The organism is Marinobacter sp. (genome assembly GCF_046484525.1).
Lineage (GTDB): Bacteria > Pseudomonadota > Gammaproteobacteria > Pseudomonadales > Oleiphilaceae > Marinobacter.
In genome coordinates, this window is sequence record NZ_JAWOIS010000038.1 from 57,672 (window position 1) to 149,022 (window position 91,351).

Genomic DNA, 91,351 nt, shown 5'->3' on the forward strand with positions numbered 1-91,351 from the left:
CATTACGGTGGCCAGTGCGGCCGAGACCAGGGAGCCGCTCCACATGCCGTGGGCAATACGTTCCTTGAACATGGTATTGGCCGCAAATTCGGCGTCCAGGTGTACCGGATTCACATCACCGGAAACCGCGGCGAAGAGGTACAGGTCGTCCTCGGTGAGAGTCCGGGTGAACGTGGCGGTATCGCCCTCATTGAGTTCGTCGTAGGTGACGTTTTCCAGCGTATCCAGGGTATCGTTCATGGTGTGCTCCGCACGTTATTGAAAACAAAACAGTTGTTTGGTGTGATGCCTGAAACCTACCTCATCGATTACAAAACTGCTATTCTCTCTCCACTTTTTTTTGGCTGATACTTTTGTCGGGTTGATTTTTTAATCAGTCAGACATTAGTCGACCATTACAATCAGAAGCGCCAAACAGGAGATGGTGATGGATTTTGAGCAGTTTTATCAGGACAAATACCCCGCCGACGTGCCGCGCGAGGTAGACCTGAATAAATACCAGAGCATGGTGGATGTGTTCGAGCAGGCCGTGAAGAAATACGCGGACCGCCCCGCATTCAGTGCTGTTGGCGCAACTCTCACTTACCGTGACCTCGACACCCAAAGCCGTAATTTCGCAGCCTGGCTGCAAAACAAGACTGACCTTAAGCCCGGGGACCGGATCGCTGTCCAGTTGCCGAACCTTCCCCAGTATCCTGTGGTGGTTTTCGGCGCCATGCGTGCCGGACTGATTGTTGTCAACACCAACCCGCTCTATACCCAGCGGGAAATGGAACACCAGTTCAACGACTCCGGCGCCAAGGCACTGGTGGTGCTGGCCAATATGGCAGATAACGCAGAAAAGGTGGTGCCCCAGACCGGCATTGAGCATGTCATCATTACCGAAATTGGCGACATGAACTCGCCGATCAAGCGCACCCTGATGAATGCGGTGGTCAAACACGTCAAGAAGATGGTGCCCGCCTTCAACATTCCCGGTGCCCACAAGCTCCCGGCGGTTCTGGGTGCTGGCGCCCGTGAAAAGTTCACCCCGGTTGAGGCCAGGAAGGACGATATCGCGGTTCTGCAATACACTGGCGGCACCACCGGTGTGGCCAAAGGGGCCATGTTGACCCACAGCAACCTGGTGGCCAACCTGCTTCAGGTGCGTCCGATGATGGAGGACACCGTGGAAGAGGGCAAGGAAGTGGTTATCGCGCCCCTGCCGCTGTACCACATCTATTCCTTCACCTTGAACTGCGGCATCATGATGGAAGCTGGTGCACACAATGTCCTGATCCCGAATCCGCGGGACATCCCGGGCTTTGTGAAAGAACTGAAGAACCACAAGTTCACCGCCTTCCTGGGTTTGAACACCCTCTTCGTCGCCCTGTGCAACAACGAGGATTTCCAGGATCTGGACTTCAGCTCCCTGAAGCTCACATCCTCCGGCGGTATGGCCCTGACCAGCGACACCGCAAAGATGTGGCAACGGGTGACCGGTTGCGAGATCTCCGAGGGTTACGGGATGACCGAGACCTCCCCGGTGGTCACTTTCAACCCCCTTAGCGCCATCCAGATCGGTACCATCGGTCTGCCGATTCCCTCCACTATCGTCAAGACCATCGACGATGACGGGAACGAGACTCCGCTTGGCGAACCTGGCGAACTGTGTGTCAAAGGCCCCCAGGTGATGCGCGGCTACTGGCAGCGCCCGGAGGATACCCAGAGGTCCTTCACCGAGGACGGTTTCCTGAAGACCGGGGATATTGCCCTGATCCAGGAAGACGGCTACATCCGCATCGTTGACCGCAAGAAGGACATGATCATCGTGTCCGGGTTCAACGTGTTCCCGAACGAGGTGGAAGATGTGGTTAGCGCCCATCCGAAAGTGGTTGAGTGTGCGGCTGTCGGCATCCCGGATGCCAAGAGCGGTGAGGCGGTCAAGGTCTATCTTGTACCGACCGCCGAGGGTGTCAGCGAGAACGAACTGAAAGAGTTCTGTCGTGAACGCCTGACCGCATACAAGGTGCCCAAGCACTTTGAGTTCCGTGACGAGCTGCCCAAGACCAACGTGGGCAAGATCCTGCGTCGCGAACTGCGGGATGAAGCCAGCAAGTAATCCCGTTAGTACCCTGAAGACCCCGCTCCGGCGGGGTTTTCCTTTTTTAAGCCAGCGACTTTCCGCTAGACTGTGCTGCTCGAATTAACCCCACTGGGCTTTACACCGGTTCCTCTTTTCAATGCCAAAGACCACATCAGACAGTCCCGCAACGTCGTCCCCGCGCCCCGATTCCCAGGCGGCCGTCAAGGCCATGATGGAGCAGCTGGACGCCTGCAATCAGCAGGAGGCCGCCCGCATCGTCAAGACTGTGGCCCGCACCAAGGGCAAGCCGGGCCAGAAGGATCTGGAGAAAATGGCGGGATGGTTGGAGCGGGGGCTGGAGAAGGTCCGGCAACGCCAGGCCCTCCATAAACCGGCAAGCTTTCCCGAAGCCCTGCCGGTGTCCGATCGGGTCGATGACATCCGCGAGGCCATCGAACAGAACCAGGTGGTGATCATTGCCGGTGAGACCGGTTCGGGCAAAACCACCCAGATTCCGAAAATCTGCATGAACAGCGGTCGCGGCATTCGAGGCCTGGTCGGCCACACCCAGCCCCGCCGCATTGCCGCCCGGAGCGTGGCGGCCCGGATTGCCGAGGAGCTGGGCGAGCAGGTCGGGCAGCAGATCGGTTACCAGGTCCGCTTCACGGACCAGACCTCGGAGCAGTCCCGGGTCAAGGTGATGACCGACGGTATCCTGCTGGCGGAAATCCAGCATGACCGGTTCCTGGACCGCTACGATACCCTGATCATCGACGAGGCCCACGAGCGCAGCCTCAATATCGATTTCCTGCTTGGTTACCTGAAGCAGTTGCTGCCCAAGCGGCCCGATCTCAAGATCATCATTACCTCCGCCACCATCGAAGTGGAGCGCTTCAGCGAATTCTTCGACCAGGCCCCGGTGATCGAGGTCAGCGGCCGCACCTACCCGGTGGATATCCGCTACCGGCCCCTGACCGGTGACGAGGATGACCGGGACCAGAGCTGGACCGATGGCGTGCTCGATGCCCTGGGAGAAATCGAGGACCTCGAACGCAGCGAAAAGCAGCCGCCCGGCGATGTCCTCGTGTTCCTGCCCGGAGAGCGGGAGATCCGGAGCCTGAGCAAAGTGCTCCGCCATGTCGATCTCAAGCACACCGAGGTGCTGCCGCTGTATTCCCGCCTCAGTAACCAGGAGCAGAACCGGGTCTTCCAGTCCCATCGGGGCCGGCGCATCGTGTTGTCCACCAACGTGGCGGAAACCTCGCTCACTGTCCCTGGTATCCGCTACGTGATCGATACCGGGGTGGCCCGGATCAGCCGTTACAGCGTGCGTTCGAAGATCCAGCGCCTGCCCATCGAGCCGATATCCCAGGCCAGTGCCAACCAGCGCGCCGGTCGTTGCGGCCGGGTGGCACCGGGTATCTGCTTCCGGCTCTACGATGAACTTGATTTCATCAACCGGCCGGAGTACACCGATCCGGAAATCCTGCGCACCAACCTGGCCTCCGTCATCCTGCAGATGGCCACGTCCGGCCTGGGTGAAATCCGCAACTTCCCGTTTCTGGAGGCTCCGGACAAGCGCCAGATCAATGACGGTTACAAGCTGCTGGAAGAGCTGGGTGCGGTTGATGACAAGCGCCGGCTGACCGGACTGGGCCGGACCATGTCCAAACTGCCGCTGGATCCGCGCCTGGCCCGGATGCTGGTGACCGCGGCAGAGCAAGGCAGTCTGGCGGAGACCCTGGTGGTGATCGCCGGGCTCAGTGTCCAGGATCCCAGGGAACGCCCCCAGGACAAGCAACAGGCGGCCGACCAGGCCCATGCGCCGTTCAATGACAAGGAATCCGACTTTGCCACCCTGCTCAATATCTGGAACTGGTATGAGGAGCAGCGGCAGGAACTGTCCCAGAACCAGCTCAAGAAACTGTGCCAGAAGACTTTCCTGAGCTGGATGCGTATGCGTGAATGGCGGGATATCCATCGCCAGCTCACGCTGATCTGCCGTGAACAGAAGCTGGCGTTCAACAAGGAACCAGCCAGTTACGATCCGATTCACAAGGCCATCCTGGCCGGCCTGCTGGGGCAGGTGGCGATGAAGCTGGAGAAAAAAGAGTATCTGGCTACCCGTAACCGCAAGGTGTGGATCTTTCCGGGATCCAAGGTGGCCAAGTCCGCCCCCAAGTGGATCGTGGCGGCGGAAATCGTTGAGACCAGTCGGGTCTTCGCCCGCATGGTGGCCGCCATCCAGCCGGAGTGGATCGAGCCGCTGGCGGGCCATGTGGTCAAGCACAATTACTTCGAGCCGCACTGGGAGCAGAAGCGCGCCCAGGTGATGGGCTACGAGAAGGTGACCCTTTACGGGCTGGATGTGGTACCCAGGCGTCGCATTCCGTACGCCAAAGTGGACCCGGTCGAAAGCCGTAACCTGTTTATCCGCCGCGCCCTGGTGGAAGGGGATTACCGTTCAAAGGCTCCGTTCATCGCCCGTAACCGGGAGATGCTCGATACCGTCGAGAATCTGGAGAAGAAAACCCGACGCCGGGACCTGTTGGTGGACGACGAGGCACTGTTCGCATTCTATGACGAGCGGCTACCCAGGGATATCGTCAGTGGCCGCCATTTCGAATCCTGGTGGAAGAATCTCTCCGCAGATGATCTCCGGAATCTGGAGCTCACCGAGGAGGACGTTCTGCAGCGCCCCCTGGATGCCGGAGCGGCAGAGCTATACCCGGATTATCTGGAGTGGGAGGGCGTCAAATACCCCCTCAGCTATGAATTCGAGCCGACCAGCGAGCGGGATGGCGTCACGATGCAGGTGCCCCTGATGGCGCTGAAGCAGATACCGTCCCGGCGTCTGGAGTGGCTGGTGCCGGGCCTGCTCCGGGAAAAATGCATTGCACTGGTGAAGGGACTTCCCAAGGCCCTGCGCAGGAATTTCGTGCCGGTGCCGGATTTTGTCGATGCCGCCCTGGCCAACATGCAGCCTTCCAATGCACCGCTTACCCAGCAGTTGGGGGACGAGCTGCGCCGCATGACCGGTGTGCGTATTGATCCGGAAGCCTGGTCCGAGGCGGAGCTGCCCCGGCACTTGCGAATGAATCTGCGGGTCATGGGCGACAAGGGCAAGGTGCTGGCCGAGAGTCGCAAAACCGGTGAAATTCAGTCTCAGTTGGAGGGTAAGGCGGAAGAAGCGCTGGCCTCGGTCAGCCGGGACAGCAAGCAGGGCCAACCCTCGGGCGAATACACCGACTGGCAGTTTGGCGACTTGCCCCGCCAGGTCCAGACCGAGAAGGGCGGCATGCGGGTGACGGTGTATCCTGCGTTGGAGGACCTGGGCAAGACCGTCCGGCAGATACGCTGCCTGGACCGACTGACAGCCGAAGACACTACCAGGAAAGGTGTCGCACGGCTCATTGTTAACCGTTTCGGCAGTACCCTGAACGACCTGGAGCGGAAACTGCCCCGGTTCAAACAGTCTGCCCTGATGTTCGCCCCGGTCGGACAAGCCCGGGTGTTGCTGGATGACCTGCTGCTTTCCACCGTGATCCAGCACTTCCTGTCCGGGGAGTTGCCCCGGTCACAGTCGGACTTTGACCGCGTTTTTGATGCCCGACGAGGGGACTTTATCCCCGCCTTGGAGGAAGCAGATCAGCGGCTGTATGAAGCCATGAGTGGTTCCCAGAAGGTCGCAAAACAGCTGAAGGGCAAGATCAACCTCGCCCTGGCCAACAGCATGTCAGACCTGAAATTCCAGCTGGAGAACCTGGTGTACCCCGGTTTCCTGGTGGCTACACCTCCGGAATGGCTGGCACGGTTCGGCGTGTACTTCGAGGCCTGCCTGGTCCGGCTCGAGAAGATGCCCCGGGAAATGGGCAGGGAGCGGGAGTTCCTGCACACCATCGAACCCCTGTGGGTCCGCTATGCCGCCAAACGCGATGAGCAGCAGCGCCAGGGTATCCGCGATCCGGAGCTGGTCCTGTACCGGTGGATGCTGGAGGAGTTCCGGGTGTCGTTTTTCGCCCAGCAACTGGGCACCGCGATGACGGTTTCGGTAAAACGCCTCGATAAGCAGTGGGAAGAAACACGGGTCTGAGGCTGGTAACGAAGCCTAACGGGAAAATCCGGATGACTGTGTTAATATTTCCGACAGTGCATCATTCTGTCATCAAGTTTTCACTGTCTTGACGTGGGGTTAGCGTGATTAAAGCCGTCATTAGCGGAACCGGTCTGTACACACCGCCTGCAACAATTGATAACGATGAGCTGGTTGAAGCGTTCAACCAGTTCGTTGACCTTTATAACGACGAACATGCCGAGGAGATCGAGCGCGGTAACATTGCCCCGCTTCAGCATTCTTCGTCCGCGTTCATTGAGAAGGCGTCCGGTATCAAGCGCCGGCACGTGATCGACAAGGAAGGCATTCTCGACCCGCGTCGGATGACGCCCTACATCCCCGAGCGCAGCAACGACGAGCACTCGGTTCAGTGTGACATGGCGGTGGCCGCCTGCAGCGAAGCACTGGAACAGGCCGGTAAAACCCCGGCGGATGTGGATGCGGTCATCGTCGCCTGCTCGAACATGCAGCGTGCCTACCCGGCGATCTCCATTGAGGTACAGGAAGCCTTGGGCATTGACGGCTTCGCCTACGACATGAACGTGGCTTGCAGTTCCGCTACCTTCGGCCTGCAGGCTGCGGTCAATTCCGTGGAGAACGGTGCCGCCCGCTCCGTGCTGGTGGTCAGCCCGGAAATTTGCTCCGGCCACCTGAACTTCAGGGATCGGGACAGCCACTTCATCTTCGGTGACGCCTGCACCGCCATCCTGGTGGAGCGGGAGGAAAACGCCAAGGAAGGGCAGGGCTTCGAGATCCTCGGTACCAGTCTGAAGACCAGGTTCTCCAACAACATCCGCAACAACTTCGGTTTCCTGAACCGCGCGGATGAATCGGGTATCGGCAAGCCCGACAAGCTTTTTGTCCAGGAAGGCCGCAAGGTGTTCAAGGAAGTCTCGCCGATGGTGGCCCAGACGATCCAGAACCACTTGAAAGCGTTGGACCTGTCACCGGAGAACCTGAGCCGGATGTGGCTGCATCAGGCCAACCTGAATATGAATCAGCTGATTGCCCGGAAGGTTCTGGGCCGGGACGCGACCGACAAGGAAGCGCCGGTGATCCTGGATGAATACGCCAATACCAGTTCCGCCGGCTCGGTCATTGCCTTCCACAAGTACAAGGGCGACCTGAAATCCGGCGACCTCGGGGTGATCTGCTCCTTCGGCGCCGGTTATTCCATTGGCAGCGTTGTGGTTCGCCGCCGCTGATCTGAAGCCTTAACGGGCTGCCAGTTGCCTCAGGGTATCTGGCAGCGTCGTTGAGGTTCGGGCGGCCCGGTCAAACCAGACCACTTTGGCGTAGCCTTCCGAATAGACCTCTCCAGTTTTTGCATCTTTTAACAAATAGTAAGTGTCCAGGCTGGTGTTTCCGGCCCTGTCGGCGTAGGTTTCCACTATTACTGAAGCAGGGTGGGTCAGTTCTTTCAGAAAGGTGGCACTGGTCTTTATAATAACGGGGCCGGTGGGTTCATCCGGGCCTCCGACATTCAGGGACGAGAACCAGGTAATCCGGGCCTCCTCGAAGAAGCGGAAATGAACTGTATTGTTGGCATGGCCGTATGCATCCATGTCGCCCCAGCGCAGGGGCGTTTCCAGGGTGCTGACAAGATTACCCGGTGCTGACATCGGACTCCTCCGTAAGAAAAAAATATAATGACAAGCGGATAGCGCCGGTATTTTCGACGAAGCGAAACATGATTCACAACCCGAGAGTGTATGATGAGACAACTTTTTTCCGGGCGCATTCCCCTGATCATACTGATTCTGGCCACGTTGCTGGCCGGGCAGGTACAGGCTCAGGCGATGCAGGAGCCCCCTCCGGAAGGCTCCACGCCGGTTGATCCGAAAGATCCCTACGAGTCCTGGAACCGAAGCGTTTTCACCTTCAACGAGACCATTGACCGCTGGTTCCTGAAGCCGGTGGCCCAGACCTATCGTACAGTAACTCCTCGGGTGGTCGACCGGGGCGTCACCAACTTCTTCAATAACCTCACGGAAGTCCGGAACTTCATCAACAGCGTGCTGCAGCTGAAGGGGGAGTCCGCCGTGGTTGCCGCCGGGCGCTTTACCTATAACACGGTGTTTGGACTGGGTGGCCTGTTCGATGTGGCGACGGCATTCGAATTGCCGGAGCGTCCGGAAGATTTCGGGCAGACCCTCGGCTACTGGGGCGCGGGCTCCGGGCCTTATCTGATGCTTCCCTTCCTTGGGCCGTCAACGCCAAGGCATTTCAGTGGCCTGGCCACTGACGGTTTTGTTTTTCCGTCACTGTGGGATGCGGCCGAAAGCCCGGAGGTCTACTACGCCCGGGCCTTGCAGATCGTGGACAAGCGGGCAGATCTGATTCCGGCTGAAAGGTTTATTTCCGGCGACAGTTACATCTTTGTGCGCAATGCTTTCCTGCAACGCCGTGAATTCCTCATCAATGATGGTAAGGTGACCGAAGATCCGTTCGCCAGTGGCGACGACGAAGACCTGATGCTTGAGAATTTCTGACCGGCGCGAGACGTGAGGAGGCCAGGGTGATCAAGGATGCGAGGATTGCGAAGTACCGGAAGATGCTGGCGGAGGCTCCGAATTACGAAGTCTGGAAAGCCGCGGCCCTGGAGCTGGACTTCCTGGAAGGCAATGCCGAGTGGAAGGAAGAGTTTGTCTCTGACCTCTACCACTACGAGCTCATCTACGATCGTCTGAGCAATCTCAAGCAGTACCGACAGCAGAATGACTTCGAGCGGCTTAAGCGTGCGCTTCGCGAGGGTCTGCACCACGACCTCGGCAACATGGGTAATCCCGCCCTCTATACGCGATCGAGGGTCGGTACCAAACACCTGATTGAGGAATACATCACCCAGGTCTGTGAATCCCTCGATTTTCTCTGCGACAACCCGGTACCGGGATTCCCTGTGGCAGACAAGCTCCAGTTCTTCCGCGATACCCTGACCAGTTATGGCCGGCCCACGCTGTTGCTCAGCGGCGGTGCTACCCTGGGTATGTTTCATTTCGGGGTGATCAAGGCGCTCTGGGAAAAAGGGTTGTTGCCCCAGGTAGTGGCTGGTTCCAGCAGCGGTGCCATTATCGCGGCCATTCTGGGTGTTCACACCGACGCCGAAATCCCGGAAATGCTGGTTCCTGAGAACCACAACCTCAAGGCCTGGAAATGGCGCGGCCTGCTCAGTGCCATGCGTGGTGACGGCCTCATGGATCAGGAACAGCTCCGTTCCTGCCTGCGCGACAATATTGGAGAGTACACCTTCGAAGAGGCCTATCAGCGCACCGGCCGGTCCATCAATGTCAGTGTGTCGCCCGTAGAGGTGCACCAGAAGGCCCGGCTTCTGTGCGGGTACACCTCGCCCTATCTGCTGGTCTGGAGTGCGGCATTGGCCAGCGCTGCGGTACCCGGGATCTTCCCGCCGGTCACCCTGATGAAGAAGGACCTGCATGGCAACGCGCTGCCCTACATGCCCAAAGTGAAGTTTGTGGATGGTTCTGTGGTCAGTGACCTGCCTATTGAGCGCCTGATGCACCTGTACGATGTGAATTTTACCATCGTCAGCCAGACCAATCCCCATGTGGTCCCGTTCCTGAGCGGCCGGGGCGAGGATGAAAAGCTCTCCCTGGCAAGCTTGCCGGTGCATCTGCTCAAATCCGAGATTCAGTTCCACGGCCAGGGGGTGTTCGATTACCTGCGCAAACGGTTGCGTCCTGAATTGCTCCGGCAGGTGTCGGGGCAACTGTATACCATCATGGCCCAACGCTATTCCGGTGACGTCACCATCGCTCCGTCCTACTCGGTGCGGGATTTCAGCCGAATGCTGGCCAACCCCGATCCGGCCTATGTCCGGGAGATGATTCTGGCGGGAGAACGTGCCACCTGGCCGAAAATCTCGATGATCCGTTCCCATGCACGGATTTCCAAGACCCTGGAGCGATGCGTAAGGCGCCTTAAACAACAGAATCGGCGAACCGCCGAACTGCGGCTGATAAACAATTCCGATTCCAACGCATCCTGAGATGACAGGCCGCTGAAACGGGCGCTATCATACCGCCATAACAAGCCGGGCAGGTGAATCTCTTGCCCAGTGCCTGAGCATCTGACTGGACGTCCATGTACTACGATTTCTTCGGGTTCCGGGAACCGCCGTTCTCCATCGCGCCAGACCCACGCTATCTGTACCTGAGTGAGCGCCACAAGGAGGCGCTGGCTCACCTGATGTATGGGGTGAGGGGGCAGGGTGGCTTCATCGTTATCACCGGGGAGGTAGGGACCGGCAAGACAACGGTGAGCCGCTGCTTTATCGAGAATGCTCCGGACAACGTCGACATTGCCCTGATCCTCAATCCCCGGCTGTCTGCCCAGGAACTGCTGTCCGCCATCTGCGACGAGTTGCGGATTGCCCACGAGCCGGGCGCGACCATCAAGCAAATGGTGGACCTGATCAACCGGGACCTGCTTGATGCCCACGCCGCCGGCCGCCATAAGGTCCTGATGATTGACGAGGCGCAGAACCTGTCTGCCGATGTGCTGGAGCAGCTGCGACTGCTGACCAACCTTGAGACCGCCGAAAAGAAACTGCTGCAGATTGTTTTGCTCGGGCAGCCGGAACTGCAACAGATCCTGTCCCTGCCCGAACTGCGCCAGCTCAACCAGAGGGTCACGGCCCGCTATCATCTGGATGCCATCAACCGGAACGAGCTGCCCGCTTACCTGAAGTACCGCCTCGGAGTGGCCGGGATGCGCGGGGAACTCTTTTCCCAGGGCGCCATCAACCGGCTTTACAAGGAAAGCCGGGGCATTCCCCGCCTGATCAACCTGATCAGCGACCGGGCGCTGCTGGGCGCCTACGCCGAAGGCGAACACGAAATAACCACCGGTCATATCAAACAGGCAGCCAAGGAAGTTCGGGGTAGCAATTCGGCCCCTGTTAGCGTCAATAGCGGCTCCGGCCGCGGCCCGCAGTACCTGATGCTGGCGGCCTCCATTCTTGTGGCGATCATGGGCACGGTCTGGCTGGTTGAGCGTTGGCCACTGGCCGACACTGTCGAGTTGGCCGCCGAAACCGAAACTGAGCAGGCGGGCGCAGTTGACCGGGAAGCCGAATCACAGGAAGCGGACGAAGCCACCGCTGAAATTGCCACTGAGGGAACCTCGGGCACGGATTCTGTCGGGGAGCCGCTGGCCGCATTCCAGTTCTCCGAAGACAGGGTCAATGCGACGGGCGCTTTCCACTTGCTTTTCGGTCTGTGGGACAAGAGTTACCGCCCTGAGGATCATCCCATTGCCTGTGATTATGCCCGCACTGTTGGCCTGGGGTGTCTGGAACGACAGGGAACGCGCCGGAGCCTCGAGTTCCTGAACCGACCGGCCATGCTCCAGCTTCGGAACCAGGCTGGTAAGACCGGCTATGCCGTGCTCAAGTCCCTCAATGGAGACCTGGCGGAAGTCATGCTCCCCGGGGGGCAATCCCGGGAAATGTCGTTTGCCAGCCTGGAGCGATACTGGTTTGGAGAGTACCGCCTGCTGTGGCGATTGCCCGAATACATGACCGGCGACGATTTCTATGCCTCCGGCAGTGGCGAGCAGTTGTGGATCGGCGCCAGGATGATGGAGCTGGCCGACCGGTATGCCACCTCTGCCACCGAGAATGGTCGGGTGAAACGCATGCCTGCAGAGCAACAGGTGCGCTGGTACCAGGAAATAAAAGGCCTGGCAGTGGATGGCATCGCCGGCGCCATGACGGTTATCCAGATCAATAACGATCTGGATGTTCCGGGGCCGCGCCTGGTTCCCCGTATTTCAAGCAGTAAGGGGTAAGCCATGTCCTATATCCTGGATGCACTCCGAAAATCCGAAACCGAGCGGCGCCAGGGCAAGGTCCCTGACCTGGGCCAGCAGGTTCAGCTCATTCACCGGTCCAAAAAGAAGCGGGGCAGTTCGGCCGCGGCGTGGATTGCCCTGGCATTACTGGCGAATGCAGCCGTTCTGGCTGTGGTGTTCTGGCCGGATAAGGGCTTGATTGCGACTCCCTCACAGCAACAGGCGCCGGCGACTGCCAAGAAGGACGTCGCCATGGAAACCAGCCAGGAAGTGCCCGCTGACAGTCCGGACCCCGTTCGCCAGGCAACGGCGGATGACTGGGTGGCCGAGACTGGTGAGGCGGAAGAGTCCGAACCCCACGCTGCCCCCGCACCGCGGGCTTCGGAGAAGCCGACGATCATCGTGCCTTCCGTGAGTGCCAACGATGGCAATCCGGTGTTGCCTGAAGTCGAAAGCTCAGGCAGGGTGCCGCATCTTGTCGAATTGCCCCTGTCGTTCCAGAAGAGCATTCCCGATTTGACCTTTAACAGCCATCTTTACTCATCTGACCCGTCCTCAAGCCGGGTGATGATCAACGACAACTACCTGCGCGCCGGGGACACCTTTTCCGGCCTGACGGTGGAGCGCATCACCGATGACGGTGTGGTCCTGAGCAGGCAGGGGCAATCGTTCAGGGTCGGCACCGTCCGCGACTGGGTGAGCCCGCGCTGATGGCACTGACGGAAGAGATCAAGCAACAGATCCAGCAAGGCTATCGGGATGTTCTGGCGGGCAAGGACATCCGGGCCCGCTATGGTCAGCGGCTGATGATTGCCGAGATCGCCCGCTACATGGGGGAAATAACTGATAACGATGGGCTGCGTACGTCCCCCCCTGCGACCTGCGTGGTGGAGGCGGGCACCGGTACCGGTAAGACCCTGGCCTACCTGATCGCCGCGATTCCGGTCGCCAAGGCCCTGGGCAAAACCCTGGTGATTTCCACGGCCACCGTGGCATTGCAGGACCAGATTGTCCTTAAGGATCTGCCGGACCTTAAGAAGCACAGCAAGATGGATTTCTCCTGGACTCTGGCTAAGGGCCGGGGCCGCTACCTGTGTATGTCCCGCCTGGAGGCGCGGCTTCACGATGAGGGCAACGGGGACAGCGACACCATGCCCCTGTTCCTGCTCGACAGCCCATCCGGTGACGAGCCGGGCTCCCGTGCCTTCTTCGAGGAAATGCTGGCCAGTTATGGTTCCAGGAAATGGGATGGGGACCGGGACCACTGGCCAGAGCAGATTCCCGATGACGTCTGGCGTCAGGTCACCACCGACCACCGGCAGTGCACCAACCGCCATTGCAGCTATTTCGATAGCTGCGCCTTCTTTGATGCCCGCAAGGACCTGGACGACGCCGATATCGTTGTCGCCAATCATGACCTTGTGCTGGCCGACCTGGCACTGGGCGGCGGTGCAATCCTGCCTGAGCCGGAAAATGCCCTGTTCATTTTTGACGAGGCCCACCACCTGCCAGACAAGGCCCTGAACCATTTCGCCGCTTCGGTTCCTCTGAATGCCACCCGGCAGTGGCTCAAACAGCTATCCCAGGCGCTGGTGAAGATGCAGCCGTTCCTGGCTCCGGGTACCCAGGCGGTCAAGACGCTGGACAAGATCAGCACGGCGGCCCGTGATGTGGATCAGGCGCTTGCCCGGGTTTATGAGGAGGCGGAGCAGAACACCGGTTGGGAATTCAACGAGGAGCGCCGGACCGCTCAATGGCGCTATCCGGAAGGCGAGCTGCCGGAGAAACTGGCCGAGCTTGCCGGTGAGGCCCGCATCGCCACGGCCGGGCTGGTCCGCCATCTTGGCGCACTGGCCGATGAACTCCAGGCGGCCTTTGACGACCGAAAGGAACACGACATCGATCGGGATACCGCCGAGGCGTGGTACCCGGTGATCGGCTCTTTCCACAGCCGGTCCGAGGAACAACTGAGACTCTGGGCGGCGTGGTGTGACCAGGCCGGTGCCGGCAGCCAGGAAAAACAGGGTGATGAAGAGCAGGGCGCTCCGGCGCCAAAAACCAAGAGTCCGCCACCGGCCCGCTGGGCGGTGCGACAGCGCTGGGACCACGCCGAAGATATCACTCTCTACAGCTCGCCGGTGCTGGCGGATAACCTGCTGTATTCCCGGCTCTGGTCACGGGCCTACGGCGCGGTGCTGACCAGTGCGACACTGACCGCGCTGGGCCGGTTTGACCGCCTGAGATCCCGGGCGGGGCTGCCGGAGGCCAGCAAATACCTGGTGGTGCCCAGCTCTTTCCGTTATGGCGAAATGGCGACCGTGGAGGTGCCTGCCATGAAAGCCATGCCCAACGAGGATGCCTTTACCGATGCGCTGGTCGAGCGCCTGCCGGACCTTTGGGTCGGCGAAAAGGCCACCCTGGTGTTGTTCACTTCCCGCCGGCAGATGCAGCAGGTTCGCGATGCCCTGGCCCCGGAATATCCGGATCTGATCCTGACCCAGGACGATATGGCCAAAGGGGAAGTGCTGCGCCAGCATTGCAGCCGGGTGGATGAGGGTCGGCCGAGTGTGCTGTTCGGGGTAGCCAGCTTTGCCGAGGGTATTGATTTACCGGGCAAGTATCTGCATCACGTGGTGATCACCCGGTTGCCGTTTTCGGTTCCGGACGATCCCATCGAAGCCAGTCTCGCGGAATGGGTGACCCAGCGCGGTGGCAATCCGTTCATGGAAATCACCGTTCCGGATGCTTCGGTGAAGCTGGTGCAGGCGGTCGGCCGACTGCTGCGTACTGAGCAGGATACGGGCAGGGTGACCATCCTGGACCGCCGCATTATTGCCCGCCGGTATGGCCAGCTGTTGTTGGATGCCCTGCCACCGTTCCGCCGAATCATCGAGCACTGATAAAAAAAGAGCCGTCCCATTGGGCGGCTCTTGGCGAAGGGGTTCTTTTCGAACCCGGGCGTCGAAACAACGCGGTACAAGAGAAGTCTGAAGGCCTGAAGTTTCAGAATTCCTTGGTGGGGCTTTGCCTCACCGTCGGAAGAATAATAGGGGATTAGAGGGCGTAGACGGATCGTCCAAAGGGCGTAGTGGCTGGAGAAAGCTCTCCATAGATGTGATGAGCTTCACAGTTTGAGACTGTCTTCTGCTCAGGATTCCAGCAGCCCAAGCTCCCGGGCCCGGGCCAGGGCTTCTGTCCGGCGCCCCACGCCAAGCTTTCCATAGAGGTTACGGATATGGGCCTTGACCGTTGCCGGCGCGACTTTCATCCTGCTGGCAATGTCCTTATTGGCCAGGCCCTCATTGATCAGCGCCAGGACTTCCATTTCCCGTTGGCTCACTGGCTCCACAAGGCCCCCGTGATCTTCCGCCAAAGAAGATCGGTGGCCGCCGGATGGTTTGGTCGCCTGCTTTATATTTGCAACCCGCGTGCTCTCCAGTTCCCGAAGCATATGCAGGACTCGCCGGTTCCAACTGCCCGGTGTCCGGAGCGCAGGCAGATCGAACAACATTTCCCGAATCCGCGGGCTTTCCTCGCCAAACAGCCGGACAAAGCCGGAGCCGGAGGCAAGCTCGAGTGCCTCGCTCAACAGAGTGTTGGCTTCTTCCGCGTGTCCGAGAAGGTCCTGCACTTCCGCCGAAACCAGCAGGATCTCCACCAGATGGCGATTGTGGGCATGGCGTGAAGCTGATTCCCGTAGTCCCTCCAGGCAATTCAGTGCCTCCTCCGGCATGCCCCGGGCATTCAATACCCGGGCCTTGCTGATGCGCAACTGCTCCCGGTTCAGGGGATTGGTGGCCTCCTCACCCTCCGTGGCCGACATTATGCTCGCGGCCTTTTCGAGGTGGCCTTCTGCCAGGAAACAGCGCGCGAGCAGGGCCGCGCTGGCCGGCGGTTCAAATACAATGTGGTCCCGTCGTTTCCTGCTGGTTTGCCAGGCATCCTCAAGGGCTTCGATGGCATCCCGGAACCGGGTTTCACTGAAGGCCAGATGCCCGCGCACGTACTGGATCACCACATGCTGCCCGGGTTCGGTTCCGTTACTGACATGCTCAAGAAGAGGCGCAAGGTGGCTCCGGGCCAATTCCGGCTCGTTACGTTCCCGGTAGATCTCGGTCAGGGCACTGTTCTGCCAGCACGAAATCAGCCTCGGCTGGCTCGGATCGGAGTAATGCTTGTCCACCCATTGCCGAACCGCGGTGCAGGTTTCCAGGGCCAGATCTATCTCGCCCCGGTTGTACTGGATCCAGGCCAGCAGTCCACCACTGGAAAGCACCGTGCTGGGTTTGCGCTCTACCTGGCCATAATGGACGGCGGAGCGCAGGGCGTCCTCGGCCTCGGGTAATTCACCGCGTCCGAAACAGTCCAGGCCAATCCCGTAGTAGGTAACGGATTTCAGGGGGATCCGGGTGTGGTCGATCTCTTCCAGAACGCGACGGGTGAGGTCGCTGGCCGCCTTGTCGTCACTCCGGGAGCGGGCAAGGTAGGAACGGATAAGGGAAATCTCGCTGTGCAATCCGAGCGCGCCCTCGGCATCCGGATGGGAATCGGCAACTCGCTGATCAAGAAGATCCTCAAGGGCAATGAGCAGGGGTTCCAGGCTGTCGACACGATTGGCAAAGAACAAACCCCAGATCTTCAGCATCTGTAATTGCGGGCTTTCGCTCATCAGGTACTCTGGTAGCGCTGCAAGCCAGTCCAGTACCGGCAGGTGAAAGCCACCGTGGATGAGGTTGTTGCCACGCTCCGACAGTACCCGGGCCAGCCAGGGCCAGTCCTGGTGGCGCACAATCTGGGCAATGGCTTCCTGTACGTGGCCGTGACTCAGCAGCCAGTCGACGGTTTTGCGCCACAGCGTTTCGGCCAGTTCCGGCTGAGTGTGTTGCATCCGCCTGGAAAGGGCATCCCGGAACAGATCATGGTAACGGAACCAGCCGTTTTGATTGTCCAGTGGAATCAAGAACAGGTTTTGCCGCAGGAGTTCTTCCAGAATTTCCTGGCTGTCGTCCCGTCCCCGGATGCTGTTGCACAGGGAGGCATTCAGGCGGGGGCAGCAGGTGGTTTCCAGGAGGAATTCAGCCAGGTGGGAGGGCTGTTTTTCGAGCACCTCGGTCAGCACATAATCGCTGATATGGCGCTCGTCCACCTCGATGTTTCCGGCAGGCTTTGCCAGTCCTTCCCCGGAAATACTGCTGTCACCGGAGAGTGCGGACAACTGCATGGCCGCAACCCAGCCCTCGGTCTTGCGGCAAATCGCGCGGGCATCTTCGTCGGTGATATCCAGCCCCATGGTGTCCCGGAAAAATTGCCGGCACTCCTCCTCGGAGAACGCGAGTAATCCGGGGTGGATATCCTCTACCCAGCGGCGAACCCGCCAGCGGGCAAGCGGGAGCGGTGGCTCAGTGCGTGAAGCCAGGCAAACTAGCACGCCGGGCGGAAGGTAATCAATAAACCAGGCCAGCTGGCGGTGGATGGTGTCATCCTGGATAAAGTGGTAGTCATCGAGGACCAGGGCCCAGGTACCGCCGTCCCGAGCCAGCTCGTTGATCAGTGCCGTGATGACGACAGTGGGATCTCCGTCGTCCTCCTGCGCCAGCAGTTTGTGGCACTGGGCCATGCCTGGCAGTCCTGTATATTCGAAGGCGCCGATCACGTACTGCCAGAATCGTCGGGGCTGGTCATCGTGCTCGTCGAGGGACAGCCAGGCGGTAGGAGAGGAGGTGCGGGCACACCAGTGGCTGACCAGGGTCGTCTTGCCGAACCCGGCCGGGGCTATGACCAGATCCAGGCGTTTCGGCCCTTCAGGATCCAGCAAGGCACGCAGCCGATCGCGGGGAACCGCTCTCGGATCGGAACTGGGCCGTAGGAATTTCGTGGTAAGCAGCATTGGTTCCTTGAATGCCGGAAAGTAAGAATCTAAGTCGGATTGTGTGCTTTGCGTCAGACAAGTCAAGGTTTCTAATGACTCAGATGGCGATCGGATGATGCGTAAATGCAATTTTGGTCTAAACTTTGAAAAAGGTTTTATCTATAATAAAAAAGAATGAAGGCTCAAGTTTTTATGCGGGAGTGCTGCAATCGATGAAATTACAACAATTGCGCTATATCTGGGAAGTGGCCCATCACGATCTGAACGTGTCCGCGACCGCCCAAAGTCTGTTCACCTCGCAGCCCGGGATCTCGAAACAGATTCGTCTGTTGGAAGACGAACTTGGCCTGGAAGTGTTTGCGCGAAGCGGTAAGCATCTTACCCGTATCACGCCGGGCGGCGAGATCATCATCCGCGAGGCGGGCGAGATTCTGCGACGGGTGGAAGGCATCAAGAAAATCGCCCAGGAATTCAGTAACCAGCGTAAGGGTGACCTGAGCATTGCCACCACACACACTCAGGCCCGCTACGCCTTGCCGCCGATTATCAGCGGCTTCATCGAAGAGTACCCGGATGTGTCCCTGCACATGCATCAGGGTACCCCGATGCAGATTTCCGAGATGGCGGCTAATGGTGCGGTGGATTTCGCAATTGCCACCGAGGCCATGGAGCTGTTCCACGACCTGATCATGATGCCATGCTATAAATGGAATCGGAGCGTGATCGTGCCCAAGGATCATCCGCTGGCCCAGAAGCCGGAGCTGACCTTGCCGGAGCTGGCGGAGTTCCCGCTGGTGACCTACGTGTTCGGCTTCACCGGTCGTTCCAAGCTGGACGAGGCCTTCCAGTCAGAAGGTTTGACGCCCAAGGTGGTGTTCACCGCCGCCGATGCCGACGTCATCAAGACTTACGTGCGGTTGGGACTGGGCGTTGGCATTATCGCCAGCATGGCTTTTGATCCGAAGACCGATGCGGACCTGGTTGCCCTGGATGCCCGCAAACTGTTCCGGCCCAGTGTCACCCGGCTCGGCTTCCGCAAGGGCACCTTCCTGCGTGGCTATATGTATGACTTCATGCACAGGTTTGCACCGCACCTCACCAAGGAGAGGGTGGATGCAGCTGTCGCCCATCAGGGCAGTCGGTCAGAGATCGAGGAGTTGTTCAAGGACGTGGAGCTGCCCACCTATTAAGTGGGCAGTCCGAAAGGATCGGAGGGCCTGATCAGTCTTTGGCGATCAGGTTCCCGGCATGCAGGCCACATTCCTTTTTCGTGGCCTCTTCCCACCACCAGCGGCCTTCCCGCTCATGCTGACCCGGCAGCACCGGCCGGGTGCACGGTTGGCAGCCGATACTGACAAAGCCTTTCTCGTGCAATTCGTTGTAGGGCGCCTCCGACATCCGGATGTAGTCCCAGACCTCGTTGGACGTCCAGTTGGCCAGTGGGTTGAACTTTACCAGGGTCCTGTCTTCCGTTGAGAACGTCGAATCCTCCTGCACGACCGGCACATCGTTGCGGGTACCGGGGCTTTGGTCCTTGCGCTGGCCGGTAATCCAGGCATCCACCGTCGCCAGTTTGCGTTTCAGCGGATTGACCTTGCGGATGCCGCAGCACTCGGAATGTCCGTCCTCGTAAAAACTGAACAACCCCTTGCGATTGACCAGATCCTGCACTTCGGCTGCGTCGGGGAACAGCACCTCGATCTCGATGCCGTAATGTTTGCGGACCTTCTCCACAAACTCATAGGTCTCCGGGTGTAGTCGGCCGGTATCCAGGGTGAACACCTGCAGGTTGTCGGTGAGCTTGTGGGCCATTTCAATCAGGACCACATCCTCGGCACCGCTGAACGAGACAGCGATGTTGTCGTAACGCTGGAGTGCGGCCTTGAGGATGGCCCTGGGGCTTTGGCCCTCGAGTTCCGTGCGAAGGGTGTCTATATCCGTCATGGAGAAAACATACCTTTAATCAATGTTCAGGCAGGCTAACATTAAATCCCTCATAGCCGGAAGGAATGACAATCTATATATTTATACCTTATTATCCTGGTTTCGGGCCCCAGAATCACGATGCATTCCGCCCCGGATTTCCTTATCATACGTTCCTGATCAAACACGAGCGGCAGCTCAGCCACCGAACCACGTAATCAGGAGACCATTGTGGAACTCGCATGTCTTGACCTTGAGGGGGTACTGATCCCGGAAATCTGGATCGCATTCGCCGAGAAAACCGGCATTGAAGAACTCAAGGCCACCACCCGTGACATTCCCGATTACGACGTGCTGATGAAGCAGCGCCTGCGCATTCTTGACCAGCACGGCTATGGCCTGCCGCAGATCCAGGACGTGATCGGAGAGCTGGACCCGCTGCCCGGCGCCCGGGAATTCCTCGACTGGCTGCGCGAGCGCTTCCAGGTGGTGATCCTGTCCGACACCTTCTACGAATTCGCCATGCCCCTGATGAAAAAACTGGGCTACCCGACACTCCTGTGTCACAAGCTTGAAGTGGCCGAGAATGGCCAGATCACCAACTACCTCCTGCGCCAGCGCGACCCTAAGCGCCAGTCAGTTCGCGCCTTCCAACTTCTGAACTACCGCGTCATCGCCGCCGGCGACTCCTACAACGACACCACCATGCTGGGTCAGGCGGAGCAGGGCATCCTCATCCACGCCCCGCAAAATGTTATCGATGAATTCCCCCACTTCCCGGCCGTCCACAACTTTGACGAGCTCAAGCAGGAATTCCTGAAAGCCAGCACCGTCCACGACTGCTGATCAGCGGTCCGGGCATCGATCCGCTTCTGCCCGTCGGGCCCGCGGGGTCAGATGAAAGCTTTCATCTGACCCCATTTTCATCCCACGAGGCCAGAGGCTAACCCAAGGGGCGGGCACCAACTCCGGGGTCAGAAGAAAGCCTTCTTCTGACCCCAACTTCACCCCTCGCCAATCTCCAACTCCTCCAAAAACCCCATCAAAGACCCAACCTTAGCCAACGTCTCCTGATATTCAGCTTCCGGGTCCGAATCCGCCACAATACCCCCACCGCCCCAACACCGAATGGTGCCCTTGCCATCACAGAGCAAGGTGCGAATCGCAATATTGCTATCCAGCCGCCCATCCAGCCCGTAATAAAAAACCGAGCCACAGTAAGGCCCACGCCAATGAGGCTCCAGCTCCCTGATAATTTCCATTGCCCGAATCTTCGGCGCACCCGTAATCGACCCCCCGGGAAACGCATCAAACAGCGCCTTCAGCGGCGAAATCCCCTCGGCAAGCTCCGCACGAATATGGCTGACCAGGTGATGAACATTCCGGTAGGACTCCAGGGCAAACAGCTGGTCCACGGAAACTGAACCGGTGGCCGCATTAAGACTCAAATCATTACGCAACAGGTCCACTATCATCAGATTTTCAGCCCGGTCCTTCTCGGAGGCCCGCAGCTCGGCCGCCAGCGCCGCATCCTCCTCCGGAGTTTTCCCCCGCGGCCGGGTACCCTTGATAGGACTTGTCTTTACCGTCCGCTCCTCAATCTCGAGAAATCGCTCCGGAGAGATTGAAAGAACCGAATACTCACCAGCCCGGATAAAAGCGCTGTAAGGGGTAGGGTTGGCTTCCGCCAAAGCCTGAAACGCACACCAGGGATCGCCGCTGAATTTGCCAACAAACTCCTGGGACAGATTGGCCTGATAGCAGTCACCAGCCTGGATGTAATCGCGGATGGTCTGGACGCCAGTCTTGAAGGATTCGGGAGATTGTCGGGGTTTGAAAGGCTCGGTGATCTCCCAGCTGCAAGGCTCATCACCATCCGGCTCGGAAAGCCACCCGTTTATCTGGCCGGCCAGACTCTCCGGGCATTCCGGGTGAATCCAGAGGTAATAGTCACCGGTCTCCCGGTTGTGGCTCGCCATCCAGAGATACAAACCGGCGGACAGTAAAGGTACCGGCAGAATGGGGCAGATAGGCGCAAGCCGGGGTTCGCGGATGTAACCCAACTCGTAACTCAGAAAGCCTATCCAGCCACCGACCAGGCAGTCCACCTCAGACGAATATCCCGCGTATTTGCCAGCTTCGATTTCCATTTCTCGGGCCAGCTGCATGAGATCGCCACTATCCCCATCGCCCTGATGCCAAACCCTGGTTTCGGCAGCACTGCACGAAAACCCGCGCCAGGTGCCCCGGCCAGCGCCTTCGCCAACGGTACCGACATGAACAAAATCGTCCTGCATCGAGGCGTGTTGCAGCAAGCGGGTTAACTCCTCCCGGGAAAGCAGGCGGGTCGTAGCCGGGCTCAAGGTACCTCCGAAGAATTTTGGAAGAATGATAAACAGGGCACAAAACGGGCGTTGTCGGCTCTGCGGGACCGCTGATCTAATGAAAACAGGTTCACGCAGCAGTTCTTACCTGTGGACGTGTATTTTAACCGAGTTCGTCGGTGAACGTATTCAAATCAGCAGAATAACAAGGGAAAAGAACGATGCCTCACTCTCTCAAAACTGTCATAGCCTCAGTGACTATGTCGCTACTGCTTACTACCGGTTTGGTTCAGGCCCGGGATAAGGACACCGTCGAAATAGAGATTCCCGAAAACAGTGTGCTTTCCGACGGTGTCATCGACAGAAAAGAGATGGCCCGCTACCTGGTTGTCGCCAACAAGCAGCTTGCCTACCTGGCTGAACAGGCAACAGCGGAGTACCAGGGCAGGATTGAGCCCGGGGAAACTCCCATGCCCTCCGGATGGATGCTGATGAAAGACGGAGTCACCGTAAAGGAACTGAAACTCGACGAAGCAGCAGAGGGGGCTCCGCCGCAGATCCGCGTGGTTATGTTCCGTGTAGCGCTGAAGTCCATAGCCCGGAGGGGCCAGATCAATGCCGCCGCCATTCTGTATGCGGGTCAGATGAGTGACGATAATCCCCAAAAAGTTCTTGTTCTGGAGCATGAGCACCGGCTTGGAATCTCGGGGAGCAAGTTCGTCCCTTACCAGGACGAGGGTGGAAAAGTGAAATATTCGCAGTCTATTACCAAAGAAAAGCCGTTCCAGATATTTTATGACGACAAAGCCGACGCGCCCGAAATTTCAGGCTGAGTGAGAAGTGGTCGTGGTTTGTTTCAGGTTGTAAACGGAACGTGACGAACTGTGAGGGTAATCACGGATTAGGACTGTAAAACAATCTTAAATGGAGGCGTGGGGTCACCGATCTCACAGCCAAATCAAAAACTCAGATAACAACAAAATGAGTTTATAAGGAGATAAGAATGAAAGGCCTGAAAAAAATTGCGCTTGCTACTGCGGTAGCTGCTGCACCCTTCGCTGCCCAGGCAGAATTGAAGGCAATGAACGATTCCGCGATGGGTAACGTGACCGGTCAGGCCGGTGTGACCATCGAACTGGAAACCAAAGTGAGCATTGGTCAGTTCAAGTACACTGACGAGGGTTCTTTTGCAGTGAACGACATTGTGCTGGGTGGTGCTGGTGTGACCACGGATGGCGCTGTTGACACCGACGGCGACGGTACTGCAGATAACACGCTGTTGGATCAACTCAAGATTGATATTGATGTAGCGGCTGACGGTGACGCAGTTATCCACGTGGGCTCCCTGGAAGTTGATCCAACCACTGGTGCACCGGTTCCCATTGACTGGGGTATGACTGCTGGTTCAATGGAACTTATCGGCAATGATGCAACCGGAGATACTACTACTCTGATTTCAAATATGAGTATGCACGGTGATCTGGCCGCCCTGGATATGCGTGTCGACACAGCTACTGATCACCTGAACATGGTTGTAGCGTTCGATATTGACGATATGGATTTCGATGTTGATTTCCTTGGCATTGGTATCCGTGACATGGTGGTTTCCGGCGCAGGAACTAATTTCGACTATGACGGCAACGGCCAGACCGCTGACGAGGAACTTGCAGCAAGCGGCGGCACAGCGGCTGAGGGTTATGATTGGAGTACGGATCCAACTCAGCAACTCGCTTTCGGAAAGCTGACCAACTACGCCAACGTCAATCTTGACGTATACAAAGGTGCGGGTTTGGGAGCCTCCACAGCGACCAACGTGCTGCGTGTGGATGTGAATAACGTCTACATGGACGTAAACATCGGCGATATCCAGATCGGTGGTGACATCGCTGCTGGTACCGGCCAATCCATCGGTTCCGTGGCACTGGACAACTTGGCGATCACCGACACCAAACTGGCTATCTACGGTCACTGATCTGACCTGATACCCATTCGGTGAAACGCCCCGCTTTGCGGGGCGTTTTTTCGGTCGGCTAGCCAAAAAAGACAGCCAGCGGCCGCCTCTTCGCATTCCTTAAGTCGTACCTACTCCTCAGGCACCGCAATAGAAAGATCAAACCCTCCTCCAGCCCTCGGCGTCAAACTGATCGGCCCCTCATTAATCGCCTCCGGAATCCGGATCTGATCAATCCCCGGCGGGGTACCGATCGAGAAATTCACATTCTGCCCATCAAACCCGATCCCCAACTGGTCATTCAAAAAAGTCTGGGTAAACGGCTCATCCGGAATCTCCATCTGCTGGCCAAAGATCAGCGGCGGGATGGTGGGGGTTGACTCGGCAATCGGCTGGACAGCAGTCAACTGGTCGGTGGGAAGCAGAAGGGCGCGGCGGATGAACTCCTCTTCCGCGGCGGCCAGGGCGTCTTCCCGGTCCTCTTCCATATATTTCTGCAGCAGGTCCCGGTAGGCTTCTTCTTCGGATTCGGTCAGCACCGGTTCGCCGGGGGAGATGGTCAGGGAACGGATGATGCGCCGGCGGTCGGCCTCGGATTTCCGCTTTTCCTTGGGTACGATGATGACCGCTGAGTCCTTGACGTAGGTTTCCACCATTTCGTCGGACGTCAGGGCTTCCACGCCCGCGGTTGCCCCAAGGCTGGCGGCCAGGCCGGCGATGGCGCTGGCGAGCAGATGTGTGCCTTTCATAGTGTGGCCTCGTCCTTTGATCTGCTTCTCAGTATTCGGTTTGTTGGACAGTTTTTCAACCGAGTGCACGTGGGATTGTGATCAGTCTCTTTGAATTGTCAGTATCTTTATAAAAAGCCGCAGTTTCATTGGTATAGTCGTGGAACTTTTCCGTTCGTACAGGGCCACAAGGGCAGAATGATCAAAGTATTTCGCGAACGCTGGCAGCGCTGGCTGAATCGTCGGGTTCCCCGATCGGACAGTCAGTCGTTCAATCAGAAAAATATCTTTATTCTGCCGACCGGAGCCGGTCTGGTCTTCGGTATTTTGCTGTTGGTGATGCTGATCACCGGCATCAATTACCAGAACAGCCTGATTTATCTCACCACGTTTCTTCTTGGCGCGCTGTTTATAGGTGCCATGCACCAGACCCATCGCAACCTGTCAGGCCTGCAGTTGACGGTGACTCAACCAGGTGAAGGCTTTGCCGGTGACGAGGTTCCATACCGGTTTCGGGCCTCCGCCGGGAAAGGGCCGGCCATTGCGATCCGTCTTTCCTGTGAGGATTCCACTCTTGCCCCCTTCCATATCCCGGCCGGACAGGCGCTGGATGTGGCCTTGTCGGTGCCTTCCGCCCATCGCGGTTACCTCCGGCCGGAAATGATTCGGATCGAAACCCGCTTTCCTTTTGGTTTGTTGAAGGCCTGGTCCTGGATTCGGCCAGTATCGCCAGCGATCATTTTTCCCAGGCCTGTGGCTGCGCCGGATGCCGGAAGCACCGTCGAGGATGGAGATGAGGACAGTGCCCAGCGCCCAACCATCGGAAATGATAATGCGGACCTGCGTCCCTGGCGTGAGGGCGATCTGAGTCAGCGCGTCATGTGGAAGCGCTATGCCCGCACCGCACAGATGGTGGTCGCGGATTGGGAGGGGGAACAAGGGAACCCGCAGTGGCTGGACTTTTACGCGTTTGCCGGTACGGACAATGAGCTGCGGCTAAGCTATCTCGCCTCGCAAGTGCTGGAGCGGGCGAAGGCCAGTACGCCGTTCGGTCTGAATCTGCCGGGGCAGGTGATTGAGCCTGATCAGGGGCCGGCACACGTCACCCGCTGCCTGCGTGCCCTGGCCGTTTGGGGAGAGGAGCCTCTGAGAAATACGATAGCGGCGGAGCATGGAACCCGCCGGAATGAAGCCCCAAGAGAGAAGGAGGCTGCGGCATGAAATTGACCCGGACCTTCTCTCTCGGTCGTGAGGCTGTTGAGCCGGCGAACGCTCTGCCTTCGAATGCCTTGCTCTGGTTGATCGGCAGCTTCGCCATCCTGTTGGCGCCCCAGTGGGACCGGCTGCCGATATGGCTGGTCGCCGCCTGCGGGATATTGGCAGTGTGGCGGTGGCTCGCGCAGGAGGGCAGGGTCCGGCTTCCGGGGCGCTGGTTGCGCACTGGTATCATGCTGGTTCTGATCGCCGTGTACGTTGCTACCGTCCAGGGCCGTTTTACCGTGGATACCGCAGCCTCGTTCTTTGTGCTGGCGGTGGGGCTGAAGTGGCTGGAAACCCGCTCAACGCGGGACTTCTACGTGCTGTTTTTTATCCTGGTCTACCTGGTCGGGGTTAATTTCCTGTTCCAGCAGAATATTCTGTGGTCGTTGGTGAACTTCCTTGCGGTTGCTTTACTGCTGGTCGGGTTGCAGGTGCTCAATGCCCCGGATCTACCCAGCGATATGCCTTCCGGCTGGCGTCGCCTGGGCGGACTGGTTCTGAAGACCCTGCCGGTCGTTGTGCTGCTGTTTGTCTTCTTTCCCCGCATGGCACCGCTCTGGAGTGTGCCGCTGGTTTCCGGCGAAGCCCGTTCGGGCATCAGTGACACCATGCGGCCGGGGGACATCTCCAACCTGGCCCAAAGCAGCGAGCGTGCTTTTCGGGCAACGTTCGGGGGTGGAATACCCGCATACCGCGACCGTTACTGGCGCGGCCTGGTGCTGGATTACCTGGATGGGGAAACCTGGCGCCAGGGGCGTGAAGAAGGTTTCCGTCGGCTGGGCCGGATCGCGATGGATGGTGGCGTAGGGCCGCTGGGCGGCAGGGAATATGATGTGCTGATGGAGCCGACGGATCAACGCTGGGCATTCGCCCTGGAGGGCTCATCGGCGGTCTCCGACAACGTGGTGGAAGAGGGTGATGACCTGTTCCGGTTCCGCCGGCCGGCGGACAGCCCGATGCGTTACCGTCTCAGCCTTGATGAATCCCGGAGCTCCAGAAATGGTGAGCTGAGTCCTGCGGAGCGGCGCCGGTATCTGCAGTTGCCCGCGTCCGGCAACCCGAGGGCCCGTGAGCTGGCCCGCGAGCTGGACCAACGTTTTTCTGATCAGGGTGTTGTTGACTCGCTGCTGAGCCGGTTCCGTGAGCAGGAATACTTCTACACACTGCGTCCGCCGGCCATGCCCGAAAATGGCATCGATGCTCTGTTGTTCGATCAGAAACGCGGCTTCTGCGCCCACTATGCGGGGGCTACCACCTTCGTTCTGAGATCAGCAGGTATTCCGGCCCGGGTGGTCGTCGGTTATCAGGGCGGCGAATCCGGGGCAGGGGCTGAATACCTGATCGTGCGCCAGTATGACGCCCATGCCTGGGTCGAGGTTTGGCTGGATGGCCAGGGCTGGGTGCGGGTCGATCCCACGGCGGCGATTTCTCCGGCGCGAATCGAGTCCGGCCTCCGGGACGCGGTGGCAGAGGAAGGCTCATTCCTGGAGGACGAGGTCCTCTCGGCCCAGAAGTATGGTGATCTGGCACTGGTGCAATGGGCGAGTCTCCAGTTGGATCGAATTAACTACCAGTGGCAGCGCTGGGTGGTCGGTTATCAAGGCCAGAGCCAGATGGATCTGATGTCTCGCCTGCCCGGCGGTATCGGCCTGCGTGAACTCGGCTACCTGACGGCCGGCATTGTTGGTGCAGGACTGTTGATCGCGGGCCTGTTTTCAACGTTGCAGTTGCGACGGGGTGAACGTCGGGACGATTTCCAGAAAGTGCTGCTATCCTGGCACCGGGCCTGCGAGAGTGCCGGTGTGCCGGTCCGGCAGGGGGAAACCCCAACTACTCTGGCAGACCGGCTGGCGCAAGCGCGGCCTTCGGTCACGGAAACGGCCCGTCGTTTTGCCTGGATGGTGAACAGCCATTACTATAAGCCGTCATCCGAATCCGATGATCAGGAACTGCGGCGTATGCGGCGGTTGCTGGGCACTATGAAACGCCGGTTACGGGAAGCCTCACAGCGGCGCCATCCACACAGAGAATCCGGATCAGCATCGTGACCGATATCGCGCAAGACATGCCCTGGCTCCAGCGAGCCTGGCAACAGATACAGGCCCGGCTCGCCGAGGACCGCCTGCCCCATGCCCTGATCATCAATGGCGAGCGGGGTGTCGGGAAACGGGCCTGGGCGGAAGCTGTGGCGTGCTTGCTGCTTTGCGACCGACCGGTTAGGAATGAAGCGGATCTACCGGTCGGGTGCGGCCACTGCAAACAGTGTGAGCTTGTTGCCGCCGGCAGCCATCCGGATTTGCGGATCTATGCACCGGAAAAATCCCGGATGGTGAAGGTGGACCAGATTCGGGCGCTGTCTTCGTTTGCCGTGGGTTCGCCCCAGGTCGCCCATCACAAGGTGGCAATCATTGATCGGGCCGACCAGCTCAACATCAATGCCGCGAATGCCTTGCTGAAAACCCTGGAGGAACCACTGGCGGACGTCACCCTGCTGCTGCTCCAGGAAAGCGGCCGTCCCGTGCTGCCAACCATCCGGTCACGCTGCCAGACCCTGAACATTTCAGTGCCTGCGCGGGAGCAGGCGGAACGCTGGCTGGTGGCGAAGGTGACGGAGCTGGACGAAGATCAGCGACCATCCGCGGAAGTACTGGCCAAAGCGCTGATGCTGGCGGGTAACGCACCACGACTTGCCCTTGAATACGTCAATGGCGAGTTTCTCAAGCTTCGCGATGAGGCTTTCGAAAGCTTCAGGCAATTCATGAAGGGGCAGATGCCCGTGGCCGAGGCCGCGAAGGCGTTCAAGGCCATGGGGCTGGAAGATGCGCTGTTCCTGTTCGAAGGCTGGGCAGCGGACCTCGCACGCATGGCGGCCGGTGGCCAGGCCTCGGACGCGGAGGCTGCGGACATGCTCGGGTTCCTGGCGAAACGGAATCCGGCCTGGCGGGCCCATGAGCTCCTGGATATGATCCGGGAGTCGAGGGCAGCGGGTGTCTACAATGCCAATCCGGAGCTTGAAGCCAGCCGTTTGTTACTGGCCTGGCAGGCCCTGATGCCCAGGCGGCGCAAGGCGGGTTAACCGCGTTGTCGGTAAGGGCTACGCCTATGCGGGCCCAAGCTGCTATGATTGCGAAATGACAGGGATTTTCTTATCCCGGTATGAACGAGTTACCGTGACAACACAATAAAAGGTGTCAGATATGGGCCCAGGTTTTGGCGCGCGCAGTGGCATTCTCACCCTGACCATCAAGGACAAGGCAGTGCTGTATGCAGCCTACATGCCCTATATTCGTCAGGGCGGAATGTTTATTCCGACGCAGAAACAGTACCAGCTTGGTGACGAGGTCTTTCTCCTGCTCAACCTGATGGATGAGCCGGAAAAGATCCCCGTGGCCGGCAAGGTCATCTGGATAACACCGAAGGGTGCCCAGGGGAACCGTGCTGCCGGTATTGGCGTACAGTTCAACGGCGATGATGAAACGGCTCGTACCAAGATTGAATCCTACCTGGCCGGCTCCCTCAGTTCCGATCGCCCCACACACACCATGTGAGGCGTTCCGCTTCATGAACGATATGTCTGAAACCGCACGATCTGCCGGAAAACCGTTGTGTTGCTCGGAAACCGTCTGGCAGCTCGAGAACATTGATCTTGCTGGCCTTTCCTGGTCTGCCAATCCCGGAGTTAGCGGGCAATCACCGGTCCTGATGCTTCATGGCTGGCTGGACAACAGCCTGACCTTCAGAAAACTTGCCCCGGAACTTGCAAAACTGGCCGATGTGCATGCCATCGATATGGCCGGGCATGGAAAATCGGGACACCGGTCACCGGGCCAGTCCTACCTGCTGATGGATTACGTGGCGGATCTGGCCGAAGTGATCGAACGGCATTTCAGCGAATTCGATGAGAGCCGGGTTGATCTGGTGGGGCACTCGCTCGGCGGCATCGTCAGCGCCCTTTACACTGCAGCTTTCCCGGAAAAGGTCCGGCATCTGGTGATGATTGACAGCCTCGGCGCCATCAGTCGTCCGGTTGAAGAAACCATTCCCCAATTGAGAAGGGCCATCAAGAAGCGCCTGAACGGATCCGGTAAGTCGGTGGTCTATCCGGATCTGACAACTGCGGCAAAGGCCCGGGAGGGCGGCGTCAGCCCGCTGAGCCATGAAGCCGCGCTGACCCTGGTGCCCCGGAATATGAAACCGTTTGGTGACGGTTACGTATGGTGTACTGATCCGCGTCTTCGTCACCCATCCCCGCTGATGATGACGGAGGAGCAGGTGCTGGCTTCCCTGGAAGCCATCGAGACGCCGACGTTGTTTGTGCGTGCCGATGAAGGCCTGCTCTCCCATCGCAAAGGGCTGGACGACAGGGCAGAGCGGATCAGGAATCTCACAATAGCACGTGTTCCGGGCGGCCATCATTGTCACCTCGATGGCGATACCGTGCCGGTAGCAGAAGCGGTAAGGGCATTTTTGACCAATGGTTAAGCAATTGAGCGTAAAGTGGTTCGTTAAATCCCTTGGCGGGATGCTGGTCCTGTTGGCTACACTTTCGAATGAGGCGTTGGCATCCGGTTTTCCGGAACCTTTCCCCCAGTCGCAGTTGGAAACCAGTACCCGGATTCAGTCCAACGGCCATCTGGTGTTGTTCAGCCCGGTTCGGGAAGTGAATAATGAAATCCGTTCCGACACCATGGCGCGTTTGCCGGTCTCGGGCGAAGGCCGAATGTACCAGCTTAACCGGGATGCTGGCCGGGCCGGGGCTCGCGGCCATTATCGCCAGCTGTTACAGGCCCGGGGCGCTAGCGTTCTGTATGATTGTTCCGGGGTCAGCTGCGGCCGGAGTGTAATCTGGGCGAACCGCATTTTTGGCCAGGCGATCCTCAACGGCCGGGATTCTGAACAGGATTACCTGATTGCCGGGTCACTCGATGAGGATGGAACCCGTTGGCTGACGCTTGTTTACACCGTAACCCGAGGCAACTTGCGTGAGTACATCTGGGTCGAGCATCTCAGGCTCGGTGACGGTGCCGTTGTACCTGGATTCGATACGGGTTCCGATCGGATGTTCGGGCCGTTGATTGTTCCCTATGAGGGCGGCTTTACCTACAAATTTGACTGGGCGGCAAGCGATCGTCGCAACCTGAGGGAGCAGGCTTCGGAAGAAGGCGCTACGGTGGTTCTGGTAGGATTCTCGTCGCTGGGCGCTGAAGAGAGCCTTGACGACTCCCTCGAACGTGCCCGGGGTGCGACCGAGTCCCTCTCCGAAGTGTTGGCGCGTATCGGGATATCCCGGGAGCAGCAGAAAATACTGGTGGTTGGCCCCTTTATACCCATGGAAAACCCGGATCGTCAGGGTGATAGGGTGGAAGTGACCGTCATTTCGAGGTGAGATCATGGCCAAGGATGAGGAAAAGGACGGGGATTCCCCGGGAAAACCGGATACAGACATTCCGGAGGATAGTATCTCCAAGGTCCTGCAGAGCTCCGATGTATCTGCGGCAGAGGCTCCGGCCAATATCCAGAAAAAGCCTCCCGGCACCAAACGTAAGCAGACCGTTGCATTAACCCTCGGTAGCGGGGGCGCACGTGGCTATGCCCACATCGGCGCCATAGAGATCCTGAAGGAGCGCGGTTACGACATCATCGCGATCTCGGGTTGTTCCATGGGCGCGCTGATTGGTGGCATGTACGCCGCGGGCAAGATGAAGGACTACAAGGACTGGGTCACCGGCCTCGGCCAGTTCGATGTACTCAAGCTGCTGGACGTTACCTTCAATTCAGTGGGTGCCATCCGTGGTGAAAAGATTTTTTCCGTGGTCCGGGAGATGCTGGGTGATACCCGGATTGAAGACCTGCCACTGGCCTACACGGCGGTTGCTACCGATCTGCTGGCCCACAAGGAAGTCTGGTTTCAGGAAGGTCCGCTGGACCAGGCCATCCGAGCCTCTGTCGCCATTCCAAGTGTTGTGACGCCCCTGGTGCTGAATGGACGCGTCCTGGTGGATGGCGCTTTGCTGAATCCGTTACCGATAATCCCGACCATCTCCGCCCACGCGGACCTGATTGTTGCGGTCAACCTCAGTGGCGAGGACGACCAGCGCCAGCGGATCCCGGACGCGGCCTTTGTCCACGATCAAGAAGCTTCGGAGATGGAAGAGTGGGTTGACGCCATCCGCGACAAGGCATCCCGCTGGTTTGACTGGGATACCATCAAATCACTCGGCTCCCGGAAAGTCGACAATGGAGAAAGTCCCGAGGAGAAAATCAGCCGGGAGGTCCACAAAAAAGAAAGCCACAAGGACCACGATAAAAAGCCAACCGATAAGAAACATCAGGAAGATCACGAAACCATCGACTGGGACAAGCTTGGCATAGGCAAATTCGATGTGATGAACCTGACCATCGAAACCATGCAGAGTGCGTTGGTGCAATACAAGATCGCTGGTTACCCGCCGGATTTGCTGGTCAACGTGCCCAAGAATGCCTGTCGGACCTACGACTACCACAAGGCCCCCGAGCTGATTCAGCTTGGGCGCGAACGTATGGCCCTGGCGCTGGACCGGTACGAGGCGAACAGGAGCAGCTCCGGCCCGTTGGCCATCTGAGCAGGATCCGGGCTGGTTTAGGCTGCGGGAGCGGGGCCAAACAGCGTATAATCCCGCGCTGACATGCGCCAGAACAGGAAATGATCCTTGTGACCAGTCCCATCGACGACCTTCAGACCGTTCGCGATTACCTTCGCTATGCCTCGACGCAGTTTGCGGCGTCGCCACTGTTTTTTGGCCATGGCACCGATAACGTCTGGGACGAGGCGGTTCAGCTGGTGATGCGCAGCGTGAACCTGCCACTGGAAAACAACGCCTTGTTCCTCGATGCGCGGCTCACCCGGGACGAGCGTGCCATGATTCTCGAACGTATCCAGCGGCGAGTGGACGACCGGGTCCCGCTCGCGTACCTGCTTGGCGAAGCCTGGTTCATGGGCATGCCGTTCCATGTGGACGAGCGCGTGCTGGTGCCCAGGTCGCCCATTGGCGAATTGCTGGAAAGTGGTCTCCAGCCCTGGCTGGGCGACACCGAAGTTACCCGGATACTGGATCTGTGCACTGGCAGTGGCTGCATCGGCATTGGCGCAGCCATGGTGTTCGAGGATGCCGAGGTGGATCTGTCCGATATTTCCGAGGACGCCCTGGCGGTCGCGGAGTCGAATATTGATCTTCATGACGTCCGAGACCGGGTACGCACCGTAAAGTCTGATGTGTTCGAGAACATTACCGGCCGCTACAATGTCATTTTGAGCAACCCCCCCTACGTGGATGCTGAAGACCTCGCGGATATGCCGGACGAATACCGCCATGAGCCGGAACTGGGTCTTGCCGCTGGGGCGGATGGTCTGGATATCGCCCACCGTATCCTGGCAAAGGCGGCCGACCACCTCACCGAAGACGGCCTGCTGATCGTGGAAGTAGGCAACAGTTGGGTCGCGCTGGATCAGGCTTATCCGGACCTGCCGTTCACCTGGCTGGAGTTTGAAAACGGCGGTGACGGAGTATTCCTGCTGCGGGGTGAAGATCTCCGCGCCTGGCAGGCCCGCGGTTAAACCGAATTTTCACAAGAACTGGATAAGATACTGAATCATGTCGGGAAATAGCTTTGGAAAACTGTTCACAGTAACCACCTTTGGTGAAAGCCATGGGGCCGCCCTGGGCTGCATTATCGACGGCTGCCCTCCGGGCCTGGAGCTTTCGGAAGCCGACATGCAGCGGGACCTGGACCGTCGCAAGCCGGGCACCTCCCGCCATACCACCCAGCGCCGCGAGGCGGACGAGGTGAAGATCCTGTCCGGGGTGTTCGAGGGCAAGACCACCGGAACGCCCATCGGCCTGCTCATCGAGAATACGGATCAGCGCTCCAAGGACTATTCCAAAATCTCGGAGCAGTTCCGACCGGCCCATGCCGATTACACCTACATGCACAAATACGGCGTTCGCGACTACCGTGGCGGTGGCCGCTCCTCGGCCCGTGAGACCGCCATGCGTGTGGCCGCCGGCGCCGTCGCCCGCAAATTCCTGGAGCAACGACTGGGCATCAAGATACGCGGCTACCTTTCCCAGTTGGGCCCCATCAAGGCGGAAAAGCTGGACTGGGACCAGGTGCACCAGAACCCGTTCTTCTGCCCGGACGCCGATAAGGTGCCGGAAATGGAAGCCTACATGGATGCGCTGCGGAAAGAGGGCGATTCCATCGGTGCCCGGATCAATGTTGTGGCCGATGGCGTTCCTCCCGGCCTTGGCGAGCCGATTTTTGACCGCCTCGATGCGGATCTGGCCCATGCGCTGATGAGTATCAACGCGGTGAAAGGCGTGGAGATCGGGGCCGGTTTTGATTCGGTTGAGCAGAAGGGCACCGAGCACCGGGACGAGATGACGCCTGAAGGCTTTCTTTCCAATAACGCCGGCGGTGTACTGGGCGGCATTTCCTCCGGTCAGCCGATCGTGGCAAGCATCGCCCTGAAGCCGACCTCCAGCCTTCGTTTGCCCGGACGCAGTATTGATGTGAACGGCAATCCGGTGGAGGTCATTACCACCGGCCGTCATGATCCCTGTGTTGGTATTCGCGCTACACCGATTGCTGAAGCCATGATGGCGATCGTTCTGCTGGATCACTACCTGCGTCATCGTGGTCAGAATGGTGATGTGAAAGTTTCTACACCCGTTATCGGTCAACTATAGGGTCGTAAGCCTGAATCCTGCACGAGTGGCGCCGTCCGGGTGAGGTGTTCAAAAATGTGGAGCGCCATGGATGGCGCGACCAAGCCCTACAGGGACGTATTTACGGGCGTTTTTTGAACACCTCACCCGGACGGCGCCACGGACTCTCGGGTTAGCTTCGTAAAGGAGTCCTGGTATTTACTGGCGGCTTTCGAATCTTTATTTCTGGTTTTTCGCTCTCTTGGGCGGCCTGCTTCCGTATTGGTCTCTGTACCTTGAGGGACGGGGCTATACCTATCTTCAGATCGCCACACTGATGGCGACTATTCAGCTCACCAAGATTATTGCTCCCAGCGTCTGGGGCTGGCTCGGGGACCGAAGTGGTCAGCGGGTCCGGCTTGTAAGGTTCGGTGCGATTACCGGTTCGCTGTTCTTTGCCGGCGTTTTCCTTGAGCCTGGCTTTTATGGCCTGTTGCTGGTAATGCTCGCCTTCACGTTCTTCTGGAACGCTATCCTGCCTCTGTACGAGGTGATTACGCTTCGCACCCTGGGAAAGGAGAAGGAGAAATACGGGCGGGTCCGGCTTTGGGGTTCAGTTGGGTTTATTGCCGCGGTAGCCGGGGTCGGGGGCATCCTCGAGATTGTTCCTGTCAGTTCACTCCCTTGGTTGTTGCTGCCGGTTTTTGCTGGCATTGCGGTCTCAGCTTTTCTGGTGCCATCAGAGCGCGGAGAGGTGAAGCCTAAAGCTCCCAAGGGCAGTCTGAAGGAAATTGTCACCCACCCGGCGGTGGTCACCTTCTTCTTGATGAACTTCCTGCTCCAGGTATCCCACGGGCCTTACTATACGTTCTTCAGCATCCATCTCGTACAGCACGGCTATGGCAAATTGCCGATCGGCTTGTTGTGGTCGCTGGGCGTGGTTGCCGAGATCGGGCTGTTCCTGGTGATGCACCGGTTCACGCGGCGTTTCTCCGTCCGTCAGATTGCCATCGGGGCCCTGGTACTGACCATGATTCGTTGGGCGCTGATTGCAGAACTAACCGATGTTATTCCCGTACTGATCTTTGCCCAGCTTCTACACGCGGCTTCCTACGGGGCGCTGCACGCGATTTCGGTGCAGTACATCCAGGGATTCTTCGGCAAACATCATCATGGGCAGGGCCAGGCTCTATACAGCGGCCTGACCTTCGGCGCCGGCGGTGCGGCGGGTGCCTGGATATCCGGGTTCCTGGTGGACGGAATCAGCACCAGCGCGGCGTTCTGGGGTGGCTCGGTCGCCATGGCCATTGCAGTGGTGATCACCTGGCGGGGGCTGAGGCCGCCGCCAGACAACACCTGAGACGAATTACTATTCTTCCGGATCCTCGTCGTCTTCCTCGATTTTGAGGGAAAGGCCACTGCCGGTCGGGCCGGAAGCGGCGGAAGAGTCGGCACCGCCCTGACCGTGCAGCTTGATCTTCAGGCGCAGGTTGTTGGCGGAGTCTGCGTTCTTGAGCGCTTCCTCTTCGGAAATCTTGCCCTCTTTCCAAAGGTTGAACAGCGCCAGATCAAAGGTCTGCATGCCAATGTTGGCAGACTTCTCCATGATTTCCTTGATGCCTTCGATTTCACCACGCAGGATTAGCTCGCTGATGGTGGGTGTGCCGAGCAGGATTTCGATCGCTGCGCAGCGCTTCTTGTCGATCGTTGGTACCAGTCGTTGGGAGACAAACGCGCGCAGGTTCATCGCAAGATCCATCAGCAGCTGAGGGCGCCGCTCCTCCGGGAAGAAGTTGATGATACGATCCAGCGCCTGGTTGGCATTGTTGGCGTGCAACGTGGAAATGCACAGGTGCCCGGTCTCGGCAAAGGCCAGGGCATGTTCCATGGTTTCGCGGTCGCGAATCTCACCGATCAGTATGACATCCGGAGCCTGGCGCAGTGTGTTCTTGAGCGCTTTCTGGAAGCTCCGGGTGTCAACCCCTACCTCGCGCTGGTTCACGATGCACTTCTTGTGGCGGTGAATGTATTCCACCGGATCTTCGATAGTAATGATGTGGCCAGCAGAATTGCTGTTCCGGTGATCGATAAGGGCGGCGAGGGAGGTGGATTTGCCCGAACCTGTGGCACCGACGAACAGAACCAGACCCCGTTTGGTCATCACGACATCCTTGAGAATCGGCGGCAGACCAAGGTCGTCGGCGTTCGGAATCTCGGTCACGATGTTCCGTGCGACGATCGAAATCTCGTTACGTTGCCGGAAAATGTTGATGCGGAACCGGCCCACATTGCGAATGCTGTAAGCCAGGTTCATCTCGAGCTCCTGTTCGAACTCCGCGATCTGCTCATCGTCCATGATGGTGTAGGCGATATCCTTGATCGCCCCGGGTTCCATGGGAGACCGGTCGATGGGCTTGAGCGCACCATGGAATTTGGCGCAGGGCGGGGCGCCGGTACTCAGGTAAAGGTCCGAGCCATCGTGCTTGGCCAGAATCTTGAGGTAATCGTCAAAGCCCATGTCTTCTCCTGATCGTCAATGATTTACGTTGATTCGCCCGTCTCCTCCTCCCGAACGACCTCCAGCAGCGCCCGCGCTGCCTGGCTGAGCTGACGTCCGGCCAGCCCGACACCACCCAGCATCCGGTTAACGGGATAGCCGGTCTCCAGCTTATGGACCGACTCATCCAGCATGCTCACCGGCAAAACACTCCAACCAAGACCGACACTCGTCATCATCTTGAGCGTCTCAAGGTAATTGGTCGGTATCTGCTGTTTCAGCGGAAGATTCGCCTCCAGGAAAAGGCGACTGACAGTCCGATAGGTGGCGGTAGTGGTATCCGGCAACAAAGCCGGGTAGCGGGCAAGATCCTCAAGCGACGCCGAAACCTGCCCGGACAACTCATGATCCCGCCCGACCACAAACGCCATGGGATCGGACCACTGTTCGTATACCACGAACTGGCTTCCCATACTGTCACTGAGTGTGACAAACGCCAGCTCCGCGTTACGTTTGAGCATCTGCGCGTAAGCAGCATCCGACTCCATGAACTGCAGATTCAGCCGAACTTCCGGATAGTCACGGGAAAAACGCCTGAGCCAGTTGGGCAGATGGTGCAGCCCGATGTGGTGCGAGGCGATAATCTCCAGCTCTCCACTGATCTCACCGTCGTCCGCTGACAGCGCCACCCGGGCGTTGTGAACCTCGTCCAGGATCTTTCTAGCATGGGGCAGCAACCTTGTTCCGGCATCCGTCAGTCTTATCTCACGGTGGCTGCGGTCAATCAGCTTTGTACCCAGCTGGTTCTCCAGAGCCGCCAGGCGTTTGCTGATCGCCGGTTGGGTAAGGTGCAGAACCTCGGCGGCTTCCGAAAAGGAGCCCTGGTCGACAATGGTGAGAAACGCTCTCAGAGAATTGGAATCCATTTCCGGACATTTCCCCCGTCGGTGGCACTCAAAAGTTTGGGGGCTGGTTTGATCCGGCTTTCCAAAACTGTGCGGAGCCATGGATGGCGGAGCTCAAGCGCCACATGGGTGAGGCCGAGCGTTAATGAAGCGAAGCTTCATGCGACGGCCGAACGACCGCAATCTGTGATTGCGGGCTGGACCCCGCAGGGGTGCCGCAAGGAGCGTGTTTTGGAAAGCCGGATCAAATCAGACCTTCCACCAAAGCTAAGATATTCCAGGAAGGAATGCAAAGAATAAAAAACATGAATTGAGGTTATGCAGCCCAGGGGAGTACCATAACCAACAATGAAGTCAAAACCAGAAACCCCCAGAGAGTGAGAGAGAACCATGGCGGGCAAGACCTTATACGACAAATTGTGGGACGATCATCTCGTCAAACAGCGGGACGACGGCTCCGCGCTGATCTACATCGACCGACAGCTGCTGCACGAAGTCACCTCACCGCAAGCGTTTGAAGGCCTGCGCCTCGCCGGCCGCAAGCCCTGGCGGATCGACGCCAACATCGCCACCCCGGACCACAACGTCCCGACCACCGATCGCGACAAAGGCATCGACGGCATCGTCGACCCCGTATCCCGCACCCAGGTAGAAACCCTCGACAAGAACTGCGACGAGTTTGGCATCCTCGAATTCAAGATCAAGGACCAGCGCCAGGGCATCGTCCACGTCATCGGGCCAGAGCAGGGTGCCACCTTGCCGGGCATGAGCATCGTCTGCGGTGACTCCCACACCTCCACCCACGGCGCCTTCGGCTGCCTGGCCCACGGTATCGGTACCTCCGAAGTAGAGCACGTGCTGGCCACCCAGTGCCTGGTGCAGAAAAAAATGAAAAACATGCTGGTCAAGGTCAACGGCAAGCTTGGCCCCGGTGTGACCGGCAAGGACGTGGTCCTGGCCATCATCGGCAAGATCGGCACCGCCGGCGGTACCGGCTACGCCATCGAATTTGGCGGTGAAGCCATCCGCGGCCTCAGCATGGAAGGCCGGATGACCATCTGCAACATGTCCATTGAAGCCGGCGCCCGTGTCGGTATGGTGGCGGTGGATGACACCACCATCGACTACGTCAAAGGCCGCCCGTTCTCCCCGAAAGGCGAGACCTGGGACAAGGCCGTAGACTACTGGCGAACCCTGCACAGTGACGACGACGCCGAGTTTGACAAGGTGGTCGAGCTGGACGGCTCCGCCATCATGCCGCAGGTGAGCTGGGGTACCTCTCCGGAAATGGTTGCCGGTGTCGATGGTGCGGTACCGGACCCGGCCAGGGAAGAAGATCCCATCAAGCGCGAAGGTATTGTCCGTGCGCTGAAGTACATGGGTCTGCAGCCGAACCAGAAGATCACCGACATCCAGCTCGACAGGGTGTTCATCGGCTCCTGCACCAACAGCCGCATCGAGGATCTGCGGGAAGCCGCGGCCGTAGTCAAGGGTCGCAAGGTTGCATCCAGCCTCAAGCAGGCCATGGTTGTGCCCGGCTCAGGCCTGGTAAAGGCTCAGGCCGAGAAAGAAGGTCTGGACAAGATCTTTATCGAGGCGGGCCTCGAGTGGCGCGATCCGGGCTGCTCCATGTGCCTGGCCATGAACGCCGACAAACTGGGGCAGGGCGAGCATTGTGCCTCTACCTCCAACCGGAACTTCGAGGGCCGACAGGGCTTTGGTGGTCGTACCCACCTGGTCAGCCCGGCCATGGCCGCCGCCGCTGCGGTGACCGGTCACTTCGTTGATGTCCGAGAATTGATGCACTGAACCACAGGAGAGACACCATGCGAGCATTTACGCAACACCAGGGTATCGTTGCCCCCATGGACCGTTCCAATGTGGACACGGACATGATCATTCCCAAGCAGTTCCTGAAGTCCATCAAGCGGACGGGCTTCGGCCCGAACCTGTTTGACGAGCTGCGCTACCTGGACGAGGGCAAGCCGGACCAGGATTGCTCACAGCGCCCGATCAATCCGGATTTCGTGCTGAACCAGGATCGCTACAAGAACGCCAGTGTGCTCCTGGCCCGCAGCAACTTCGGTTGCGGCTCCAGTCGTGAGCACGCGCCCTGGGCGCTGGATGATTTCGGCTTCCGGGTCATTATTGCCCCGAGTTTTGCCGATATTTTCTACAATAACTGCTTCAAGAATGGCCTGTTACCCACTGTTTTGCCGGAAGAAGTGGTTGACCAACTGTTCCGTGAGACGGAAGAGAGTGAAGGCTATCAGCTGACGGTGGATCTGGAGGCGAAAACCGTGACCACGCCGTCCGGTGAATCCTTCAGCTTTGAGGTGGATGACTTCCGTCGGCACTGCCTGCTCAACGGCCTGGATGATATCGGCGTCACCCTCGAGGACGCCGATCTGATTCGCGATTACGAAGAAAAGCGCAGGCAGTCCGCGCCCTGGCTGTTCAATGCCGGCAACTGATCAAGCTCACTGACTTTAAGGAAGAACTTCATGTCCAGAAATATTCTCATGCTCCCGGGTGACGGAATCGGCCCTGAAATCGTTGCCGAGGCTGAAAAGGTCCTGAACCAGGTGAATGACCAGTTCAGCCTGGGGCTGAGCTTTGAAACCGCGCTGGTCGGCGGTGCCGCCATTGATGAGGAAGACACACCACTGCCCGAGGAAACCCTGGAAAAGGCAAAGGCGGCTGACGCCATCCTGCTCGGCGCGGTCGGTGGCCCCCAATGGGACAGTTTGCCCATGGCCAAGCGTCCGGAAAAGGGGCTGCTCGGACTTCGTTCCAATCTCCAGCTGTTTGCCAACCTGCGCCCTGCAATCCTGTATCCGCAGCTGGCTTCCGCGTCCTCGCTCAAGCCAGAAGTGGTTTCGGGGCTGGATATCATGATCGTGCGCGAGCTGACCGGTGGTATCTACTTCGGCCAGCCCCGGGGCCTGCGTGAACTCGAGAGTGGTGAGCGGCAGGGTTACAACACTTACGCCTACACCGAATCGGAAATTCGTCGTATTGGCCGGGTGGCCTTCGAGGCGGCCCAGCAGCGGGGCAAGAAGCTGTGCTCCGTCGACAAGGCCAACGTGCTGGAAGTGACTGTTCTGTGGCGGGAAATCATGGAAGACCTGAAGCGCGAATACCCGGATGTGGAGCTGTCCCACATGTACGTGGATAACGCCGCCATGCAGCTGGTACGGGCCCCCAAACAGTTCGATGTAATTGTGACTGGCAACATGTTTGGTGATATTCTTTCGGACGAAGCGGCTATGCTTACCGGCTCCATCGGCATGTTGCCGTCCGCATCGCTGAATTCCCAGAAGCAGGGAATGTACGAGCCCTGCCACGGTTCGGCGCCGGATATTGCCGGTCAGGGCATTGCCAATCCGCTGGCCACCATCCTCAGTGCTGCCATGATGTTGCGTTATAGCCTGGGTGAGGAAAATGCCGCAGAAGCCATCGAAGCGGCGGTCAGCAAGGTCCTGGATCAGGGCCTGCGCACGGCTGACATCATGTCGGAAGGCGCGCAGAAAGTGTCCACCCGGGAAATGGGTGAGGCAGTGCTCGCAGCACTCTGAGCGGGCAATTCCGGTTCAGACCGATAGAGACCCGACGGTAACAGGATGCAGTTGCCGCGGGATCATCCATCCTGTCCCTGCCAGCGATAACGGTAGCGGGCGGGGATAATAGTACTCCGTCAAGATGCTATTGCGTGATTCAGTCAGTGCGCCTTGCAGGACGAGCCCTGTTTAGCGCTGAATCACGCAATAGCATCTTGACGGAGTACTAAGGTTCAAAGGTTGCACATGAAGCGAGTTGGACTTGTAGGTTGGCGTGGCATGGTGGGCTCGGTCCTCATGCAGCGCATGCGTGAAGAAAACGATTTCGCTGACATCGATCCGGTGTTTTTCTCCACCTCCCAGACCGGGAAGCCGGCTCCGGATGTTGGCAAGGAAGGCATTCCGCCGCTGCAGGACGCTTTCGATATCGATACGCTCAAATCCATGGACGTCATCGTGACCTGTCAGGGTGGCGATTACACGGGAGGGGTTTACCAGAAACTGCGTGACGCAGGCTGGGAAGGCTACTGGATCGATGCCGCGTCCACTCTGCGGATGGTTGATCATTCCGTGATCGTCCTGGACCCGGTTAACCGCAACGTAATCGATGACGCCCTGGACAAGGGTGTGAAGGATTACATTGGCGGTAACTGCACCGTCAGCCTGATGATGCTGGCCCTCGGGGGACTGCTCGAGCAGAACCTGATCGAGTGGGTATCTCCCATGACCTATCAGGCCGCTTCCGGTTCTGGGGCCAAGCACATGCGGGAGCTGCTGAACCAGATGGGGGCACTCAACAGCGCCGTGAAATCGGAGTTGGACGATCCGTCCTCCGCCATCCTGGAAATCGATCGCAAGGTGACCGACACCATGCGCTCCGGCGATTTCCCCACGGAAAACTTCGGGGTGCCTCTGGCAGGCAGCCTGATTCCGTTCATCGACAAGCAGCTCGATAACGGCATGAGCAAGGAGGAGTGGAAAGCGGGCGTCGAAACCAACAAGATTCTCGGTCGTAGCGACAACCCGATTCCCATCGACGGTATCTGTGTTCGTGTCGGTGCCATGCGTTCCCACAGTCAAGCACTGACTATCAAGCTTAAGACGGATCTGTCCGTTTCCGAGATTGAAGGGATTCTGGCCAAGGCCAATGACTGGGTGAAGGTGATCCCGAACGACCGGGATGCGACCATGGAAGAACTGACGCCGGCGAAAGTGACCGGTACACTCAGCATCCCCATCGGACGAATCCGAAAGCTGGCCATGGGCCCGGAGTACATCTCCGCGTTTACCGTTGGTGACCAGCTGCTGTGGGGCGCTGCAGAGCCGCTGCGCCGCATGCTCCGGATCCTTCAGGAGCGTTAGGAAGTGTTGCACAGGGGTAATTAATGCCAACTGTGTCCGGTTTCGGAAAACAGGTTGGGGGCGGAGGCTGATTTCGGCCTCCGCCCCTGTTATTTTCAGGGAACCTAGGGGGTTCCGGCTTTAAGATAAAAAAGTGCTACAAGGATTGAATCTGATTGATTGATAAACGAGGCTTTATCAACAATACTTTCGAAATTGAATGTTAAAATCGCGACATAATAATGAAGATTATCCAGACGGAAGTCATCCAACCTCATCCGATTCTGTTTTGAACAAAGCAGTAACGAATAACGGAGACTGGAAAGGAAAAAGCATGAAGGTACGCAAGCTTGCGGTTGCCCTGGCTCTGGCGGGAGGGCTCGGTTCCGGCGTTGCACAAGCCCTTGGGCTGGGAGAAATCGAACTTCAGTCCTATCTGAATGAGCCGCTGGATGCGGAAATCGTTCTGCCCCAGAGCCGGGGAGTGAGCCCTGGCGATATTCTGGTCAATATTGCTTCGGATACCGCTTATGAGCGTGTGGGGCTGGATCGCAATCAGTTTCTCAGCAAGCTCCGTTTTGAGGTTGTGACCGGTACCGACGGTAATCTCGTGGTCAATGTCTCCTCCCGGGAACCCCTGCGCGAACCGTACCTGAATTTCCTCCTGGAGCTGACCTGGCCGAACGGCCGCCTGATGCGTGAATATGCGGTGCTGGTTGATCCACCCGTTTACGCCGAAGAGTCCGGCGTTCGTGAACAGGTAACGGCATCCAGCGCCACCACGCGTACCTCCGAGCCTGCCGCTCAGCCAGCCCGCAGCAGCGAATCCATCCGGCGCCAGGCCGAGGCGGAAAGCTCTCTCGGTCGTGGCTATTCAGCAGATGCCTTTGGCCCCACCGGCCCCTCCGATACCCTCTGGACAATCGCCTCACGCGTCCGTCCCGATAACAGCGTGTCCATGCAGCAGGTGATGCTGTCCCTTCAGGATCTCAATCCGGATGCCTTCATCGGTGGCAACATCAACAGGCTGAAGCGCGGTGAAGTGCTGCGGGTACCCACCAAAGATCAGATCCAGAGCCGTACCCGGGCTGAAGCCACCCGCATCGTCAGTCAGCAGAATCAGGAATTCCGATCTCTCCAACGCACGGTCGATGCCACCCCGACTCCCCAGCAGGCGGAGCCAGCCGATCAAGCTGCAGCGGGTGGTGGAGACGCCGAGCTGAAGCTCCTGGTGGCCGAGGAAAGAGACTCCCGCGATACCACCGACGGTGGTTCCGCCGGCGGTGACAGTGATTTGCCCGGCGGCGTGGATGCCGGTGAAGCCATTGCCATGGAAGAGCTGGAGAGTGCCCGCCGTGAAAATGCGGAACTTAACAGCCGCGTTGAAGACTTGCAGGATCAGGTTGAGACACTGCAACGTCTGCTTGAGCTCAAGAATAACCAACTTTCCGATTTGCAGCAGATGGCCGGAGAGGGCGATGCTGAAGCAGTAGCGGGCGAAGCCGGAGCGTCGGGTGAAAGTGAGTCGGCTCCAATAGCTTCCGCAGCGGATGCCGCCGAATCAGAATCAGAAGCAGCTGGCACGGGCGAGAATTCCGAAACTGCCACTTCTGAAACCGAGGCCGAGCCGACAACTGATGAAGCGGAGCAGGGTGGAGCCGACACCGACATGGCAGCTGAGGAAGCAGCTGCAGATAGTTCTGGCGATGAGGCTCGGGAAGCCGATGTTGGCGGCACAACGGATGAAGCTACAACTGCACCGGCGCAGCCGCCGCCGGCTCCACAAAAAGCGTTCCCCGGCAATATCATTGACATGATTGTCAACAATCCCATGTACCAGATCGCGCTGGGCGGTGGCCTGATTCTCCTGCTGCTGCTCCTGCTTCTGGTTGCACGCAGGAATGCCAGTCGGGAGAAGGAGTTCTACGAGCAGCTCAATACCGATTCCGAGGGTGAATCCGATTCTTTCGAGGTTGATCTCGGTGATGAAGAAGCTAAAGCTCCGGAAGCTGCTGATGCACTGGCCGAGGCGGACCGATACGTTGCCTACGGTCGGACGGACCAGGCGGTACAGACCCTGGAAACCGCAATTTCGCGTGAGCCGAGCCGAACCGATCTGCGTCTGAAACTGTTGGCTCTATACGCTGACAATCAGGATCGTCAGTCCTTCGAGAAGCAGTTTGGTGAAATTGAAGCCTTCGAGGACGAGGATGCGCTTGCCGAGGCCAATTCGCTCCACAGTCGTCTCCAGGAGGCGGAGTCGGTCCCGAGCATTGATGACCTTGAGTCACAGCTTCGTTCCGATTCGTTTGGCACAGCTCAGGAAGATGCATCCGCGGAGACGTCTTCGGAGGCTGAAGTATCCGACGAACTGCTTGCAGACCAGTACGATGCATCAAAGGAAGAGCAGGTTGAAAACGAGTTCGGTGATTTTGATACCGAATATGCTGAATTCGATCTGAGTGATGTCGAGCAGGCCGAGGAAAAATCCGAAGATGCTGCGGAGGCTGAGTCCGAGCCCGCCGGTACCCAGGACGACATGATCGAGTTCGATCTGTCCTCCCTTGAGACGGAAGATGAAGGCGACCCGGAAGCGCAGAACGAAGAGACCGATTTCTCGTCTCTTGAAATGGATCTGGAAGAGCCTGCCGAAGAGTCAAAGGAAGGCCAGAGTGATGAGTTCTCCCTGGAGCTGGAGGATGATTCCGGTAAACCGGCAGATGCGGAAGGCGAAGAAGTGGAATCTGAGCTCAGCGGTCTGGACGAGTCGTTCCTGGATGAGCTGGATGCCGAACTCAACAACGTCGCAGGCGAGGACGAGCTTGGCGGTGATGAGATGGAGGAGTCCTCACTGGATGATCTGGAGCTGGATGTCTCTGACGAGGATCTCGCCCTGATGGAGGAGTTCTCCGATTCCGCGGATAGCACCAACCACCGTGAGGAGGAGCCGGCATCCCTCAACGAGGAGCTGGGTCTTGAAGACACCCTTGGCGAAGGCGACGTGATGGGAGAGGGTGAGGAATCCAGCCCTGAACAGGAAGTTGCCGAGATCAATGGGTCCGAACTTGGCGAAGACGACGACTTCGACTTTCTGGCCGGCACCGATGAGGCAGCGACCAAGCTGGACCTGGCTCGCGCCTACATCGAGATGGGTGACAGCGACGGTGCCCGGGATATCCTTGAGGAAGTGACACTGGAGGGTGATGACGCCCAGAAGGCAGAAGCCCGGGATCTCCTTAAAAATCTGTCCTGATCCGTTATAATTAAACCTTCAGGTGACGAGCGCCGGCCCCGGTTCACGGGATAAAGCCGGCGCTTTGTTTTTACAGCAAGATCTTTTCGGACTTCCCCTTGTTCCTCGAAGCGCAGCAACTGACCACAGACAACGCAATTGGTGACGGCCGGGTGGTCCTGGCCTTTGAATACGATGGCCGAGGCTTTCATGGCTGGCAGATGCAAAAATCCGGTGTGCGGTCGGTTGAAGGGGAGCTTTCAAAAGCGGTCGCCAAAGTGGCCAACCACCCGGTAGACCTGGTTTGTGCCGGTCGTACCGATGCGGGGGTTCATGCCAGTTACCAGATTGTCCATTTCGAGACGCCTTCGATCCGTAATTTGCGCTCGTGGGTGATGGGAATCAACACCGCTCTTCCGGACGATATCTCTGTCCATTGGGCGGGACAGGGCGCGGAGGATTTCCACGCACGTTTCTCAGCGGTCTATCGCCGGTACCGTTATGTGATATACAACCACGCCGTTCGCCCGGGAATCCTGAGGGGGCAGGTGAGCTGGACGTTCCGTCCCCTGGATGAAGTCAGGATGCATGAGGCTGCCCAGGCGCTGGTTGGCGAGCATGATTTTTCATCTTTCCGGGCCGCCGGTTGCCAGTCCCGCACGCCTGTTCGCTTTCTTGAGAGGATTTCGGTAACCCGCAAGGGCGATTTTGTCGTAATAGATGTTCAGGCCAACGCTTTCCTCCACCACATGGTGCGCAATATTGCCGGAGCCCTGATGGCGGTCGGCAATGGCAAGGAATCTTTGGACTGGATTGCCGCGATACTGAACGAGCGGGACCGGACCGTGGCTGGCGTGACTGCACCTCCGGACGGGCTTTACCTGGTGGATGTGGGTTATCCTGCAGGATACGGGATCCCGAGGGCCGAATGTGGCCCGGGTTTTGTTCGCCCCTGGTTCCAGCGGGACGACAATCATCCGATTGAGCCAACCCATATTCATCCCAAAAAGCCGATGCCGAAGCTATGAGCACAAGAGTCAAGATTTGTGGCCTGACCCGCCCCGAGGATGTCTCGGCAGCAATCAGTTGCGGCGCGGATGCCCTCGGATTCGTATTCTATGAACCCAGTCCCCGCTCGGTTTCGCCTGGGCACGCTGCTGCCCTGGTTCGTGACATCCCCCCCTTTGTGCAAGCGGTCGGATTGTTTGTTAATCCGGAGCAGGAATTTGTCGAGGAGGTGCTATCCGAGGTGCCACTGGATCTCCTCCAGTTTCATGGCGACGAAACGCCCGAATTCTGTCGCAGGTTCGGCAGGCGCTGGATCAAGGCCATCCGGGTCCGCGAGGAGGGGCAGATTGAGACTGCTTTCCAGGACTACCGGGACGCCGCCGGCTTGTTGGTGGATGCCTGGGATCCGAATAAATATGGGGGAACAGGGCGGTCCTTCAACTGGCAACTGATCCCTGAAAGCCGCCCCATGCCACTTGTATTGGCCGGTGGGTTAACATCTGATAACGTATCCCGCGCCATAACACAGGTGAAACCCTGGGCCGTGGATGTCAGTGGCGGCGTCGAACGCAGCAAAGGCATCAAGGACATCCAGAAAATTTCCGACTTCATTAAAGAGGTTCACCGTGTCTGTAAAACTGACTGAAGAAATGCTGAGCGCGCTTCCTGATGCACGGGGTCACTTCGGTGCCTACGGCGGACGGTTTGTCTCTGAAACCCTGATGGATTCGCTGATGACTCTGGAAAAGGAATACCTTCGGATGAAGAAGGATCCCGAGTTTCAGGCCAAATTTGATGCGGACCTGGCGGATTACGTCGGTCGCCCTAGCCCGCTTTACTTCGCCGAGCGGTTGACACGGGAGACCGGGGGGGCGCAGATCTGGCTCAAGCGGGAGGATCTGAACCATACCGGCGCTCACAAGGTGAACAACACCATCGGTCAGGCTCTTCTGGCCAGTTTCCTTGGCAAGAAGCGGATCATTGCCGAGACCGGCGCGGGTCAGCACGGTGTCGCCACTGCCACGGTATGTGCCCGCCTGGGCTTGGAATGCCACGTGTTCATGGGCGCGGAAGATGTCCAGCGGCAGTCCCTGAATGTGTATCGCATGAAGCTTCTGGGTGCTCAGGTCCATGCTGTCGAAAGTGGCACCCGGACGTTGAAAGACGCCATGAACGACGCCATGCGCGACTGGGTTTCCCATGTGGACGATACCTTCTACATCATTGGGACCGTGGCCGGCCCTCATCCTTATCCGCTTCTGGTGCGGGATTTCCAGTCAGTCATTGGCCGTGAAACCCGCCGTCAGGCACTGGAGAAGACCGGTAAACTGCCGGATGCGCTGGTCGCCTGTGTGGGCGGTGGATCAAACGCCATCGGCATGTTCTACCCGTTCCTCGGGGATGAAAGTGTGGAGATGTATGGGGTTGAGGCCGGGGGCCTGGGTATTGAGACAGGGCAGCACGCTGCCCCCCTGTGTGCCGGACGTCCGGGTGTCTTGCACGGTAACCGCACCTATCTGATGGAGGACGAGAACGGCCAGATTGCAGGCACTCATTCGGTCAGCGCGGGCCTGGATTATCCTGGAGTCGGGCCAGAGCACGCATGGCTCAAGGATATCGGCCGCGCTAATTACGTATCGGTGACCGATGACGAGGCACTTGACGGCTTCCGCATGCTGACCCGGGTAGAGGGCATCATGCCGGCACTGGAAACCGCTCATGCGGTGGCGTACGCAGTGAAGAAGGCCGCGGAAATGGACAAGGACCAGATGCTGGTCATCAACATCTCCGGCCGGGGTGACAAAGACATTCACACCATCGCCCAGCTTGATGGTATCGAGATCTGATGAAAGGACGGAAACTGGCATGAGCCGAATTCAAGGGGTAATGAAAGCCCTGAAGGAACAAAATCGCAAGGCGCTGATTCCCTATATCACTGCCGGTGATCCTCACCCGGATGTGACGGTGGATCTGATGCATACGTTGGTCAGTGCGGGCGCGGATATCATCGAGCTTGGTGTGCCGTTCTCCGACCCGATGGCGGATGGCCCGGTCATCCAGCTGGCTTGCGAACGGTCCCTCAAGCACGGAACGTCCCTGCGTCAGGTCATCGGCATGGTCAAGGAATTTCGCAAGCAGGATGACAAGACCCCGGTGGTCCTCATGGGGTATCTCAATCCCATGGAAGCCATGGGCTACGAAGCTTTCGCCGAGGCGGCGGCCGATGCCGGTGTGGACGGCATTCTCACGGTTGATCTCCCGCCGGAAGAGGCGGATGACGTCGCACCGCTGTTCACCCAACGCAAGCTTGATGCAATTTTCCTGCTGGCACCAACCACCATTGATGAGCGGATCCGGGCTATTGCAGAGCACTCGTCAGGCTACGTGTACTATGTTTCATTCAAGGGCGTGACCGGTGCGGCTAAAATTAACGTCGACGAAGTGGCCGAGAAGGTTGCCCATATTCACGAGATGACGGCCTTACCGGTCGGTGTCGGGTTCGGAATCCGTGACGCGGAAACGGCTGCTGCCGTTGGTCGGGTATCCGATGGTGTAATTGTTGGCAGTGTGCTGGTCGATACAATAGCCAGAAATCAGGCAGATACGGAAGAGCTCAAACGGGCCCTGACGGATCTGCTCCACCCGATGCGCGAAGCACTGGACAGCCTGGCCTCCTGACCGGAGGCTGAGGGCAGTCAGGCCTCACAGGACAGGATTGAATCATGAGTAACTGGCTGGACAAAATCATGCCGAGCAAGATCCGCTCGGAATCCAAGCAGAGAACCGGGGTACCCGAGGGCCTCTGGAAGAAGTGCCCCAAGTGCGGAGCCTTTCTCTACAAGCCGGAACTTGAGAAGAATCTGGATGTTTGCCCCAAATGTAACCATCACATGCGGGTGAGCGCGCGTCGTCGACTGGACATCTTCCTCGACGAAGACGGCCGTGAGGAAATCGCAGCGGATCTGGAGCCCTGGGATCGCCTCAAGTTCAAGGACAGCAAGCGTTACAAGGATCGCCTCTCCCAGGCCCAGAAGGGCACCGGTGAGAAAGACGCCCTGATCGCCATGAAGGGCACGACCCTGGGGGTTCCCCTGGTAGCCTGCTCGTTCGAGTTCAACTTCCTGGGCGGCTCCATGGGCCAGGTTGTAGGTGAGAAGTTCGTGCAGGCGGCCAACGTTGCCCTGCGTGACCGGGTTCCGCTGGTGTGTTTTTCCGCCAGTGGTGGTGCCCGGATGCAGGAAGCGATTCTGTCGTTGATGCAGATGTCCAAGACCGCAGCCGTGCTTGAGCGCATGAAACAGGAAGGTATCCCCTATATTTCCGTGATGACCGATCCGGTGTTCGGTGGTGTATCCGCGAGTCTGGCCATGCTGGGCGATCTCAACATTGCAGAGCCCAACGCGCTGATCGGTTTCGCCGGCCCGCGGGTGATCGAGCAGACGGTCCGTGAAAAGCTGCCGGAAGGCTTCCAGCGCAGTGAATTCCTGCTGGAACACGGTGCCATCGACATGATTCTGCATCGCCACCAGTTGCGGGAGCGTTGCGCGCACCTGCTCGCCAAGTTCACTGGGAACGAGAAACCCGGTACTGAAGAGCCCATCGAGTTCGAAGTGACTGAAAAGCCCGAAAACGATGCCGCCGAGCAATAACCCTTACGGAAAGCCCCCGGCTGCGCCGGGGGTTAACGCCACGCCCGATCAGTGGCTTTCCTACCTGGAATCCATCCATCCCTCCGAAATAGATCTGGGTCTTGACCGTGTCCTGCTGGTCTTGCGACGGCTGTTTCCGCGCAAACCCCGGGGGCGGATCATCACTGTTGCAGGTACCAATGGCAAGGGCAGTGCTGTCGCTGCCATCGAGGCCCTGTTGCGCTCCGCCGGCCGCACAACCGGGGCTTATACCTCCCCGCACCTGCATCGCTACAACGAGCGCGTCCGCATCGATGGCTCCGATATCAGCGACGAGGCACTGGTGCACGCCTTTGAGGCAGTAGAACAAGCGAGGGGCAATACCACGCTGACCTATTTCGAATTCGGCACCCTGGCGGCGTTTGTGGCTTTTGCCGAGGCGGGAGTCGAGGATTGGGTGCTTGAGGTCGGCCTTGGCGGCCGGCTGGACGCGGTCAACGTGCTCGATGCGGACTTCGCCATCATCACCTCGGTGGATATCGATCACGTAGCCTTCCTCGGCAGTGACCGTGAGGTGATCGGCTTCGAGAAAGCAGGCATCCTGCGTCCGGGGACCCCGGCAGTGTATGCCGATGACGATGCCCCCAGATCGGTGTTGCAGCAGGTTTCGGCGCAAAAGGTATCCCTTGATCTGCTCGGTCGGGACTACCAGCTCCGACTGCCTGAAGACGGTGCCACCGGTGATGCCGCCAAGGTCCACCTGGAATACCGGGGCGAGACGATCCGTTTTCCTGCCGGTCCTCTGCCGGTGAAGAGCGTTGCGGCGGCTGTGGTGGCCATCCGGAACCTGGCGCCGGAACTGACCATTGGGCAGATTGAAGCCTCCCTTATGGGCCTGTCGGTTCCCGGTCGGTTTGAGCAACTTTCAGATAGCCCCGTGACCCTGGTGGATGTGGGCCACAATCCCCATGCGGCAACCTGGCTTGCCGACCGGTTGGCGTCCATGCGTCAGGTAGACCAGCGAGTGGTTGCCGTCTATGGGGCCCTCGGCGACAAGGATGTGGAAGGTGTCGCCTCGGCCATGGCATCCGTGGTGGATGAGTGGTTCCTGGCACCCCTGGATGTTCCCAGAGGGCTTGATGTCGTGACCCTGACCGACCGTGTGCGGCGCGCTGGTGTTGGCGGACTGAAGCAGTGTGAGTCAGTAGCGGCGGCCATTGCCGGGGCCAGGGAATCCGCCGGCCGGGATGGGCTTGTGATCGTATTCGGGTCTTTCTTCACCGTTGCCGAGGCACGGGATGCCCTTCAGGGCGACAGAGCTTAAACTTTGTCCATGGCAGGGGTTCCGGCTTTGAGTTATCGGAAACAGCCGTTTAGTATCGGCAATAGCAGTAAACTGTACAGGAACGGTTAACGGGAGTGGCAGCGTGGACGGACTGAAACAAAGGATCATCGGGGCACTGGTTCTCGTGTCCCTGGCGGTTATCTTTGTGCCGATGATTTTCGATGAACCTCATTCCGAGCGCACCTCCACGCCCATCCAGATTCCGGAAGAGCCGCCATTCCCGGAAGTGAATGCTCCCTCGGAGGAGATTCCGGAGCCGCCGGTCTATGAAATGAAGGAGTCGACGGTTCCTGAAGCGGCCACGCAGGTTGAGCAGAGCCCGGGATCGGTCGCGGACGAGACTGAGCAGTCCGCCGGGTACCGCATGATCGAGGATGAGCAAGCGGTGTCCGAGGTGCAATCGTCTGCAGACGGCAATGCCGATGCTGCCAGTGCCAGCTCAGGAGCTGATCAGCAGTCCACGAGCCCAGCCAATGGACAGTCCGCCGGGTCGAAAGAGCCCGAAAACGCTGAATTTGCCCGCTCCCTTGACGGCGCGTGGGTGGTCCAGTTGGGTAGCTTCGGTAATCCCGATAACGCCCGCAGGCTCAGGGATCAGGTGCGTGAAAAGGGCTACGGCTCCCATCTTCAGAAGCTGAACCGCGGCGACACGGTCCTGACCCGTGTGTTCAGCGGTCCCTTCGCGAGCAAGACAGAAGCCGAGGCCGCCAAGCGGGTCCTGGACGATGCGTTTAAGCTGAACAGTCTGGTCACTGAGGGCGATAAATAGCGTGTTGATCCCGGATTATGAGCGTCCTGCAGTTTGGTGGCGCTGCGATTCCTGATAGAATTCGCGCTTTCTTTTCTCTGCCGGGTTTTTCATGGAAACGCTGATCTGGATCGACTGGGTCATTATTGTCCTTATAGCGGTTTCCACGCTGATCAGTCTCAAGCGTGGTTTCGTCAAGGAAGCCCTGTCACTGGTTACCTGGGTTGCGGCTTTCATCCTGGCCAGGACTTTCCACCCGCAGATGCAAACCCTTTTGGAGGGCACCGTCGAGACGCCACTGGTGCGTCTGATTGCGGCGTTTGCCATCCTGTTCTTTGGTACCCTGATTGTCGGAGCCATCATCAATAACATGATTGGGCATCTGGTTCGTGTCACCGGGTTGTCGGCAACGGACCGGGTGCTCGGCATGGGCTTCGGGCTGCTCAGGGGCGTGGTCGTGGTGATTGTCGGGATTGCCTTCACCCGTTACACCCCGCTGGCCCAGGACACCTGGTGGCGGGAGTCCGTGATGATCAACAGGCTGGCCGTGGTGGAGGATTGGTCTCGGCGCACCTTCGGCGATGAATTCGCCCGTTTTCTGGAGCCGGCAGCGGAGAGCGGGGCCCTCCCCGAAACTCCAGAGGCTAGTCAGGGAAAAGAAGACGTGGAACCCAGGTCCGCGTCCCGTTAACATTCAGTATTAACACTCGGAGAAGATCCTATCCATGTGTGGCATTGTCGGCATCGTCAGTACTTCCAACGTCAATCAGTCGCTCTATGATGCGCTGACTGTACTTCAGCACCGGGGCCAGGACGCGGCGGGCATTGTTACCTTTCAGGACGAACGTTTTTATCTGCGCAAGGACAACGGCCTGGTGCGGGATGTCTTCCATACCCGTCACATGCGTCGCCTTGTGGGCAATGTCGGGATCGGCCACGTGCGCTATCCCACCGCCGGTACCTCCAGTTCTGCCGAAGCCCAGCCGTTCTACGTCAATAGTCCTTACGGCATCACCCTGGCGCACAATGGCAACCTGACCAACGCCGATGAGCTGGCAAGGGATCTCTTCCGCACTGACCTTCGCCATATCAATACCAATTCCGATTCGGAAGTACTGCTCAACGTGTTCGCCCATGAGCTGCAGAAGCTGGGCAAGCTGACACCGACGAAAGACGAGATCTTCTACGCAGTGAAGGCGGTGCACAAGCGCTGCCGGGGTGCCTATGCGGTGATTGCCATGATCACCGGTTACGGCATTATCGGTTTCCGTGACCCGAACGGGATTCGTCCCGCCTGTTACGGGGTGCGCGAGACCGAGGATGGCGGCAAGGAATACATGATTGCCTCCGAGAGCGTGGCGCTGAGTGCCGCCGGCTTCAAGCTGGTCCGGGATATCGCGCCGGGTGAGGCGGTCTATATCGAGACCGATGGCACCCTCTACACCCAGCAGTGTGCGGATGAGGCCCACCTGTACCCCTGTATTTTCGAGCACGTCTATTTTGCCCGCCCGGACTCCATCATCGACAAGGTCTCCGTCTACAAGGCCCGGTTGCGTATGGGCGAAACCCTGGCGGAAAAGGTTATGCGCGAGCGGCCCGAACATGACATTGACGTGGTCATCCCGATCCCGGACACCAGCCGGACCTCGGCGATGCAAATGGCCCATCGGCTGGGCGTCAAGTTCCGTGAAGGGTTCATCAAAAACCGCTACATCGGCCGGACCTTCATCATGCCGGGCCAGAAGATGCGGAAGAAGTCCGTGCGCCAGAAGCTGAACCCGATCGATCTGGAATTTCGTGGCAAGAACGTGATGCTGGTGGACGATTCCATCGTCCGCGGTACCACCTGCAAGGAAATCGTCCAGATGGCCCGGGATGCCGGCGCCAGGAACGTCTATTTTGCCTCCGCGGCGCCCCCCGTGCGTTATCCGAATGTGTACGGCATCGATATGCCGTCCGCCAGTGAGCTGATTGCCCACGATCGCACCATTGAGGAGATCCGGGAGCTGATCGGCGCCGACTGGCTGCTGTACCAGGACCTGGAGGATCTGATTACCTGTGTCAGCGATGTGAATGACCAGATTGAAGGCTGGGAGTGTTCGGTCTTTACCGGCAACTACGTCACCGGTGACGTTGATCGGGCTTATCTGGATAAGCTTGAGGACCTCCGTAAGGACGAATCACGCGGCAACTCCGGCGGCGACTCGTCCGACAACGGTATTATCGATCTTCACAACGATGACGACTGATTGTCCGGAAACCCTGGCCAGGAGACGCCCATGACCTTTCGCAGAGAAGAAACCGTCCAGATTCCGGAATCGGATCTCGAGGGTATGTCCGTGGATACCCTGGCCGTGAGGGCAGGGCAGATCCGCACCGATCAGTTGGAACACAGCGACGCGATCTTTCCCACCTCAAGCTTCGTCTATGGCAGTGCCGCCCAGGCGGCAGCACGGTTTGGCGGCGACGAACCGGGTAACATCTACTCCCGGTTCACCAACCCGACCGTGCAGGCGTTCGAAGGGCGCATTGCAGCCATGGAAGGGGGCGAGCGTGCCGTGGCCACGGCGTCCGGCATGGCTGCGATTCTGAGCACCTGCATTGCGCTGCTTAAGAGTGGTGACCACGTCATCTGCTCCCGGGGCGTGTTCGGAACCACCAACGTACTGTTCCAGAAGTACCTGGCCCGGTTCGGGGTGGAGACCACCTTTGTCAGCCTGACCGATTACGAGGAATGGCGGCAGGCGAGTCGCCCGGAAACCCGCATGTTGTTCCTGGAAACCCCGTCCAATCCCCTGTGTGAAGTGGCGGATCTGGAGGTGTTGTCCAGGCTTGCCCGGACCAGTGACGCGCTGCTGGTGGTGGATAACTGCTTCTGCACTCCGGTTCTGCAGCGCCCGCTGGAACACGGTGCGGATATCGTCATTCATTCTGCCACCAAGTACCTGGATGGTCAGGGCCGCTGTGTTGGCGGCGTCGTGGTCGGTCCGGACAAGCTGATGGAAGAGGTTTACGGATTCCTGCGCTCCGCAGGCCCGACCATGAGCCCGTTCAATGCCTGGGTTTTCCATAAGGGTCTGGAAACGTTACCAATCCGTATGCGCGCCCATTGCGACAATGCGTTAGAGTTGGCATTGTGGCTGGAGCAGCAAAATGCTGTGGAAACCGTGTATTACGCGGGTCTGCAGAGCCATCCCCAGCATGAGTTGGCAAAGAAGCAGCAAAAAGGCTTCGGCGGGGTACTTTCGTTCCGCGTCAAAGGTAGTCGCGAAGAGGCCTGGCGTTTTATCGACGCCACGCGGATGATCTCCATTACCGCCAACCTCGGGGATGTGAAGACAACCATTACCCATCCGGCAACCACGACTCATGGCCGCTTGTCGCCCGAGGACAAGGATCATGCAGGTATTACCGAAAACCTGATCCGATTGTCGGTCGGCATTGAGGACGTCGAGGATCTGAAAACAGATCTGATGCGAGGCTTCGACGCCCTGGGCAGTTAAAGTAACGGACACGTCAGAGCATTCATGGCCGAAACCGCAAAAGCTAAGAAAGCATCCCCGGAACTTACGGAAAAGCAGCAGCGTTTTCGCCGTCTTGCCGCACAGGGCGCGCGTGAGGGCGCTGTAATCGCGCTCATTGCCCTGGCGATCTACCTGGCGATGGCATTGGTCACCTTTACCCCAAGCGATCCGGGCTGGGCGAGCATCGGGCATGACACCTCGGTCCGTAACTACGCTGGCCGCACAGGCGCCTGGCTGGCGAGCCTGTTCATGGATTTCTTTGGCCACATGGCCTATCTCTTCCCGGTGATGATTGCCGGCTACGCGATCATGCTGATCCGTCGCCGCAATGAATCGCTGGACCTGCATTGGCCGCTGTTCCTGATGCGCTTTGGCGGTTTCTTCCTGATCCTTCTGTCGGCGACCAGCCTGCTGTCTCTGTATTCGGTTTTCGGGCTCGGCGTGTCCTCGGGTGGCGTGCTTGGAACGGCGGTGTCCGAAGCGATGGTCCGGTTCTTCAACCTGCCGGCAACGACGCTCCTTCTGATCGCGATTTTCCTGTTTGCGCTCACGGTGACCACGGGCCTGTCCTGGTTCTGGCTGATGGATCAGGTCGGTGCTATGACCCTGCGTTTCGGACAGTTCCTCAAGGGTCTGTTCACATCCAGCGGCGATAAGCCGGCGAAACCCAGGGCCGAGCAAAAAGCGCCGGAGGCTCCCAAGAAAGAACCGCCCATCGTGAATGACCGGGTCGAAAGTAAAAGCGAGCCTGCCGGGGGCAAGAAGGGCCGTTGGTGGCACCGTTTGCCGGGCCTCGGGCCCCGCAAGCCGAAAACTGCGGCGCCGGCCCAGCGCAGGGAACCGGGGCTCGATGGACTGAGCGCCTCCGAACCGGCAGAGCCGGCACGGCTGGAGAATTTCAGTGCACGGGATGTTAGCGACAAGCCCGAACCCAAGGCCAAGGCGGTAAAAGCGGAGGCGCAGCCTGCCTCCCGATCCTTCAAGATCTCTCCGTTCAAGAAAGAGGATCAGTCGAAGGCGGAGAAAGGCAGGAAGCCCGGCCAGGGCTCCCTGCTGGAGGATATCGAAAGCCCGATTCCCCCGCTGACACTGCTGGATCCCCCCGAGGAGCATAAGGAGAAAGGCTACTCCGAGGAATCTCTGGAACACATGTCCCGTCTGCTTGAAGAGAAGTTGGCAGATTTCGGGGTCTCGGTGGAAGTGGTCGAGGTCAATCCCGGCCCGGTGATCACCCGGTTCGAGATCAAGCCCGCCCCCGGTGTGAAAGTGAGCAAGATTTCCAACCTGGCCAAGGACCTTGCGCGGTCCCTGGCGGTGCTCAGCGTGCGGGTGGTGGAAGTCATTCCCGGAAAATCCGTCGTCGGTATCGAAATTCCGAACGAGGAGCGGGAAATGGTCCGCCTGTCCGAGGTGCTTGGTGCACGGGTATTCACCGAAAGCTCATCGCCGCTGACCCTGGCCCTGGGCAATGACATTGGTGGTAATCCGGTGGTGGCCAACCTCGCCAAGATGCCCCACCTGCTGGTGGCGGGTACCACCGGTTCCGGTAAATCCGTGGGCGTTAACGCGATGCTCCTGAGCATGCTGCTCAAGGCCACCCCGGAGGAAGTGCGTTTCATCATGGTGGATCCGAAGATGCTGGAACTCAGCATCTATGACGGCATTCCCCATCTGCTGGCCCCGGTGGTGACCGACATGAAGGAAGCCGCCAACGCCCTGCGCTGGTGTGTGGCAGAGATGGAGCGCCGCTACAAGCTGATGGCGAACCTCGGGGTCCGGAACATTGCCGGTTACAACCGCAAGATCAAGGATGCCCAGGCTGCCGGTGACCCCCTTCTGGATCCGCTGTGGAAGCCAGACGAGTATCTCGAAAACGACGAGGAGAACCGGCCCGAACTTGAAACCCTGCCGTTTATCGTCGTCGTCATTGACGAGTTTGCCGACATGATGATGATCGTTGGCAAGAAGGTAGAGGAGCTGATTGCCCGTATTGCCCAGAAGGCCCGGGCCGCCGGTATCCACCTGATCCTCGCCACCCAGCGCCCGTCGGTGGATGTGATTACCGGTCTCATCAAGGCCAACATTCCCACCCGGATGTCCTTCCAGGTATCGTCCAAGATCGATTCCCGGACGGTCCTGGACCAGGGCGGTGCGGAGCAGTTGTTGGGCCACGGTGACATGCTTTACCTGCCGCCAGGCTCCGGCCTGCCGGTTCGTGTCCATGGTGCCTTTGTCGATGACGACGAAGTCCACCGTGTGGTCCGCGCCTGGAAGGCCCGTGGGGAACCTGTATACGTGGATGACGTTCTAAATGGCGCGGAAGGTGAAAGCCTGCCGGGCGTCCCGACTCTCAGCGAAGGTGGCGGCGACAGCGAAGGTGATTCCCTGTATGACGAAGCGGTGGCGTTTGTCACCGAAGGCAGGCGGGTATCCATTTCCTCGGTACAGCGTAAATTCAAGATTGGCTATAACCGGGCTGCGAACCTGGTGGAAGCCATGGAGGCGTCGGGGGTGGTAAGCCCCGCCGGCCATAACGGTGCCCGCGAGGTACTGGCCCCGCCGCCACCCAGAGACTAGGAGTTAACCCTATGATCGTACCCCCGTTTAAAGTCGCGTTTGCCCTGGTGATCGGGCTGCTACTCAGCCTGGGCACAGCGACCGCTGAGGAGAACGATGTGGAGAGTCGTGAGGCCGCGTCGGAGCTCACGTCCATCCTCAAAAGCTATGAGTCCTATCAGGCGGACTTCATCCAGATTGTGGTGAACGAAAATGGTAGCCGCGTCCAGGAAATCCAGGGGGAACTCAAGGCCAAGCGCCCCGGACTTTTCTACTGGGAAACCCGTGATCCCATGCCCCAGTTCATTGTCAGCAATGGCGAATCGGTGGAGGTCTACGATCCGGATCTGGAACAGGTGACGGTCCACACACTCGATGACCAGATTCAGACGACCCCTGCGCTTCTGCTCAGTGGCGAGGTCAACAACCTGAACGAGACCTACAAGGTTTCGCAACGCCGCATTGGTGATAACACCCGGGAGTTCACCCTTGCGCCGCGGAGCCCGGATTCGCTGTTTACTTCCCTGCGTCTGAGTTTCTTCGATGGTGAACTGCAGGAGATGCGGATGGAGGATTCCCTGTCCCAGCTCAGCATCCTGAGCTTCGACGACATCCGGTTGAATGAAGCCGTTGATGCCAGTGCCTTCACTCTGGAGTATCCCGATAGCGTGGATATTATCCGGGACGGAGTCTGATGCAGGACAGCCTTTTCGACGAGCCTGGGGGATTCCAGCCGCTGGCCGCCCGGATGCGGCCAAGGATGCTGGGCGAGTACGTTGGCCAGGCCCACCTGGTGGGGCCTGGCAAGCCCCTTCGCCGGTCGGTAGAGCAGGGCCAGCTGCATTCCATGATCCTCTGGGGGCCGCCGGGTGTGGGTAAGACCACCTTTGCCCAGCTGCTGGCGAACGTGGGCAACCTCAGTTTTGAAACCATTTCGGCGGTGCTGAGCGGCGTAAAGGAGATCCGCGCCGTGGTTGAACGGGCCAAGAACCGCAAACAGAGCGAAGGGCGCGATACCCTGCTGTTCGTGGACGAAGTCCATCGTTTCAACAAGAGCCAGCAGGACGCCTTCCTGCCACATATCGAGGACGGCACCTTCATCTTCGTGGGTGCCACCACGGAAAACCCTTCCTTCGAGCTCAACAGCGCCTTGCTGTCCCGTACCCGGGTGTATGTGCTCAAGAATCTGGAAGAATCCGATATCCTGATCCTGCTGCAGCGGGCACTGACCTCCGAACAAGGCTTTGCCGGCCGGCTGGCGGTTCCGGACAGGGTGCTGGAGCTGATGGCCTCGGCTTCCGGTGGCGATGCCCGCCGGGCATTGAACATCATGGAGGTGGCCGCCGACCTGGCCGAACCCGGTGAGGATGGCACCGATACCATCACCGAAGCTGTGCTCGAGCAGGTGATGCAGACGAGTCTTAGGCGTTTCGACAAGGGTGGTGACGTCTTTTACGACCAGATCTCGGCGCTGCACAAGTCGGTGCGCGGCTCAGATCCGGATGGGTCCCTGTATTGGCTGTGCCGAATGCTCGATGGCGGCTGTGACCCGCTGTATGTGGCCCGCCGGCTGGTGCGCATTGCCAGCGAGGATATCGGCAACGCCGATCCGAGGGCGCTTCAGCTGAGCATGGACGCCTGGGATGCCCAGGAGCGGCTGGGATCCCCGGAAGGAGAGTTGGCCCTGGCCCAGGCAGTCACCTACCTTGCCCTGTCACCCAAAAGCAACGCTGTCTATAAAGCGTTCAACCAGTGCATGGCCGATATCCGTCGGGATCCGGACTACGAGGTGCCCCCGCATCTTCGGAACGCACCAACCAAGCTGCTGAAATCCATGGGCCACGGTGACAGCTATCGCTACGCCCACGATGAGCCGGAGGCCTTTGCCGCCGGGGAATCCTACCTGCCTGAAGCCATTCATTCCCGCCGTTACTACGAGCCGGTCAACCGTGGGCTGGAGATCAAGTTGGCTGAAAAACGCCAGCGCCTGGATGCCCGCAACGCTGAAAGTCCCAACAAGCGTTTTTCCTGAGGTCCCACGGTGGTCACCGCCGACTGTGCAGGTATAATGGCCAGTCATTCAACTCATCACGCAAACCGGAAGAATCAGGATTACCATGCTCGATCCCAAACGCGTCCGTACCCAGACAGAAGAGATCGCCCGCCGGCTGGCTATCAAAAATTTCGAATTCGATATTGCCACCTTCGAGCAACTGGAAGAGCGCCGTCGCGCCCTTCAGGTGCGTACGGAAACGTTGCAGAGCGAGCAGAACAAACGTTCCAAATCCATCGGCAAGGCCAAGGCTGCCGGTGAGGATATCCAGCCGTTGCTGGAGGAAGTGGACAGCCTGAAGAAGCAGCGCTCCGAGGCCGAGGATGAACTGCGCGGTCTGCAGGAAGAGCTCAACGCTTTCCTGGCCGGCATTCCCAACCTTCCGGATGAAGATGTTCCGGCCGGGGCCAGTGAGGAGGATAATGTCGAGATTCGTACCTGGGGTGAGCCCAGGCACTTTGACTTCGAGCCAAAAGACCACGTCACCCTGGGTGAAAACCTGAAGGGTCTGGACTTTGAAACCGCCTCCCGGCTGGCCCATTCCCGTTTTGCCGTGATGCGCGGGCCGATTGCCCGTCTGCACCGTGCTCTGGCTCAGTTCATGCTGGACCTGCACACGGGTGAGCACGGCTACACCGAGGCCTATGTGCCGTATCTGGTGAACGCCGAGACCCTGTACGGTACCGGCCAGCTCCCGAAATTCGAGGAGGATCTGTTCAAGACCGAGGGCGAGAATCCGCTGTACCTGATTCCGACTGCCGAGGTGCCGGCCACCAACCTGGTGTCCGATACCATCCTGGATGCGGAGGAGCTGCCGCTGCAGCTGGTTTGCCATACGCCGTGTTTTCGCAGTGAGGCAGGCTCCTACGGCCGTGACACCCGTGGCATGATTCGCCAGCACCAGTTCGACAAAGTGGAACTGGTACACGTGGTGCGCCCGACCAATTCCGAAGCCGCCCTGGAAGCACTGACCGGCCACGCTGAGAAAGTCCTGCAGTTGCTGGAGCTGCCATACCGGGTGGTGACCCTGTGCGGTGGCGACATGGGCTTCTCTGCCGCCAAGACCTATGATCTGGAAGTCTGGCTGCCGGGCCAGAGCAAATACCGCGAAATCTCCTCCTGTTCCAATACCCGGGACTTCCAGGCCCGGCGTATGCATGCCCGCTGGCGTAATCCGGAAACCGGCAAGCCAGAGCCGGTTCACACCCTGAATGGCTCCGGCTTAGCGGTAGGTCGCGCCCTGATTGCGGTAATGGAAAACTATCAGCAGGAAGACGGCAGCATCGTGGTCCCGGAAGTTCTTCGCCCCTACATGGGCGGCATTGACCGGATCCAATGAGCGACCAGCGCACAACCACACCCCCCGGAGAGGGCATAAGCGCCCGGCCTGCACCGGTCCGATACAAGGCCAATCCGGTCACCGACAACCCCAACAATTCGGCGGGAGAGGTGGCCCTGGTCGGTGCCGGGCCGGGAGATCCCGAGCTGCTGACGCTGAAAGCCTGGCGTCTGATCAGCTCGGCGGAAGTGGTGCTCTATGACAGCCTGGTGTCGCCCGAGATCCTGTCGCTGATTCCGGACTCCGCGGAAAAGATCCATGTCGGCAAGCAGCGCTCGAACCATACCTTGCCCCAGGAGCTAATCAACCAGCGCCTGGTGGAGCTGGCCCGTAAGGGGTTCAAGGTAGTGCGGCTCAAGGGCGGCGATCCATTCATCTTCGGCCGGGGTGGCGAGGAGATTGAAACCCTGGCTGAAGCCGGAGTCCGGTTCCAGGTGGTTCCGGGAATTACCGCGGCCTCTGGCTGTGCGGCTTATGCCGGCATCCCCCTGACACACCGGGATCATGCCCAGTCAGTGCGTTTCATTACCGGCCATCTGAAGAATGACAGCTGCGATCTGTCCTGGGAGGACTTCGTCCAGAACAACCAGACTCTGGTGTTCTATATGGGGCTGGTGGGCTTGCCCATCATATCCCGCCAGTTAATTGAGCACGGGATGGCACCGGACATGCCGGTGGCATTGGTCTCGAAGGGTACTACTCCGGAACAGCATGTCGTGACCGGCACACTGGAGACGATTGTCAGCCGCGTCGATGCAGAACAGGTACGGGCGCCCACCCTGATCATTATCGGTCAGGTGGTGTCGCTGCGGGATAAGCTGGACTGGGTGGCAGGCTTGCCCGGTGGCGGTCTCTGACTTCAGAGAATCCAAGCCCAGATACAAAAACGGGGAGCTGTCAGCTCCCCGTTTTTATTGTTGCCGTTATTAGCCGGCCTTACGCTTGGGCAGCACATCCTTGAGCTTGTCGCGCATCTCGCGGATGGCCTTTTCGGTGGTCGGCCAGTCGATGCAGGCGTCGGTCACGGAAACGCCATACTTCAGGTCGGCGAGATTTTCCGGGAGAGGCTGGTTGCCCCAGTTGATGTTGCTCTCAACCATCAGGCCCTGGATAGACGCGTTGCCTTCCAGAATCTGATGGCTGATGTCCTGCAGCACCAGCGGCTGGATCGCAGGATCCTTGCTGGAGTTGGCATGACTGCAATCCACCATGATGGATTTGCGCAGGCCGGCCTTCTCCAGTGCCTGCTCACACAGCGCTACACTTACGGAATCGTAGTTGGGCTTGCCGCCACCGCCACGCAGAACCACGTGGCCATAGTTGTTGCCCTTGGTCCGGATAATGGCAACTTTACCCTGCTGGTCGATGCCCAGGAAACTGTGGGGGTGGGAGACGGATTTCATGGCATTGACGGCCACATCGAGGCTGCCGTCGGTGCCGTTCTTGAAGCCGATCGCCATGGACAGGCCGCTGCTCATTTCACGGTGGGTCTGGGATTCGGTGGTGCGGGCACCAATGGCGGACCAGGCGATGGTGTCCTGCAGGTACTGCGGGGAGATCGGATCCAGAGCCTCAGTTGCAGCCGGCAGACCGAGTTCGTTGATATCAAGCAGCAGTCGGCGACCTATGTGCAGGCCCTGCTCGATGTCGAAGGTGTCATTAAGGTGCGGGTCGTTGATCAGGCCCTTCCAGCCAACGGTGGTGCGGGGCTTCTCGAAATAAACACGCATGACGATCAGGAGGGTGTCGCTGACTTCGTCCGCCAGCTTTTTCAGGCGCTGGGCATAGTCACGGGCAGCTTCCACGTCGTGGATGGAGCAGGGGCCGACAACCACAAACAGGCGGTGGTCCTTGCCGTCCATGATGTCATAGATGGCCTGACGGCTGTTGGCAACGGTTTCGGCCGCCTTGTCTGACAGTGGCATTTCTTTCTTGAGCGCTTCCGGCGTAATCAGCGTTTCGGTGCTGGCCACATTCAGATCTTCTAGTTTCTTACCCGACATGTTGTTCTGCTTCCCCGGTTCTGATCGATATATCCCTCCGAACTGAGACCGGCTCAAAAGAGGAATACCTATTGACATGAATATTGCTGGGAGCCTTGTACGGCAAGCTCCGGCGAGTTGTTTATACTGCGTTATTTGAGGGGCCTTTTCAACGCTTGCTGGCCCTTGTCTGTCGCGTTACCCGGCAGGGAGCTGGATACAAAAAAACCGGCACCATCGGCGCCGGTTTTTCGGGATTATTCGGGGATCACTCCTCGAGCTCACCCATGCCGGTAATATTGAAACCGCCATCAACGTACATGATTTCGCCGGTGATGCCACTGGCCAGGTCGGAGCTCAGGAACGCAGCAGCGTTGCCGACCTCTTCGGTGGTCACGTTCCGGCGCAGGGGCGCGCGCTTGGCGTTTTCGGCCAGCATGCGGCGGAAGCTGGCGATGCCGGAGGCGGCCAGGGTCTTGATCGGACCGGCGGAGATGCCGTTCACGCGGATGCCTTCCTTACCGAGGCTCGCGGCCATGTAACGAACGTTGGCTTCCAGGGACGCCTTGGCCAGGCCCATCACATTGTAGTTCTGCAGCACGCGCTCGGCGCCGAGGTAACTCAGGGTAACCAGAGAGCTGCCCTCGTGCATCATCTTTCGCGCACCCTTGGCCAGGGCAACGAAGCTGTAGGAGCTGATGTCGTGGGCGATCTTGAAGCCCTCACGGGTGGTAACGTCCACATAATTGCCGTTCAGCTCGTGGGCCGGGGCATAACCAACAGCGTGGATGATGATGTCGATGTTGTCCCAGTGCTTGTTCAGCTCGGTAAAAACGTTCTCGATTTCTTCGTCGCTGGCGACGTCGCAGGGGAAGGTCAGCTTGCTGCCCCACTGGTCCGCGAACTTCTCCACGCGGGACTGGAGCTTTTCATTCTGGTAGGTGAAGGCCAGTTCGGCGCCTTCACGGGCAAAGGCTTCAGCGATGCCGTAAGCGATAGAGTGTTTGCTGGCTACGCCAACGATCAGTGCTTTCTTGCCACTGAGCATTCCCATGGGTGTGTCTCCCTGTGTTCCTGATTTTCGAGCATTATCCCCGACCATGCTGCCGGGAGTAACGCTCAATTGGTCGTAGTGGTGGATTCATCGTTGGTCTGGTAGAACAGTGCCGCGCTGAGCAGTTCCTGTGTATACCGCTGCTTCGGTGACCGGAAAATGTCACCAGCATCACCGTACTCCACGATCTCGCCATGCTGGAGCACCAAAAGCTTGTGGCTCAGCGCGCGGACCACCGCCAGATCATGGCTGATGAAGATATAGCTTAGACCATAACGGGATTGGATATCCCGCAACAGCTGGATAACCTGTTTCTGGACTGTGCGGTCCAGGGCCGATGTCGGTTCATCGAGTATGATCAGGTCCGGTTGCAGTACCAGGGCCCGGGCAATGGCAATGCGCTGACGCTGGCCACCCGAGAACTCGTGGGGATAGCGATGTCTGGCTTCCGGATCCAGCCCCACATCCTCGAGAGCACGGATCACTTGCTGCTCGTGGGTATCCTTGCCTTCGGGATCGTGGATTTCGAGGCCTTCGCCCACGATCTCCCCAATGGACATTCGCGGGCTGAGACTGCCGAAGGGATCCTGGAAGACAATCTGGATGCGTTTCCGGTAGGGCCGGAATTCCTTCTGGGTAAGGTTCGACAGTTCGTCGCCACCGAGTGTGAATCGTCCGGTGCTGGCCGTGAGCTTTAGCAGGGCGTGGCCGATGGTGGTTTTGCCACTGCCACTCTCGCCAACGATACCGAGGGTCTGGCCTTTGGGTAGTTCGAAGCTGGCCTGCTGTACGGCGTGGAAATACTCCCGGACCTTGCCGAACAGGGATTTTTTGACCGGAAAGCGAACATCCAGGTCGTTCACGCTGAGCAGGATCTCCCCTTCCTCCGGAGTGGGCAGAGGCGCTTCCGGGGGCTCGGCGTCCAGAAGCTTCCGGGTATAGCTGTGCTCCGGGTGCTCGAACAGCAGGGTTGTTTCCGCTTCCTCTACCAGCCGACCCTGTTCCATCACGACCACCCGGTCGGCATAGCGCCGGACAATGCTCAGATCGTGTGTGATCAGCAGAATCGCCATGCCAAGCTTTTCCTGGAGGCTTTTCAGCAGTTCCAGGACCTGCTTCTGGACCGTGACATCCAGCGCGGTGGTGGGCTCATCGGCAATCAGCAGGTCCGGTTCATTGGCCAGGGCCATGGCGATCATCACCCGCTGCTTCTGGCCCCCGGAGAGTTGATGCGGGTAGCTCTTCAGCCGGGATTCGGGGTTCTTGATGCCGACCAGTTCCAGCAGTTCGATCGTCCGTTCCCGCGCCTGTGTCTCCCGCATACCCTTGTGCAGCGCCAGGGTTTCGCCAATCTGTTTCTCTACTGTGTGCAGTGGGTTGAGAGACGTCATGGGCTCCTGGAAGATCATCCCGATTTCCCGCCCCCGGATCTGGCGCAGCCGTTTGTCATTGGCGCGGAGCAGGTCCTCTCCCCGGAAATGGATTTCGCCCGAGGGGTAACTGGCGTGCCTGGCATCCAGCAGACGCAGCACCGAGAGCGCCGAGATGGATTTTCCGGAGCCGCTTTCACCCACCAGGGCAACGGTCTCCCCCTGGTTCAACGAAAAGGACAGGGATTCCACCACCGGCGGCGCCTGGTCAAACGAGATGGAAAGGTTGGAAATCTGCAGCAGGTCGCTCATATCAACTCTTTCTGGGATCAAAGGCGTCGCGGACCGCTTCACCCACAAACACCAATAGGGTCAGCATCACCGAGAGGGACACGAAGGCGGAAATGCCAAGCCATGGTGCGTGCAGGTTGGCCTTGCCCTGGGCAATCAGTTCACCCAGGGAGGGGGAGCCGGATGGCAGCCCGAAACCCAGGAAATCCAGGGAGGTGAGACCGGTGATCGCCCCGGTCAGAATAAAGGGCAGGAAAGTGAGCGTCGCAACCATGGCATTGGGCAGGATATGCCGGAACATGATTTTGCGGTTTTCCAGGCCGAGTGCACGGGCGGCCCGGACATACTCGAAATTACGGGCCCGCAGGAATTCCGCACGCACCACATCCACCAGTCCCATCCAGCTGAACAGCAGCATGATGCCCAGCAGCCACCAGAAATTGGGTTGAACGATACTGGACAGGATGATCAGCAGGTACAGCACCGGAAGCCCGGACCATACCTCGATAAAGCGCTGACCGAGCAGGTCCACCTTGCCGCCGTAGTAGCCCTGGATGGCGCCCACCACCACACCAACGACACAGCTGGCCAGGGTGAGTGTCAGGCCGAACAGCACTGAAATCCGGAAGCCGTAGATGACCCGGGCCGCCACGTCCCGACCCTGATCATCGGTGCCGAGCCAGTTTTCCGGGCTCGGAGGCGCCGGTGAGGGGATTTCCAGATCGTAGTTGATGGTGTCATAGCTGAAACGGATTGGCGGCCAGATCATCCAGCCATTGGCAAGGATCTCCTGAGCGATAAAAGGGTCCCGGTAATCAGCCTCGGTGGGCAGGAAGCCGCCAAAGGTCTCCTCGGGTACCGACTCCACCACGGGAAAATAGAGTTCGTCGTTGTAGGAAACTACCAGGGGCCTGTCGTTGGCGATGACCTCGGCAAGCAGCGACAGTCCGAACAACACGAGGAAGATCCACAGTGACCAGTAACCGCGCCGGTTATTCCGGAAGTTGCGCAGGCGGCGTTGCTGGATCGGAGTCAGGGTTTTCATGCTCACGCGCCCTCCCGACTCTCGAAATCGATGCGCGGATCCACCAGCACGTAGGTGATGTCGCTGATCAGTTTCAGGATCAACCCCATCAGGGTGAAGATATAGAGGGTACCGAAGATTACCGGATAATCCCGGTTCAGCGCCGCCTCAAAGCCCAGCAGGCCCAGGCCGTCGAGGGAAAAGATGACTTCGATCAGCAGCGAGCCGGTAAAGAACAGCGCGACCAGCACGCCGGGCAGGCTGGCGATCACGATCAGCATGGCGTTCCGGAACACGTGGCCATACAGAACCTGCTTCTCATCCAGGCCCTTGGCGCGGGCCGTCACCACATACTGTTTGCTGATCTCATCCAGGAACGAGTTCTTGGTGAGCAGGGTCAGGGTGGCAAAGCCGCCAATGACGTTGGCCGTCACCGGCAGTGCCAGGTGCCAGAAGTAGTCACCGATCTTCTGGAACCAGGTCAGCTCATCGAAGTTGGAGGAGGTCAGTCCCCGCAGCGGGAACCAGTCGAAATAACTGCCGCCAGCGAACAGGACGATCAGCAGGATGGCAAACAGGAAACCGGGGATGGCGTAGCCGATAACAATAGCCGAGCTGCTCCAGACATCGAAGCGAGAGCCGTCGGTCACCGCCTTGCGTATACCCAGCGGTATGGAGATGAAATAGATGATCAGGGTGGACCAGAGTCCCAGGGAGATCGACACCGGCATCTTGTCCAGAATCAGGTCGATGACACTGCGTTCCCGGAAGAAAGAGTCGCCGAAATCGAAGGTGGCATAGTCGCCGAGCATCTTGAAGAAACGTTCGTGGGCCGGCTTGTCGAAGCCGTACAGGACTTCAATTTCCTTCAGGAGCTCTTCGGGGATACCCCGGGAACTGCGACTGTCACCGGAGCTGGTGGCCACTTCGCCGCCGGTATCGCCGCCGGCGGCCCGGGCCAGAGCGCTGCCGCCATGGCCTTCCATTTCAGCAATCAGCTGTTCAACCGGTCCGCCCGGTGCTGCCTGCACGATGACAAAGTTGAGCAGCATGATCCCGATCAGCGTCGGAATGATCAGCGCCAGGCGTCTGAGGATGTAAATGCCCATCTAGCGGAGGATTCCTTCCGTTACTGCTTGGGTCATGGACACTGGGTCAGGGTTTTACCCACCAGTTGTTCAGGTCGATGCCGTTCTTCGGTGTGACCTCGGGGCGCTCCAATTGGTTCCAGTAGGCCACCCGGTCCGTGCGCAGGTGCCAGTGCGGAATCACATAGTGGCCGTGGAGCAGGACGCGATCCAGGGCCCGTACACGCTGCACCAGTTCTTCCCGGTTCGGTGCCTGGATTACCTGATTCACCAGCTCATCAACCACCGGGTCCTGAATCCCCATGTAGTTCCGGGAGCCGTTGACGTTGGCGGTGGTGGAGTGCCAATACTCCCTTTGCTCGTTACCCGGCGAATCGGACTGGGGCAATACCTGGGTGATCATGTCGTAGTCGAACTGACGCACCCGCTGGATGTACTGATTGCTGTCGACCAGACGAACCGTCACGTCGATGCCGAGCTTGGCGAGGTTGTTCTTGAAGGGGAGCACGATGCGCTCGAAGCTTTTCTGGAACAGCAGAATCTCGAAGGCGAGGGGCTCTCCGGTTTTCGTGTGCACCATCTTGCCATCCTTGATGGCATAACCGGCCGAGCGCAGCAGCTGCAATGCGGTCCGGAGATTTTCGCGAAGACCCTGCTGGCCTTCTGTGGTGGGAGGTGTGTATTCCTCGGTGAAAACGTCCTCATTCAATTGGTCGCGGTACGGGTTCAGGATTTCCAGTTCGCGGCCCTCGGGCAGGCCGTCGGAAGCCAGTTCACTGTTCTCGAAATAGCTGGAAGTACGGGTATATTGGCCGAAGAACAGGTTCTTGTTGGCCCACTCGAAATCAAAACCGTAGGCAAGTGCCTCGCGTACCTTGGGGTCGCTGAAGATGGATTTGCGTGTATTGAACACGAAACCCTGCATTCCGGACGGGCGATGGTGCTCAATGGCTTCCTTGATGACCGAGCCGTCCTGGAACATGGGGCCGGTATAGGCTGTTGCCCAGTTCTTGGCGGAGGATTCCAGGCGGAAATCAAAGTTTCCTGCCTTGAAAGCTTCCAGGGCGACGGTGTCGTCGGTGTAGTAATCGTAACGGATACGTTCGACGTTGAAGCGGCCCTTACGCACCCCGAGATCTTTAGCCCAGTAGTCGTCTATGCGCTGATAGGTGATTGAACGACCCGCCTCGAAATCGCCGATGCGATAGGGACCACTGCCAACCGGCGGCGTGAGGCCGTTCTTGCCGAACTCACGGTCTGCCCAGTAATGGGCCGGCAGAATCGGCATCTGACCGAGAATAAGCGGCAGTTCGTGATTGGAGGTTTCACCGAAGTTGAAGCGCACCCGCTTCGGGCCTTCGATAACAACCTCTTTCACATCGGCGTAGTAGTTCCGGTAGAACGGATGCCCCTTGGTGGTCAGGGTTTCGAAGGAAAACTTCACGTCCTCTGCAGTGATCGGCTCGCCATCGCTGAAGCGGGCTTCCTCGCGCAGGTTGTAGACCACGTAGCTCCGGTCTTCCGGAGTCTCCAGGGATTCGGCAATCAGGCCATAAGCAGAGAAGGGCTCGTCATCAGAGGATTCCAGCAGGGTATCGTAGAGGTAGGTGCTGACCCCGGCAGCAGCCACACCCCGGATGTCGAATGGATTGAACGAGTCAAAGCCGTTAGCCACCACCGCCATCTTCAGAGTGCCGCCCTTGGGCGCTTCCGGATTGACGTAGTCGAAGCTGGAAAAGCCCTCCGGATATTTCGGTTTGCCGTGCATGGCAATACCGTGTTGCGGCTGCAGGTTTTCTGTTTCGTTGGCGGCCTGGGTTACCGGGGCCGCCAACAGGGACAATGATGCAACGATGGACGTAAGGTACGAGGCTTTCCGTGTTCTTGTCATAGTTCGCTTACGGACTGTTACGAATGTCCACGTAGAGTACCAGACTTTGTCCGGGTTGGAGATAACGTGATTTATTCAGATCGTTCCAGCTTGCGATGTCATTCACGTTCACTGAAAAACGGTTGGCGATGGCATAGAGGGAGTCGCCTTTACGAACCCGGTAACCCACCTTGCGAACCATGGCTTTGCCCCGGGCGCTGTTGGATGCCCGCACCGTCGGCTGACTGGTCTTGGACCAGATCACGAGTTGCTTGCCCGGGATCAGGGGATCGCCGGGTGCCATGCCGTTCCAGGCTGCCACTTCGCGAACGGAGACCCGGTGTTCCCGGGCAATATCCCAGAAGGTGTCGCCGCGGCGTACGGTGTATTGGACCCGGTTACCGTCACGCTTGCGTTCCTGTTTGCGCTCGAGCCGCTCGGAGGCACTGAGCGCGTAGGCATCCGAACCACGGGAAGCGGATGGGATGAGAAGGTTCTGGCCAATGCGGATCAGGTCCGTATTCAGCTTGTTGACCTCCTGAATCACCGAAGGGGTAGTGTTGAACTTGCGGGCAATGGTGATCAGGCTGTCGCCGGACCGGACACTGTAGTTCTGCCAGGAAACACGCTGATCGACCGGGAAGTTCGCCAGTGCCGTGCGGAATTTCGCTGCTTTGTCGACCGGAACAAGCAGCCGGTGTGGCCCGTCAGGATTCGTCGCCCAACGGTTGTAGGACGGGTTCAGCAGGTAGATCTCATCGATATCGACGCCTGCGAGTTCGGCCGCCTGGGCCAGATCCAGTTGCGAGCCGGTCTCGACCACTTCGAAATAGGGCGCATCATCCAGCGGCGGCAGGGTGACGCCATAGTCCTCCGGTTTGTCGAAGATCTTGGCGAGGGCGATCAGTTTGGGAACGTAATGCCGGGTTTCACGGGGCAGATTCAGGGACCAGAAGTCGGTTGGCCGGTTGCCCTTTCGGTTGCGCCGCATGGCGCTTGAGACGGTGCCGCCACCACTGTTGTAGGCCGCCAGCGCCAGGGTGTAATCGCCGTCGAACCGCTCGGTCAGGCGTTCGAGGTAGCGCAGGGCGGCGTCGGTTGCGGCGATGATGTCGCGGCGATCGTCATGCCACCAGCTCTGGGTCAGGCCGAAGTATTTACCCGTGGAAGGGATAAATTGCCAGATGCCCGCGGCCCGGCCGTGGGAATAGGCGAACGGATCGAAGGCGCTTTCGACAACCGGCAACAAAGCGAACTCCGCTGGGAGCCCACGCTTTTCGGTCTCGTTGAGTATGTAATGCAGATACCGGCTGCCCCGGTCAACGACCCGGTCGATGTATTTTGGATGGCTTGCGTACCAGTTCAGCTGGTCCCGGACCCGCTCATTGTCCACCTCGTGATCCAGGGCAAAGCCCTGGCGCAGGCGGTTCCAGAGATCGCGCTGCTTCTCACCCTCGTCGGATTGCTGTGCGGGGTTATCGAGTTTATCCCGGGCATCCCGTGCGGTCGCCTGAAGGTCGGGGGCGATGGCTTCATCCAACGGTTCGTCGGAGGTGGCGTCAGCGCTCTTGCCGGATTCAACAGCATCTTTCAGGTCTTGATCGCCAGTTGCGACGGTGACCTGCCGGGATTCCAGAGGATCGTTGGTCGAGGATAGGAACGTGGAGCAGCCGGTACTCAGGGCACTGGCCAGCAGCAGAAGCGAGAATCGGTTGACCGACATAAGCATTTCCGGATCAGGGCATTGACCAGATGATACCTTGGATAATCTGGCCTGATGAATGGGTTGGGTCACAAAAGTGAAACCGATTCTATGAGAGTGGTTTTCCGGGGGTCAAGAAACGGCTCGTTACGATGAGGATAGACAATGTGAAAATGGGGTCTGATGAAAGCCTTCATCTGACCCCGTCCCGTCTTCAGAAGTTATCCTTACCATGCCGGATAGCCGCAAAAATGGCATTCTCCGAATCCGCCGGCAAACCATTCTGGGCGCAATAGGTCCGGGCAGCATCTACAACCACGGGGTCGTCCCATCGGAGAAACGGGTTCAGTCGCTTTTCATCACCCAGCACCGACGGCACCGTGGGCTTGCCCGCTTCCCGGGCTTTTTGACACTGTTCCTCAAAGGTCTTCAGGCCTTCGTCCCTCGGTAGCCAGCTGCGGGCGAACCGGAGGTTGGCCAGGGTGTACTCGTGGGCGCAGTAGACCGCGGTTTTGTCCGGAAGGTTACGCAAGGTCTGGAGGGATTGCCGCATCTGTTCCGGGGTGCCTTCGAACAAACGCCCGCAGCCGCAGACGAACAGCGTGTCGCCACAGAAAAGGACCGGGTGGCCGTTGACTTCAACGTCGGTAAAGTAGGCGATATGGTCCAGGGTGTGTCCCGGAACGCCCAGAACCTGGAAGGTGATCGATTCCCAGACAACTTCGTCGCCCGGGTGCACCAGGTTGCTGGAGCCCTTGAACGTAGACTCCGCAGGGCCCGTTACCCGGCAGCCCGGGTGCGCCTGGACCAGCTCCTTGACGCCGCCAACATGGTCCGGGTGGTGATGGGTGACCAGGATCGTATCCAGGGTCAGGCCCTTGGCAGCCAGATGTTTTTCCACAGGCGCTGCTTGTCCGGGGTCAACAACCAGTGCTTTTTTGGTGTCGGAGTCCGCCAGGCACCAGATGTAGTTGTCACTGAAAGCAGGAATTGCGGAAATGGTCAGCATACGGCCCCACATGTGTTAGAAGAATGTGACTGTTATGATAGAGCAATAAATCTGAGGCCCCAACCTGGAGGCTGATAAGGTAGGAGGCAGGGTATTGGTCAGATCCGGCAACATTGACTATCCAGCGAGGCACGAGAACTTCGAGCGTTGGTTCCAGTCTCCGCTCGGTCGGGCATTACTGGCGGACCAGCGCCGGTTCTGCGACTACGAACTGGGCAGCCTGATCGGGGCACGGCAGCTGCAGATTGGCGTCAGTCACCGCCTGCCCCTGGCTACCGGAACCGATTTTGCGCAAAAAATCATGACCACCCCGCGGTGGTTCCCCCATATGCCGGAAGGTGTGGCGGTTTGTGATGCCGATGAGCTGCCATTCCCGTCCGATTCCATGGATCTTGTCATCCTGCACCATACCCCTGACTTTTCCCCGAACCCACACCAGGTGCTGAGAGAATCCGCCCGGGTATTGCGCGGTGAGGGCACCATTGCTCTGATTGGTTTCAATCCATTGAGTTTTTGGGGGCTGCGCAGGCTACTGTCCCGGCAGCAGGAAGGCCCCTGGGGCGGTCGATTCCTGCTTCGGCGGCGAATGGAGGACTGGCTCCGGCTGCTCGGGTTCAGCGTCGAAACGTCGGTGACCAGATTCCTCAGATTTCCCATGCAGCGTTCGGGCAGGCACACCTATCGCTGGATCGATACCCGGCTGGCGGGCAATCGGTTCCTGCCTCTTGGCGCCTATTACTGTATCCTTGCCAAAAAACGGGTCTATGGCCGGATTCCCAGGCAACCTGCCTGGCGCAAGAGCAAGGTCATTGCCATGCCCGGGACCGGTGCGGTGGGCGCCTCGCGGGGGGTGTTATCGCAGCCCGGGAGTCGGGAGACCCGAGTGTCAGGATTAGTGAGGATTCAGGAGTATGAATGGCGGATAAGGTGATTCTCTACACCGATGGTGCCTGCAAGGGTAATCCCGGTCGGGGCGGTTGGGGCGCAGTGCTTCGTTATGGCGATGCCAAAAAGACCCTCCATGGTGGAGAGCTGCACACCACCAACAATCGCATGGAATTGATGGCGGCAATCCGTGGTCTGAAGGCGCTCAAGCGTCCCTGCGATGTGGAGCTCTACACGGACTCCCAGTATGTCCGCAAGGGCATCACCGAGTGGATGGCGGGGTGGAAACGCAACGGCTGGAAAACCGCGGCGAAAAAACCGGTAAAAAATGACGACCTGTGGCGGGAGTTGGATGCCGAAACCTCGCGGCACCGGATTAACTGGCACTGGGTAAAGGGCCATGCCGGCGTGCCCGACAACGAGCTGGCCGATGAACTGGCAAACCGTGGCGTAGCGGAATTGAGTGAAGCATGAGACAAATCGTACTGGATACTGAAACCACCGGCATTGATCCCAATGAAGGGCACCGGATCATTGAAATCGGTTGTGTGGAAGTGGTTGAGCGTGAGCTGACCGGCCGCAACTACCATGTCTATATCAACCCCGAGCGGGAGGTGGAGGCCGAAGCCATCACCGTTCACGGGATCACCAATGAATTTCTCGCTGACAAGCCGAAATTCGCCGAGGTCGCCGAGGAATTCTTCGAGTTTATCAAGGGCGCCGAGCTGGTTATCCATAACGCCGCGTTCGACGTGGGCTTCATGGATGCCGAGTTCGCTCGCCTGAAACCGGTTCGCAAGACCGCGGATCATTGCGGCATCGTCGATTCCCTGGCCATCGCCCGCACCAAGCATCCAGGCCAGAAAAACAGCCTGGACGCCCTGTGCAAGCGCTACGGCGTGGATAACAGTAACCGGGAACTCCACGGCGCATTGCTGGATGCCGAGATCCTGGCCGATGTCTACCTGTTGATGACCGGCGGTCAGACCGCGCTGTCGCTGGATGCCGGTTCGGAAGACGGTGGCGCAGCCGGTGGAATCCGACGCCTCAAGGCCGACCGCCCGCGGCTTTCCGTGATGCGGGCCTCCGATGAAGAGGCTGGTGCCCATGACGAGTTTATCGCGATGTTGGATAAACAGTCGGGCCAGAGCCTGTGGAGCAAGCTCGAACAGGCGGATTGAGAACTGGGTCAGCATGTACCAATTGTTACACTCCGCCTTTGTTGAGCGACATGGGTTTTGTGTTATAAGTAATGATAAGTTCGCCAGTTTTTTGCGAACGGAGAATTGGTCGGTCAGGGTGTAACCGATCTACAAGAACAAAGTCCGGCACTTGGTTGCCGGGCTGAATGTCAGACACGGGACGCGGTAGTCTCCGCAAATCAGACAGGAAGCGTTTATGGTTCAATCGTCTCTGGCGACGAAATCGCAGTCGTTTGATCTGGTCAAGAGTGAGATAGAACAGACCATCAAACAGGCAGAATCCAGCCTTGAGCGTTTCCAGGAAAATCGCGAGAGCGGGGAAGACCTCCAGAACTGTGTCGATTACCTGAATCAGTTGCGTGGTATTTTCATCCTCGTCGAGCTTCGTGGCGGCACACTGTTGTGCCAGGAAGCGGTTGCCATGGCCAACGACGTTCCAGTCGGTGCCAATGATGACAAGAACATTCTGCTTACCACCCTGAACAGCGCCCTGTTTATACTCCGTCGGTACGTGGAATACTACCACCAGCAGCGTGAGGACCATCCGGAACTGTTGCTGCCGGTAATTAACGATCTGCGCGAAGCCCGCCGCGAAAAACCTTACCCGGAATCCTGTTTCTTTGATGTGAATGTCAAGGAGCGTCCGGACTTCTGTGCGGATCTCAAGCTCGCTGCGTTTGAAGGTAATGAAGCGGACTACGAGGTTATGGCCCGAAGGATGCGGCTGACCTTCCAGGTAGCCTTGCTTGGTGTGCTGCGGGATCGCAACGACGCGGTCAGCAAGAAACTGTTTGGCCGTGCCTCCCGCGGATTCGCGCAGCTGTGTCAGGGTGCGCCCATGGGGCAGATGTGGTGCCTGTTGGGAATTGTTGCAGACACGATGCTTGATCGCGCCATGATCTTCACCAAGGCCCGCAAGCGCATGTTCATGCGCATAGAGCGGTACGCCCGGGAGGTGGTTTATGTAGGCAAGGTGGCCACGGCCAAGGATGCTCCGGATTCACTGATTCGGGACCTCATCTACATGCTTTATCGCAGTGGGTCCGCAAACCCGGAAGTGACGCGCATTCTTTCCGCTTATAGCCGGGCGCCCGCGGAATTTCCGGACTCCATGCTGGAGGCCCATGCCCGACGCCTGTATGGCCCGGGTAGTGATGTCCTCAAATCCCTGTCGGACGCGCTTCAGGATGAGCTCAATCAGCTCAAGGACAAACTCGACATTATCGAAAGGGGTATCGAGCCGGACCTGGCGGAGCTGTCGTCCATCGCTGATGCCCTTGAGCGTCTTGCCAATACTCTGGTGATGCTGGACCTGAACAAGCTTGCCGGTATTTCCCGTGATGAAGCGGCCAAGCTTCGCAGGTGGGAAGATGACAACCGATTGCCGGGTGATGACGAACTGTATCGCCTGGCGGACTCCGTTCTGGGAGTAGAGGATGCGGTGATGCAGATTGTCACTCGCGGTATTACCTCGGAAACGGACGCGTTGGCTGGTAGCCGGCGCAACCGGGATGAGTCGGTCTATCTCCAGGAAGCGATGTTTGTGGTGGCGGATGAGGCCAGAAGTGCGCTGACCCTGGCCAAACGGGCCATCACGGCATTCATTGAATCAGATTACGACAAGCTGCACCTGGCCAACCTGCCTGCAACCCTGCACAGCATCTGGGGTGGCCTGCAGATGGTCAATGATCCCGGTGCCGCCAATGTGCTCAAACGTGTTGCTGCCTCGATTCAGGACCGTCTCCTGGATGCCCGCCAGGCGCCTCCCCATCAGGTGCTCGAAGCGCTGGCGGATGCTTTGACGTCGCTTGAGTATTACATCGAAAGTATCGGCAAGCGGGAAGACCGCAACCCCGATCTGCTCAAGCTTGCAGAATCCTCCCTAGACGACGTTGGTTTGTAATCCCCATGTCCCATGAGCTCGCAACTATCGTACTGGCAGTCGTTGGCGCGGTGCTGGTGATTGCGAGCCTCCTGTTTTTCCTCCGCCCTCGCTGGTTGCTGGGCTGGCTCAAAGGTATGGCGGTATTTTCCTTGCTGGTCATCGGTATCTATACCCTGGTGATTGCCGTCAACCTGATGGGCTACCAATCGCTGGAAGGGATGAAAACCGTTGCGACGGTCTCTACTCAGCGGCAGGGCGACCAGCTCTGGGTCGTGACACTGAAGACCGGAGAAGAGGCACCGGTCATCCGGTCAGTCAGGGGTGACCAGTGGCAGTTGGATGCGCGCATCATCCGGTTCGCCGGCCCCATTCGCTGGCTCGGAATTGCACCGGGGTACCGGATGGAGCGCTTGAGTGGTCGCTATACCTCGCTCGAGAATGAACAGAGTATGCCCAGGACGGTGATCGGGCTGAGCGAACAGAAGTGGCCCGATCTCTGGGAGCTGGACCGGCAGTTCAACTTGCCGTTTGTGGAGGGGGTCTATGGTAACGCGACCTTCATGCCCATGCGTGACGGCGCCTTGTTCGATGTCCGGCTGTCAGCGTCAGGGCTGGTGACGACACCCCAGAACGAAGCCGCACGGCAGGCGGTTCAGCTCTGGGATGAGTGAGCCGGAAATTCAGGCAAAAAAACCTGCGGCGTGCGCAGGTTTTTTTATGAGCGGGGCGAGCGTTCAGCCCATGTTGAACAGTTCGCCCAGCTTGGTTGCCAGCATCATGTCGCCTTCGGCGCGCAGCTGACCAGCCATGAACGCCTGCATGCCGTCGGTTTCGCCGGAAACGATGCCCTGCAGAGTATCGGAGTTCATGATCAGGGTAACGGAAGGGTCTTCATGAGAGCCTTCGTGCAGCTTGCAGGAGCCGTCGTTAATGGCCAGGTGGTAGTTCTTGTCGTCCTCAATGTCGAACTGGAACACCAGGTCGAGGCCTTGAGCTGCGTCTGCGTTGAAATTCTGTTCGAGTTTTTCAAATACCTGAGCTACAGACATTATCTTGCCCTTCTGAATGGTTGTCTTTTCTTGGCGAAGCCGATCTCGCAATTCGACTTTATGGTCAGCGAAGGGTCCTGTCAAGCTCGATCGAACGCTTGTTTTAATTCTTTTGCTCCGCTTATCAGTGTTAATTCGGTAAGTTACACTCTCGTCTTTGCATAACCATTTGGAGAAACCATTTTGGAGTTCCTGACAGAATACGGCCTGTTCCTGGCCAAGGTCGTTACCTTCGTGGTCGCCGCCCTTGTGATCATTTCCGTCATGCTCTCTGCTGCCCAGAAGGAGCGTGAGGATCACGAAGGAGAGGGCGAGTTGAGAATCCGGAAACTCAACGAAAAATATCAGAAGTTGCGGGAAACCATTCAGGCGCGGCTGATGGACGAGGGTGAGCGCAAAGCCTTCCAGAAAGCACGTAAAAAGGAGGACAAAGCCGAGAAAAAAGCCGCAAAAGCCAGGGGCAAGAGTGGGGGGGCGGAGCCGGAAGCCCGATCGAAGATTTATGTGCTCGATTTTGACGGTGATATCAAGGCCAGCGATACCGATCAGCTGCGCCGGTCGATTTCAGCGGTGCTGAGTGTTGCCAAACCGGAGCAGGACGAGGTGGTCATTCGCCTGGAAAGCGGGGGAGGACTGGTGCATTCCTATGGCCTTGCGGCTGCCCAACTGGACCGGATTCGCAGCAAGGGTATCCCGCTGACGGCCTGCGTCGACAAGGTGGCCGCCAGCGGTGGGTACATGATGGCCTGCGTTGCCGATCGGATTGTCGCCTCTCCGTTTGCGATTCTCGGGTCTATCGGCGTGGTTGCGCAGTTACCAAACTTCCACCGTTTCCTCAAGAAGAATCATGTGGATTTCGAGGTGCTGACTGCCGGTGAGCACAAACGCACCATGACCATCTTCGGGGAGAACACCGAAAAAGGCCGGCAGAAATTCCTCGAGGATCTGGAGGATACTCATGGTCTGTTCAAGGATTACGTGACCGAGCGCCGGCCCAGTGTTGATATCGCCAAGGTGGCAAACGGCGACATCTGGTTCGGCAAGCGGGCGCTCGAGGTCAATCTGATCGACGAGATCAAGACCTCCGACGAATATCTCATTGAGGCCTGTGATCGTGCGGACGTAGTGTCAGTGACGTTCCAGCGCAAACGGACACTCCCGGAAAAACTGGGCCTGGCCACCAGCGCGGCTCTGGAGCACACCGTATGGCGCGTGCTCAGTGCTTTCCGGAACCAGAAGATTCAGTAGCTGACAATAAACGGGGTAACACCATGACAACGAACAGCGAATTCAAAGCCTGGCGAGTGGAAGAGAAGGATGGCGAATACCAGGGCAGTGAACAGACACTCAGCACGGCCGATTTGCCGGAGGGCCAGGTTCTGATCCGGGTCAGTCATTCGTCACTGAACTACAAGGATGCTCTGTCTGCGTCCGGCAACAAGGGCGTTACCCGCTCGTTTCCCCATACGCCCGGCATTGATGCCGCGGGTGAAGTGGTGGAATCTGCAACTGGTGAGCCGGCGGTGGGCAGCCGAGTGATTGTTACCGGTTATGACCTCGGCATGAATACCGATGGCGGTTTTGGTGAGTACATCCGTGTACCGGCCCCCTGGTGTTTGCCGATGCCGTCTGGTTGGGATACCCGTACTGCGATGATCTACGGCACTGCTGGCCTGACTGCAGGCCTGTGCGTCAGCAAACTCCTGAAAATGGGCGCCAGCCCGGAACAGGGCAAGGTGGCTGTCAGTGGCGCCTCCGGTGCCGTTGGCAGTGTTGCAGTCGAGTTGCTGGCCAACCTGGGCTTTGACGTGGTGGCGATCAGTGGCAAGGCGGACCATGCCGACAGTCTCAAGGACCTCGGCGCCAGTGAAGTAGTGGGCCGTGACGCCCTGGCGGAAGAAAAGAAGCCGCTGCTCAAACCGGTCTTTGCCAATGCGGTTGATACCGTGGGGGGCACACCGTTGGCGGAATTGCTCAAGCAGATCCGGCCGGGAGGCTCAGTGTCTTGCTGCGGCCTGGTGGCCGGCCCTCAGCTTCCGACCACGGTGCTGCCGTTCATCCTCCGCGGTGTGAACCTGCTGGGTGTGGACTCCGTGGAGATTCCGCTGGCTGACAAGCAGGCGGTGTGGGAGAAGTTTGCTGGCGAGTGGAAATGTCCGAAGACGGAAGCCTCAGCCCGGGACATTGGCCGTGCGGAGCTGGATGAGGCGCTGAAGGCGTTTTTGAAGGGGGCGTCTGTCGGGAAGATTGTGTTGGATCATAGCCGGTGAGGTGAGCTCCAAGAAGGGGTCAGATGAAGGCTTTCATCAGACCCCATGTTTAACTCAGGGGTCTGATGAACTCGTTCATCTGACCCCATCTTCAACCAAACTCCAGCTCAGCCGGCCCGGCGCCGAAACAGCGGCAAATCCGTATCCGTCGCCGCCTGATACCCCTGGCTGAAGAAGTTCAGGCACTTCGCCGCCTGGCTTATGTCCTTGTCGGCCCGCAGCACATACGAATCAAACCCGCAGCGCTTCATGAACTGCAGCTGGTCGAGCAGTACATCCCCGATCGCCCGCAACTCGTTCTGGTAGCCAAACCGTTCTCTGAGCAACCGGGCAATGCTGTACCCGCGCCCATCCACAAAGCGGGGGAAGTTCACCCCGATCAGAGGCAGTTCGTTTACCTTGTCGGCAATCATTTCCGGCTCGTCATGGCTGTCAAACCAGACACCAATCCGGTCGTTACCGGTGAAATGATCATAGCCGGCCAGCCACAGATCGGCCGGGATCAGCGCCGGCTGGTCCGTTGGGATGGCCAGGGACTCACCATCCTCCGGGCGCGGCACCACAACCCAGTTGTCCTGACGGATGGTGCCGTCTGCATTGATTACGTCAGGCATAGACCCGCTCCTTGAAAGGTTTGATGCCAATACGGCGATAGGTATCAAGGAATTCCTCTTCCTCGGTACGCTGATCGACGTACACATCGATAATCTTCGCGATAACCTCCGGCATCTCCTGCCGGGCGAAGGAGGGCCCGAGAATCTTGCCGATATCCGCATCATGGTGCGAAGAGCCGCCCAGGCTGACCTGGTAGAACTCCTCGCCCTTCTTGTCGACACCCAGAACACCAATGTTGCCGACGTGATGATGACCGCAGGCATTCATGCAGCCAGAGATATTGAGATCGATGTTGCCCAGATCATACAGATAGTCCAGGTTATCGAACCGGCGCTGAATGGCCTCGGCCACCGGGATCGACTTGGCGTTGGCCAGGGCGCAGTAATCGCCACCCGGGCAGCAGATAATGTCGGTCAGGGTGTTCAGGTTGGCGGTCCCGAAGCCCATCGGCGTAATGGTCTGCCACAGTTCCAGCAGCCGGTCCTGTCGCACATCGGCCAGCACCACGTTCTGATGATGGGTTACCCGGACCTCCCCGAAGCTGTATTCGTCAGCCAGGTCGGCAATCTGCTCGAGCTGGTGGTCGGTGACATCGCCCGGCGGTGTGCCGGTTTTTTTCAGGGTCAGGGACACAATGGCGTAGCCGGGCTTCTTGTGCACGTCCACGTTGTGGCTCAGCCATTGGTCAAAACCGCGGTTCTCGAATCGTTGCCGCGCCAGCAGGTCTGTAGCGTTGTCCAGGGCCTCGTAAGGCGGTTCGGTAAAGAACCCCTTGATTCGCTCAATGGCTTCTGACGTCAGACGGGTTGGCGAATCCTTGAGGTGGGCCCACTCGGTTTCCACTTTCTCAGCAAAACCTTCCGGGGTCAGGGCCTTGACCAGGATCTTGATCCGCGCCTTGAATTTGTTATCCCGGCGGCCATAGCGGTTGTAGACCCGCAGGACCGCCTCAAGGTAGGTCAGCAAATCCAGCTCCGGCAGGAATTCACGGATCACCGGGCCAACCATCGGAGTCCGGCCGAGGCCGCCACCCACATGGACCCGGAAGCCCAATTCGCCGGCGTCGTTGCGCACGATCTGAAGGCCAATATCATGGATCCGGATTGCTGCGCGGTCGGTTTTCTCGGAGGCGTTAACGGCCACCTTGAACTTGCGGGGCAAGAACGCGAACTCCGGATGGAACGTTGACCATTGACGGATGATCTCGCAATAGGGCCGGGGATCGGTGATTTCATCGGCCTGTACGCCGGAAAACTGGTCCGTGGTGGTGTTCCGGATACAGTTTCCGCTGGTCTGGTTGGCGTGCATTTCCACTTCCGCCAACTCGGCCAGGATGTCCGGAACATCCCCCAGGGCCGGCCAGTTGAGCTGTACATTCTGCCGGGTGGTGAAATGGGCGTAGCCCTTGTCGTAATTCCGGGTGATACGGGCGAGACGACGCAACTGCTCGGAGCGCAGCATGCCGTAGGGCACACAGATCCTCAGCATCGGAGCGTGGCGCTGGACGTAGAGTCCGTTCTGCAAGCGCAACGGAAGGAATTCTTCCTCGCTGAGTTCGCCCGCCAGGGCGCGTCGGGTCTGGTCCCTGAACTGGGCCACCCGTTCCGCTGCCATTTGCCGGTCGTGTTCGTCGTATACGTACATAGGGGTAATGTCCTGCCTCTTATATCTGGATGGCAGGATATCACCAGGTTTTTATTTCCAAAATGATTATTTCAAAATATGTTTATCGATTCAGGCGATAAGTGGGCGGCACGCAGGCTGGACGAATATCAATTTCCTGCTTAACTGATAAGACAACAACAATGACCTGGAAAAGTAAGGAAGGGGTGCTTCCATGAAGAAGAGCATGCGTTCAGACAGTCAGGCAGACGCCATCGCTGCGGTTCTGGTCGTTGTACTGGTGGTCGCCTTCGCGGTTGTCTGGGTCTCGGGCCAATAGCCTACTGGCTGGCGAGCACGGCCTGTACCAGCAGAATCAGTCCGCCCACGAAGGCGGCCGTGAACAGCAGGGCCGCAATGATGTAGGGCCAGGGGCTGTGACTGGAGAAATCCTCTTCCCGGCGCTTGTCGGACTGAACTCCGAAAGCGCCGGCCAGGATGCTTTGCATGATTTTCAAAACGCCGGGTGAGCCTGATTTCCGATCTTTCTTGTTGCTTTCATTGTCGGTCGTGTCAGTCATTGCGTGCCTTGTCCCCGTCTATTCTGCCGGATCGTAGGCCAGGCTTGGCATCAGCCAGCGCTCCGCCTCCGCTTTGGAAAACCCTTTGCGTTCAGCATAGTCCTCAACCTGATCCACGCCAATTTTGCCAACGGCAAAGTATTTGGACTCGGGATGGGCGAAGTACCAGCCGGAAACCGCCGCGGTGGGATACATGGCAAAGTGCTCGGTCAGCTCGAGACCGATCTTGCCAGTGGCCCCAAGGAGACGGAACAGGGTTGCCTTCTCGGTGTGATCCGGGCATGCGGGGTAACCCGGAGCCGGGCGGATACCGCGGTAGCGTTCCTTGATCAGATCGTCATTGCCCAGGCGCTCGTCGGCGGCATAGCCCCAGAATTCCTTGCGCACCCGCTCATGCATCCGCTCTGCAAAGGCCTCGGCGAGTCGATCGGCCAGGGCTTTGACCATGATGGCGTTGTAGTCGTCGTGCTTGTCCTTGAATTCCTGTGAGAACTCCTCGGCACCAATGCCGGTGGTCACGGCAAAGCCACCCACATAATCGACTTTCCGGGAGTCTTCCGGCGCCACGAAATCAGACAGTGCCATCATGGGCTTGCCCGGGGACTTTTCATCCTGCTGGCGCAAATGGTGCAGGGTGGTCAGCTCCTCACTGCGGGATTCGTCGGTATAGACCACGATGTCATCGCCGCGACGGTTGGCCGGCCAGAAGCCGATCACGCCCCGGGCAGTCACCCGTTTCTCCGTGATCATCTGCTTCAGGATGTTCTGGGCGTCACTGAACAGGCTGCGGGCCGCTTCGCCACGCTTGGGATCGTCAAAGATCGCCGGGTACTTCCCGGAGATATCCCAGGAAATGAAGAACGGCGTCCAGTCGATGTAGTCGACCAGTTCTTCGAGGTTGTAGTCCTCGAACACCCGGATGCCGGTGAACGATGGTTTCGTCGGTTCGTAGCCCTCAAAGTTGATTTCCGGGGCACGGGCACGGGCCTCCTTCAAAGAAACCAGCTTGGTCCGCTCGCCCCGGTTCTTTCGCCGCTCCCGGATCTCGTCGTATTCGGTACGGGCCGCTTCGACAAAGGCCGGCTTGGCGGTCTTGCTGAGCAACTGCGAGGCCACGTTAACGCAGCGGGAGGCGTCGGAGACATACAGCGCGATGTCATTCTTGTACTGGGGTTCGATCTTCACCGCCGTGTGCGCCTTGGACGTGGTGGCGCCACCAATCATCAGCGGGAGATGGAAATCCAGCCGCTGCATCTCCCGGGCCACGTGAACCATCTCGTCAAGGGACGGGGTTATCAGGCCGCTCAGACCGATGATGTCCACGTTCTCTTTCCTGGCGGTTTCCAGGATCTTGTCACAGGGCACCATGACGCCCATATCGATCACTTCGTAGTTGTTGCACTGCAGGACAACACCCACGATGTTCTTACCGATGTCGTGCACATCGCCCTTCACCGTGGCCATGAGAATCTTGCCCTTGGCCTGCTGGCCCTCGGACTTTTCCGCCTCGATGTAGGGGATCAGGTAGGCCACGGCCTGCTTCATTACCCGCGCACTCTTGACCACCTGGGGCAGGAACATCTTGCCATCGCCGAACAGGTCGCCAACCACGTTCATGCCGTCCATCAGAGGGCCTTCGATGACCTTGATGGGGTGACTGGCATTCTGGCGGCAGGCCTCGGTATCTTCGGTGATGTAGTTGGTGATGCCTTTGACCAGCGCGTGTTCAAGGCGCTTCTCTACTGGCCACTCGCGCCAGGCCAGGTCCTCTTCCTGGGTCTTGCCGCCTTTGCCCTTGAACTTCTCGGCCGCTTCCAGCAGCTGATCGGTGGCGTCGTCCCGGCGGTTGAGTACTACGTCCTCCACCAGTTCCTTCAGATCCGGCTCGATCTCATCATAGATCACCAGTTGCCCGGGATTGACGATGCCCATGTTCATCCCGGCCTTGATGGCGTGGTAGAGGAACACGGAATGGATGGCTTCGCGCACGGCATCGTTGCCCCGGAACGAGAACGACACGTTGCTCACACCGCCGGAAATGGAGGCGTGGGGCAGGTTTTCCTTGATCCAGCGGGTGGCGTTGATGAAGTCGACCGCGTAGTTGTTGTGTTCCTCGATGCCGGTGGCAATGGCAAAGATGTTCGGGTCGAAGATGATGTCGGCCGGATTGAACCCGATATCGGTCAGCACATCGTAGGAGCGTTTGCAGATCTGGGTTTTGCGCTCGTAGGTATCGGCCTGGCCGTCTTCGTCAAAGGCCATGACCACCACAGCGGCGCCGTAGCGCATGCAGTCTTTCGCCCGCTTGATGAATTCCTCTTCGCCTTCCTTCAGGCTGATGGAGTTCACCACCGCCTTGCCCTGGACACAGCGCAGGCCGGCCTCGATCACCTCCCACTTGGAGGAGTCAATCATGATGGGTACGCGGGAAATGTCCGGCTCGGAGGCCACCAGTTTCAGGAAGGTGACCATGACGTCCTTCGAATCCAGCATGCCCTCATCCATGTTGATGTCGATGATCTGGGCGCCGTTCTCCACCTGGTCCCGGGCCACACTGAGGGCTTCCTCGTACTGCTCTTCTTTGATCAGGCGCAGGAACCGCTTGGAACCGGTGACGTTGGTGCGCTCACCGACGTTGATGAACAGGGTGTTCTCATCGCCGGTGAACGGCTCGAGGCCGGACAGGCGCAGGGCCTTGGGGCGCTCGGGAATCTGCCGGGGCGGGTACTTGGCGACGGCTTTGGCAATGGCCTCGATATGATCCGGGCGGGAACCGCAGCAACCACCAATGATGTTCAGGAAGCCGTCTTTGGCGAAGCCTTCGATGATCTCCGCCATTTCCTCCGGGGTCTGGTCGTACTCACCGAATTCGTTGGGCAGGCCCGCGTTGGGGTGGGCGGACACATAGGTTAAGGCTTTGGTGGACAACTCCTCGACATAGGGACGCAGCGCATCCGCGCCCAGGGCGCAGTTCAGCCCCACGGAAATGGGCCTGGCATGGGCAATGGAATTGTAGAAGGCCTCGGTGGTCTGGCCGGACAGGGTGCGCCCGGAGGCATCGGTGATGGTACCGGAAATCATGATCGGCAATTCGATACCGGTGTCCTCGAATACCTGCTGGGTAGCGTAGATGGCCGCCTTGGCATTCAGGGTGTCGAAGATGGTTTCGATCAGGATCAGATCGGCACCGCCCTCCATCAGGCCTGAAACCGCCTCGTAATAGTTATCCACCAGAGTCTGGAAGTCGACGTTGCGATAGCCGGGATTGTTCACATCCGGAGAGATCGACGCAGTTCGCGAGGTGGGGCCGACCGCGCCGGCGACGAAGCGAGGCTTGCCCGGATCCCTGGCAGTAAACTCGTCAGCGATCTCCCGCGCCAGCTTTGCCGAGGCCACGTTCAGCTCCCGCGCCAGCTCTTCCATGCCGTAGTCGGCCTGGGACAGGCGGGTGGAGTTGAAGGTGTTGGTCTCGATGATATCAGCGCCGGCGTCCAGGTAGTCCGCATGGATGTTGCGGAGCAGGGCAGGCTGCGTCAGGTTGAGCAGGTCGTTGTTGCCCTGCACCTCCCGTTCGAAGTCCTTGAACCGTTCGCCCCGGAACGCGGCTTCATCCAGTTTCTGGTTCTGGATCATGGTGCCCATGCCACCATCAAGAATCACGATGCGTTCCTTGAGGACTTTATGGAACTGTTCCAGGCGGGTAGTGCGATCGGTCATAGGGAAATCTTCCGGGTGTCGTGGCTAACGTCGTATTTCAGTCAATGGCGCGGGATCATAGCAAAAATGCCGGATTCCGTCTTAGTCCGAATGATCATTATCAAGTGCCGTGGTACTGGCGCTTGCAGCAGGCATTCATACGGGAAATTCATTACCTGATTAAATCCTGACTATTTTACTTGGTCTTTCATGTTCCCGCGAACTCTCTTAAAATAGAGATCAAACTTCCAAACGGGTAGGAAACATGGCATTGGTTACCGTGACAGATTCCGCGCGGGATTACCTCGCACAACTCATTGAAAAGCAGGATGTTGAAGGCATGGGCGTACGGATCTTCGTCACCCAGCCCGGCACCCGGAATGCCGAGACCTGCCTGGCCTACTGCCCGCCCAATGAAGTCGTCCCGACGGACGAGCAGCTGGATCTCGGCAAGTTCACCCTGTACCTGGACCATAACTCGGTCCCGTTCCTGGAAGAGGCGTACGTTGACTACTCCAAGGACCAGATGGGCGGTCAGCTGACGATCAAGGCCCCGAACGCAAAGGTGCCCAAGATCGACGATGACGCACCGCTGCCGGATCGCGTGAACTACGTGCTGGCCTCTGAGATCAACCCGAATCTCGCGGCCCACGGTGGTGACGTATCTCTGGTTGAGATCGTGGACGAGTCCGTTGCCGTGCTGCGCTTCGGCGGTGGTTGCCAAGGCTGTTCCGCCGTCAGTCTGACCCTAAAGCAGGGCGTCGAATCCACCCTGAAAGAGCGCGTGCCGGAAATTACGGCCGTTCGCGACGTAACGGATCACTCCTACACCGAAAACGCTTACTACCAGTAAATCGTCTCTGTGAACCCCGGCTGCCAGGCCGGGGATTTGCTGCCGCAATTCCCCGCACCCCATGGCTTGACGGCCAATGTTGTGACATTTCAATTACTTCATAATCGGTCACATAAGCTGACATGCCGGACCACTACACTGTTGGCTGGCACTCAAGAACCGAATTCTTATCGGCCTTTGGCCGCAATTTCAACCGGGGTAACTCTTGATCGACCTAGCACTCCTGTCTGTGCCTGTCATGGCAGCTGTCACCGGCTGGGTGACCAACTGGCTGGCAATCCAGATGTCCTTCTATCCGGTCCGGTTTGTCGGCTTCGGGGTGATTGGCTGGCAGGGTGTAATCCCCCGGAAAGCGGAGAAGATGGCCCACATCTGCATTGACCAAACCCTGCAGAAATTCGGCGACCTGAATTCCGTCTACGAAAAACTTGAACCTCATCGCATCGTGGAACAGGTGATCTCACAGGTGACCCCGAGGGTGGATGAGTACATCGATGAAATCATGTACGAGAATCACCCGGTCCTGTGGGATAACGTGCCCTTGTTCGTGCGTAACCGGATCTATAAATGGGCGAGGGAAGCGTTGCCTGAGCGGGTCGAGGAACTGGTCGAGGACTTCGGAAACGACCTGGACGAGCTGGTGGACCTCAAGGCCCTGTTAAGCCGGGAGCTCCAGCGCCATCCGGATCTGATGAACCGGATCTTCAAGGAGGCGGGGTCGGTAGAGCTGCAGTCAGTGATCAATCTCGGGGCGATCATCGGCGGACTGCTGGGTGCCATGGTCGTGCCACTCTGGATCCGGTATCCCGAGCCCTGGCTCCTTCCTCTGGGCGGATTTGCCGTCGGTTTCCTGACCAACTGGCTGGCCATCAACCTGATCTTCACGCCGGTTGAACCCCGCCGATTTCTGTTCTGGAAGATCCAGGGCCTGTTCCTGCGCCGGCAGCCAGAGATCAGCAATGTCTGGGCGCGTCTGGTGGCGGAAGAACTGGTTACTGTCGAGCGTGTTGCCGATGCAATGATCAATGGCGCCCATGGCGACCGTACCCGGGCAATCATCCAGAAGCACCTGCGGCCGCTGTTGGACAGCTCGCCGGTGATGAAGCTGACGGCACAGGTCTCGGTCGGGGTCACCGGCTATACCGAGCTGAAGAAAGCGCTTTACCAGAAAGCCGTGGTGGCCACCGGGGATGTCTTCTCGAACCCGGCGTTCAACCGGGAGCGCGCTCCGGTGGTGGCGGAAGTCCTGGCCGGCCAGATGAAATCCCTCGGGCCGAAGGAGTTCCAGGGCATCCTGCGCCCGGCATTTCACGAAGAAGAGCTGCAGCTGATGGTTGTGGGCGGTGTGTTCGGCGCCCTGGCTGGACTCGTCCAGTTCCTGAGCCTGACCTACCTGGTGTTCTGAGAACCCCTGTTAAAGGCAGTTGGTCGGACGGGGCAGTCCTGCGATCCGGCAGGCGGTCTTGGCTGGCGTGCCGGGAAACAACTGCATGAGGTAAATGCTGTTGCCCTTCTCCTCCCCAAAAGCTTCCTTCACCGCCTTGACGAAGAGCCGGTTCGAGGGTGGCGCGACCTCATGCTGTTTATAAAAATCCCGCAAAAACGCTATGATTTCCCAGTGATTTTCGGAGAGCTCGATCGCGTCCTCGGCTGCGATGACTTCTGCCACTGCCGGGGTCCAGGTCCAGGCATCCTCCAGAAAACCTTCGTTGTTCCTTTGCGGGATCTGATGCTCACTCATGATTTACCAACTGATTACCTGTTTTGCTCGGGTGGTCAGCTCGACCATGCCGTCGTAGTTGATGGTTTCCACTGTTCCGGATTGATCGCCCATTCCCCGCGCAGCCATGTCCGGCTCCAGGGCGAAAAGCTGCCCAGAAGCACTGGCGGAAGCGGTACCAAGCCCCAGGACTCCGTTGTCGATCAGCAGGATCGCATCTTCCGGGCCGGTAATGGAAAGGCAGCGGGCAAATCTCGGGTGTTCCGGGGACTTGTTCAGGATGTGCAGGGTCTGGATGTCGGTCATGGTGTTATCCAGCAAAGGCGGTGTGGTTGTAGTTTGCGAACAGTTGCGCGCCTGCCCGGACCAGGGTCACGCCGTCCAGTAACTGTGCGGCCTCAAGTCCATAGCGGTTGCAGTCGTCACGATCGGCCAGCAGGGCTTCCACACCAAAGATCGTTGCGGCGGAAAGGTTCTTTTCCACGGATTTCTGACGAATCTGTCCGGGCTCCTGTCCCTTGCGAAGCCAGTTCACCCCGGCGCCGCAGAACAGCAGTGACACCGGCTGGTCAAACGCTGCGAGAGAGAACACCATATCCAGGGCTTCCCGACCAGCCCAGCCGCCATACGGAGGCTGGTCAATCACAATCAGTGTGCGCATGGTCAGTCGCTCCCGTGAAAATAAACGGTTCGTGATGACGCCATCCGGCCCTCAACCCATTCGCCCAGGCCCGCAATGGTGAATGGCGCCAGGAGGTTGCTGGCGGGCAGCTCATACCGTTTCTGCTCGCCTTCATCCACCAGGCCGCGCCTCAGCGCCGAGGCAATGCAGGCAACGCCCGGAATTCCGTGTTCCTCAAGAAAAGTGCTCCACTCCCGGGGCCAGTGAGGTTCATCGGAAGGTGGCGAGGCGAGGGCGGAGGCCAGCTGTACGCCATCCCCGTAAAGGAACACCCGGTCAACCCGATGGCCGGCCCTGATGGCAGCCTCGGCGAAGCTCAGCGCGCTCTGGGGTGCCTGGGAGCTGTAGGGCGCTCCGGTGATAACGAGAGTGAACGAGAACGGGGTGGAATCCTGCATGGCCGGTACCGTGTTGATAGCGGTTTCAGTTTACTCAAAGTAAAAGCCCCGGCAAGG

General features: G+C 58.8%; 75 protein-coding genes and 1 pseudogene (1 of these 76 running past the window's edge). 51 read left to right on the plus strand and 25 right to left on the minus strand.

The annotated features are described in order from the left end of the window. Positions 1 to 240: the 5' portion of a MaoC/PaaZ C-terminal domain-containing protein gene (locus R6W86_RS08375; RefSeq protein ID WP_410328908.1), read on the minus strand. The gene continues 246 nt to the left of window position 1, outside the view; only the first 240 of its 486 coding nucleotides appear in the window; the start codon lies at positions 238 to 240; the stop codon falls past the left edge of the window. Positions 241 to 427: 187 nt separating this feature from the next. Here R6W86_RS08375 and R6W86_RS08380 point away from each other — a divergent pair, with 187 nt between their 5' ends. From R6W86_RS08380 to R6W86_RS08390, 3 genes are all read left to right on the plus strand, one after another. After that, positions 428 to 2,101 carry a long-chain fatty acid--CoA ligase gene (locus tag R6W86_RS08380; RefSeq protein ID WP_410328909.1) on the plus strand — a complete coding sequence of 558 codons (1,674 nt, stop codon included), beginning with the start codon at positions 428 to 430 and terminating at the stop codon, positions 2,099 to 2,101. A gap of 193 nt (positions 2,102 to 2,294) precedes the next feature. Next, positions 2,295 to 6,158 carry an ATP-dependent RNA helicase HrpA gene (gene hrpA, locus R6W86_RS08385; protein WP_410328977.1) on the plus strand — a complete coding sequence of 1,288 codons (3,864 nt, stop codon included), beginning with the start codon at positions 2,295 to 2,297 and terminating at the stop codon, positions 6,156 to 6,158. A gap of 104 nt (positions 6,159 to 6,262) precedes the next feature. After that, positions 6,263 to 7,384: a beta-ketoacyl-ACP synthase III gene (locus tag R6W86_RS08390; RefSeq protein WP_410328910.1), complete on the plus strand. Its 1,122-nt coding sequence runs from the start codon at positions 6,263 to 6,265 to the stop codon at positions 7,382 to 7,384. Between the two features lie 9 nt (positions 7,385 to 7,393). On the opposite strand, the gene R6W86_RS08395 is transcribed toward R6W86_RS08390, so the two are convergent. Then, positions 7,394 to 7,801 (minus strand): acyl-CoA thioesterase, encoded by a 408-nt coding sequence (locus R6W86_RS08395; protein ID WP_410328911.1) that lies wholly within the window; start codon positions 7,799 to 7,801, stop codon positions 7,394 to 7,396. Between the two features lie 177 nt (positions 7,802 to 7,978). On the opposite strand from R6W86_RS08395, the gene R6W86_RS08400 reads away from it, so the two are divergent. The 5 genes from R6W86_RS08400 to dinG all read left to right on the plus strand — a co-directional run bounded on the left by R6W86_RS08400 (position 7,979) and on the right by dinG (position 14,890). Beyond that, on the plus strand, positions 7,979 to 8,671 hold the full coding sequence (locus R6W86_RS08400; protein ID WP_410328978.1) for a VacJ family lipoprotein: 693 nt from the start codon (positions 7,979 to 7,981) through the stop codon (positions 8,669 to 8,671). A 26-nt stretch (positions 8,672 to 8,697) separates the two neighbouring features. After that, the gene (locus tag R6W86_RS08405) at positions 8,698 to 10,185 is read left to right on the plus strand and encodes a DUF3336 domain-containing protein (protein ID WP_410328912.1); all 1,488 of its coding nucleotides are present in this window, start codon (positions 8,698 to 8,700) and stop codon (positions 10,183 to 10,185) included. 95 nt (positions 10,186 to 10,280) lie between these two features. After that, the gene (locus R6W86_RS08410; RefSeq protein WP_410328913.1) at positions 10,281 to 11,987 is read left to right on the plus strand and encodes an ExeA family protein; all 1,707 of its coding nucleotides are present in this window, start codon (positions 10,281 to 10,283) and stop codon (positions 11,985 to 11,987) included. 3 nt (positions 11,988 to 11,990) lie between these two features. Continuing rightward, complete coding sequence (locus R6W86_RS08415; RefSeq protein ID WP_410328914.1) at positions 11,991 to 12,701, plus strand: general secretion pathway protein GspB; 711 nt, start codon at positions 11,991 to 11,993, stop codon at positions 12,699 to 12,701. Continuing rightward, the gene (gene dinG, locus R6W86_RS08420) at positions 12,701 to 14,890 is read left to right on the plus strand and encodes an ATP-dependent DNA helicase DinG (RefSeq protein WP_410328915.1); all 2,190 of its coding nucleotides are present in this window, start codon (positions 12,701 to 12,703) and stop codon (positions 14,888 to 14,890) included. The genes R6W86_RS08415 and dinG overlap by 1 nt, the downstream gene beginning before the upstream one ends. Positions 14,891 to 15,138: 248 nt before the next feature. Here dinG and R6W86_RS08425 read toward each other — a convergent pair whose 3' ends face one another. Next, on the minus strand, positions 15,139 to 17,877 hold the full coding sequence (locus tag R6W86_RS08425; RefSeq protein WP_410328916.1) for a LuxR C-terminal-related transcriptional regulator: 2,739 nt from the start codon (positions 17,875 to 17,877) through the stop codon (positions 15,139 to 15,141). 194 nt (positions 17,878 to 18,071) lie between these two features. Between R6W86_RS08425 and cysB the strand changes: the two genes are divergently transcribed. After that, the gene (gene cysB / locus R6W86_RS08430) at positions 18,072 to 19,049 is read left to right on the plus strand and encodes an HTH-type transcriptional regulator CysB (protein ID WP_410328917.1); all 978 of its coding nucleotides are present in this window, start codon (positions 18,072 to 18,074) and stop codon (positions 19,047 to 19,049) included. Positions 19,050 to 19,080: 31 nt separating this feature from the next. On the opposite strand, the gene R6W86_RS08435 is transcribed toward cysB, so the two are convergent. After that, on the minus strand, positions 19,081 to 19,803 hold the full coding sequence (locus R6W86_RS08435) for a phosphoadenylyl-sulfate reductase (RefSeq protein ID WP_410328918.1): 723 nt from the start codon (positions 19,801 to 19,803) through the stop codon (positions 19,081 to 19,083). 210 nt (positions 19,804 to 20,013) lie between these two features. On the opposite strand from R6W86_RS08435, the gene thrH reads away from it, so the two are divergent. After that, on the plus strand, positions 20,014 to 20,628 hold the full coding sequence (gene thrH, locus R6W86_RS08440; protein WP_410328919.1) for a bifunctional phosphoserine phosphatase/homoserine phosphotransferase ThrH: 615 nt from the start codon (positions 20,014 to 20,016) through the stop codon (positions 20,626 to 20,628). 158 nt (positions 20,629 to 20,786) lie between these two features. Here thrH and pabB read toward each other — a convergent pair whose 3' ends face one another. Beyond that, positions 20,787 to 22,145: an aminodeoxychorismate synthase component I gene (gene pabB / locus R6W86_RS08445; protein WP_410328920.1), complete on the minus strand. Its 1,359-nt coding sequence runs from the start codon at positions 22,143 to 22,145 to the stop codon at positions 20,787 to 20,789. Between the two features lie 332 nt (positions 22,146 to 22,477). On the opposite strand from pabB, the gene R6W86_RS08450 reads away from it, so the two are divergent. Then, positions 22,478 to 22,939: a hypothetical protein gene (locus tag R6W86_RS08450; RefSeq protein WP_410328921.1), complete on the plus strand. Its 462-nt coding sequence runs from the start codon at positions 22,478 to 22,480 to the stop codon at positions 22,937 to 22,939. Positions 22,940 to 23,109: 170 nt separating this feature from the next. Further along, entirely contained in the window at positions 23,110 to 24,078 is a 969-nt protein-coding gene (locus R6W86_RS08455) for a DUF6160 family protein (RefSeq protein WP_410328922.1), read from the plus strand. Between the two features lie 110 nt (positions 24,079 to 24,188). Here R6W86_RS08455 and R6W86_RS08460 read toward each other — a convergent pair whose 3' ends face one another. After that, complete coding sequence (locus tag R6W86_RS08460) at positions 24,189 to 24,806, minus strand: hypothetical protein (RefSeq protein ID WP_410328923.1); 618 nt, start codon at positions 24,804 to 24,806, stop codon at positions 24,189 to 24,191. 177 nt (positions 24,807 to 24,983) lie between these two features. Between R6W86_RS08460 and R6W86_RS08465 the strand changes: the two genes are divergently transcribed. The 10 genes from R6W86_RS08465 (at position 24,984) to R6W86_RS08510 (ending at position 36,089) form a co-directional block, all read left to right on the plus strand. Beyond that, entirely contained in the window at positions 24,984 to 26,006 is a 1,023-nt protein-coding gene (locus R6W86_RS08465; protein ID WP_410328924.1) for a DUF58 domain-containing protein, read from the plus strand. Further along, positions 26,003 to 28,093 carry a transglutaminaseTgpA domain-containing protein gene (locus R6W86_RS08470; protein ID WP_410328925.1) on the plus strand — a complete coding sequence of 697 codons (2,091 nt, stop codon included), beginning with the start codon at positions 26,003 to 26,005 and terminating at the stop codon, positions 28,091 to 28,093. Before R6W86_RS08465 ends, R6W86_RS08470 begins: the two co-directional genes overlap by 4 nt. Continuing rightward, positions 28,090 to 29,121 carry a DNA polymerase III subunit delta' gene (gene holB / locus R6W86_RS08475; RefSeq protein ID WP_410328926.1) on the plus strand — a complete coding sequence of 344 codons (1,032 nt, stop codon included), beginning with the start codon at positions 28,090 to 28,092 and terminating at the stop codon, positions 29,119 to 29,121. Before R6W86_RS08470 ends, holB begins: the two co-directional genes overlap by 4 nt. A 121-nt stretch (positions 29,122 to 29,242) precedes the next feature. Continuing rightward, a complete protein-coding gene (locus tag R6W86_RS08480; RefSeq protein WP_091999324.1) occupies positions 29,243 to 29,593 on the plus strand; it encodes a PilZ domain-containing protein in 351 nt (116 codons plus the stop codon). Between the two features lie 22 nt (positions 29,594 to 29,615). Continuing rightward, the gene (locus R6W86_RS08485) at positions 29,616 to 30,527 is read left to right on the plus strand and encodes an alpha/beta fold hydrolase (protein ID WP_410328979.1); all 912 of its coding nucleotides are present in this window, start codon (positions 29,616 to 29,618) and stop codon (positions 30,525 to 30,527) included. Then, positions 30,520 to 31,431: a DUF4892 domain-containing protein gene (locus tag R6W86_RS08490; RefSeq protein ID WP_410328927.1), complete on the plus strand. Its 912-nt coding sequence runs from the start codon at positions 30,520 to 30,522 to the stop codon at positions 31,429 to 31,431. The genes R6W86_RS08485 and R6W86_RS08490 overlap by 8 nt, the downstream gene beginning before the upstream one ends. Before the next feature lie 4 nt (positions 31,432 to 31,435). Beyond that, on the plus strand, positions 31,436 to 32,647 hold the full coding sequence (locus R6W86_RS08495) for a patatin-like phospholipase family protein (protein WP_410328928.1): 1,212 nt from the start codon (positions 31,436 to 31,438) through the stop codon (positions 32,645 to 32,647). An 89-nt stretch (positions 32,648 to 32,736) separates the two neighbouring features. Continuing rightward, positions 32,737 to 33,639: a 50S ribosomal protein L3 N(5)-glutamine methyltransferase gene (prmB, locus tag R6W86_RS08500; protein ID WP_410328929.1), complete on the plus strand. Its 903-nt coding sequence runs from the start codon at positions 32,737 to 32,739 to the stop codon at positions 33,637 to 33,639. Positions 33,640 to 33,676: 37 nt separating this feature from the next. Continuing rightward, entirely contained in the window at positions 33,677 to 34,771 is a 1,095-nt protein-coding gene (gene aroC / locus R6W86_RS08505; RefSeq protein ID WP_410328930.1) for a chorismate synthase, read from the plus strand. Positions 34,772 to 34,991: 220 nt separating this feature from the next. Beyond that, positions 34,992 to 36,089 carry an MFS transporter gene (locus R6W86_RS08510; RefSeq protein WP_410328931.1) on the plus strand — a complete coding sequence of 366 codons (1,098 nt, stop codon included), beginning with the start codon at positions 34,992 to 34,994 and terminating at the stop codon, positions 36,087 to 36,089. Positions 36,090 to 36,098: 9 nt separating this feature from the next. On the opposite strand, the gene R6W86_RS08515 is transcribed toward R6W86_RS08510, so the two are convergent. Together R6W86_RS08515 and R6W86_RS08520 are read right to left on the minus strand one after the other, a co-directional pair. Continuing rightward, positions 36,099 to 37,247, minus strand: a complete 1,149-nt coding sequence (locus R6W86_RS08515) for a PilT/PilU family type 4a pilus ATPase (protein ID WP_410328932.1) — start codon at positions 37,245 to 37,247, stop codon at positions 36,099 to 36,101. A 23-nt stretch (positions 37,248 to 37,270) separates the two neighbouring features. After that, complete coding sequence (locus tag R6W86_RS08520; RefSeq protein WP_410328933.1) at positions 37,271 to 38,152, minus strand: LysR family transcriptional regulator; 882 nt, start codon at positions 38,150 to 38,152, stop codon at positions 37,271 to 37,273. 369 nt (positions 38,153 to 38,521) lie between these two features. Between R6W86_RS08520 and leuC the strand changes: the two genes are divergently transcribed. The 20 genes and pseudogenes from leuC to cobA all read left to right on the plus strand — a co-directional run. Then, positions 38,522 to 39,940 carry a 3-isopropylmalate dehydratase large subunit gene (leuC, locus tag R6W86_RS08525; protein WP_410328934.1) on the plus strand — a complete coding sequence of 473 codons (1,419 nt, stop codon included), beginning with the start codon at positions 38,522 to 38,524 and terminating at the stop codon, positions 39,938 to 39,940. Positions 39,941 to 39,957: 17 nt separating this feature from the next. Continuing rightward, positions 39,958 to 40,605: a 3-isopropylmalate dehydratase small subunit gene (leuD, locus tag R6W86_RS08530; RefSeq protein ID WP_410328935.1), complete on the plus strand. Its 648-nt coding sequence runs from the start codon at positions 39,958 to 39,960 to the stop codon at positions 40,603 to 40,605. 30 nt (positions 40,606 to 40,635) lie between these two features. Further along, positions 40,636 to 41,709: a 3-isopropylmalate dehydrogenase gene (gene leuB / locus R6W86_RS08535; protein ID WP_410328936.1), complete on the plus strand. Its 1,074-nt coding sequence runs from the start codon at positions 40,636 to 40,638 to the stop codon at positions 41,707 to 41,709. 228 nt (positions 41,710 to 41,937) lie between these two features. Continuing rightward, a complete protein-coding gene (gene asd / locus R6W86_RS08540) occupies positions 41,938 to 43,053 on the plus strand; it encodes an aspartate-semialdehyde dehydrogenase (protein ID WP_410328937.1) in 1,116 nt (371 codons plus the stop codon). A gap of 313 nt (positions 43,054 to 43,366) precedes the next feature. Then, positions 43,367 to 46,285: a FimV/HubP family polar landmark protein gene (locus R6W86_RS08545; RefSeq protein WP_410328938.1), complete on the plus strand. Its 2,919-nt coding sequence runs from the start codon at positions 43,367 to 43,369 to the stop codon at positions 46,283 to 46,285. A gap of 98 nt (positions 46,286 to 46,383) precedes the next feature. Continuing rightward, positions 46,384 to 47,292 (plus strand): tRNA pseudouridine(38-40) synthase TruA, encoded by a 909-nt coding sequence (gene truA, locus R6W86_RS08550; protein WP_410328939.1) that lies wholly within the window; start codon positions 46,384 to 46,386, stop codon positions 47,290 to 47,292. Beyond that, positions 47,289 to 47,918, plus strand: coding sequence for a phosphoribosylanthranilate isomerase (locus tag R6W86_RS08555; protein WP_410328940.1), 630 nt, complete (start codon positions 47,289 to 47,291; stop codon positions 47,916 to 47,918). The genes truA and R6W86_RS08555 overlap by 4 nt, the downstream gene beginning before the upstream one ends. Continuing rightward, the gene (gene trpB, locus R6W86_RS08560) at positions 47,911 to 49,119 is read left to right on the plus strand and encodes a tryptophan synthase subunit beta (RefSeq protein ID WP_410328980.1); all 1,209 of its coding nucleotides are present in this window, start codon (positions 47,911 to 47,913) and stop codon (positions 49,117 to 49,119) included. The genes R6W86_RS08555 and trpB overlap by 8 nt, the downstream gene beginning before the upstream one ends. A 19-nt stretch (positions 49,120 to 49,138) precedes the next feature. Next, the gene (gene trpA, locus R6W86_RS08565) at positions 49,139 to 49,951 is read left to right on the plus strand and encodes a tryptophan synthase subunit alpha (protein WP_410328941.1); all 813 of its coding nucleotides are present in this window, start codon (positions 49,139 to 49,141) and stop codon (positions 49,949 to 49,951) included. Positions 49,952 to 49,995: 44 nt separating this feature from the next. Further along, complete coding sequence (accD, locus tag R6W86_RS08570; RefSeq protein WP_410328942.1) at positions 49,996 to 50,922, plus strand: acetyl-CoA carboxylase, carboxyltransferase subunit beta; 927 nt, start codon at positions 49,996 to 49,998, stop codon at positions 50,920 to 50,922. Continuing rightward, complete coding sequence (gene folC / locus R6W86_RS08575) at positions 50,906 to 52,225, plus strand: bifunctional tetrahydrofolate synthase/dihydrofolate synthase (RefSeq protein ID WP_410328943.1); 1,320 nt, start codon at positions 50,906 to 50,908, stop codon at positions 52,223 to 52,225. The genes accD and folC overlap by 17 nt, the downstream gene beginning before the upstream one ends. A gap of 103 nt (positions 52,226 to 52,328) precedes the next feature. Then, the gene (locus tag R6W86_RS08580) at positions 52,329 to 53,015 is read left to right on the plus strand and encodes an SPOR domain-containing protein (RefSeq protein ID WP_410328944.1); all 687 of its coding nucleotides are present in this window, start codon (positions 52,329 to 52,331) and stop codon (positions 53,013 to 53,015) included. Between the two features lie 91 nt (positions 53,016 to 53,106). After that, the gene (locus R6W86_RS08585; RefSeq protein WP_410328945.1) at positions 53,107 to 53,685 is read left to right on the plus strand and encodes a CvpA family protein; all 579 of its coding nucleotides are present in this window, start codon (positions 53,107 to 53,109) and stop codon (positions 53,683 to 53,685) included. 34 nt (positions 53,686 to 53,719) lie between these two features. After that, on the plus strand, positions 53,720 to 55,243 hold the full coding sequence (gene purF, locus R6W86_RS08590; protein ID WP_410328946.1) for an amidophosphoribosyltransferase: 1,524 nt from the start codon (positions 53,720 to 53,722) through the stop codon (positions 55,241 to 55,243). Positions 55,244 to 55,273: 30 nt separating this feature from the next. Then, positions 55,274 to 56,497, plus strand: coding sequence for an O-succinylhomoserine sulfhydrylase (locus R6W86_RS08595; RefSeq protein ID WP_410328947.1), 1,224 nt, complete (start codon positions 55,274 to 55,276; stop codon positions 56,495 to 56,497). 24 nt (positions 56,498 to 56,521) lie between these two features. Continuing rightward, a complete protein-coding gene (locus R6W86_RS08600; RefSeq protein ID WP_410328948.1) occupies positions 56,522 to 59,095 on the plus strand; it encodes a DNA translocase FtsK in 2,574 nt (857 codons plus the stop codon). 11 nt (positions 59,096 to 59,106) lie between these two features. Continuing rightward, on the plus strand, positions 59,107 to 59,769 hold the full coding sequence (lolA, locus tag R6W86_RS08605; RefSeq protein ID WP_410328949.1) for an outer membrane lipoprotein chaperone LolA: 663 nt from the start codon (positions 59,107 to 59,109) through the stop codon (positions 59,767 to 59,769). Continuing rightward, the gene (locus R6W86_RS08610) at positions 59,769 to 61,106 is read left to right on the plus strand and encodes a replication-associated recombination protein A (protein WP_410328950.1); all 1,338 of its coding nucleotides are present in this window, start codon (positions 59,769 to 59,771) and stop codon (positions 61,104 to 61,106) included. The genes lolA and R6W86_RS08610 overlap by 1 nt, the downstream gene beginning before the upstream one ends. An 85-nt stretch (positions 61,107 to 61,191) precedes the next feature. Continuing rightward, positions 61,192 to 62,466, plus strand: a complete 1,275-nt coding sequence (serS, locus tag R6W86_RS08615; protein WP_410328951.1) for a serine--tRNA ligase — start codon at positions 61,192 to 61,194, stop codon at positions 62,464 to 62,466. Then, positions 62,460 to 63,323, plus strand: a pseudogene (cobA, locus tag R6W86_RS08620) (uroporphyrinogen-III C-methyltransferase); the annotation flags it as partial. The gene serS and the pseudogene cobA, both read left to right, overlap by 7 nt. Positions 63,324 to 63,392: 69 nt before the next feature. On the opposite strand, the gene R6W86_RS08625 reads toward cobA, so the two are convergent. From R6W86_RS08625 to gloB, 8 genes are all read right to left on the minus strand, one after another. Continuing rightward, on the minus strand, positions 63,393 to 64,469 hold the full coding sequence (locus R6W86_RS08625; RefSeq protein ID WP_410328952.1) for a 3-deoxy-7-phosphoheptulonate synthase: 1,077 nt from the start codon (positions 64,467 to 64,469) through the stop codon (positions 63,393 to 63,395). 247 nt (positions 64,470 to 64,716) lie between these two features. Beyond that, positions 64,717 to 65,502 (minus strand): enoyl-ACP reductase, encoded by a 786-nt coding sequence (locus R6W86_RS08630; RefSeq protein ID WP_410328953.1) that lies wholly within the window; start codon positions 65,500 to 65,502, stop codon positions 64,717 to 64,719. A 65-nt stretch (positions 65,503 to 65,567) separates the two neighbouring features. Further along, on the minus strand, positions 65,568 to 67,184 hold the full coding sequence (locus R6W86_RS08635; RefSeq protein ID WP_410328954.1) for an ABC transporter ATP-binding protein: 1,617 nt from the start codon (positions 67,182 to 67,184) through the stop codon (positions 65,568 to 65,570). Position 67,185: 1 nt separating this feature from the next. Next, positions 67,186 to 68,208, minus strand: coding sequence for an ABC transporter permease (locus R6W86_RS08640; RefSeq protein WP_410328981.1), 1,023 nt, complete (start codon positions 68,206 to 68,208; stop codon positions 67,186 to 67,188). Between the two features lie 2 nt (positions 68,209 to 68,210). Continuing rightward, positions 68,211 to 69,296: a microcin C ABC transporter permease YejB gene (locus R6W86_RS08645; RefSeq protein ID WP_410328955.1), complete on the minus strand. Its 1,086-nt coding sequence runs from the start codon at positions 69,294 to 69,296 to the stop codon at positions 68,211 to 68,213. Positions 69,297 to 69,342: 46 nt separating this feature from the next. Further along, positions 69,343 to 71,166 carry an extracellular solute-binding protein gene (locus R6W86_RS08650; protein WP_410328956.1) on the minus strand — a complete coding sequence of 608 codons (1,824 nt, stop codon included), beginning with the start codon at positions 71,164 to 71,166 and terminating at the stop codon, positions 69,343 to 69,345. Between the two features lie 7 nt (positions 71,167 to 71,173). Next, positions 71,174 to 72,868, minus strand: a complete 1,695-nt coding sequence (locus tag R6W86_RS08655) for a LysM peptidoglycan-binding domain-containing protein (protein WP_410328957.1) — start codon at positions 72,866 to 72,868, stop codon at positions 71,174 to 71,176. 193 nt (positions 72,869 to 73,061) lie between these two features. Continuing rightward, complete coding sequence (gene gloB / locus R6W86_RS08660) at positions 73,062 to 73,856, minus strand: hydroxyacylglutathione hydrolase (protein WP_410328958.1); 795 nt, start codon at positions 73,854 to 73,856, stop codon at positions 73,062 to 73,064. Positions 73,857 to 73,950: 94 nt separating this feature from the next. Here gloB and R6W86_RS08665 point away from each other — a divergent pair, with 94 nt between their 5' ends. From R6W86_RS08665 to R6W86_RS08685, 5 genes are all read left to right on the plus strand, one after another. After that, the gene (locus R6W86_RS08665) at positions 73,951 to 74,787 is read left to right on the plus strand and encodes a class I SAM-dependent methyltransferase (RefSeq protein ID WP_410328959.1); all 837 of its coding nucleotides are present in this window, start codon (positions 73,951 to 73,953) and stop codon (positions 74,785 to 74,787) included. Then, positions 74,772 to 75,215, plus strand: coding sequence for a ribonuclease HI (rnhA, locus tag R6W86_RS08670; RefSeq protein ID WP_410328960.1), 444 nt, complete (start codon positions 74,772 to 74,774; stop codon positions 75,213 to 75,215). Before R6W86_RS08665 ends, rnhA begins: the two co-directional genes overlap by 16 nt. Further along, positions 75,212 to 75,922, plus strand: a complete 711-nt coding sequence (dnaQ, locus tag R6W86_RS08675; RefSeq protein WP_410328961.1) for a DNA polymerase III subunit epsilon — start codon at positions 75,212 to 75,214, stop codon at positions 75,920 to 75,922. The genes rnhA and dnaQ overlap by 4 nt, the downstream gene beginning before the upstream one ends. A 217-nt stretch (positions 75,923 to 76,139) precedes the next feature. Beyond that, positions 76,140 to 77,846, plus strand: coding sequence for a chemotaxis protein (locus R6W86_RS08680; protein WP_410328962.1), 1,707 nt, complete (start codon positions 76,140 to 76,142; stop codon positions 77,844 to 77,846). 5 nt (positions 77,847 to 77,851) lie between these two features. Continuing rightward, a complete protein-coding gene (locus R6W86_RS08685; RefSeq protein ID WP_410328963.1) occupies positions 77,852 to 78,499 on the plus strand; it encodes a multidrug transporter in 648 nt (215 codons plus the stop codon). A 63-nt stretch (positions 78,500 to 78,562) separates the two neighbouring features. Here R6W86_RS08685 and R6W86_RS08690 read toward each other — a convergent pair whose 3' ends face one another. Continuing rightward, positions 78,563 to 78,877 (minus strand): SCP2 sterol-binding domain-containing protein, encoded by a 315-nt coding sequence (locus R6W86_RS08690; protein ID WP_092005880.1) that lies wholly within the window; start codon positions 78,875 to 78,877, stop codon positions 78,563 to 78,565. A gap of 183 nt (positions 78,878 to 79,060) precedes the next feature. On the opposite strand from R6W86_RS08690, the gene sohB reads away from it, so the two are divergent. Further along, a complete protein-coding gene (gene sohB, locus R6W86_RS08695; protein ID WP_410328964.1) occupies positions 79,061 to 80,125 on the plus strand; it encodes a protease SohB in 1,065 nt (354 codons plus the stop codon). A 23-nt stretch (positions 80,126 to 80,148) separates the two neighbouring features. After that, positions 80,149 to 81,147 (plus strand): YhdH/YhfP family quinone oxidoreductase, encoded by a 999-nt coding sequence (locus R6W86_RS08700; RefSeq protein WP_410328965.1) that lies wholly within the window; start codon positions 80,149 to 80,151, stop codon positions 81,145 to 81,147. A gap of 107 nt (positions 81,148 to 81,254) precedes the next feature. On the opposite strand, the gene R6W86_RS08705 is transcribed toward R6W86_RS08700, so the two are convergent. The 4 genes from R6W86_RS08705 to metH form a co-directional block, all read right to left on the minus strand. Then, a complete protein-coding gene (locus R6W86_RS08705) occupies positions 81,255 to 81,761 on the minus strand; it encodes a DUF934 domain-containing protein (protein ID WP_410328966.1) in 507 nt (168 codons plus the stop codon). Further along, the gene (locus R6W86_RS08710) at positions 81,754 to 83,406 is read right to left on the minus strand and encodes a nitrite/sulfite reductase (protein WP_410328967.1); all 1,653 of its coding nucleotides are present in this window, start codon (positions 83,404 to 83,406) and stop codon (positions 81,754 to 81,756) included. Before R6W86_RS08710 ends, R6W86_RS08705 begins: the two co-directional genes overlap by 8 nt. Positions 83,407 to 83,705: 299 nt before the next feature. Continuing rightward, positions 83,706 to 83,945, minus strand: coding sequence for a DUF2970 domain-containing protein (locus R6W86_RS08715; RefSeq protein WP_410328968.1), 240 nt, complete (start codon positions 83,943 to 83,945; stop codon positions 83,706 to 83,708). A gap of 18 nt (positions 83,946 to 83,963) precedes the next feature. Beyond that, positions 83,964 to 87,662 carry a methionine synthase gene (metH, locus tag R6W86_RS08720; protein WP_410328969.1) on the minus strand — a complete coding sequence of 1,233 codons (3,699 nt, stop codon included), beginning with the start codon at positions 87,660 to 87,662 and terminating at the stop codon, positions 83,964 to 83,966. A gap of 244 nt (positions 87,663 to 87,906) precedes the next feature. Here metH and nfuA point away from each other — a divergent pair, with 244 nt between their 5' ends. Further along, the gene (nfuA, locus tag R6W86_RS08725; RefSeq protein ID WP_410328970.1) at positions 87,907 to 88,494 is read left to right on the plus strand and encodes a Fe-S biogenesis protein NfuA; all 588 of its coding nucleotides are present in this window, start codon (positions 87,907 to 87,909) and stop codon (positions 88,492 to 88,494) included. 238 nt (positions 88,495 to 88,732) lie between these two features. Then, positions 88,733 to 89,899 carry a hypothetical protein gene (locus R6W86_RS08730; RefSeq protein ID WP_410328971.1) on the plus strand — a complete coding sequence of 389 codons (1,167 nt, stop codon included), beginning with the start codon at positions 88,733 to 88,735 and terminating at the stop codon, positions 89,897 to 89,899. A gap of 9 nt (positions 89,900 to 89,908) precedes the next feature. Here R6W86_RS08730 and R6W86_RS08735 read toward each other — a convergent pair whose 3' ends face one another. The 4 genes from R6W86_RS08735 to tusD are packed head-to-tail and all read right to left on the minus strand — an operon-like array spanning position 89,909 to position 91,294. Beyond that, positions 89,909 to 90,235: a TusE/DsrC/DsvC family sulfur relay protein gene (locus tag R6W86_RS08735; RefSeq protein ID WP_410328972.1), complete on the minus strand. Its 327-nt coding sequence runs from the start codon at positions 90,233 to 90,235 to the stop codon at positions 89,909 to 89,911. Between the two features lie 3 nt (positions 90,236 to 90,238). Beyond that, on the minus strand, positions 90,239 to 90,520 hold the full coding sequence (gene tusB, locus R6W86_RS08740; RefSeq protein ID WP_410328973.1) for a sulfurtransferase complex subunit TusB: 282 nt from the start codon (positions 90,518 to 90,520) through the stop codon (positions 90,239 to 90,241). Positions 90,521 to 90,524: 4 nt separating this feature from the next. After that, the gene (locus tag R6W86_RS08745; protein WP_410328974.1) at positions 90,525 to 90,875 is read right to left on the minus strand and encodes a DsrE family protein; all 351 of its coding nucleotides are present in this window, start codon (positions 90,873 to 90,875) and stop codon (positions 90,525 to 90,527) included. Between the two features lie 2 nt (positions 90,876 to 90,877). Then, on the minus strand, positions 90,878 to 91,294 hold the full coding sequence (gene tusD / locus R6W86_RS08750) for a sulfurtransferase complex subunit TusD (protein ID WP_410328975.1): 417 nt from the start codon (positions 91,292 to 91,294) through the stop codon (positions 90,878 to 90,880). Positions 91,295 to 91,351 lie beyond the last annotated feature (57 nt).

Excerpts from the sequence above, each read along its gene's own strand:
- R6W86_RS08700 (WP_410328965.1), top strand. The coding sequence starts at position 80,149 with ATGACAACGAACAGCGAATTCAAAGCCTGGCGAGTGGAAGAGAAGGAT.
- tusD (WP_410328975.1), bottom strand. The coding sequence starts at position 91,294 with ATGCAGGATTCCACCCCGTTCTCGTTCACTCTCGTTATCACCGGAGCG.
- leuC (WP_410328934.1), top strand. The coding sequence starts at position 38,522 with ATGGCGGGCAAGACCTTATACGACAAATTGTGGGACGATCATCTCGTC.
- R6W86_RS08630 (WP_410328953.1), bottom strand. The coding sequence starts at position 65,502 with ATGGGAATGCTCAGTGGCAAGAAAGCACTGATCGTTGGCGTAGCCAGC.
- serS (WP_410328951.1), top strand. The coding sequence starts at position 61,192 with ATGCTCGATCCCAAACGCGTCCGTACCCAGACAGAAGAGATCGCCCGC.
- R6W86_RS08460 (WP_410328923.1), bottom strand. The coding sequence starts at position 24,806 with ATGAAAGGCACACATCTGCTCGCCAGCGCCATCGCCGGCCTGGCCGCC.
- R6W86_RS08400 (WP_410328978.1), top strand. The coding sequence starts at position 7,979 with ATGCAGGAGCCCCCTCCGGAAGGCTCCACGCCGGTTGATCCGAAAGAT.
- R6W86_RS08650 (WP_410328956.1), bottom strand. The coding sequence starts at position 71,166 with ATGACAAGAACACGGAAAGCCTCGTACCTTACGTCCATCGTTGCATCA.
- R6W86_RS08685 (WP_410328963.1), top strand. The coding sequence starts at position 77,852 with ATGTCCCATGAGCTCGCAACTATCGTACTGGCAGTCGTTGGCGCGGTG.
- dinG (WP_410328915.1), top strand. The coding sequence starts at position 12,701 with ATGGCACTGACGGAAGAGATCAAGCAACAGATCCAGCAAGGCTATCGG.
- R6W86_RS08655 (WP_410328957.1), bottom strand. The coding sequence starts at position 72,868 with ATGTCGGTCAACCGATTCTCGCTTCTGCTGCTGGCCAGTGCCCTGAGT.
- R6W86_RS08465 (WP_410328924.1), top strand. The coding sequence starts at position 24,984 with ATGATCAAAGTATTTCGCGAACGCTGGCAGCGCTGGCTGAATCGTCGG.
- R6W86_RS08680 (WP_410328962.1), top strand. The coding sequence starts at position 76,140 with ATGGTTCAATCGTCTCTGGCGACGAAATCGCAGTCGTTTGATCTGGTC.
- R6W86_RS08425 (WP_410328916.1), bottom strand. The coding sequence starts at position 17,877 with ATGCTGCTTACCACGAAATTCCTACGGCCCAGTTCCGATCCGAGAGCG.
- R6W86_RS08455 (WP_410328922.1), top strand. The coding sequence starts at position 23,110 with ATGAAAGGCCTGAAAAAAATTGCGCTTGCTACTGCGGTAGCTGCTGCA.
- R6W86_RS08635 (WP_410328954.1), bottom strand. The coding sequence starts at position 67,184 with ATGAGCGACCTGCTGCAGATTTCCAACCTTTCCATCTCGTTTGACCAG.
- R6W86_RS08545 (WP_410328938.1), top strand. The coding sequence starts at position 43,367 with ATGAAGGTACGCAAGCTTGCGGTTGCCCTGGCTCTGGCGGGAGGGCTC.
- R6W86_RS08625 (WP_410328952.1), bottom strand. The coding sequence starts at position 64,469 with ATGTCGGGTAAGAAACTAGAAGATCTGAATGTGGCCAGCACCGAAACG.
- R6W86_RS08710 (WP_410328967.1), bottom strand. The coding sequence starts at position 83,406 with ATGTACGTATACGACGAACACGACCGGCAAATGGCAGCGGAACGGGTG.
- leuB (WP_410328936.1), top strand. The coding sequence starts at position 40,636 with ATGTCCAGAAATATTCTCATGCTCCCGGGTGACGGAATCGGCCCTGAA.
- hrpA (WP_410328977.1), top strand. The coding sequence starts at position 2,295 with ATGATGGAGCAGCTGGACGCCTGCAATCAGCAGGAGGCCGCCCGCATC.
- R6W86_RS08395 (WP_410328911.1), bottom strand. The coding sequence starts at position 7,801 with ATGTCAGCACCGGGTAATCTTGTCAGCACCCTGGAAACGCCCCTGCGC.
- R6W86_RS08730 (WP_410328971.1), top strand. The coding sequence starts at position 88,733 with ATGGCAGCTGTCACCGGCTGGGTGACCAACTGGCTGGCAATCCAGATG.
- R6W86_RS08490 (WP_410328927.1), top strand. The coding sequence starts at position 30,520 with ATGGTTAAGCAATTGAGCGTAAAGTGGTTCGTTAAATCCCTTGGCGGG.
- R6W86_RS08745 (WP_410328974.1), bottom strand. The coding sequence starts at position 90,875 with ATGCGCACACTGATTGTGATTGACCAGCCTCCGTATGGCGGCTGGGCT.
- R6W86_RS08415 (WP_410328914.1), top strand. The coding sequence starts at position 11,991 with ATGTCCTATATCCTGGATGCACTCCGAAAATCCGAAACCGAGCGGCGC.
- R6W86_RS08515 (WP_410328932.1), bottom strand. The coding sequence starts at position 37,247 with ATGGGCTTTGACGATTACCTCAAGATTCTGGCCAAGCACGATGGCTCG.
- asd (WP_410328937.1), top strand. The coding sequence starts at position 41,938 with ATGAAGCGAGTTGGACTTGTAGGTTGGCGTGGCATGGTGGGCTCGGTC.
- R6W86_RS08585 (WP_410328945.1), top strand. The coding sequence starts at position 53,107 with ATGGAAACGCTGATCTGGATCGACTGGGTCATTATTGTCCTTATAGCG.
- aroC (WP_410328930.1), top strand. The coding sequence starts at position 33,677 with ATGTCGGGAAATAGCTTTGGAAAACTGTTCACAGTAACCACCTTTGGT.
- accD (WP_410328942.1), top strand. The coding sequence starts at position 49,996 with ATGAGTAACTGGCTGGACAAAATCATGCCGAGCAAGATCCGCTCGGAA.
- purF (WP_410328946.1), top strand. The coding sequence starts at position 53,720 with ATGTGTGGCATTGTCGGCATCGTCAGTACTTCCAACGTCAATCAGTCG.
- tusB (WP_410328973.1), bottom strand. The coding sequence starts at position 90,520 with ATGACCGACATCCAGACCCTGCACATCCTGAACAAGTCCCCGGAACAC.
- R6W86_RS08520 (WP_410328933.1), bottom strand. The coding sequence starts at position 38,152 with ATGGATTCCAATTCTCTGAGAGCGTTTCTCACCATTGTCGACCAGGGC.
- R6W86_RS08610 (WP_410328950.1), top strand. The coding sequence starts at position 59,769 with ATGCAGGACAGCCTTTTCGACGAGCCTGGGGGATTCCAGCCGCTGGCC.
- rnhA (WP_410328960.1), top strand. The coding sequence starts at position 74,772 with ATGGCGGATAAGGTGATTCTCTACACCGATGGTGCCTGCAAGGGTAAT.
- R6W86_RS08435 (WP_410328918.1), bottom strand. The coding sequence starts at position 19,803 with ATGACGGATATAGACACCCTTCGCACGGAACTCGAGGGCCAAAGCCCC.
- R6W86_RS08690 (WP_092005880.1), bottom strand. The coding sequence starts at position 78,877 with ATGTCTGTAGCTCAGGTATTTGAAAAACTCGAACAGAATTTCAACGCA.
- cysB (WP_410328917.1), top strand. The coding sequence starts at position 18,072 with ATGAAATTACAACAATTGCGCTATATCTGGGAAGTGGCCCATCACGAT.
- R6W86_RS08735 (WP_410328972.1), bottom strand. The coding sequence starts at position 90,235 with ATGAGTGAGCATCAGATCCCGCAAAGGAACAACGAAGGTTTTCTGGAG.
- R6W86_RS08495 (WP_410328928.1), top strand. The coding sequence starts at position 31,436 with ATGGCCAAGGATGAGGAAAAGGACGGGGATTCCCCGGGAAAACCGGAT.
- R6W86_RS08410 (WP_410328913.1), top strand. The coding sequence starts at position 10,281 with ATGTACTACGATTTCTTCGGGTTCCGGGAACCGCCGTTCTCCATCGCG.
- R6W86_RS08595 (WP_410328947.1), top strand. The coding sequence starts at position 55,274 with ATGACCTTTCGCAGAGAAGAAACCGTCCAGATTCCGGAATCGGATCTC.
- R6W86_RS08600 (WP_410328948.1), top strand. The coding sequence starts at position 56,522 with ATGGCCGAAACCGCAAAAGCTAAGAAAGCATCCCCGGAACTTACGGAA.
- metH (WP_410328969.1), bottom strand. The coding sequence starts at position 87,662 with ATGACCGATCGCACTACCCGCCTGGAACAGTTCCATAAAGTCCTCAAG.
- R6W86_RS08555 (WP_410328940.1), top strand. The coding sequence starts at position 47,289 with ATGAGCACAAGAGTCAAGATTTGTGGCCTGACCCGCCCCGAGGATGTC.
- leuD (WP_410328935.1), top strand. The coding sequence starts at position 39,958 with ATGCGAGCATTTACGCAACACCAGGGTATCGTTGCCCCCATGGACCGT.
- dnaQ (WP_410328961.1), top strand. The coding sequence starts at position 75,212 with ATGAGACAAATCGTACTGGATACTGAAACCACCGGCATTGATCCCAAT.
- folC (WP_410328943.1), top strand. The coding sequence starts at position 50,906 with ATGCCGCCGAGCAATAACCCTTACGGAAAGCCCCCGGCTGCGCCGGGG.
- nfuA (WP_410328970.1), top strand. The coding sequence starts at position 87,907 with ATGGCATTGGTTACCGTGACAGATTCCGCGCGGGATTACCTCGCACAA.
- trpA (WP_410328941.1), top strand. The coding sequence starts at position 49,139 with ATGAGCCGAATTCAAGGGGTAATGAAAGCCCTGAAGGAACAAAATCGC.
- R6W86_RS08705 (WP_410328966.1), bottom strand. The coding sequence starts at position 81,761 with ATGCCTGACGTAATCAATGCAGACGGCACCATCCGTCAGGACAACTGG.
- lolA (WP_410328949.1), top strand. The coding sequence starts at position 59,107 with ATGATCGTACCCCCGTTTAAAGTCGCGTTTGCCCTGGTGATCGGGCTG.
- R6W86_RS08450 (WP_410328921.1), top strand. The coding sequence starts at position 22,478 with ATGGCCCGCTACCTGGTTGTCGCCAACAAGCAGCTTGCCTACCTGGCT.
- R6W86_RS08715 (WP_410328968.1), bottom strand. The coding sequence starts at position 83,945 with ATGACTGACACGACCGACAATGAAAGCAACAAGAAAGATCGGAAATCA.
- gloB (WP_410328958.1), bottom strand. The coding sequence starts at position 73,856 with ATGCTGACCATTTCCGCAATTCCTGCTTTCAGTGACAACTACATCTGG.
- R6W86_RS08480 (WP_091999324.1), top strand. The coding sequence starts at position 29,243 with ATGGGCCCAGGTTTTGGCGCGCGCAGTGGCATTCTCACCCTGACCATC.
- R6W86_RS08645 (WP_410328955.1), bottom strand. The coding sequence starts at position 69,296 with ATGGGCATTTACATCCTCAGACGCCTGGCGCTGATCATTCCGACGCTG.
- R6W86_RS08640 (WP_410328981.1), bottom strand. The coding sequence starts at position 68,208 with ATGAAAACCCTGACTCCGATCCAGCAACGCCGCCTGCGCAACTTCCGG.
- R6W86_RS08470 (WP_410328925.1), top strand. The coding sequence starts at position 26,003 with ATGAAATTGACCCGGACCTTCTCTCTCGGTCGTGAGGCTGTTGAGCCG.
- R6W86_RS08485 (WP_410328979.1), top strand. The coding sequence starts at position 29,616 with ATGTCTGAAACCGCACGATCTGCCGGAAAACCGTTGTGTTGCTCGGAA.
- R6W86_RS08380 (WP_410328909.1), top strand. The coding sequence starts at position 428 with ATGGATTTTGAGCAGTTTTATCAGGACAAATACCCCGCCGACGTGCCG.